The organism is Pseudoalteromonas luteoviolacea, assembly GCF_001750165.1.
Classification (GTDB): domain Bacteria; phylum Pseudomonadota; class Gammaproteobacteria; order Enterobacterales; family Alteromonadaceae; genus Pseudoalteromonas; species Pseudoalteromonas luteoviolacea_G.
Genome location: NZ_CP015411.1, coordinates 2,346,446 through 2,461,788, shown reverse-complemented (window position 1 = coordinate 2,461,788; position 115,343 = coordinate 2,346,446). Strand labels below are relative to the sequence as shown.

General features: G+C 40.3%; 75 protein-coding genes and 9 pseudogenes (2 of these 84 running past the window's edge). 33 read left to right on the top strand and 51 right to left on the bottom strand.

Annotated features, from left to right (window positions below; genetic code table 11):
• From S4054249_RS10400 to S4054249_RS27230, 7 genes and pseudogenes are all read left to right on the top strand, one after another.
• Positions 1 to 422, top strand: partial view of a hypothetical protein gene (locus S4054249_RS10400; RefSeq protein ID WP_046355430.1) — the 3' end only. 1,321 nt of this gene lie to the left of the window's left edge; 422 of the gene's 1,743 nt are visible here — the last part of the coding sequence; its start codon lies beyond the left edge, outside the window; the stop codon is at positions 420 to 422.
• Positions 415 to 1,887, top strand: coding sequence for a phage portal protein family protein (locus tag S4054249_RS10395; protein ID WP_046355429.1), 1,473 nt, complete (start codon positions 415 to 417; stop codon positions 1,885 to 1,887). The genes S4054249_RS10400 and S4054249_RS10395 overlap by 8 nt, the downstream gene beginning before the upstream one ends.
• Before the next feature lies 1 nt (position 1,888).
• A complete protein-coding gene (locus S4054249_RS10390; RefSeq protein ID WP_046355428.1) occupies positions 1,889 to 2,347 on the top strand; it encodes a hypothetical protein in 459 nt (152 codons plus the stop codon).
• A 12-nt stretch (positions 2,348 to 2,359) separates the two neighbouring features.
• Positions 2,360 to 3,502 carry a phage minor head protein gene (locus tag S4054249_RS10385; protein ID WP_046355427.1) on the top strand — a complete coding sequence of 381 codons (1,143 nt, stop codon included), beginning with the start codon at positions 2,360 to 2,362 and terminating at the stop codon, positions 3,500 to 3,502.
• 237 nt (positions 3,503 to 3,739) lie between these two features.
• The gene (locus tag S4054249_RS10380) at positions 3,740 to 3,976 is read left to right on the top strand and encodes a hypothetical protein (RefSeq protein WP_235611247.1); all 237 of its coding nucleotides are present in this window, start codon (positions 3,740 to 3,742) and stop codon (positions 3,974 to 3,976) included.
• A 472-nt stretch (positions 3,977 to 4,448) separates the two neighbouring features.
• Positions 4,449 to 4,592 (top strand): annotated as a pseudogene (locus S4054249_RS27300) (hypothetical protein); the annotation flags it as partial.
• Positions 4,593 to 4,655: 63 nt separating this feature from the next.
• Complete coding sequence (locus S4054249_RS27230; protein ID WP_046355425.1) at positions 4,656 to 4,880, top strand: hypothetical protein; 225 nt, start codon at positions 4,656 to 4,658, stop codon at positions 4,878 to 4,880.
• Between the two features lie 772 nt (positions 4,881 to 5,652).
• Here S4054249_RS27230 and S4054249_RS10370 read toward each other — a convergent pair.
• From S4054249_RS10370 to S4054249_RS10355, 4 genes are all read right to left on the bottom strand, one after another.
• Entirely contained in the window at positions 5,653 to 6,225 is a 573-nt protein-coding gene (locus tag S4054249_RS10370) for a tRNA-(ms[2]io[6]A)-hydroxylase (protein ID WP_046355593.1), read from the bottom strand.
• A 74-nt stretch (positions 6,226 to 6,299) separates the two neighbouring features.
• Positions 6,300 to 6,935 (bottom strand): sulfotransferase, encoded by a 636-nt coding sequence (locus S4054249_RS10365; RefSeq protein WP_046355424.1) that lies wholly within the window; start codon positions 6,933 to 6,935, stop codon positions 6,300 to 6,302.
• Complete coding sequence (locus S4054249_RS10360) at positions 6,932 to 7,306, bottom strand: MAPEG family protein (protein ID WP_046355423.1); 375 nt, start codon at positions 7,304 to 7,306, stop codon at positions 6,932 to 6,934. The genes S4054249_RS10365 and S4054249_RS10360 overlap by 4 nt, the downstream gene beginning before the upstream one ends.
• Before the next feature lie 64 nt (positions 7,307 to 7,370).
• The gene (locus S4054249_RS10355; protein ID WP_046355422.1) at positions 7,371 to 8,072 is read right to left on the bottom strand and encodes an SIMPL domain-containing protein; all 702 of its coding nucleotides are present in this window, start codon (positions 8,070 to 8,072) and stop codon (positions 7,371 to 7,373) included.
• Between the two features lie 269 nt (positions 8,073 to 8,341).
• Here S4054249_RS10355 and S4054249_RS10350 point away from each other — a divergent pair, with 269 nt between their 5' ends.
• Positions 8,342 to 12,472: a hybrid sensor histidine kinase/response regulator gene (locus S4054249_RS10350; RefSeq protein WP_080928318.1), complete on the top strand. Its 4,131-nt coding sequence runs from the start codon at positions 8,342 to 8,344 to the stop codon at positions 12,470 to 12,472.
• Positions 12,473 to 12,536: 64 nt separating this feature from the next.
• Here S4054249_RS10350 and S4054249_RS10345 read toward each other — a convergent pair whose 3' ends face one another.
• The 5 genes and pseudogenes from S4054249_RS10345 to S4054249_RS10325 all read right to left on the bottom strand — a co-directional run bounded on the left by S4054249_RS10345 (position 12,537) and on the right by S4054249_RS10325 (position 19,685).
• Positions 12,537 to 13,343 carry a hypothetical protein gene (locus S4054249_RS10345; RefSeq protein WP_046355421.1) on the bottom strand — a complete coding sequence of 269 codons (807 nt, stop codon included), beginning with the start codon at positions 13,341 to 13,343 and terminating at the stop codon, positions 12,537 to 12,539.
• A 516-nt stretch (positions 13,344 to 13,859) separates the two neighbouring features.
• Positions 13,860 to 14,678: an ABC transporter substrate-binding protein gene (locus S4054249_RS10340; protein WP_046355420.1), complete on the bottom strand. Its 819-nt coding sequence runs from the start codon at positions 14,676 to 14,678 to the stop codon at positions 13,860 to 13,862.
• 437 nt (positions 14,679 to 15,115) lie between these two features.
• A pseudogene (locus tag S4054249_RS10335) lies at positions 15,116 to 16,063 on the bottom strand (IS30 family transposase).
• A 401-nt stretch (positions 16,064 to 16,464) separates the two neighbouring features.
• Positions 16,465 to 16,737 carry a DUF7710 domain-containing protein gene (locus S4054249_RS10330; RefSeq protein ID WP_046355419.1) on the bottom strand — a complete coding sequence of 91 codons (273 nt, stop codon included), beginning with the start codon at positions 16,735 to 16,737 and terminating at the stop codon, positions 16,465 to 16,467.
• 32 nt (positions 16,738 to 16,769) lie between these two features.
• Positions 16,770 to 19,685 carry a DUF4160 domain-containing protein gene (locus S4054249_RS10325; protein WP_145925008.1) on the bottom strand — a complete coding sequence of 972 codons (2,916 nt, stop codon included), beginning with the start codon at positions 19,683 to 19,685 and terminating at the stop codon, positions 16,770 to 16,772.
• A gap of 532 nt (positions 19,686 to 20,217) precedes the next feature.
• Here S4054249_RS10325 and S4054249_RS10320 point away from each other — a divergent pair.
• Positions 20,218 to 21,108 (top strand): IS5 family transposase, encoded by an 891-nt coding sequence (locus tag S4054249_RS10320; protein WP_069949090.1) that lies wholly within the window; start codon positions 20,218 to 20,220, stop codon positions 21,106 to 21,108.
• Between the two features lie 52 nt (positions 21,109 to 21,160).
• Positions 21,161 to 21,322 (top strand): IS3 family transposase, encoded by a 162-nt coding sequence (locus S4054249_RS27295; RefSeq protein WP_080928298.1) that lies wholly within the window; start codon positions 21,161 to 21,163, stop codon positions 21,320 to 21,322.
• Positions 21,323 to 21,377: 55 nt separating this feature from the next.
• Here S4054249_RS27295 and maeA (S4054249_RS10315) read toward each other — a convergent pair.
• From maeA (S4054249_RS10315) to S4054249_RS10305, 3 genes and pseudogenes are all read right to left on the bottom strand, one after another.
• Positions 21,378 to 22,262: pseudogene (maeA, locus tag S4054249_RS10315) on the bottom strand (oxaloacetate-decarboxylating malate dehydrogenase); the annotation flags it as partial.
• 70 nt (positions 22,263 to 22,332) lie between these two features.
• Positions 22,333 to 22,633 (bottom strand): annotated as a pseudogene (locus S4054249_RS10310) (transposase); the annotation flags it as partial.
• A 137-nt stretch (positions 22,634 to 22,770) separates the two neighbouring features.
• The gene (locus S4054249_RS10305; RefSeq protein ID WP_000018329.1) at positions 22,771 to 23,586 is read right to left on the bottom strand and encodes an aminoglycoside O-phosphotransferase APH(3')-Ia; all 816 of its coding nucleotides are present in this window, start codon (positions 23,584 to 23,586) and stop codon (positions 22,771 to 22,773) included.
• A gap of 181 nt (positions 23,587 to 23,767) precedes the next feature.
• Here S4054249_RS10305 and S4054249_RS10300 point away from each other — a divergent pair.
• A pseudogene (locus S4054249_RS10300) lies at positions 23,768 to 23,959 on the top strand (transposase); the annotation flags it as partial.
• Between the two features lie 30 nt (positions 23,960 to 23,989).
• Here S4054249_RS10300 and S4054249_RS10295 read toward each other — a convergent pair.
• Positions 23,990 to 24,700 (bottom strand): hypothetical protein, encoded by a 711-nt coding sequence (locus tag S4054249_RS10295; RefSeq protein ID WP_069953167.1) that lies wholly within the window; start codon positions 24,698 to 24,700, stop codon positions 23,990 to 23,992.
• 44 nt (positions 24,701 to 24,744) lie between these two features.
• Between S4054249_RS10295 and S4054249_RS26305 the strand changes: the two are divergent.
• Positions 24,745 to 24,843 (top strand): annotated as a pseudogene (locus tag S4054249_RS26305) (transposase); the annotation flags it as partial.
• Between the two features lie 73 nt (positions 24,844 to 24,916).
• Here the strand turns inward: S4054249_RS26305 and maeA (S4054249_RS10290) are convergent.
• A pseudogene (maeA, locus tag S4054249_RS10290) lies at positions 24,917 to 25,738 on the bottom strand (oxaloacetate-decarboxylating malate dehydrogenase); the annotation flags it as partial.
• 172 nt (positions 25,739 to 25,910) lie between these two features.
• Positions 25,911 to 27,683 carry a gamma-glutamyltransferase gene (gene ggt / locus S4054249_RS10285; protein ID WP_046355077.1) on the bottom strand — a complete coding sequence of 591 codons (1,773 nt, stop codon included), beginning with the start codon at positions 27,681 to 27,683 and terminating at the stop codon, positions 25,911 to 25,913.
• An 81-nt stretch (positions 27,684 to 27,764) separates the two neighbouring features.
• On the opposite strand from ggt, the gene rrtA reads away from it, so the two are divergent.
• On the top strand, positions 27,765 to 28,364 hold the full coding sequence (gene rrtA / locus S4054249_RS10280) for a rhombosortase (RefSeq protein WP_046355078.1): 600 nt from the start codon (positions 27,765 to 27,767) through the stop codon (positions 28,362 to 28,364).
• Positions 28,365 to 28,461: 97 nt separating this feature from the next.
• Here rrtA and S4054249_RS10275 read toward each other — a convergent pair whose 3' ends face one another.
• The 5 genes from S4054249_RS10275 to S4054249_RS10255 form a co-directional block, all read right to left on the bottom strand.
• Positions 28,462 to 30,945 (bottom strand): prolyl oligopeptidase family serine peptidase, encoded by a 2,484-nt coding sequence (locus S4054249_RS10275; protein WP_046355079.1) that lies wholly within the window; start codon positions 30,943 to 30,945, stop codon positions 28,462 to 28,464.
• Positions 30,946 to 31,224: 279 nt separating this feature from the next.
• Positions 31,225 to 32,163, bottom strand: a complete 939-nt coding sequence (locus S4054249_RS10270; protein ID WP_046355080.1) for a YeiH family protein — start codon at positions 32,161 to 32,163, stop codon at positions 31,225 to 31,227.
• A gap of 57 nt (positions 32,164 to 32,220) precedes the next feature.
• Complete coding sequence (locus tag S4054249_RS10265; RefSeq protein ID WP_046355081.1) at positions 32,221 to 33,369, bottom strand: 5-(carboxyamino)imidazole ribonucleotide synthase; 1,149 nt, start codon at positions 33,367 to 33,369, stop codon at positions 32,221 to 32,223.
• A 1-nt stretch (position 33,370) separates the two neighbouring features.
• Entirely contained in the window at positions 33,371 to 33,853 is a 483-nt protein-coding gene (gene purE, locus S4054249_RS10260; RefSeq protein ID WP_039610090.1) for a 5-(carboxyamino)imidazole ribonucleotide mutase, read from the bottom strand.
• A gap of 180 nt (positions 33,854 to 34,033) precedes the next feature.
• Positions 34,034 to 34,249 (bottom strand): hypothetical protein, encoded by a 216-nt coding sequence (locus S4054249_RS10255; protein WP_046355082.1) that lies wholly within the window; start codon positions 34,247 to 34,249, stop codon positions 34,034 to 34,036.
• Between the two features lie 135 nt (positions 34,250 to 34,384).
• On the opposite strand from S4054249_RS10255, the gene S4054249_RS10250 reads away from it, so the two are divergent.
• The gene (locus S4054249_RS10250) at positions 34,385 to 34,909 is read left to right on the top strand and encodes a TetR/AcrR family transcriptional regulator (protein ID WP_046355083.1); all 525 of its coding nucleotides are present in this window, start codon (positions 34,385 to 34,387) and stop codon (positions 34,907 to 34,909) included.
• Between the two features lie 93 nt (positions 34,910 to 35,002).
• Positions 35,003 to 36,790, top strand: coding sequence for a sensor domain-containing diguanylate cyclase (locus S4054249_RS10245; protein WP_046355084.1), 1,788 nt, complete (start codon positions 35,003 to 35,005; stop codon positions 36,788 to 36,790).
• Between the two features lie 30 nt (positions 36,791 to 36,820).
• Here S4054249_RS10245 and S4054249_RS10240 read toward each other — a convergent pair whose 3' ends face one another.
• The gene (locus S4054249_RS10240) at positions 36,821 to 38,443 is read right to left on the bottom strand and encodes a PepSY-associated TM helix domain-containing protein (RefSeq protein WP_046355085.1); all 1,623 of its coding nucleotides are present in this window, start codon (positions 38,441 to 38,443) and stop codon (positions 36,821 to 36,823) included.
• Complete coding sequence (locus S4054249_RS10235; protein WP_419555188.1) at positions 38,440 to 38,823, bottom strand: hypothetical protein; 384 nt, start codon at positions 38,821 to 38,823, stop codon at positions 38,440 to 38,442. The genes S4054249_RS10240 and S4054249_RS10235 overlap by 4 nt, the downstream gene beginning before the upstream one ends.
• A gap of 819 nt (positions 38,824 to 39,642) precedes the next feature.
• On the opposite strand from S4054249_RS10235, the gene S4054249_RS10225 reads away from it, so the two are divergent.
• Positions 39,643 to 39,954 carry a hypothetical protein gene (locus S4054249_RS10225; RefSeq protein ID WP_046355088.1) on the top strand — a complete coding sequence of 104 codons (312 nt, stop codon included), beginning with the start codon at positions 39,643 to 39,645 and terminating at the stop codon, positions 39,952 to 39,954.
• Between the two features lie 107 nt (positions 39,955 to 40,061).
• On the opposite strand, the gene msrA is transcribed toward S4054249_RS10225, so the two are convergent.
• On the bottom strand, positions 40,062 to 41,273 hold the full coding sequence (gene msrA, locus S4054249_RS10220; RefSeq protein WP_145925079.1) for a peptide-methionine (S)-S-oxide reductase MsrA: 1,212 nt from the start codon (positions 41,271 to 41,273) through the stop codon (positions 40,062 to 40,064).
• A gap of 399 nt (positions 41,274 to 41,672) precedes the next feature.
• Between msrA and S4054249_RS10215 the strand changes: the two genes are divergently transcribed.
• The 8 genes from S4054249_RS10215 to S4054249_RS10180 all read left to right on the top strand — a co-directional run bounded on the left by S4054249_RS10215 (position 41,673) and on the right by S4054249_RS10180 (position 49,836).
• Positions 41,673 to 43,187 carry a leucyl aminopeptidase gene (locus S4054249_RS10215; RefSeq protein ID WP_046355089.1) on the top strand — a complete coding sequence of 505 codons (1,515 nt, stop codon included), beginning with the start codon at positions 41,673 to 41,675 and terminating at the stop codon, positions 43,185 to 43,187.
• 161 nt (positions 43,188 to 43,348) lie between these two features.
• Entirely contained in the window at positions 43,349 to 44,005 is a 657-nt protein-coding gene (gene pxpB / locus S4054249_RS10210; RefSeq protein ID WP_046355090.1) for a 5-oxoprolinase subunit PxpB, read from the top strand.
• On the top strand, positions 43,999 to 44,937 hold the full coding sequence (locus tag S4054249_RS10205) for a biotin-dependent carboxyltransferase family protein (protein ID WP_046355091.1): 939 nt from the start codon (positions 43,999 to 44,001) through the stop codon (positions 44,935 to 44,937). Before pxpB ends, S4054249_RS10205 begins: the two co-directional genes overlap by 7 nt.
• Entirely contained in the window at positions 44,934 to 45,671 is a 738-nt protein-coding gene (locus tag S4054249_RS10200; protein ID WP_046355092.1) for a DUF969 domain-containing protein, read from the top strand. The genes S4054249_RS10205 and S4054249_RS10200 overlap by 4 nt, the downstream gene beginning before the upstream one ends.
• Positions 45,668 to 46,690, top strand: coding sequence for a DUF979 domain-containing protein (locus S4054249_RS10195; protein ID WP_046355093.1), 1,023 nt, complete (start codon positions 45,668 to 45,670; stop codon positions 46,688 to 46,690). Before S4054249_RS10200 ends, S4054249_RS10195 begins: the two co-directional genes overlap by 4 nt.
• The gene (gene pcp / locus S4054249_RS10190) at positions 46,683 to 47,345 is read left to right on the top strand and encodes a pyroglutamyl-peptidase I (protein WP_046355094.1); all 663 of its coding nucleotides are present in this window, start codon (positions 46,683 to 46,685) and stop codon (positions 47,343 to 47,345) included. Before S4054249_RS10195 ends, pcp begins: the two co-directional genes overlap by 8 nt.
• 202 nt (positions 47,346 to 47,547) lie before the next feature.
• Complete coding sequence (gene asnB / locus S4054249_RS10185; RefSeq protein WP_046355095.1) at positions 47,548 to 49,218, top strand: asparagine synthase B; 1,671 nt, start codon at positions 47,548 to 47,550, stop codon at positions 49,216 to 49,218.
• Positions 49,219 to 49,362: 144 nt separating this feature from the next.
• Complete coding sequence (locus tag S4054249_RS10180) at positions 49,363 to 49,836, top strand: peroxiredoxin (RefSeq protein WP_046355096.1); 474 nt, start codon at positions 49,363 to 49,365, stop codon at positions 49,834 to 49,836.
• Between the two features lie 314 nt (positions 49,837 to 50,150).
• Here S4054249_RS10180 and S4054249_RS10175 read toward each other — a convergent pair whose 3' ends face one another.
• Both S4054249_RS10175 and S4054249_RS10170 read right to left on the bottom strand, forming a co-directional pair.
• Entirely contained in the window at positions 50,151 to 51,185 is a 1,035-nt protein-coding gene (locus S4054249_RS10175) for a methionine synthase (protein ID WP_046355097.1), read from the bottom strand.
• Positions 51,186 to 51,301: 116 nt separating this feature from the next.
• Entirely contained in the window at positions 51,302 to 52,276 is a 975-nt protein-coding gene (locus S4054249_RS10170) for a DUF1852 domain-containing protein (protein WP_046355098.1), read from the bottom strand.
• Positions 52,277 to 52,716: 440 nt separating this feature from the next.
• On the opposite strand from S4054249_RS10170, the gene S4054249_RS10165 reads away from it, so the two are divergent.
• Entirely contained in the window at positions 52,717 to 53,529 is an 813-nt protein-coding gene (locus S4054249_RS10165) for a sulfite exporter TauE/SafE family protein (protein ID WP_046355099.1), read from the top strand.
• Between the two features lie 486 nt (positions 53,530 to 54,015).
• On the opposite strand, the gene S4054249_RS10160 is transcribed toward S4054249_RS10165, so the two are convergent.
• From S4054249_RS10160 to S4054249_RS10140, 6 genes are all read right to left on the bottom strand, one after another.
• Positions 54,016 to 54,975, bottom strand: coding sequence for an ABC transporter substrate-binding protein (locus S4054249_RS10160; protein WP_230851840.1), 960 nt, complete (start codon positions 54,973 to 54,975; stop codon positions 54,016 to 54,018).
• 482 nt (positions 54,976 to 55,457) lie between these two features.
• Positions 55,458 to 57,359, bottom strand: coding sequence for an ammonium transporter (amt, locus tag S4054249_RS10155; protein ID WP_196764531.1), 1,902 nt, complete (start codon positions 57,357 to 57,359; stop codon positions 55,458 to 55,460).
• A gap of 340 nt (positions 57,360 to 57,699) precedes the next feature.
• Positions 57,700 to 57,840, bottom strand: coding sequence for a hypothetical protein (locus S4054249_RS26550; RefSeq protein WP_155401352.1), 141 nt, complete (start codon positions 57,838 to 57,840; stop codon positions 57,700 to 57,702).
• A 296-nt stretch (positions 57,841 to 58,136) separates the two neighbouring features.
• On the bottom strand, positions 58,137 to 61,691 hold the full coding sequence (locus S4054249_RS10150; RefSeq protein ID WP_046355101.1) for an FG-GAP repeat domain-containing protein: 3,555 nt from the start codon (positions 61,689 to 61,691) through the stop codon (positions 58,137 to 58,139).
• 367 nt (positions 61,692 to 62,058) lie between these two features.
• Positions 62,059 to 64,068, bottom strand: coding sequence for a methyl-accepting chemotaxis protein (locus S4054249_RS10145; protein WP_046355102.1), 2,010 nt, complete (start codon positions 64,066 to 64,068; stop codon positions 62,059 to 62,061).
• A gap of 308 nt (positions 64,069 to 64,376) precedes the next feature.
• Positions 64,377 to 66,422, bottom strand: a complete 2,046-nt coding sequence (locus tag S4054249_RS10140; protein WP_046355103.1) for a winged helix-turn-helix domain-containing protein — start codon at positions 66,420 to 66,422, stop codon at positions 64,377 to 64,379.
• A gap of 144 nt (positions 66,423 to 66,566) precedes the next feature.
• Between S4054249_RS10140 and S4054249_RS10135 the strand changes: the two genes are divergently transcribed.
• Positions 66,567 to 68,870 (top strand): CocE/NonD family hydrolase, encoded by a 2,304-nt coding sequence (locus tag S4054249_RS10135; protein WP_052960891.1) that lies wholly within the window; start codon positions 66,567 to 66,569, stop codon positions 68,868 to 68,870.
• Positions 68,871 to 69,053: 183 nt separating this feature from the next.
• Here the strand turns inward: S4054249_RS10135 and S4054249_RS10130 are convergent, their stop codons facing one another.
• From S4054249_RS10130 to S4054249_RS10085, 10 genes are all read right to left on the bottom strand, one after another.
• Positions 69,054 to 79,484, bottom strand: coding sequence for a calcium-binding protein (locus S4054249_RS10130; RefSeq protein ID WP_069949066.1), 10,431 nt, complete (start codon positions 79,482 to 79,484; stop codon positions 69,054 to 69,056).
• Positions 79,485 to 79,503: 19 nt separating this feature from the next.
• A complete protein-coding gene (locus S4054249_RS10125) occupies positions 79,504 to 80,508 on the bottom strand; it encodes a lysozyme inhibitor LprI family protein (RefSeq protein ID WP_052961169.1) in 1,005 nt (334 codons plus the stop codon).
• Between the two features lie 24 nt (positions 80,509 to 80,532).
• Complete coding sequence (locus S4054249_RS10120) at positions 80,533 to 81,870, bottom strand: HlyD family type I secretion periplasmic adaptor subunit (protein WP_046358332.1); 1,338 nt, start codon at positions 81,868 to 81,870, stop codon at positions 80,533 to 80,535.
• A 1-nt stretch (position 81,871) separates the two neighbouring features.
• Complete coding sequence (locus S4054249_RS10115) at positions 81,872 to 84,064, bottom strand: type I secretion system permease/ATPase (RefSeq protein WP_046358331.1); 2,193 nt, start codon at positions 84,062 to 84,064, stop codon at positions 81,872 to 81,874.
• 538 nt (positions 84,065 to 84,602) lie between these two features.
• Complete coding sequence (locus tag S4054249_RS10110; RefSeq protein ID WP_046358330.1) at positions 84,603 to 86,474, bottom strand: DUF885 domain-containing protein; 1,872 nt, start codon at positions 86,472 to 86,474, stop codon at positions 84,603 to 84,605.
• Positions 86,475 to 86,654: 180 nt separating this feature from the next.
• Positions 86,655 to 87,281, bottom strand: a complete 627-nt coding sequence (locus S4054249_RS10105; protein ID WP_046358329.1) for a LysE family translocator — start codon at positions 87,279 to 87,281, stop codon at positions 86,655 to 86,657.
• Positions 87,282 to 87,347: 66 nt separating this feature from the next.
• Positions 87,348 to 87,728: an MmcQ/YjbR family DNA-binding protein gene (locus S4054249_RS10100; protein WP_046358328.1), complete on the bottom strand. Its 381-nt coding sequence runs from the start codon at positions 87,726 to 87,728 to the stop codon at positions 87,348 to 87,350.
• Between the two features lie 3 nt (positions 87,729 to 87,731).
• Positions 87,732 to 88,160, bottom strand: a complete 429-nt coding sequence (locus tag S4054249_RS10095) for a DUF3574 domain-containing protein (RefSeq protein WP_046358327.1) — start codon at positions 88,158 to 88,160, stop codon at positions 87,732 to 87,734.
• Between the two features lie 145 nt (positions 88,161 to 88,305).
• Complete coding sequence (gene def / locus S4054249_RS10090) at positions 88,306 to 88,809, bottom strand: peptide deformylase (protein ID WP_046358326.1); 504 nt, start codon at positions 88,807 to 88,809, stop codon at positions 88,306 to 88,308.
• Positions 88,810 to 89,017: 208 nt separating this feature from the next.
• Positions 89,018 to 90,034 carry a D-cysteine desulfhydrase family protein gene (locus tag S4054249_RS10085; protein ID WP_230851839.1) on the bottom strand — a complete coding sequence of 339 codons (1,017 nt, stop codon included), beginning with the start codon at positions 90,032 to 90,034 and terminating at the stop codon, positions 89,018 to 89,020.
• 274 nt (positions 90,035 to 90,308) lie between these two features.
• Between S4054249_RS10085 and S4054249_RS10080 the strand changes: the two genes are divergently transcribed.
• Together S4054249_RS10080 and S4054249_RS10075 are read left to right on the top strand one after the other, a co-directional pair.
• Positions 90,309 to 91,025, top strand: coding sequence for a hypothetical protein (locus tag S4054249_RS10080; protein ID WP_046358325.1), 717 nt, complete (start codon positions 90,309 to 90,311; stop codon positions 91,023 to 91,025).
• Between the two features lie 318 nt (positions 91,026 to 91,343).
• A complete protein-coding gene (locus S4054249_RS10075; protein WP_052961168.1) occupies positions 91,344 to 92,231 on the top strand; it encodes an alpha/beta hydrolase in 888 nt (295 codons plus the stop codon).
• Between the two features lie 54 nt (positions 92,232 to 92,285).
• Here S4054249_RS10075 and S4054249_RS10070 read toward each other — a convergent pair whose 3' ends face one another.
• On the bottom strand, positions 92,286 to 92,702 hold the full coding sequence (locus S4054249_RS10070; RefSeq protein ID WP_235611270.1) for a GFA family protein: 417 nt from the start codon (positions 92,700 to 92,702) through the stop codon (positions 92,286 to 92,288).
• A gap of 130 nt (positions 92,703 to 92,832) precedes the next feature.
• Between S4054249_RS10070 and S4054249_RS10065 the strand changes: the two genes are divergently transcribed.
• Complete coding sequence (locus S4054249_RS10065) at positions 92,833 to 95,325, top strand: cation:proton antiporter (RefSeq protein WP_046358323.1); 2,493 nt, start codon at positions 92,833 to 92,835, stop codon at positions 95,323 to 95,325.
• Here S4054249_RS10065 and S4054249_RS10060 read toward each other — a convergent pair.
• Positions 95,318 to 95,833 carry a DUF523 domain-containing protein gene (locus S4054249_RS10060; protein WP_046358322.1) on the bottom strand — a complete coding sequence of 172 codons (516 nt, stop codon included), beginning with the start codon at positions 95,831 to 95,833 and terminating at the stop codon, positions 95,318 to 95,320. The two genes, S4054249_RS10065 and S4054249_RS10060, sit on opposite strands and share 8 nt — an antisense overlap.
• Before the next feature lie 255 nt (positions 95,834 to 96,088).
• On the opposite strand from S4054249_RS10060, the gene S4054249_RS10055 reads away from it, so the two are divergent.
• The 4 genes and pseudogenes from S4054249_RS10055 to S4054249_RS10045 all read left to right on the top strand — a co-directional run bounded on the left by S4054249_RS10055 (position 96,089) and on the right by S4054249_RS10045 (position 100,991).
• Positions 96,089 to 98,098 (top strand): alpha-amylase, encoded by a 2,010-nt coding sequence (locus tag S4054249_RS10055; RefSeq protein WP_046358321.1) that lies wholly within the window; start codon positions 96,089 to 96,091, stop codon positions 98,096 to 98,098.
• A gap of 128 nt (positions 98,099 to 98,226) precedes the next feature.
• Positions 98,227 to 99,636: pseudogene (locus S4054249_RS10050) on the top strand (alpha-amylase); the annotation flags it as partial.
• 340 nt (positions 99,637 to 99,976) lie between these two features.
• On the top strand, positions 99,977 to 100,219 hold the full coding sequence (locus tag S4054249_RS26925) for a hypothetical protein (protein ID WP_230851838.1): 243 nt from the start codon (positions 99,977 to 99,979) through the stop codon (positions 100,217 to 100,219).
• A complete protein-coding gene (locus S4054249_RS10045) occupies positions 100,200 to 100,991 on the top strand; it encodes an IS110 family transposase (protein ID WP_230851837.1) in 792 nt (263 codons plus the stop codon). Before S4054249_RS26925 ends, S4054249_RS10045 begins: the two co-directional genes overlap by 20 nt.
• A 401-nt stretch (positions 100,992 to 101,392) precedes the next feature.
• Here S4054249_RS10045 and S4054249_RS10040 read toward each other — a convergent pair whose 3' ends face one another.
• The 8 genes and pseudogenes from S4054249_RS10040 to S4054249_RS10005 all read right to left on the bottom strand — a co-directional run.
• Entirely contained in the window at positions 101,393 to 103,018 is a 1,626-nt protein-coding gene (locus S4054249_RS10040; RefSeq protein WP_080928449.1) for a methyl-accepting chemotaxis protein, read from the bottom strand.
• 182 nt (positions 103,019 to 103,200) lie between these two features.
• Positions 103,201 to 103,518: a hypothetical protein gene (locus S4054249_RS10035; RefSeq protein WP_046357866.1), complete on the bottom strand. Its 318-nt coding sequence runs from the start codon at positions 103,516 to 103,518 to the stop codon at positions 103,201 to 103,203.
• Positions 103,519 to 103,629: 111 nt separating this feature from the next.
• Positions 103,630 to 106,179 (bottom strand): glycoside hydrolase family 3 protein, encoded by a 2,550-nt coding sequence (locus S4054249_RS10030; protein ID WP_145925007.1) that lies wholly within the window; start codon positions 106,177 to 106,179, stop codon positions 103,630 to 103,632.
• Positions 106,176 to 107,432: a sugar MFS transporter gene (locus S4054249_RS10025; protein ID WP_052961117.1), complete on the bottom strand. Its 1,257-nt coding sequence runs from the start codon at positions 107,430 to 107,432 to the stop codon at positions 106,176 to 106,178. The genes S4054249_RS10030 and S4054249_RS10025 overlap by 4 nt, the downstream gene beginning before the upstream one ends.
• Before the next feature lie 92 nt (positions 107,433 to 107,524).
• Positions 107,525 to 110,491, bottom strand: a complete 2,967-nt coding sequence (locus S4054249_RS10020; RefSeq protein WP_046357867.1) for a TonB-dependent receptor — start codon at positions 110,489 to 110,491, stop codon at positions 107,525 to 107,527.
• Positions 110,492 to 111,069: 578 nt separating this feature from the next.
• Positions 111,070 to 113,727, bottom strand: a pseudogene (locus S4054249_RS10015) (family 16 glycosylhydrolase); the annotation flags it as partial.
• A 280-nt stretch (positions 113,728 to 114,007) separates the two neighbouring features.
• The gene (locus S4054249_RS10010; protein WP_046357868.1) at positions 114,008 to 114,850 is read right to left on the bottom strand and encodes a LytR/AlgR family response regulator transcription factor; all 843 of its coding nucleotides are present in this window, start codon (positions 114,848 to 114,850) and stop codon (positions 114,008 to 114,010) included.
• Between the two features lie 15 nt (positions 114,851 to 114,865).
• Positions 114,866 to 115,343: the 3' portion of a sensor histidine kinase gene (locus tag S4054249_RS10005; RefSeq protein ID WP_046357869.1), read on the bottom strand. The gene runs 629 nt beyond the window's last position; only the last 478 of its 1,107 coding nucleotides appear in the window; its start codon lies beyond the right edge, outside the window; the stop codon is at positions 114,866 to 114,868.

Sequence of the window (115,343 nt, the reverse complement as noted above, 5' to 3'; positions counted from 1 at the left end):
GCGGCCCCAGCCGGCTATTGAAAGATCTAATAAAGTTACAACTAGAATATAAATGTTTGGTGTGGGGCTTTGAGAACAATAACGCCTTTGATTTTATGCGCCAAACCTACATGAAAGATGCATTAGATGAGGGCGTGGCGCTGCCGCTGAGAGGTGTAACGGCGACCGTGCCTCAAGAGGAGCGCATTGAGGGGTTAGAGCCCTTTGTGATCAACGAACCCTCACAGATTCTTTTTCATACTCGTCGAAGTCGATTACTTATAGACGAGTTAGAAAACTGGCCAGAGAAACAAAGCCTCCACCATTACGATTTAAGCTGTGCACTCACCATTTTATGGATGATTGCTAGCACAGGCGCGGGTGGTATTCCAAAAATAAGAAGTCGAAAAGTGACCAAATCAATAGGGGGCTATCATGTCTAAACCCCACTTAAGTTATAAGGGCTATCGCGCACTACAAAAAGCCTTTTCGATGAGTAAAACAGACCCTGCTTTATGGGCCATGATGCGAGAATTGCCAAACCCCGATCCGATATTACGCAAAGCAGGTAAAAGCTCGTTCATATATGACGAGATAGCACGCGATGCCCATGTAATTGGCGAATTGCGTAGTTTGCGCTCAGGTATGTTCGCATTTAATGCTGAACTGGTGCCAGGAGGCGATGACGAAGCAAGCATGAAAAGCTATGAGATTGCAAAGACCCTCATGGCATCAAGCCCCGCAAAAAATACCCAGTGGATGGACATCGATTGGCACAACTACAGTGCAATTTTACATGGATTTGCAGTAACCCATTTAGGCAAGTTCGAAAAACAAGACAACGCGTGGATACCTAGCACAATTGAACAATGGCCAGCAGGGCGCTTTGCATTTAATTCAGATCACGAGCTCCTTGTTAAAACCCGCGAAAATCCCGAAGGCGAGCCCATCAATGAGGACCGCTGGACCTGTGTGCGCCATATGCCAGAAGCTAAAAACCCATATGGTATTGCGCTTTTAAGTAGCTGCTTTTGGCCTTGGATGTTTAAGCATGGCGGCTTTAAGTTTTTTGTTCAGTTATGCGAGCGCTTTGGCGTGCCGTTTCCCGTTGGGAAATACCGTCCAGGCATGCAAGACAAAGATATAGATGAATTAGTCGAGGGTTTAGCAAAGCTGCTAACTGATGGTATTGCCGTTATACCAGATGACGCGAGTTTAGACATTATCGAAAGCAAAATGTCTGGTGAACCAGTTCAGCTTCAGCTTATTAATTTGTGTAACTCAGAAATGAGTAAAGCGCTGACATCTCAAACGCTTGCAACAGAACAAAAAGCCGGTGCACGTGCAGCGAGTGAGACACACGCTAAACGCGCGGGTGAAAACCAACGGGCTGATAGGGCGCTTGTCTCTGGTTATCGAAACCAGCTACTCGAAACGATTCATAGAGTGAATTTTGATGGTGGCGAACCACCCAAATATGTCTGGAGAGACAAGAAAGAGATCAACCTCGAAACAGTAAACGTGATAAGGGAGTCAGCACGTATGGTGCCTGTTTCAGAAGATTATGTTTACAAGACTTTAGGCATTCCCAAGCCTCAAAAAGGTGCTGCGTTGCTAGAAATTAAAGACGATGGTCAAGGCATTTCTACGCCAGCAAAACAGGACTTTTCAAGTGACCAACAAGGCACTGACATCCAAACTTTTGACGAGTTTGACCAGGCAACAGATGCCGAAATTAGAAAGATTTTTGAGTTTGCAAAACACGCAAACAACCTAGACGAACTAAAACAAAACATCCTTGATGAGTTCCCAAATATCTCCAATTCAGCCCTAGCAGAAGTTGCTGTAAAGGCGTTTGAATTGGAGGTTTTAGAAGGAATGAACGAGGCAAATCAACAGGAGATTTAACATGCCAACAAACAATATTGTCATAATTACTAAAAAAGAAGATGGTGAAACTAAAAGAAAAGCAACCCCCGCCTTAGGGGAACTTGCGCAACGAGGGTGGGCGCTTAAAACAACCATTGATAATGCACAAAAAGAAGTGAAAGAGATAAATACTGAGATACTAAAAAAACTGAAACCTGGTCAAGCGGTAGTCATTGAAGAAGTAGGGCGTTGCACTGTTGTTGAAAGTACTTCCTATAAGATATCTGATGCTGATGAACTTAAGTCCATTCTTGGCCCTCGCTTTAAAGATTTAACCAAGCAGACTGTAAATTATTCCGCAACGCCAAAGCTAAAAACAATGTGTATCGACGCTGACGAACCAAAACAAATGCAAATCAACGCCTGTTTCACAGTTTCAAGCTCAACAGCTGCAAAGTGGACTGGTGAAAAAACCAAAGCTAAAGAAAAAGCTGCTTAAAAAAGCTAACAAATGTCCGATACAACACCTCAATATGGCCAACTCGTAAAATTCGACGAGGCCATTTCAAATCTAAAATCAAAAGTTCAAATACCAACTGAGTCGTACAAGGATTTACTTGGCCACATACATGCTCGCGCGTTTACTGTTGCTGGAGCTACCAAAGCTGAATTGTTAGATGATTTATATAAAGATGTACTTGCTGCAATTGAAAATGGTGAGACGATCACCGACTTTAGAGCGCGCTTTGACAAAACCGTTGCCAAACATGGTTGGTCATACAATGGAAAACGCGGTTGGCGAACTCAAGTAATTTATCAAAACAATAAAAACACAGCGCGGGCAGCTGGCCGATGGCAACAGCAGGAACGAATAAAACATCGCAAACCGTATCTTTTATATTTAACTGCAGGTGACTCGCGAGTAAGACCGCAACATAACGCGTGGAATTATATTCTTTTACCAATTGAACATAATTTCTGGCACACACATTATCCGCCGAACGGTTGGAACTGTAGGTGTAAAGTCGTGAGCATGAGTGACGCAGACATAAAGCGCATGGGTTTAACTGTTACACCTGATTCAGCTTTATCCTCATACCAAAAACCATTTATTGAAGTTGATCCAAAAACAGGTGAAGAGCTAGAACGTTTGCCAGGTATAGATTTAGGTTGGGATTACAATCCTGGTCTTGCATGGTTAGGTGCAGACAAGGCAACAGGCCAGATGTTAGCAAAGCTCGATCACCAAATTCGAGAAGTGGCGACGCCAATTTTTAATGCCGCTATAAATGAAGGCAAAGATTATTTTAAATCTCAGGTTTCGACAGTTGCAGCAAAGCAAGCGATAGGAAAGCCAGAGGCTGGAACGAAATTAACGCTAGGGCACTTGCATCCGAAATTATTCAAATCAGTTTTAGATGTGGCACCTGAGACAAAAAGCACGCTGGTAGTTATTGATGAAGCAATGCTAAAAACAGCGATTCAAGTTATTGGGTTTGAGCAAACGACTGAATTAATGAAGTTGGTCCAAGCTCAAGCAAACTCTACATTTAACCAAAGCGTTCTGCAGTTCGCAGCAAACGGAGTTCAGATCACAATTCAAATCGACCCAGACATGAATCGTGTTGTTGAAGTTAAGCTTGTTGATGTTTAAACCGTATTTAAAGCGGCTTTAAAGTCTGTTTAAAGAGCGTTTAAACGTTTTTAAAAATGGCGATTTTTAGTCTAATTCTAAACGTATTGTGAGCAGGAATGAGCGTAAAATGATATGGAATGAGCGGGTTTTGTCTAAAAACAAATGTATTTTTAATATTTGAGATTTTGGCTCGAAAATTTTAGAGGTCCAGTAACTACGGGGCTTTCAGAGGAATCGAAAGTTGAATTTCATGGTTTGGCTAAATCTAGAAATGAACGACCCCTTACAATTATTGATGAGCCGATGCTAAACACTGCGCTTCAAATTATCGGGTTTGAACAAACGACCGAGTTAATGAAGTTAGTCCAAACCCAAACAAATTCTACTTTTAACCAAAGCGTTCTGCAGTTCATAGCCAATGGTGTTCAGATCACAATTCAAATCGACCCGGATATGAATCGAGTTGTTGAAGTTAAGCTTGTTGATGTTTAAACCGTATTTTTTATAATTGAGATTTTGTCTCGGAAATTTTAGAGGTCCAGTAATTACGGGGCTTACAGAGGAATCAAAAGTTGAATTTCATGGTTTGGCTAAATCTAGAAATGAACGATCCCTTACAGCGAGAACAATAAACTTTAAAATTGTATAAAAACATCACGGTTGCTGCCATTTTAAGCGAAAGCTTGGTGGTAGTGCGAATATAAGTGTTATGTTAAATTGATTTCTATTTTAATTTTACAGAGTAATTCCTCAGTATAAAATAAAGAAATAGGGGCCATGATTTTGATGACTAAAACAATAGTGAGACTACCAAAGTAATCTAAAGTTAAGTTCCAAGTTTCAGACAAATTTAAGTTACAGCATCTAAGTTTAAACAATCCAATAAACAACGGCGTGTTGAATATCAAAACATAAGTAATACAGTGTAATAGTTTTTTTATCTACCAACCTACAATTTGTATGAATACATACTGTTTGTAATGCCGATTTCTCAACATACGGGTATATCAAAAACTCTACAAATTGGACAATTAAAGTAACGAATTCTCATGCAACACATGGTTCGTTTTCTCAACAGCCAACACCCACAGTCATTAAACATGGAGAAACTTCATCTTTTACACAGAAAGATCCAACAGGCGCAGCTTATGGTTCAGAAGGTGATATTTCTTTGGTAATCGGTAACTCAGAAATAACCACGGTTAAGCTAAGCTTTCAATGTGGGTACGCTCAAGATAATTTTGCTAAAGCATCGGCATCAGATAATTCAGTGGACATAAAAATTAAAGCGGGCTCTGGTGATAACGGGTTTGAAGATATGCAGTTGGATAATGTTGGAGATATTCCAGAGCGTGGTCATCCATTATATGTAACTTGGGATATCACTGAAAGTTAACCTAAAAAATCATTCTTAATGTCCGATACCGTCTAGTATTGGACATTAAGAATGTTGCAATTATTGTTCTTGATTTCAAAGTAGAGCCTCATAGCTCGATAACTATTAAATAAAACACTATTTAACATAACGTAAATTATGGGATGTTAAATAGTGTTGTGCGTATACGGTGCTTGATTGTAGATTAGCAAGTAAAATTTAAGGCATAAATGACTAATAGAAATGTTATTGATGAATTTTACCCTAACAAATACTCTCTTTCGATTTGTAGGAATGTTTTGATTCTGCCTTATTCTGCTGCTCCAATTTATTTTCTGAAAGCCCAGAAAAGTTGAAGACTATGAAGTATTATTGTATGCCAACTTTTTCTATAATTTCATCATATGAGTAGTTAAGCTAACAGGTTTTATCAATTAGCAATTCATGACCATCACTTTTAACGGACCCTTAATAGCGATAAAATGTTGCATACGCTAAAACATGATTTTGTTTAACTAACTTTTGAAATCAAGTGTTTCCTATTTATACGCTCAATAAGCGTTTCAACACCGTTATCAAAACAAATAACGCTAGGTCTTCGAATTATAAACTCAAACATTGCCTCGTTTTTAATTTTATTGCAAATATTGATTATATAACGAGCTCTCTATTGGTTAATTCACCTGTGTCGAATGTCTCTGCTCATTAAAATTAACTTAACTAGAGCTTGCCTTTGGGTTTTTTATGCTGATTTAACATAAAAAGCACTCCTTTATAGAGTGCTTTTTTACGATTAATGCAATGCGGCTGTAAATGGTATGCTTTCACATATTTGAGCTTCGGCAATTAAGATTTCTTCCAGTCTGGCATCTATCACTGATTTATCGAAATATTCATAACCTAGCTCGACAAATAAGTTTTTATGTTTTTCTTCAGATTTTGCAATCGCGACATAAAAATCTTTTTCTTTGCCTTCTGGCAAAGCCTCTGCAACCAAAGAGAATCGCTCATGGCCCCTAGCCTCAATGACAGCTGCTACAAGTAGACGATCAATTAAAAATTCATCGCTGCCTTGTCTAAATAAAGCTCGCATTTTTTTTATATATGGATCTTGTTTATCATTGCCAAGTACTAGGCCTCGCTCATTGATCAGCTTTAATACTTGTTTAAAGTGGATCATTTCTTCAATCGCAAGATCTGCCATAGCTTTTACTAATTTAGTTCTATCTGGATAATGGCCCAACATTGACATAGCCATACCTGATGCCTTTTTTTCTGCAGCAGCATGGTCCTGTAAAAATGTAACAAAATCATCCATTACATTGTGAGTCCACTCAAAAGGAGTGTGATATTTTAATTCAAACATTAGATATTTATCTCGCTTGCTACTTACTGTTTTATATTGGTTTAAGCTGTATGTGTACGCTTTAATATCGGACATTACTGATTGAAAAGATATAAAGAAGAATCTTTATCAACTTTACCATTCCTAGTCGACTCTACCTTCAAAGGATGCTTTATATCATTCCAAGCGGTTACCTTACCTCGCTTGTTAACATGAGGAACTTCAACACTTGGTACAGACATAAACTTTGCGAAGCTTGTATTGCTGTTAGGATCAGATAAGTTAACTTTTAAATACTCTACATCATTCATCTCAATAAAAGACTCAAACCGTTTATGATGTGCATTATAACATTCAATTAAATAACCATCATCGTTGAGTAGATGCTCATTTAAATTAGGAAAAGTTTCGAAATAACAACGTTTTAAAGTGTCATTAAAACCACCACCCTGCTTTTGTAATTTTGGCAACATTCTTTGCAATAAACGCCTGATTGAGGGAACCCATTGCGCTAGATCACGTTCAAGATAGACTAACTTTGCATTCGGAAATGCTTTATAAAGTTTCATATAGTCATTGAAAATTGGGGTGTCTGCAATGAATTCAGCGGTTATTAATGCATTTTGTGTGTAGGCTGTATGTGCAGTTTTGAGTCCGATATTGAGGCTTGCAATACACAAGCTTGTCGTTCCAGTCCTCGGAAGGCCTAGAACGAAAATTTTTTTTGTCATAAAAAGTATAAATAGATATTTATCAATGCCATTACTATTAGTGATAAAAAGGTACACCCCATGCCGGCTACCCTTAGCTTTAAATTAGCCGTGTACAAGGCTTTGGCATGTAACAGCCTTCCGACTAAAAAAAGTACCGCAAGTGGTATTAAGAATAGTTCTCCAATCAATTGATATTCAAGTGTAAAAATAAGAATAACAGCGAGAGGGGTATACTCGATAAAATTTGCATGAGCACGAATACTAGACTGCAAATCTTTGTGACCTGCATCCCCAATACCAACCTGGTGAGATTTCCTTAATTTTATTACATTAAAACTGAGTTTGATATACAAAAGCGTACAAATGGCAGCAAATAGACCGCTAAACATAGTAAAGTCCCCTATTCCTTGATTACGCCAAGTATACGTTGTTTTTAGGGGACTTTGAAAGGGGCTATTGGCTGATATAGTACACGGCATAAACTTCAGCACTGAGTTTAGTATCACCTGTACTGTATGAATCCTGTAAGTTCATCGCTTCTGCAGCCATGACTTTTCCTCTTGCATAAGGCTGTACAGGTACATTCATCGGCGAAAAAGACACTGAATACAAGTCGCCTACTTTTACACCAAACCCATCGGCTAGCTCTTTTGCTCCTAATTTGGCTTGTTTGATAGCATTTTGTTTTAGTTTTTTCATAATCTCTGCTTTTTCTTCAACAATGAATTGCGTATTGTTAAATTGATTAATGCCACTATCCACAAAAGCTTGGAGCAATTCAGGATATTTCTCCACATTTTTGAGTTTTAACGTAATATTTCTCGATACTTTGAAACCTGTAAACTCTTCTTCGTTTGTCCCACGGTTATATCGAGTTTGCTTATAAACGTTCAATTGATCTGCGTGAATATGGTTGCCTTTGACACCAAAGCTTTTCGCTATACCCAAGGCTTTTGAAACGATTCGATCGACATTTAATTTAGCATCTTTTAGGTTTTTGCTTTTTTCATTTATTGCGACATTTATGATCGCAGTATCAGGCTGAATAGATACTTCAGAATATCCTTTAACATATAGGTGGGGTGTGTCCGGAATACTTCCTGCAAGAACAGAAGTACTTAAGAAAACAGATAAAGCAGCTGTGAGTAAACGCATAAAGTCTCCAAAACAAAAAATTAATCTCAACGTCATAAACATCTTTATTGAATCACATACAAATTAATCAATACTGAATAAGTAATATAAACAGGTAAAACTACGGCATTGAATACGTAAATCGACGTATCTGACAATTCAATCTATGTATTCAAATTGACTGATTTTTCATTAAAAAAGTCTATGATGGTTAGTAATTGTGCATAACTTCAACTAGCCTATTAAGACAACTAATAATTATTCCTACTACACGGTTTTTAGACTAGCTTATGGGTTTACGGCTTTCAATCAACTTAGTCTTTTTGGTATTAGTGACCGCATTGCCTAATGTATGCTTTGCAGACATACCGCTCTTAACGAATCAATATTCAGTCAAAAAGTTAACAGCTGAAGATGGTTTTGTCTCATCTGAAATTTATTCAATTATTCAAGATCAACAAGGGTTGCTCTGGTTCGGTACCGCTGAAAATGGTGTGATGCGCTATGATGGCCGAAAGGTCACTCTGTTTGAATTTGACAGTGAGTCGGAAAATGGCTTATCTCACAATGATGCTGGGAACTTAATGTTAGACAAAGATGGAATTATTTGGATAGGAACCTGGGGAGGTGGTGCTAGTCGATATAATCCAAAGACTGGACAATTTGAAAATTTCTTTAACGATCCCAGCAAGCCTGATTCCATTTCTGCAAATAGAATACAATCTCTGTTTCATGACTTGGACGGTACAATTTGGTTAGGTTCTTATGATAGCGGGCTAAACAAGTATCTGAATGCTGGTAAGTTTAAGCACATAAAAAAAGCGACCACGACAAATGTTGGTTTATCACATAATAGAATTTGGGGGATCGAAAATCAGGGGGAAGATAGCCTCTGGGTTGCAACAAGTTATGGGTTGAATTTATATAATCAAAAAGAAAATACATTTAAATATTATTTTCCTGACCCACAAAATAAAACCCCCACCGGTGCAAACGAAATTAGGCATGTATTAAAGTCATCTCAAGGCGTTGTATATGTTGGTACTCAGAAAGGCCCATTTATTCTTGATCCCGAAAGTAACACTTTTAAAGTGATAGGTATAGTCAAAGGGGAACATTTGGGTCAAGTTAACTCCATGATCGAAGACCATGAAGGATATATTTGGTTTGTAACTAGCCGAGGCGTTTTCAGAAGAGATGAACGCACAGATAGCATCATGAAATTAGATTTGGAGCATAGCAGTGGTGCAAGGATTATTTTCGAAGACAGTGCCAACATAATTTGGATAACCAATGAGCTACATGGCATTTTTAAACTGGTCCCCCATCGCAAATTCAAATCCATTGACAGTGATGAACTGACTGCACCAAATGAAATTGTTGCAGATAAACAAGGTGACATTCTAATAGCCAATTCAAACTCTAAGCTATTTAAATGGGATACGTCTGAACGCAAGTTAGAAGCTTTGACGAATGAAGTATTTAGCCAAGAATATGGATTTGACCCGAATAGATTGTTGGAACGTCCAGTATTGTATTTAGATAAAAGTAACATAGTATGGATTGCCCAAGATAATGGGTTAGCAATGTTTGACTTGAATACGAATGAACTTAAATTAATAACCTACCCTACAGATCAAAAAAACTATGAACAATTCAGAGAAATCAGAGCCCTGTCTGTTGATAAGCAAGGTAACCTCTGGATTGGTACGTATAAAAATGGCATCTACATCTACAATGTGAGTTTACAAAAGTTCAAACACTTGGGTGAGGAATATGGTTTGTCCCATCCGGAAGTACTCACGATCTATAAAGACAAATCTCAAAACATGTGGGTCGGTACTGGAGATGGCGTCAACCTTTGGCAAGACGAGCAGCAAACTTTCCTGTCATTTGTAAATAACAAGCAATCTTCGAATAGTTTACTGGGTAGTATTGTTCAAGATATCTATGAAACACACGATGGCAAAATTTGGATTGCAACTCAACAAGGTTTAAATCTTTACAAATTGTCTGAAAACCGCTTTGTGCACTTTAACACTAAAAATGGACTCCCCAGTAATTTGATCCGCTCTGTGTCAGATGACGAACAAGGCAATTTATGGCTAACAACAAATAAAGGGATTACAAAGTTTTCCCCCAGTTCGGGAAAAGTTGTCAACTTTGATAGTCAGAATGGCTTGTTAGGACTCAATTATTACCCTAATAGCCTGATCAAAGGTGACTTAAACTTATTATTCACTAATAGTCAAAGAGGTATTGAATATTTTAGCACTCGGGCACAACAAACCACTTTTAATGAGCCTTCTTTAGTCTTGACGGGGTTCAGTAAAATGGGACTACCGATACAGTTGGACAAGCCCTATTCTTATGTAACTGATATTTATGTCTCTTACTTAGACTATATCTTTTCTTTTGAGTTCTCCGTATTAGATTTTCATTCCCCAAACAAAAACCTATATGCCTATAAACTAGAGGGATATGATGATAATTGGATAGACATTGGTAATAGGAATACTGCTTCTTTCACTAATTTAGACGGTGGTACATACCAATTTAAAGTGAAGGCAACCAATAGTAGCGGTGAATGGGGAAGCAATATATTATCAGTGAATGTACATGTGTCACCTCCTCCATGGAAAACTTGGTGGGCGTATTCCATTTATACGTTTATCATTATTTCTAGCATTTTTTTAGTCGTTTACCTACGAACGAAGTTACAAAAAATAGAGATTAAAAGGCAAAAGCAATTTGTCGTTCAGCTCGAAAAGCAAGTATCCGAGAAAACGGCATCTTTAGAGACGCAGGCAAGAAAACTAGAAGGTGCGTTAAAAAAAGCAGAAGAAGCAACACGTTTAAAATCTGAATTTCTCGCTAACATGAGCCATGAAATTCGCACGCCAATGAATGGCGTGATAGGTATGTTAGAGCTTCTTAAAAATAGCGGATTAACGTCTGAGCAGTCCCATTCAGTTAATATTGCCAGCACTAGTGCGCATTCTTTGCTAACTCTTATCAATGATATTCTCGATTTTTCTAAAATTGAGGCTGATAAGCTTGAGCTTGAGTTTGTTGATTTCGACATTAGATTGCTACTTGAGCACTTATCAGAATCTATGGCCCTAGCGGCGCAAGAAAAAGGCGTCAGTATAATTCTTGATTTTGCGGACATACAAACTCCCATGGTGAAGTCTGATCCTGGGAGAATAAGGCAAATTATTACTAACATTGTCAGTAATGCAATTAAATTCACAGAACGTGGTGAGATTCTCATTACCGCATCAGTTCAACAAAGTAATACACCCTATCATTATGATTTTATTTGCAGCGTAAACGACACCGGAATTGGTATACCAAAGGAAAAACTCCCTACTCTATTCGACTCGTTCATACAGGTAGATGCATCAACAACTCGCAAGTATGGTGGTACAGGGTTAGGTTTAAGTATCACTAAAAAGCTATGTCAGTTACTTAATGGAGATATCACAGTCACAAGTACTGCGGGTGTCGGCAGCTGCTTTAAAGTACATTGTTTACTCAAGCAAAGCTATGAGGAGAATCCTAAAGCGGTTTCTCTGGCTCATATGAACATTACAGTCTTATTGGTAGACGCTATATCTTCCAGCAACCAAGCGATTAGAAAGCAATTAGAATTTTGGGGAGTAACAGTACTTGAGGCGTCTAATGCAGATCAAGCATTGAGGTTTATTGTACAGGCACCTGTAAATATTGTGCTGTTTAATAAAAGGTTACCAGGCTTAAGTGGCGAGTTAATGGCAATAGACATCAAGAAGAAAAATGAAGCAATTAAATTAGTCATGATGACTCGGCTGAATGAACAGTACGAAACGATAGAAAACTCGTCCATCAAACTAGATGGGTCTTATACGAAACCGACCACGAAAAATGACCTAATTAAAGCACTGGCTACGGTAAATAGTGATATTCAATCACTCATTCAAGATAAGGTAGAGCAAACATCGCCAACTCCAAACACACATAAATTTGCTCCCCAAACACGTGTCCTTTTGGTGGAAGATAATAAAGTTAATCAGATGGTTGCAATGCGTATACTAGACAATTTGGGCCTTACAACAGACGTTGCCGAAAATGGTGTAGAAGCGCTTAAAATACTTAAATCTGTAGATAAAGAACAAGGTGTATATTCGATAATTTTAATGGACTGCCAGATGCCACTAATGGATGGATATGAAACTACAAGAAATATAAGGGCTTCAAAAGTAGATGATCACACTGCCAAAATTCCAATCATTGCTATGACTGCAAATGCAATGCAAGGAGATAGAGAGAAGTGTCTCGAGGCTGGTATGGACGATTACATTACCAAACCAATTGAGACAGACAAAGTATGTGAAAAGCTAAGATATTGGTTAGAGAACAAAAGCAGCCGATCCGCTTAGTTGAGCTGTTAGTCACTTAAGGTCAAATGGGCCAAAAAGGCCCATTATAAACTGTATTCTAGGATTACTTGTAAATCACTTGGTCTACAACTAGGTTAATATCATTTTCACCTGTTACTTCCCACACAGTTTGGTGCTCTGTTGTACCTGCCGGGTTATGACAAGAAACAGTTTGTCTAAATGCACGGCCATTGAAGTTATATACTTCGTCGTTCAATGCAAAGTGGTTTGTATGGAATAGCGGAGTTGTGTCATTACCACTGAATACCTTAGATACCAAACCTTCATTGATTTGAGAAGTACAATAGCCGTCTTCGGTACCGTTGTTTACTAGCACTGAAGATGTATAGCTCACTTGGTCATACCAACCTGCGCCACCACAGTGTTGTGCCTGACCGCTGCAATCTGGAGTTTTCCAAGCACCTACACCTGTTAAGCTTGCATCCCAAGTGATTTTAGGTACGGCAGGGATCTTGTGCTTAACAACATAACTCTCACCAGTGTCTGATTGACAGCTCAAAGATAAAACTCGCGTACGTTGAAGTTGGGCTTCAGTGAAATAGCCTTGTAATACGACTCTATCAATGTGGAAAGTGTTATGTCCAGCAGGACCAATTCCAACATTAGCGATAAACTCACCAGAAACTTCGTCGTACACTGCGCCTGAAGAACATGAGCCATACTTATCTGCGCGGAAAACCCAAGCGCCAAAAGTACGTGAGTGCTCTGAGTCAGTTACAATGCGCTCCATTAAATTGCCTGTATAATTGGATTCACGGTCATAACCATCTAAGTCATTAAGTGTCACACTTGCAACGGCACTGTTCATAGCGAATAAAGACACAGCAGCAGCGAGAAGTTGAATTTTCATTTGTAATCCCTTTTATTAGATTAATTAAATATAAAGCCTTTTAAATAAGGCAAGCTGTCGAATTTTAACGGCGCTTATACAGTTGCATAATATACGTTTCTGTATGTGGCGACGTTTGTCTCGCTATCTAAGTTAGGTGTTTGATTTGTGCTTGTAAATGCTATAAATCTCTGGAAATCAGTCAGTCTAAAAAGTGCTTATTTAAATTAAGATTAGCCAAGATTTAGTAATGTAATAGTGAGGTGAAATCGATTTTTTGTGTTGGTTTTTGTTTTTTTATTCAATAAATACAGTTAGTTTCGGTAAGTCGCTAATGTTTGGCTAATATTAAGAAATAACAATGTGAAACTTATTAAAAAAGTAATAAGTAAAATAGAAAGGTGATGCAACCTAATTAAAGTCATAAACGATATTAAACCTGATTCTATTAATAATAATTAAATTTATAACTAAGCATAGTGATTCACTAATTAACCAACAACCGAAAACCACATATAAAGGTAATACACTTAAAACTTAGTCCGTTATGTTAAACGCTTTTTTGAGAGAGTTAGTAATAAACACTTCTTCTTGTGGAAGGAACAAATTTGCGTGTGCTTCAATGATTAAGTCTTGAATTTCACTTTTTTGTAAAGTGCGTTCAAAAAGATCTACTGCTTTTCTTCCTATTCTCGAATCTGAACAAGCAATGTAACCGAAAATTGTCGCTTTCGTATCACCTATAGCGTGGAATGAAATATCTTTTAAAACCTCTTCAGATGGAAAATCTGTCACAAATACAGAGCTATATTCAATGATCCCATCTAGCCGCCCCTGTACAAGCATTTGCCTCAATCTAAATGCACTATCATTACCTTCACCCACGAACATTCTGTCCGCATTTGCTTTGATAAAATCATCTATTTCAAGGCCATATGAACGTCCTTTCGTAACACCAATGCGAAGGTCCATAGCAAGTGCCTTTTTAAGCGTAATTTCAATAGATACGAACTTTTTATTTCTTAATATAAGGCGGTTAGAAGGAAATGCCATCAGAGGAAATGAAACAAACACAGCCATAGATTCACGTTCTGGGGTTTTGACTTTATTGTAAAGGCAAATGTTTTGATGATGCTTTAGCTCACGCCACTCCCTCTCCCTACTCGCTGGAACAAATTCTATTGACATTTCTTTATTTAAATTACGCGCAATGATAAGTAAAAGTTGGGTAGCTAAGTCTCCTGGCGATTCGCCAAATGAAGGGTTGTAGTCAGAGACAATTTCGATTTTTAATGGTTTGGCAAAGCCGCAAAAAGACAAAAACAACAATAAAACACACACAAATCTAGACAGCATAGGTACTCCGGCAACATGCAGTCCGTGCGATTATTTATCTTTTGAGTATAGCGCTAAAACGTTAGTTTGCTATTTAAGATGACGCTGTTTGATAAAAAGCCCTCGATAAGAAGTGACTCCCATAAGCTGTTAGTATGGTACCGAACTTTGCAACTTGGATCTCACATTCATATTCAACAAGCACTCAGAGACTTTTACGATGTAAGAATCAAAAAAACCACCACAGCACATAGGTAGGCAGCTGGCCGAACAGTTTTTTTCAAACCAGCCACAGCAGGCCATTAAGATGGACTCAGCACAATTAAGCACACTTTGGATGCATGGCTACAAAGCGACTAAGCCCTTTTTTAGATAAATATTAGCGCTGTATTAGGTATGGCGATTGCGTTTAAGTTGTAAGGCCCGAATTCAACTGTGAAGTGCGACACCATCTAACATCAAGCAGCTATGGCTAATTCTTTAAAAATAACTGCTGGCTGCTTGAACCCTAAACACTTCCTAGGACGGTTATTTATCCTTGATTGAGCAAACTGAATATACTCATCCGTTACCTGCCTTAAGTCCGACCCTTTCTTCACATGTTGTCTCAATAGACCGTTCGCGTTTTCGTTTGCACCACGCTCCCAAGAGCTATACGGATGAGCAAAATAGATGTCAGCTTCTAGTGCTGCACCAATCTGCTCATGGCCTGCGAATTCTCTACCATTATCTGCCGTAATTGTGTGTACATAGCCTTTAAATGGCATAAGCATCTCTATTGTCGCCTTGATCACAGCATCTGCCGATTTAGACGGCACTTTCTCAGCTAAATAGAATCGACTTTTACGCACCAGAATGGTCACAATAGCGCCTGTACCGTGCTTACCCAAGACAGTATCGATCTCCCAATCACCAAACCGTCCTCGGCTTTCAATAATTGGAGGTCGCTCATCAATTTATACCGCATTTTTTATCGTCGGTGCTTTGTCTTTCAAACCTTTACGATATCGCTTATGTCCTTGCCTTAAGTGACGGTAGAGCTTGCCACCTTGACGTTTATCTTGAGCAACATAGCGATAAATCCACTCATGGCTGACGCATGCCCCAACGCTTGTTAGCACATTGGAAATTTGCTCAGGACTCCAGTCGATACTAAGCAACAAACGTACAAACTCAATACGCTCAGTAGGTATTCGATATTTACGAGCGGCTTTGCGCCTGCGAACCGAAAAAGCATGCGCATTCTGAGGACAGTATGCCCCATGAATTCGGTTTCTTTTTAACTCGCGATACACCGTTGCACGATGGCACTTCAATTTTTTGGCAATTTCAGAGATAGAAATTCCCAGTTCCAAAAGAGCAGAAATCTGGTATCTTCTCCCCTCGGTCAACTGCTGATAACTCATAGTAGTATTGCTTGTTTCTTTGGCGAGAAGAGCTTACCACTTTCGGCAGTTGGCTACCTCTTCTACACCTTTCTATGAGTGTCGCACTTATTATCTGAAATCAGGGGTAAGCTAAAGCAATTGGGCTTACCTCTCTCTATCCATAAGAATATATAGATAACGTCCTTAGATATATTCTATATTCTAGGTGTTTTTATTCATATCAATAGGGTACGTAGAGTGGCTAGCTTAGTATATAAATGGCAAGTCGAGTTTCAATTTGATGCCGTGTGATTTGAAAAAAGCACAGTGTCAACACTGTGCTTTTTATAGTTTAGTTGTAAAGGCAAAATAAAGATGTGCTTCCTTGCACTGTTGATTATTCAATAGCTTTAGCCGGCATAAATACAGCAAGTATTGATTTACAACTCTTCTCCATTTTCAAACCTAAAGTGAGGTTGGGATGCAGAAGTAAAACTCCCAATAAACTTTCCTTCATGATGTAAAGGTTTTTTAGGTGTAAAATAATCCATTTCTACGCACCAATCATAAGCACCATTATTTAACGGGTATTCTGTCAGCAAACCAGTTAGACCATGCTTTTTAATCCAACTTTGCGCTTTCGAGTACTCGGAGAATACACCGCTAGAAAAAGTAGCACCATCGCCATGAAATACCCAAACTGATTCTTTCATCTTTTCATTTCTCCTATAATCGGAATATAAACTTATCCATTTTTATGTCTATCTTGCAATACTTTACCTATTTTTTTAACTGCTCGCCTAATTTTAGCTTTATTGGCTTCTACTACTTTCCTTTGCTTGCTCGTAAGTTCAGGGCTACCTTTAATTGGTTTTCCGTTTTGTCCAATTTTGGTTTTCCCACCACCTCCATTCACATGAATATGGGCTGGAGCATGATCGTTTCCTTTGTAATAGTGCTCAATAGTAACACCACCTTCTTCAGCAATAGAGGTGCCTTCTTCACGATAGATCAGTGTGCCATCTTGAGTGTATACAGAGTAGCTGCCACCATTGTCAGACTGATAAACACGGCGGTCGTGACCATCGTAGTTATAAGTGTGACCATTTGCCGAAGCGACTTGGTTAGCTTGGTTGAAGGTTAAACCAAATGAGCCATTGTTAGTAACATTGCCTTTAGTGTCGTAACTAAAGCGAGAGTACTTACCAGATACGCCAGATACGCTAGATAAACGGTTTTTATTGTAATCGTAAGAGTAACCCAAGTTACGACCTAAACTAGAATAACTGGTAATGTTACCAAATCCATCATAACTCAAGCTGCTAGAGCCAATCTTAGTGCCACCCGTTGTTGATTTAAGACGGTTTAGACCATCGTAGGTAAGCGATGATAGGCTATAACCGCTATCAACATTGTTAGTGATTGACGTTACATTCGCGTTATTATCAAAACCATATCTAAGATTGACAATATTGCTTGAGGTTTTGTAGTCCTTTAAGGTTTCAGGTAGTTCGCTCGTATTGTGCAAAGTCATTGAATGCTTTACACCATTACCGTAGGTAAAGCCTTTTAGTAAACCATTGGCGTGGTACGTTGCACTGTGTGCAAAATCCAGTTTAACGCTACCATTTGAGTTATAAACACGCGCCTCTGTTGGTTCACCAAAACCATTTGGTTTATGGCTTAATGTAACGCCAATCACATCTGGGTATGTTGTATAACTTAAATGCTGTAACGAGTTGTATTCATAGTCAGTTTGCAACGGTAAATTGGTGCCAACTGTTACTGTTTCATCTTCAAGTAAGTTCTGGTTATTGTAGTTATATGCATGATTAACATTACCAGCAGTTAACGTGGTTATGTTGCCATTTTTATCCCTTGTATAAGTAGCATCACCAGAATTATCTGCATAATCAACTGTACGAAGATTACCCAAGTTATCATATGTATAATTAATTGGTGAGCTAGGCTTGTCGGTTGTACATTCAGTATTGGTTACGCCCGATTTAGACCAGGTTTGCTCACCAAAATTGTTTCTACCATAAATCGTCGTACCAAGCTCTGGACGCGTAACTAAACACAAGTGCTTAGCTGCAGTGTATTCACGTCTCTCCGTAACCGTGTGAAAGACGCCATCTTTTTTCTTACCAGTTTGCGATACTGAATTGATGATGCCAAATACATCGACGCCGATATCCGTGGTTACGTTCTCTGGAGACTCAATTTTTGTCGCCATAGAGTAATCAGGCATACCATATGCTTGATAAGTTGTCGTTGTAGAATGAGTTGTATTGTTGCTATTTTTACCCGCATCAGTCACTTTAACTCGGTTACCTGACAAGTAATCATAGGTAATAGAGCCACGACCCGTGGTTGACATAGATAGTTTTCGCCCAAAAGCGTCATACGTAGTTGTTGTACCACTGGTAATAGTGTTGGATGAACCACTAAAGAAAGACTCAAAAGTCAATTGGTGATTTTTATTGTACCCAAACTCTTGATATCGGCTAATACGGTTTGAGCCGGTGTCATCATGTGTCGCAGTCTTAATTAAACGTGTTAAGCCGTCGTATGTTTCAACCGTCTTGAAAACCACGCCACCATCACAACCGGTTGCGTGACGGTTCAATTTACAGCGAGAAATAGTACGGGTTGTCCTCGCATCATTCCACTCGATGAATGTATCTTGCCAGTCGCCATAGGTACTGTCGCTTTCAATATTGATCCCTGTTACATCCGAACCATAGTAATAGTTTGTTGTAGTACCCTTATAGTCCGTTTCACGTTTTACTCTGCCATAAGCATCAAAACTCTGTGTGCGGCTCATATTAGAAGAGGTTTGTGGGGCCGGAACGGTGATAGTGCCAGGTTTACCGTTTTCGTAACTTGAAAACTGCGTAAAGCGATTACCGGTACCAAACGTTCTTGGTGCATTGTATTCTTCTTTTTCGAGATCACCTTTGGAGCTATATTTTGTGTACCTCGTTACCCATGTGCCAAACTTTTTAGTTTCATTAGGCAAACCTAAGCCGTTATACTTAGTTTCGCTGACAGTTGTATAACCGCCATTGTAGGTAGAAACTGAAACCGTTGTTGGTAAGCCTAAAATCCACTTAGATGAGTTATTGTAATAACCAAGTTTTGTATACTTGTGTTTTTGATTAAAACTCTCTTTGATCTTTGTTGGCATACCATAAGCATTGTGTTCTTGGTACTCGGTGTAGTAATGATTGCCATCAATTGATACAGTCTTTTTCTTTAGAGCAACTTTTGATGTAAGCGATGCTGGTACATCTTCAGGAAAGTCTAAGAATGTGAATTCACCGATATCTGCGATTAATTTGTACTCATAGCGAACTTTCTTTTCTTTACTAAGCGCAGTATCTGTAACGGTTTCTTCTAGCAACTGACCATGTTGATACGATTTATCATCTGAGAATATTTTTTTAACGGTTTCATCCGTTCTCTCGATCGTTACTTCAAGCGCATCTTTAGCGGAATATCGCGTATCTTTGTAGTCAAAAGTCCAGGTATCAGTATTACCGTTACCGTCATTTATTGTTTTAGTGTGTAGCTTTCTATTTTCATTGTATGGATCGTTTCGCAGCTTATTAAATACTTTGTAGTCATATTCAATCGTACCGCCTGAAGGCAAAGTCACTTTAGTCAGCAAACGAGGGCCGATATAATCGGGATAGTATAAACCTTCGTCACGATAAGCTAGTTTATCATCGAGCGAGTTATTACCATATTGATAGCGCCAATCTTTTCCTAGTTGTGTTGTAACGCGAGTTAAATAGTGGCGACGATCTTTTGAGTTTTGTCGTACCAGTAAAGAGAAAGCAGGTTACCATCAACAGTAATACTCGCGATGCGCTCAAAAATATTTGCGGGGGTAACTACAATAGGCAGACCTGGCGTGCCGTCTGGCCATCCAAAGATTTTGTGCTAGTAATGTTATTGCCAACAATGCGGTATTTAAATTAACACAGAGGCTTGTGCTGGCTAACTTTGTTCTGCAATTATTCATATAGAGGGTTTATATCACCCCCCATTCGATATTAACAACTGTTACCTGTCTTATTTAAGAATTGCCCCCAATAGCGATTGAAAACGGCCTTGTTTCCTAAATAATTGAACTTATGACTTTTTGCGTGATCAGATCAAAAAAACATAACGTAACCTATGTCGCCATGACAAAGAAAATTAAGAACTGGTCTGCCTATAACCGAGCGTTGATACAGCGTGGCAATATTGCTATTTGGCTCAGCGACGACGCTATTCAGCAATGGCAAACCACAGAAAAACACGGTGGGCGTGGTCGTTCAAATAAATATACTGACTTTGCAATTGAAACTTGCCTGACACTTCGGTCTGTCTTTAATTTGCCACTTCGAGCACTTGAAGGGTTCGTTAATTCCCTCCTCAATTTAATGGATGCACCTATTCATTCACCTGGTTACAGCTGTTTGTGCAAGCGAGGAAAGACACTAGATGTTCAATATCGAACCAAGCCAACCACGCAGGGATTTATTGATATTGTTGTCGATAGCACCGGCCTAAAAGTTTATGGTAACGGCGAATGGCATACCCGAAAACACCGAGCCAGCAAGCGTCGAACTTGGCGTAAGTTGCATTTAGCGATAGATGCAGCCAGTCATGACATTGTCAGTGCAGAGCTATCAATGGTGAATGTATCAGATGGTGAAGTATTAGGTGATTTACTGCGGTCATTACGGCGAAATGTTGACCGAGTTACAGGCGATGGTGCTTATGATACGCGTGATTGCTATGATGAAATTGCGGCTAAAGGTGCTGTGGCACGGATCCCCCCAAGGGAAAATGCCCAATATTGGGAGAAAGGTCATCCGAGAAACAGCGCCATAATATTAATGCATCAATTTGGTTTAAAAAACTGGAAGGAAAAGTCGGGTTATCATGAGCGTTCGCTGGCTGAAACGGGCGTATATCGTTTTAAACAGCTTACGGATGACCAATTAACAAGCCGTACCTTCAACAGTCAACACACAGAAGTAATGGTGATCAACACGATGAACAGGCTAGGTATGCCTGAATATCAGTAAAAATGACAAGACAGTTAGGAAGAGCATATTTGATCAACAAGGCCTATTGAGAATGCAAATATATCATGATTATGAGTACAAAAATGTTACCGAGCTGGTAAGTGCCATAAAAGAATATATAGAAGATTACAATCACAAACGAATTAAGCTGAAACTAAAAGGCCTGTTTTCGATAGCGTATCGAAATCAGGCCTTGAAAGCTGCTTTAAAATGAGTCCAACTTTATGGGGTCACTTCAATAAGAGAGCTTTTAAAAACAACTTTTGCTATCAGATACTACAACGTTTGTAGTTTCTGTATTCAGGCATCCAGTAGTTTTGCTCGATTGTAGCCCAAATACGCTCATCTGGCATGTCTAAGCATACGCCTTCTTCCATCGCCTTTTTAGCAACTGCGAACGCAATACGTTTACTTAGCTGTTCAATTTCAACCAGCGAAGGTAATAAGCTTCCTTTACCTGTATTGGCCCAAGGAGATGACTCAGCAAGTGTTTCGCTCGCAACCATCAACATTGATTCCGTAATACGAGATGCTTTTGCTGCAAGAGCACCTAAACCAATACCTGGGAAAATATAGCTGTTATTACACTGAGGTATTACATACGTTTCCCCACCAAACTCAACAGGCTCAAAAGGACTACCAGTTGCTACAATCGCCTGCCCTAGAGTCCATTCAATAACATCTTTTGGATGTGCTTCAACTTGGCGTGAAGGATTGCTCAAAGGGAAGATAATTGGCTGATCACAGCCTGAGTGCATCGCTTTAATGACTTGTTCTGTAAATAAACCTGGCTGGCCTGATACACCAATTAAAATGTCCGGTTGTGCACAATGCATAACATCTAGTAAAGATGCATACTCACCACTGTAGTTCCAATTCTCTAAGTTTGTTGAAGTCTGTACAAGTGCAGCTTGGAAGTCTCTTAAGCCTTCCATTCCCTCAGTTAATAGACCGAATCTATCAACCATAAAGACTTGGCTACGAGCTTGCTCATCTGACACCCCTTCAGACACCATTTGAGCGATAATCTGTTCTGCAATACCACAACCTGCAGAGCCTGCGCCAACGAATACAACTTTTTGTTCTGAAAGCTTAGCGCCTTTAACACGACATGCGGCAAGCAAAGAGCCTACAGTAACAGATGCTGTGCCCTGATGAATCCCCTAATGATTTTGGTAAAAATCATTAAGTTAAGGTGGATACACATCTTGTCATATGATCCCGGATCCGGCTGTAATCCGGGCAGCGCAACGGAACATTCATCAGTGTAAAAATGGAATCAATAAAGCCCTGCGCAGCGCGCAGGGTCAGCCTGAATACGCGTGCGGCCGCCGCGTTTAATGACCAGCACAGTCGTGATGGCAAGGTCAGAATAGCGCTGAGGTCTGCCTCGTGAAGAAGGTGTTGCTGACTCATACCAGGCCTGAATCGCCCCATCATCCAGCCAGAAAGTGAGGGAGCCACGGTTGATGAGAGCTTTGTTGTAGGTGGACCAGTTGGTGATTTTGAACTTTTGCTTTGCCACGGAACGGTCTGCGTTGTCGGGAAGATGCGTGATCTGATCCTTCAACTCAGCAAAAGTTCGATTTATTCAACAAAGCCGCCGTCCCGTCAAGTCAGCGTAATGCTCTGCCAGTGTTACAACCAATTAACCAATTCTGATTAGAAAAACTCATCGAGCATCAAATGAAACTGCAATTTATTCATATCAGGATTATCAATACCATATTTTTGAAAAAGCCGTTTCTGTAATGAAGGAGAAAACTCACCGAGGCAGTTCCATAGGATGGCAAGATCCTGGTATCGGTCTGCGATTCCGACTCGTCCAACATCAATACAACCTATTAATTTCCCCTCGTCAAAAATAAGGTTATCAAGTGAGAAATCACCATGAGTGACGACTGAATCCGGTGAGAATGGCAAAAGCTTATGCATTTCTTTCCAGACTTGTTCAACAGGCCAGCCATTACGCTCGTCATCAAAATCACTCGCATCAACCAAACCGTTATTCATTCGTGATTGCGCCTGAGCGAGACGAAATACGCGATCGCTGTTAAAAGGACAATTACAAACAGGAATCGAATGCAACCGGCGCAGGAACACTGCCAGCGCATCAACAATATTTTCACCTGAATCAGGATATTCTTCTAATACCTGGAATGCTGTTTTCCCGGGGATCGCAGTGGTGAGTAACCATGCATCATCAGGAGTACGGATAAAATGCTTGATGGTCGGAAGAGGCATAAATTCCGTCAGCCAGTTTAGTCTGACCATCTCATCTGTAACATCATTGGCAACGCTACCTTTGCCATGTTTCAGAAACAACTCTGGCGCATCGGGCTTCCCATACAATCGATAGATTGTCGCACCTGATTGCCCGACATTATCGCGAGCCCATTTATACCCATATAAATCAGCATCCATGTTGGAATTTAATCGCGGCCTCGAGCAAGACGTTTCCCGTTGAATATGGCTCATAACACCCCTTGTATTACTGTTTATGTAAGCAGACAGTTTTATTGTTCATGATGATATATTTTTATCTTGTGCAATGTAACATCAGAGATTTTGAGACACAACGTGGCTTTGTTGAATAAATCGAACTTTTGCTGAGTTGAAGGATCAGATCACGCATCTTCCCGACAACGCAGACCGTTCCGTGGCAAAGCAAAAGTTCAAAATCACCAACTGGTCCACCTACAACAAAGCTCTCATCAACCGTGGCTCCCTCACTTTCTGGCTGGATGATGGGGCGATTCAGGCCTGGTATGAGTCAGCAACACCTTCTTCACGAGGCAGACCTCAGCGCTATTCTGACCTTGCCATCACGACTGTGCTGGTCATTAAACGCGGCGGCCGCGGCCTAGGCGGCCTCATTATTTTATAGTTCATCCATGCCATGTGTAATCCCAGCAGCTGTTACAAACTCAAGAAGGACCATGTGGTCTCTCTTTTCGTTGGGATCTTTCGAAAGGGCAGATTGTGTGGACAGGTAATGGTTGTCTGGTAAAAGGACAGGGCCATCGCCAATTGGAGTATTTTGTTGATAATGGTCTGCTAGTTGAACGCTTCCATCTTCAATGTTGTGTCTAATTTTGAAGTTAACTTTGATTCCATTCTTTTGTTTGTCTGCCATGATGTATACATTGTGTGAGTTATAGTTGTATTCCAATTTGTGTCCAAGAATGTTTCCATCTTCTTTAAAATCAATACCTTTTAACTCGATTCTATTAACAAGGGTATCACCTTCAAACTTGACTTCAGCACGTGCCTTGTAGTTCCCGTCATCTTTGAAAAATATAGTTCTTTCCTGTACATAACCTTCGGGCATGGCACTCTTGAAAAAGTCATGCTGTTTCATATGATCTGGGTATCTCGCAAAGCATTGAAGACCATACGCGAAAGTAGTGACAAGTGTTGGCCATGGAACAGGTAGTTTTCCAGTAGTGCAAATAAATTTAAGGGTAAGTTTTCCGTATGTTGCATCACCTTCACCCTCTCCACTGACAGAAAATTTGTGCCCATTAACATCACCATCTAATTCAACAAGAATTGGGACAACTCCAGTGAAAAGTTCTTCTCCTTTACTCATATGTATATCTCCTTCTTAAATCTAGAAATCGGCCTAGGCGGCCACGCGTATTCAGGCTGACCCTGCGCGCTGCGCAGGGCTTTATTGATTCCATTTTTACACTGATGAATGTTCCGTTGCGCTGCCCGGATTACAGCCGGATCCGGGATCATATGACAAGATGTGTATCCACCTTAACTTAATGATTTTTACCAAAATCATTAGGGGATTCATCAGTGCTGTGCCTTGGATATCGTCGTTAAAACAGCAGATTTCGTCACGATAGCGTTTTAACAATGGCATTGCATTCGGCTGCGCAAAATCTTCAAATTGAAGTAATACGTTTGGCCAACGACGTTTTACCGCTTTGATAAACAGATCTAAAAACTCATCGTATTCTTCTTGGTTGATACGCTTATGCCTAGCACCCATGTACATTGGATCGTTTAATAATTTCTCATTATTTGTACCCACATCCAACATCACAGGTAAAGTATATGCTGGGCTGATACCACCACACACAGTATATAAAGCCAGCTTACCGATTGGGATCCCCATTCCACCGATACCTTGGTCACCAAGGCCAAGAATACGTTCACCGTCAGTTACAACGATAACTTTTACTTTGCCTTTCGTCGCGTTTCGTAAAATGTCATCAATATTGTGGCGGTCTTCGTAAGAAATGAACAACCCACGAGAGCTACGATAAATATCAGAGAACTTTTCACATGCATCACCAACAGTTGGCGTGTAAATGATAGGCATCATTTCTTCTAGGTGATCTCTCACTAGACGGTAATAAAGCGTCTCGTTGTTATCCTGAATAGCTCGTAAATATATATGTTTGTTTAGATTATCTTTGAAACTTGAAAATTGTTGATAACAACGCTCTACCTGCTCCTCAATTGTTTCATAACGAGGAGGAACTAAACCTGCAAGGTTGAAGTTTTCACGCTCACGCTGGCTAAATGCACTGCCTTTATTTAGAAGCGGAGTTTCCAATAAAGTTGGGCCAGAATATGGGATGTAGAGGTAGTTAGGGTCGGTTTGTTTAGTCATATTTACAAGCTGTGACTCTTAATTTTTTGATATAAGGGATCATTATTGTCTAAGTACACAAATTTTCAATATCTTTAGTGCACATCAGACCAATAAAACGGCCCTGTAAACGAATGAGAGATCCGTAAACAGGGTTATACATTATAACTGAATAATCTGTAATATCCTACGCTTACTCACTAGATTCTCCAAGTGCTACCCCTTCTCTTCTAGGATCGGCACCACCAAAAAGAAGACCTTCTTTAATTTCGATTGCATGAATGCCTGAATTTAGGTCAGAAATGCGTACTTTGTGCCCTTTTGACTCAAGCCATGGCTTAATTGCTTTGAGATCAGTACCTTTTTCCAAGGTTGTATATTTATTTCTATTGGTTACTCTAGGGAGATTTATTGCTTGCTGAGGAGTGAGACCCCAATCAAGTACTCCAATAACTGTTTGCGCAACATAATTTATAATTCGGCTCCCGCCTGGTGAGCCAACAACTAACTTTAAACTTCCATCTTTATTGAAAACCATTACAGGCGCCATTGAGCTTCTAGGTCGCTTGTTGGGCTCAACTCTGTTCGCGACCCAATTTCCTCCAATTTTTGGAGCCAGTGAAAAATCAGTAAGCTGGTTGTTCAACAGGTAGCCATTGACCATGACTGTCGACCCAAATCCCATTTCGATTGAACTCGTCATAGAAACTGCGTTGCCTTTGCTGTCTACGATTGATAAATGTGTAGTAGAAGGCAACTCATAGCTATTATCCTGCGCATAAGTTAATTTACCTTTTGTAGGGTCTCCAACAGGCACATTTTGGTTGTCTCGCTCTCCAATTAACTCAGCTCGAGATTTTATGTAAACAGGATTCAAAAGTCCTTGTGTAGGAACATCGACAAAATCTGGATCAGCTATATAGAAATTGCGATCGGCAAATGCTAACCGTGAGGCTTGTGTAAATAAATGGACAGCTTGTGGGTCATTTGGCTTGTATTGCGCCAGTTTTTTACCTTCCAAAAGCTTAAGGATTTGTAATACCGTTAAACCACCACTACTAGGCGGAGCCATTGAGCAGACCTTGTAGTCGTGGTAAGACGTGCAGACTGGATGACGTTCTTTACTCTGATAATTTGCAAGATCTGACATTGAGAGATGACCAGGAGCAATTTCAGACTTTTGCACCGCCTTTACCATATCTTCTGCATACTTACCTTCGTAGAAAGCTTTCGGGCCATACTCCGCAATTTCTCGATATAGTTTTGCAAGCTCTGGGTTTTTAACTAAAGCTCCAACTTCTAACGCCTTTCCATTAGGATAAAAATAGTCCTTGGCTGGAGATAGTTTTGTAAGCCCCGGATTAAACTCTTTTTTTAATAACATATGCAATCTTGGCGATACTTTAAATCCTTTACTTGCAAGGTCGATAGCTGGTTTGAACAGCTGTTTCCACTTTAGTACACCATATTTGTCATGTGCTTGCTTCATTGAGTGAATGATACCAGGCACACCTACGGATCGCCCACCAACAACTGCTTCTATCCATCTGACTGGTTTTCCTTCTTTATCTAAAAACAGTTTATGATCTGCTTTTTTAGGGGCGGTTTCCCGACCATCAAACGTCGTTAGATAGTCATTTTGTCTATCATAATGAAGAATGAACGCACCTCCGCCAATACCCGAAGATTGCGGCTCAACCAGTGTGAGCACAAGCTGTGCGGCAATCGCGGCATCAATTGCGCTACCACCTTGTTGTAACATCAACTGTCCTGCTTTACTAGCATGAGGGTTCGCAGCGACAACCATGTATTTTTCCGAAATTTTTTCTTTTTTGAGCGTAAACCCTGTAGCAGCTTCCGGTTCCCTTGCTTCTCTATTTTTAGGGCCTGCTTGGTCAGCTAATGCAGGAAAGCTAGATGCAAGTATGAGTGCAATGAATGTTTGCTTAAATTTGATTGTATTCATTATTTATTTTCGATCTTCGTTGGCATCATAAAAGTTAACAGGCACAATGTATTAAAATACCTTTATTATTGTAGACATAGCATGTTTGGTTTCAACCTTCCTATAAGCCCTGAATACATAATTCCACCAGTAACCTTGGCGATAATCGCAACGCTACTAATGATGTTTGATATGCGAGATACCCTTGAGTTTCATCGTCAGTTGATCAGTGAAGGTCAAGTTTGGCGAATTTGGAGTAGTCAATATATTCACACCAACTGGATGCATCTAGCTTTAAACCTTGTTGGTATATTGTTTATATGGGTACTGCATGCGGAACATACGTCAATACGTCGTTATTTTATACATGTATTATTACTCGGGTTATGGACCGGTTTAGGTATATGGCTATTTTGTCCAGATATCAGAGTATACACAGGATTGAGCGGATTGCTACATGGAATTATTGTTTGGGGGGCGCTTAAAGATATTCAAGTTAAAGAACCAACAGGTGTACTTTTATTCCTTGGCATAGCAGGCAAACTCGCTTGGGAACAATATGCAGGACCCAGTACAGATGTAGGTAATTTAATCGACTCTCGTGTTGCAATAGAATCACATCTTATTGGCGCAATAGGTGGACTTGTACTCGCAATTCCTTTACTGAGAAGTAAACAGCGTAGTGACATATCCGACGACTAAGAGGTGACGAGAAATGACATTTAATTGTGCAAAATAAACTAGCACGGTTTAATAAAGTTGAAAAAAGCCAGCGTATTGCTGGCTTTTTATATTTTGTTTAAAGATTCTCTTTAAATAGTTTGTAGATACGACGATATTCATCTAACCAACTTGACGGTTGAACGAAACCGTGTGGTTCTACTGGGTAGATAGCAGTCTCAAAGTTTTCTTTTTCAAGTTCAATGAAACGTTGCACAAGTCTAACTACATCTTGGAAAAATACATTATCATCAATCATAGGGGCATTGATAAGCAATGGCTTGTTTAGCCCTTCAGCAAAGTAAATTGGAGAGCTGCGCTTATATGCGATAGGGTCTACATCTGGTCTATTCAAGATATTCGACGTATACGGGTCATTATAATATGCCCAATCTGTCACCGGACGAAGTGCAGCACCCGCTTGGAAAAGTTCAGGTTGTGTGAACAATGCCATGAAAGTCATGAAACCACCGTAAGAACCACCGTAAGTACCTACTGAACCAGCATCTACATTGGCATTCTTTGTCATCCATTTCACGCCATCTGACAAGTCTTGGATTTCAGGCGTACCCATTTGACGATAAATTGCTGTACGCCAGTCTCTGCCATAACCTTTAGACGCTCGATAGTCCATATCCATTACTACATAGCCTTCGCTGGCAAGTAGAGAGTGGAACATAAACTCACGGAAATACACTGACCAACCCATATGAGAGTTTTGAAGGTAGCCTGCACCGTGGTTAAAAATAACTGCTTTACGCTTTTTCCCTGTTTCGCCAGGCTTGTAATCAGCAGGGTAATAAACTTTCGCATAGATAGGTGCATCAGTGTGGCTAGATGGTACTGCAACAATCTTAGGCGCGATGAGTTTTTTGTTTAAAAACTCATCAGAAACTGTGTTCGTTAGACGCTTTGGTTTGGCATTAGGCTGGGCATCAGCAACATAAAGCTCTGTCGGCATCATGATCTTAGAGTGCTTAAGCAACACTTTTGACTCATCTGGACTTAACGAGTAATCAGTCAAACCATTTAGATCTGTAATAGCAACCTTCTCTTTGGTATTTACATCAACTGTGTAAATTTCATAAATACCAGGGTGATCAACGTTAGCCTTAAAGAAAAACTTACTGTTATCACGTGTTAGCTTTGGATCAGAAACAACGAATTTACCTGAGGTCAGTTGTTTTGCTTTACCATCAATAGGCTTTATATATAAGTGGCTATATCCAGACTCTTCAGATAGGAAGAACAGCGTATCTTCGTCATTCAGCCAACCAAAATCATTATACGCATAGTTAACCCATGCCTTATCATGAAGTCTATGTTGAGGTTCAAGTTCACCTTTATCAAAATCTAAAGTCGCGATCCAGCGGTCTTTGTTATCCCATGCTTTGAACATCAGGGCAACTTGATCGCCTTTGCTATTCCATTGGATCGGTGATTGCGACCAGTACCAATCAAGCATCATTTTGATGGCTCTCGGCTCTTTCACAGACTTGTAAGTCTCACCTATGGCCTCAGCATTTTCTCTTTTAACATCCGCTAAGACGTCTTCATCAAACCCTGGCAATGTGTCGAAATCAATTGACTTTTCAACACCCGACTTTAAGTCAAAATAACGTACTTCAACTTCTACTGGTTTATTATCAGCGACTCTGCTTCTCGCTTGTACTGGGTCGATGTTGCCGTCTTGTCCAATGTAGTTTGGCATAATATCTTTGCTTGTCGCTTGAGAAAAAACATTCTCTTTACTCACTACCACAATGAGCTTGTCGCCGTTTGGCGATAAACTCGACTCAACGAGCAAGTTTCCTTCGCCAAGGTAGATTTGTTGACTAGCAATTGAGCTATTTTGCGATTCAATATTTGCCTGACGAGCTTCTTTATCGAGCGCGTTTTTATGAGTAAGTGCAACGTAATCAATTAGTTTATGTTGCTCTTTGGCGATGTATGTAGATGGCTCTTGTGTACCTGAAGGCTTATTGCCTAAATGAATCTTTACAAGCTCTTGTGTGAGGCCGGTTTCAACATTAACAGCAAATATTGTGTTACTTACTTTATAGGCAAGTTCCCCAGAGTTCATGAACTGAATAATTTGTTCATTCGTACTTGAACGAGTCAGCTGCTTAATCTGTTGAGTCTCAGTGTTTTTGACAAAAATATTGCCCTGAAATGTGTATGCTTGTAACTTACCATCGGCTGAATAAATAGCATTACCACTACCAATTTTATGCAGGTCAGACAAACTTATTTGCTGTGTCCCCTTGCTATCAATCGAAAAAGTATCCCTAAGCTGATTTCCAACCTGCTTCTGATTAAAGTAGATTGTATTACTATCCGCGCCCCAGTATGCATTTTCTGGTGAACGACTTATCCAATCTGGATCCGCCATAGCTTGCTCGAGCGTAATATTTTCTCCACCAAAATCAAGCGGTGTTTGTACGTTTTCTACAACAGTAGTTGCTTTATTTTTTGCGTCTGCAAGGTTAGATGGTTGGCTTGTTGTTTGACAACCCGTCAGCAGTAAACCTGCAACGGCAATGCTCAAAAGGGATTTTTTCATTAGAGCTCTTCTTTTAAGATTTTAATCTGCCCAATTTAATCAAAAGATAGAACATTATTCGATAAGTTTAAGACCAATAAACAAAGTTTTTAGCCTGTTTGCAGGTGGTGTTACAAAAAAACAACAATTGCGAATAAAAAAAGGCCAGTAATGCTACTGGCCAAATACTCTCTGCGCTCACATAGTCGTTGATAGACAACGAATATGAAATGAGGCATATCCAAGCCTCATAAATTAAGACTAGCGTAAAATTAAAAGGTTCAAAAAAATTTAGTAAATTTATTTAATAAAACCGTCAAGTATTAATACAAGTATGACTGAACTAACAATAATCCATAAAATCAACGCCATAACAAAGGGTTGCCAGCCACATTGTTTTAAAACTTTTTTCGAAACTCCTGACCCTATCAAAAATAAAGTGCCTATCAATAGTGCTTTGGCACCCTCATAACCTAACTCCCAGACAAACTTGAGTTCTGGAACCCAAGTATTGATTGCAGCAGCAAACAAAAAGCCGATAATAAAAAGAGGAATACTTGCCCTCTCCTCTGAACGCCAAAACACCCCTGCTAAAGCAGTATAAGGTACAATCCACATTGCTCGAGTAAGCTTAATTGTGGTCGCCATAGCGAGTGCTACGGGACCATAAGCTGCGGCAGCACCAACAACGCTACTAGTGTCATGAATGGCAAGCGCACTCCAAACAGCAAATTGACTTTGGCTAAGCCCAAAGTAATGACCGAGCCATGGGAATACCAATAGCCCTACAGCATTAAGTGAAAATACAATAGCGAGTGCTACGGCAATTTCGTCTTGTTTGGCTTTAATCACCGGAGCCATAGCAGCAATTGCACTACCACCGCAGATAGCCGTACCAAACGATATTAACGTTCCAGTATTCTTATTTAATCGAAAAAGTTGCGTCAATATCTCACCAAGCCCAATAATTGCAGTAATACTAACAATTGTTAGAACAATTGAACTCCGCCCTATTTCTAAGACCTGCATAATATCAACATTAAAGCCCAGTCCAATAACCGATATCTTGAGTAGTAACTTTGATAGATTCGCACTCTGTACTTCAAGGGGGTTGCCCAACAGAAGCGCAAATATAACCCCCAAAAAAAGCGCACTTGCAGACCCTAGCAACGGACTGATAGACGCCAAGAAACAGGTTGTATATAAGATTTTAAGGAAGTTTGGTTTACTCGCTAGCATAGACGAACTTAATAAATACTTAATTCAATAAAAAGCCGAGCTATTGCTCGGCTTTCTTTAGTTTAAAATCAAGGTGTGGCTTGTAGAGGCTACTCCTGGATAGTCTTCCTCTGGGAGTATGTCAGCCAATTCAGCTAACTTTTCTCCTAATTGGTGCAGACTGCCTGCAGACACATTGATATGGCCCATTTTTCGACCCGGTTTTGGATCTTTACCATACCAATGACTCGTACAATCGGGAACAGTTAAAACGCTTTGTGGAATATTTGGCTGACCGAGTACATTGACCATCGCAGTAGGCCTAACAAGTTCAGTTGAACCGATTGGGAGGCCTGTTATTGCACGCATATGGTTTTCGAATTGACTCGTGTGCGCACCTTGTTGTGTCCAGTGACCAGAATTATGGACACGAGGCGCTATCTCATTGACAAGCAGTTGACCACCTACATCGAAAAACTCGATGGCTAAGACGCCAACATAATTTAGCTCTGCCGCTAATTTCTCAAATGCAGACTCTGCTTGTGTTTGTATTGCCGCCTTTTCTTTGCCTGCAATAGACAAGGTTAAGACACCATTGGTGTGCTGATTCTCAGTCAAAGGGTAAACTTTGCACTGTCCATCTTTAGTGCGGACACCAATAATAGAGACTTCTCTATCAAATGGGATCATCTTTTCAGCAATAATGGAATGAGGTGCGGTGTCAGTGCCTGCGTCTAAAAATCGATTCATTTCAGACCATATTTGTTCTGCTTCATCAGACGTTTTCAAACGCCACTGACCTTTACCGTCGTAACCGGCCTGACAGGTTTTGATCACTAGAGGTAATCCAAGTTCATCTATTGCGTCAATAAATGCTTGTTTTTCTGTTATCAAAGCATAAGGAGCGCAGGGAACTTTCGCATTATCCAACAAAGCTTTTTCTTTACTACGGTCACCGCCTATAGCTATAGATTCGGCACCAGGGAAGAATTTTCCGCTTTGCTGACAGATGCTTAAAACATCCTCAGGAATGTGTTCAAACTCAGCCGTAATTGCATAGGACTGTTCAACTGCCTGTTCAAGTGTGGTTGGTTTTACTTCAAAAGTCACCGGGTTTATTACTTGTTTAGAACCTACATCGTAAGCTAAAACATCAATACCCAAATGTGTAGAAGCTAGGCTCATCATGCGGGCTAATTGGCCCGCGCCTAGAACTAAAACCTTCATGTTACTCAGCAGGATTAGGGTTAGCTAGAATTGTTTCAGTCTGTGCTTTTCTGAACGCTTCTACCTTTTCAAAAATTTCTGGCTGTTGGCAGCCTAGGATTTGAGCAGCTAACAGGCCAGCATTTGCAGCACCAGCATCGCCAATTGCGAGTGTACCTACCGCAACGCCTTTTGGCATTTGACAAATAGAAAGTAAAGAATCAACGCCGTTTAACGTCTTTGATTTAACAGGAACACCTAGAACTGGTAAGCTTGTGAATGCAGCAGCCATACCTGGTAAGTGCGCCGCGCCACCTGCTCCAGCAATAATAACCTTAATACCGCGATCCGCGGCCGATGATGCATAATCGGCCAATAATTGAGGAGTACGATGCGCCGAAACCACCTTTGTTTCATACTCAATGCCAAACTTATCTAACATATCTGCCGCATGTTGCATTGTAGGCCAATCCGACTTAGAGCCCATGATAATGCCAACCGTCATAATAAATCCTCAATTCTAAATTAAACGATACTTACTACAGCGCTAAAGGGGTTGCGCCGAAATCGAGAGTATTATACCCGAGTGATGCGTTAAAGCGAGCATCAATAATTAAAAAACCGCATAGTGCGGCTTTTTTGGTTGCATTATAACTTATTGCAAAGCATACGTTTTTAACAATCCTTATCCAGCATGCCTACTTTGAACAGGTTTTAGATCATTAACCGGCTTTTCAAATGCACTACGCCAATGTTTCGAAAACTCGTCTGGACCAAGGATCAAAACAAATAACATCAATCCCCCAGGAATAAGAACCACTTTGAGTGCTGGCCCGAGTACATAACTGTAAAAAAGAATAAATGGAACAAATAAAACATAACCAATAATTCGCGTTAGCATCAAACACCTCCCGTTAATTGAGCGCGCTCATTTAATTTAATGAGCGCGCTCAATTTTGTCAATATAAAGATTAGTTTGTTACATTTGTCGCAATTTATGATAAGCTTGCTATCGTACTCAATACTTTGATTTAATATGAAAAAAAGAGAAATTACAGCTCAGAAAATACTAGATGTCAGCTGGAATCTATTTCAAGAACACGGTTATGCGGAAACAACAACACGCCAGATCGCGTTACATGCATCTGTGGCCACCGGAACAGTGTTTAGCCACTTTCCGAATAAAATAGATATTTTAAAACTGGCAATGCATCAGCGTATTGACGAAGTACTTAAAGCAGCACATCAAGAAAACGAACAGACAAGTCCTCGGTTGCGCCTTAGGCACTACGCGAAGTTTTTGTATCGTTTTTACTGCGAAAACCGCCCTTTTAGCAAGGCTCTTTTACAAGACTTAATGTGGCACAGTACATTTTTCGAAGAGCAGCTTACAGAGTTCAAACATATGCTTTTTGAAGGTTATAAATACGATGAAGTTAAAGCCACCGCGATGATGGATTGTTACTTCATGACACTAATTTACGGTCTAAACAACGAAGAGCTCTCTCCTGTTGACTTAGTTTCACTTCTTACTGCAAAGTTACAAATGATTCATACATAAAATAAGTATGATGTGTTCTACTAAATATAGTTTTTGCCGAAACTGATATCCACTTCTAAACTTTAGATAGAGTCATAACCCAATCTATAGCTTGTGAAAACGTTATTAGTATTATTGTTTTTCTGCACTTCAGTTGCCTATGCTGTTGAGTCAGATCTTACGCTCACAAACGGCAAATACGTTAACTTAAGTGCTGGCAGCCAATATCTTCAAAATAATCAGTTTGGTATCGTTGATGTACTTTCTTTGCCACAAAATCACTGGCAGACAAATGAACTCAGTAATTTTAACTTAGGGTATACAAACCAAACTTATTGGGTCAAAGTTAACTTTTCACTATCAAGCGATCAACACGCTTATCTAATTGAAATAGCCTACCCTGTTCTCGACAGTTTAAAACTCTACTTGATGGATAATGATGATGTACTCAGCTATGCCAAGCTTGGTGACAAGCAACATTTCGACGAGCGACTAATCAAACATCACAATTTCATTTTACCCATAAATAAAGACATCAGCGGTCCTCTCACTCTGTTTATTCAAGCTGAATCTACGAGTGCTTTACAATTGCCCATCAGACTCTGGGAGCAAAAAGAGTTTTATGAAACAGATCAGCTTAATACACTTTTTCTCGGTATTTATTTTGGCTTAATGAGTATTATGGTGATCTACAACATCTTTATGTACCTTTCTCTCAAAGATGAAACTTTTCTATACTACGTTGTGTATGTATCGGCCATAATTGCGTTTTATTTTAGTTTATCAGGTCTCGCCTTCAGATACCTTTGGCAAGGAAGTTTATGGTGGAATGACCAATCTATACTCTTTTTCTTGGTAGCTGCTGTTTTAGCGGGCACATTTTTCATTATCAAGCTTTTAGAGCTACGAAAAAACAGTCTTATTTTATACAACGGCTGCCTATTCATTATTGGTATGGGCGTGTGTTTGCTATTTGCATCGATGTATTTTACATATGGTACGATGATAAGAGTGATCATTTTGTACGCTTCGATAGCTTGTTCTTGGGGTGTTATTACCAGAACGATAAAGTTGTTTGAAGGTACACATTTCTCTACATATTATTCATTGGCCTGGAACGCAGCATTGTGCGGTGGGCTTATCCTTGCCGCAAATAAGTTAAACTTTTTACCTAATAACTGGTTTACAGAACATGCTTTAACCATTGGCACATCGATAGAAGTCGCATGCTTATCCTTTGCTATGGCCGAGCGAATAAACTCTGAAAGAAGGAAACGATTCGTTGCTCAGGCAAGGAGTATGACTGAAATTCGCAAAGCAAATCAACGTTTAGAAACGGAGGTCATGAATAGAACGAGAGAACTGCAAACTGCGTATGATAAACTCAAACATATCTCTCGCATTGATGAGCTCACACAGGTATTTAATAGACGAAGCCTAAATGATGCGCTCAATACCGAATGCATGAGGGCCAAACGATTTGGTCACTCTGTTAGTTTATTAATGATCGATATTGACCATTTTAAAAAAATTAACGATACCTACGGCCATCAGTGTGGCGATAAATGTATAGCTCATATCGCTGACATGCTAAAAAAAACGTGCACGCGTGCAGGAGATATCGTTGCACGCTATGGCGGTGAAGAGTTTTGTATTTTGCTCCCCGAATGTAATGAGGGCGATGCATTCGAGCTAGCTGAGTTGATAAGAAAACACACTGAAGCATCGTTCGTTAGGTTTGAAAACACAGTAATTAAACTTACTGTGAGTATAGGTATTGCAACGCGTTGGGGTATCGACCTAGAGCCGCACGAACTGGTTAAACAATCAGATATGGCTTTGTACTTTGCCAAACAGCACGGCCGTAATCAAGTATCACTCGGGTCTGTATTTGACACATAAAAAGCCGACGTTTATGCCGGCTAAAATATATTATGCTATTGGACTCTCGGCCTGTCGCAACTTACTAACCCTAGGGCAATACCAAATACTGTTTTCTTCACCAGCATAAATACGCTTCTTCGCGCGCTTTAAGGCATAAAATGCAGCCAGTGCAAATCCTAAAGCGCCGATCTCAACACCCAAATCGACAATTGAATCTGGGCTCCAAATACCAATTGAAGGAAACACAAGAGCAATAAGTGAATTAAGCGGTATAGCAATACATAGCGCAATAAACAACTGTAAACCAATTAAACTGAATCTGGCGGCCCCAAAGGTAAATGAACTGACCATCGTTGCCAAGAACAGCGTATAGTAAACCCACATATAGGCAATGTTTATATTCCAATCACCTAATGTTAGCCATTTATTAGCAGCAAAAGTACCAGCTATGCCAATTGCGCAGCCAAGCGTTACCCCAATAGTTAAATTCGCCATAAAATAACTTGAACGACTTTGCGCTGTAGATTGTTTTTTACATCTTTTTTCAAGCCAGATTAAATTTCCGCTATAAAACAAGAATGCTCCACCTAACCCCATAATAAAATAAAGCCATCGGCCGAGCTCCCCACCATAACTTCCAAAATGAAGCCCAAAAAAGCTTGTTACTATCGCTCCCCAAACTCCTTGCTGCCCATGCTCACTGGTGACACTACTTGAGTTAATCTCCAATGTGAAAGGGTTCATGAATACATAATCATTATGTGGGCCGCGCATTAACGTGCGGTCACTGACTATCATAACCGTTGCAGACGGGTGCTCTGTTGTTAAACGGCTTAAACTCACGCTTTTAACTTCATAGCCAGGTGCATAGGTGAGTGTTGCTTGTTTTATTTCATTTAAAGAAGCTAAATCTCTTATTTCATATGTAACTTCTTGATGTTTTTCACCACCACCAAACATCGGCTTTTCACCGTATACTTGACTTAGCCCACCGTAAAATAAGTCGTGAAATGAAAAAACAATGACTGTCACCGCTATAATAATATGAAACGGTAAGCTGGCTATACCTACTAGATTATGTGAGTCTAACCAAAAGCGATTTGGGCCTTTCTCTTTTCGAAGTGCAAAAAAACTTTTTACAAGACTGGGTAATAAAAATATCAACCCAGATACTAGTGCAATAAAGTACAAAAATGCGGCTATACCCAAAACATATACACCCGCTTGATCATGCCCTAGCTCGCCTATTATCCCAGCTGAACGATGTAAATAATCAACCAACATAGACAACTCATTCACATGACGCAGTTCAGCAACCACTTCACCTTGATCATTGAGGGTTGCATGCCAAACTTGGTCATCCATTGAAAAACCACGTGCAGATCCATGTCCATACCATGATATTGGCGAGCTGCCATCTTCAAAACTGACCGTTACGCCTTTAAGTGCATTGGGCTTAGAAGATAATACATGTTGCAGTAATATGTCATGTTTTCCTGACTCGACTTGTTGTAGTTGATAATTTGGCGGCGTTGCCCAGTCATTAATCGCAGAGCTGAACATTGTAAGCGCTCCAGCAAAAAAGCCGATAAATAGCAATAACCCAGCTGTAATTCCCGTCCAAGTATGTAGGCTCTGATACGTCCTTAAAATATCTGACCTAACTTTCATAGGTAACTCCTTAATGCATACACAACTGCAATTGATAAAACCGCACCACCTCCAAGGTATATCCATGCTTGCTTGCCTGTTTTAAACAGGTAAACAAAACTAAGTATCAAGCACCAAATTGGTGTGATCATCCACATGTTAAACTGCGTTTTCCAGGACCTTTGCTCAGCTGTAATTTGTTCTGTAAGTCCAGTCGGGCCTATCCATGCAAAAATGCCTACAAGGCCAAGCGACAAGAAAAAACCAGCGAAGATCCCTGCGAACGTTTTACTCCACCAATGCGGCTGAATTTTATCTGTTTGAGACATGCCTAATTCCTTTTGATAAATAGGCTGATAAACGGAAAACAAAACAAAGCCGTCATCAAAATTAGGACCCATATAAATACACCTGCTGAACCAACAAAACTTAAGAGCCCAACTAATATTGCTGCAACTAATAACACGTAACCAAATTTTTGGTATGTTTTAGACATCGGCTTTTTTAATAACCTTTGGTGTCTATTCGATAAATAAGTAAGAAATGTACCGATGCTTATCAGTAACACCATTAGAAAAGCGTACAAACTTTTGCTCCTATCCTTAGCTTTCTAGTAATTGGAATACGGAATTATAAACATAACAGGGACATTTTTGCACAGTAAAAGTGTAATGATAATGGTTTTTATTAGCAATTTTATGTTAAAGCGCTAAATAAATGAATTTGTTCATACAAGCTATCCAATATTATTATGTTAAATTAATGGTGTTATTATTAGATTACCAAGTTACTTCTCTATTTTGTAATATTATCGCGGTGAGAAATCACTGATAAATTTAGGAAAAATTGACATACCCCTTTCTTATAGTCCTATAAAAATATATATAGCCATCAACGAATAAATATTATTAAATTAATAAAAACCCTAAATTTAGACAATAAAGCTAGCTAATTACATTAAATTTAAAAAAATAATGTTAACATTACAGACCTAACCATCTTTTCTATTATAAATACCTTAACATTCATTAAAATAACAAATTTATATTAGCTGAATGAAAAAATTTACCATACCAAAATAATCGCAATTCAACATTGCGCCTTATTTTTTAGCGGTATAATCAATGTTTTTTATAAAAGACATCCCTTTAAAATAAAAAATTAAAATTTACAAGAACCACACATAAATCTATAAAAAACTATTTTTACAAGAGGTAACAATGAAAAAGCTACTACTATCATTATTATTAATTCCATCCCTTTCTCATGCGGTCGGTAACATAAGCGCTGTTAATATTGAAAGTATCTATGTAAGAGAGAGCAGAACTGATATATATTTAAAACAACCAACTAATATCTCATGTGCAAATAAACAAAGATTGACCATTTTAAATGGTGAGTACCCTAACTCAGATGCTATGCTTTCCCTAGCCATCGCTGCACATGCCTCCGGAAAAAAAATTACGGCTTATGTCGGCGTATGCCATGATGGCTTGGGCAAAGTGACTGCGATCAATATGACCGAACACTAAAAATGTCCATATTTCATTAAGACAGAAAATAATAAGTCAACACTTATAACTAAGTTTGACTTATTATAAATTGGAGTGTCATTATTGATGCTAAAATGTACTACTGGTTAGCCTTTATTACTAGGAATAAACTCTAAAACGTTAGCATTAATACAATATCTATCAGTACCACCGGGTCCCTCGTTTTCAAACACGTGACCTAAATGAATACCAGTTGATTTTGATCGTATCTCAGTTCTTACCATGCCGTAACTCAAGTCTTTATGATATGTAACACTATTCTTTACTGGGTATTTAAACGACAACCACCCTGTGCCTGAGTTAAACCTGTCGTTTGTGTCAAACAACGGTGCACCACTGAGTTTATCTACAAATATCCCATCTCCGGTATTTTTGAAAATATCATACTGCTTACAAAACGGTCTCTCTGTACCTTTTTTAAACGCAATTTTATATGCTTCGGTATTACCTAATTTGAATGCTCCCAATACCTTATAAAATGTTTCTCGATTCATAAACCCTTGATAACCTGCAATTTCTTTGCCATTTTCAATTAGAAGAATGGTTGGTGTTGCCCAAGTAGCTGACATTATATCGATGCCTTTTAGTTGATCTGCATACCTGTAATGAAGTGGAACTGAACCTTGATAGTCATTAAGAACCGTATTTTTTAACTTTTCGCAATATGGACAGTAGCTTCGTGAATCTAAAACTACAATATGTTTACCTTGCTTCAAAGCATCATTATTTACACTTTTCACATCTTTTTTCTCAAAAGTCACACCTGTGCTGTGATCAGGGCAATATCCATTTGGGTTTTTTGCAAGGTAATTTTGATGATATTCTTCAGCTGAATAAAATCGTTTAAGTGGTTTAATCTTGGTTTGAATATCTCCATAACCCGCTTTTTGTAGAAGCAGCTGGTAACGTGCTTTGAGAGCGTGAGCTTGTTTCGCCTGTTCATCCGAATCAAACAGGATAATAGAACGATATTGCGTGCCTACATCATTGCCTTGACGGTTCTTTTGTGTGGGGTCGTGACTTTCAAAATACGACTTAATCAATGACTCTGTCGAAATCAAATTGGCGTTATATGTTACCTTCACCACTTCCGCATAGTTGTTTTCATCAAAACGTCTACGTGAACTAGTAATGTTTTTGTAAGTCGCTTTGAACCCACTGCCATCGGCATAGCCGGATTCTGCATCGATCACCCCTTTCATCGCTTCATAGCGTTTTTCTGGTCCCCAAAAGCAACCAGAACCAAGCACAAGCGTTTGAATATTCACACTTGCATTATCCATTTCAGGTTTAGGCATATCAGCGCTATAGCTAAAAGCCGAAAATAAACCCAGTAACAAAGTAAAGGTAATCTGCCTTTTCACTTACATGCTCCCATTTTTATCGTCTAATCAATTGGACCGTGCTTTGAATAAAACAATTTCAAATTTTTGGATAGTCATGATAAAAGTGTTTAACTTACAAACAGCAACAAAGGTAACTAATCTAGTAGAGCTGTGAACTAAGCCAACATTCTTTAACTAAATTTTAGACTCAATGAAGGTTTGAAAACTGATTGCTACACTCATGTCACAGTCCTAATTTGTTCGTTGCAATTGCAACTCACCCTGCAATACGAGCTATTCAACGACATTAGATTAATATGCATAAAAAAATAAGGTAAAACAGTGCCACGCAATATCCAGAGGATTATTAAAATGTCATTTATCTCTCGCCTTTCAGCGATCGCAGTCGCACTTGGTGCATCAGTTTCCGCCAACGCTGCAGATATCAAATTCACTTCTACACTTGATAACGCTGATTCTTTAGTTGTTTTCAAAGCTGAAGATCAAAAATCGGCTTTCAAATTTCTAGACAAACCAACTAGAGCGCAATTAAACAGAGCATTAGAAAGTGAAGACTTCCAAGGTAAATTTGGAAAAACAGTCGAAGTGCTAGCGCCAGTTTCCTCTGACTATAAACGTATTATTGTGGTTGGTCTTGGTAAAGAAGATGAACTAAACGCAAGTAAAATGACAAAACTTGGTGGCAACTTACACGCAAAGCTTGAAGACAAAAAATCTGCCAGCGTTGCAATTGCTTTTGAAAACTTTGATGGTGAAATAAATAACGCGCAACTTGCAGCTCAATTAGCGCATGGTATCAACCTTCGCGACCACACTTTTGAAGTGTACAAAAAAGAGCCAAATACATTTAATGTGAGCTATAGCATCGATGTGGACAGTAAACGTAAAGCGGCTAAAGAATATATTACACTAGAGCATATTCAATCAGGTGTCTTCTTAGCACGTGACCTTACATCAGAAATTGCATCAGAAATGACACCTGTTGATTTTGCTAAAGCAGCAAAAGAGCTTGAGCAATATGGCGTAGAGGTAAAAGTACTTGAGCCTGCTGAAATTAAAGAATTAGGCATGGGCGCATTAGAAGCTGTAGGTCGTGGTAGTGCACAAGGCTCACGTCTAGTAATCGCGCACTACAAAGGCAATAACGACACGCCGATCGCTTTGGTTGGTAAAGGCATTACATTTGACTCAGGCGGTTATAATGTAAAGACAGGCAAGTCTATTGCACTTATGAAAGTAGACATGGCGGGTGCTGCTGCGGTACTTGGTACAGTAAAAGCAATGGCTAAAGCAAAAGCAGACGTAAATGTCGTTGCTGTTATGCCTATGGCGGCAAACATGGTATCGGAAAACTCATTCGCACCAGGTGATGTACTTCGCACAGCTGAAGGCCTAAGTGTTGAAGTACTGAACACAGACGCTGAAGGTCGTCTAATTCTGAGTGATGCTTTGTGGTACGCTCGTGAGTTTTATAAGCCAGAAATCATGGTTGACCTTGCTACTTTAACAGGTTCAAAAATCCGCGCAGTTGGTAATGACTACTCAGCTATTTTCTCAGAAGACGAAGAATTAGTTAAAGAGTTCACCATTGCTGGTCAAACAGTAAATGAGCAAGTTTGGCGTTTACCACTTGGTTATAAAGATGCGCTCAAGTCTGACATTGCAGACATGACAAATATTGGTTCTTACGGCCCGGGTGCAACAACTGCTGCGACATTCTTACAACAATTTGTTGGTGATACTCGTTGGGTACACCTTGATATCGCAGGCAATGCAATTTCTAAGAAAACCAAAGATGAAGTACCTGCAGGTGGTACTGGCTATGGTGTAAGAATTCTTAGTGAATGGCTATTAAGCGGCAACTAATCAACTCTATGAAAGGCCATGCAATTGCATGGCCTTTTTCTTATTTCTAATTGTGTGGCCTCGCACACCATAAAAATGTATATTAAATATGCAAATTCATCTGCAATGACAACGCTACAATAATAAAAAATCGTGTTTCAGATTATAATAAAGACAACCTAATGACTAACAACAAGACCTACATTCTAGGCGAGCGTGCACTCGTGTTAGAGATAACTCAGGATACCCTTTCTCAGTATCAACAAAAAAAAATTTTCGCCTTACATGCTTGGATGCGTGCGCAAAGAGTATTTATCGATATAGTTCCTGCAAAAACGACAATAACTGGTTATTTGATGCACTCTCAAGATCCAGAATATTGGTTGGCCAAACTACAAGATGCTTGGGAAAACATTGAACCCGAGGCTTATGAACCAACAATTCACACTATCATCACACATTATGGTAAACATCATGGCCCTGATTTACAGTCAGTTGCCAATTTAACCGGCTTAACTGAGTCACAAGTCGTTGAGTTACACAGTGAGTGCAAGTATCAAGTAAAGTTTTTAGGCTTTTTGCCTGGATTTGCTTACCTTGGGGATTTAAACCCTCAATTACACTTACCACGACTCGACTCTCCTAGAACACATGTACCAAGAGGTTCTGTAGCGATCGCACAAGATCTCACAGCTGTCTACCCTAGCGAATCTCCTGGTGGTTGGAGATTAATAGGCCGCACAGATACCATCTTATTTGATCATAATTTAGATTCACCCAGTATTTTACAACCTGGAGATATAGTGAAATTTGTACCGAGCACGGAGGGTATATGCTAACAATCTTAAAATCTGGTATTCAAACATGTATACAAGATTTAGGAAGGATAGGTTTTAGACACTTGGGCGTTTCACAATCAGGTGTATTAGATCCATTAGCAGCAAAATGTGCCAATATACTTCTAAATAATCCGCAAAATACCCCTGTTCTTGAGATAACTGTTGGTCTATGTCGGTTTAAGTTTGAGAAACCAACTAACTTCGCCATCACAGGAGCCGATCTTTGCGCAGAACTATCTGGCCAAAAATTGACAGCTGGCTGGCGTTATCATGCTAACGCGGGCGATATTTTAACGTTTGCAACAAGTAAAACGGGGCTTAGAGCCTATTTTGCGGTTCAAAACGGATTTTCTTCATTGCGTCCAATCATGAATTCATATTCTACGGACATACAAGCCGAATTCGGTGGTTTAACAGGAACAGCCCTCGAGGATGGTGATTTGCTGGACTATCCATCTCACTCAGCACTTAGCCCTATCGGCGCTGCGTTACCCGAATATACAGAATCTCTTCGTGTTATTTTAGGCCCTCACCTAGACATACTGCCGAAAGACAATCAACAAAGTTTACTTGAACAGCTTTGGCGAGTGTTGCCTCAAAGCAACCGTATGGGGGTTAGGCTATCCAATGATTTAGATTTAACCCATAACAAAAGCGTTGCCAGCCAAGGTGTGAGCCCTGGCACAATACAATTGCCACCAAATGGCGAGCCAATAGTGTTACTTAATGATTGCCAGACAACAGGTGGTTATCCAATAATAGCCCAAGTCATTGATGCCGACCTTCGGCATTTAAGTCAACTTAGCGCAGGACAGGCTTGCAGATTTGTTGCTGTTGACAGAGCCGAGGCCTTACATGCACAAATTAAACAATCACAACACCTAGCGCAGCTAGAAATAGCTGTTCAACATCACAATAAGAAAAACTCATGACTGAACTAAACTTACTCCCATTAACAGGGATTTTGGTTGTCGTGCTGGGCTTTGCCCTACGATTCAACCCTTTATTAGTAGTCACCGCAGCCGGTCTTATCACTGGTTGGGCGGTCGATCTTAATTTTTCTGAATTGCTCGCCACATTTGGCGAGAAGTTTATGAATTCAAGACAACTAGCGAGTTTCCTACTCATATTGCCCGTCATTGCAATTTTAGAGCGATACGGATTGCAAAACCGCGCCAAAAACTGGATAGCCAACATTAAAGGTGCAACCACGGCCAGAATACTAGGAATGTATTTTGTTGTACGTGAATCTTCTGCGGCACTTGGACTCTTGAGCCTTGCAGGCCAAGCTCAAACCGTACGACCACTGCTCGCTCCCATGGCATTGGGTGCAGCTGCAAATCAACATGGCGAACTGCCAAAAGAAGTGAAAGACATGATCAGTGCACACTCTGCTGCATGCGATAACATTGCGGTATTTTTTGGTGAAGATATTTTTATCGCCTTTGGCGCAGTGTTACTGATGGATGCATTTTTGAAAGAAAATGGCATTGCGGGTATCGAACCGCTGCACATAGGTTTATGGGCGATCCCAACGGCTATCTTTGCACTTATTGTTCATTTATTCCGCCTTGCTCGACTTGAAGCCAAGATTTGCAACAAAATTGCTGAAATCAGACAACAAGAAGCACAAAACAAATCAGCAACGTCAGAGGAACCAGCATGAGCGCAGTAATTCATTCACCACAAGCTGAGGCACCGGCATTACTTTCCATTGAAAATATTTATTTGCTGATTGGCTTTTTAGTTTTATTCCTTGTTGTCAAAACACTTCAAGATAAAGGGCATCCAAAACGCTACACTACAGCCCTATTTTGGATGTTGTTTGGTAACGTATTTTTATTTGGCGATCTTTCAATTGCCCTTATTGGCGAAACACTTACGTACCAATGGGTTGGTGTGAGTGTCATCATCATCGCCCTGCTCGCAGGTATGGGCAAAGTATCTATGGGTACTTATTACACGCCAAGTGATGAAGAGCTCGACCAAAGTGCAAAAACAATCGGTAATAAGTTATTTATTCCCGCAGTACTGATTCCAATCATTACCGTAATTTGCACCTTATTTTTAGGTGGCATAAACCTAGGTGGTACTTACTTATTTGACCAAAACCACCTAACTTTGGCGTCATTAACACTTGCTTGTGGTGGCGCTTTGTTAGTGGCATGGAAGTTCACCTCAGGTAGCCCAATTCAGGCGATTGGCGAGTCTAGACGCCTTGTGGACTCCATTGGTTGGGCTGCTATTTTGCCGCAAATGCTCGCCATGCTTGGTGGCGTATTTATTGTGGCTAACACTGGCACCGCGATCCAAGATATTGTCACTATGTTTATTTCGCCAGATAATCGTTTCATGCTGGTTGTACTTTATTGCGTAGGTATGGCACTGTTTACCATGGTTATGGGTAACGCGTTTGCTGCATTCCCTGTAATGACCGCGGGTATCGCAGTACCATTTTTAATTCAGGGACATGATGCAAGCCCTGCACCACTGGTTGCAATTGGCATGTACTCGGGATACTGCGGTACGCTTATGACACCAATGGCCGCGAATTTTAATATCGTGCCTGCCGCGCTTCTAGATTTAAAAGATAAATATCAAGTGATCAAAGTACAAATTCCTACTGCGATCGCCCTACTCATCATCAATATTTTCTTAATGTACGGGGTAATATTTAATGACTAAACCTAATCACCCTACGGTATTAATTACTGGTTTTGAACCTTTTGGTGGCGAAGAGATCAACCCATCATGGCAAGCTGTGCAAAAACTAGAAGGATTAATCATCGAAGGCCACATGGTGGTAACGCGTGAGCTTCCTTGCGAATTTGATACCTCACTTGAATCTCTATACAACAGCATCGCGCTGCACGAACCAAGTCTCGTTTTGTGTGTCGGTCAAGCTGGCGGTAGAAGTGACATCACCATCGAGCGTATTGCCATCAATATCAACGATGCAAGGATCAAAGATAATGCAGGCCACCAGCCAATTGATACCCCTGTGATAAAAGATGCGCCAGCCGCAGTATTTGCCAAACTTCCGATAAAACAAATGCTTTGGGATTTACATGAAGCGCACATTCCCGCCAGTATTTCAAATACCGCTGGGACTTATGTGTGTAATCATGTGATGTATGGATTATGTCACTACATCGAGACACACAAGGCAAATTTAAAAGGTGGATTTATCCATATTCCATATTTGCCCGAGCAAGCAGTGCACCACAGTGGTGCGCCAAGTATGGCTGAGTCTACAGTCATTGCTGCACTAAAAACCATGATTGCGTCTGCTTTGACTCACGATCAAGACTTAGCTATTGCAGCAGGCACAACCCACTAAGTCTTTGCCTTATTTTGGTGCAGAAATGCACCAAAACTTCCCTCTATATTCTTTTCATATGTTTAAAATTTTCTGTGTGACTTAGCCAAAGTTTTCTGTTAGTTATAGTTTAAGCTTTATAAAAAATAACAATATATATCGCAGTGATAAGCCACCTATACAGTGTATAACAACTGGGTGTCGTAACAGGAATGAGGGTACTATGTGTTCAATATTTGGTGTATTAGAAATTCAAGGCTCGGCTGATAAGCTCAGAGCACAAGCAATAGAAATGTCTAAAAAGCTTAGACATCGTGGACCAGACTGGTCAGGGGTATATTCAAGCGAAAAAGCAATTTTAGTGCACGAACGTCTCGCTATCGTGGGTGTCGCCAGTGGCGCACAACCTCTTTATAACCCAGAGAAAACCCATGTGCTAGCTGTCAATGGTGAAATCTATAACCACAAAACATTGGCCGAGCAATTAGAAACTCCATTCGAATTTCAAACAAAGTCTGACTGTGAAGTTATTCTGGCACTATACAAGCAGAAAGGACCAGAATTTTTAGATGATTTGAACGGTATTTTTGCTTTTTGTTTGTATGACGAAGAACAAGACGCTTACCTTATTGGTCGAGATCATATTGGGATCATTCCTCTGTATACCGGCCGCGATCAACACGGTAACTTTTATGTCGCCAGTGAAATGAAAGCATTGGTGCCTATTTGTAATCAAATAGAGGAATTTCCTCCTGGTCATTACTTATATTCAAAAGAAGGCACGTATCACAAATATTATCAACGTGATTGGCAAAACTATGATGCCGTCAAAGATAACCCAGCAAGTGCACTCGAAGTAAAAAATGGCTTAGAAGCAGCTGTCAAAAGGCAACTGATGTGCGACGTGCCTTACGGCGTACTATTATCGGGCGGTTTAGACTCATCTGTTATTTCTGCGATTACTCAACAATATGCCGCCAAACGAATAGAAGACAATGATGCCAGTGATGCATGGTGGCCCAAATTGCACTCGTTCTCTATTGGTCTAGAAGGGTCACCAGATTTAGCCGCTGCACAAAAAGTTGCAGACCAAATTGGCACTGTACACCACCCTATTCACTTTACAGTGCAACAAGGCTTAGATGCGCTTAAAGAAGTTGTATATCATTTAGAAACATACGACGTAACAACTATTCGCGCGTCCACCCCCATGTATTTAATGGCGAGATATATTAAAGCCATGGGTATCAAAATGGTGTTATCTGGTGAAGGTGCGGACGAGCTATTTGGTGGCTATCTATATTTCCACAAAGCTCCGAACAGTAAAGAGTTCCACGAAGAGCTTAATCGCAAAGTATCGAAATTACACATGTTTGATTGCCTACGTGCCAACAAGTCAATGGCGGCTTGGGGAGTTGAAGCAAGAGTACCGTTCTTAGACAAAGAGTTTGTAGATATCGCCATGCGGACTAATCCAGATTACAAAATGTGTAAAGATGGTCGTATCGAAAAACATGTGATCCGTGAAGGCTTTGATGGTTATATCCCAAATGATGTGCTTTGGCGTCAAAAAGAGCAATTTTCAGATGGTGTTGGCTACTCTTGGATTGACTCTTTACGTGATTACACAGAATCACAAGTGTCTGATCAAGATATTGCAAATGCACATTATCGCTTTCCAATTAATACACCAGATAGCAAAGAAGCTTTCTTCTACAGGACCATCTTTGAAGAACATTTCCCGGGTGATGCCGCAGCTAAGTGTGTACCACACGGCAAATCTGTTGCGTGCTCTACACCTGAAGCACTTGCGTGGGATGCAAGCTTTGAGAACAATGCAGATCCCTCAGGTCGTGCCGCAAACGTGCACAACGATGCATATAAACAAAAATAAAGATACCAATCCTATTTGCTGACTATTTAAGCAGCCTAACAAATAAATTACTAGGCTGCTTAAATAACCCTTCACATTATCGGTGTTTATCTTTGCATTTACATACTACACTTGCCAATATCTTAACCTAATAGAGAAAAAACAATGATCGAACAAGGACAAAGCATTCCTGAGTCAGTACTAACCCAACTTACTGCTGATGGTATGCAAAAACATACGTCAGATGCGCTATTTGCAGATAAAAAAGTGGTTGTATTTGCTGTTCCTGGTGCTTTCACACCAACCTGTTCTGCTGCGCATTTACCGGGTTTTGTCGCACTCGCTGACAAAATTAAAGCAAAAGGCATTGATAGCATTATTTGTGTATCAGTAAACGATGCTTTTGTTATGAAAGCTTGGGGTGATGCACATAATGCTGAGGCGTTATTAATGTTAGGTGATGGTGATGCAAGCTTTACCAAAGCATTAGGCCTTGAAATGGATACTGAAACTTTTGGTGGCGTACGCTCACAACGCTATGCAATGATTGTCGATAACGGTGTTGTAACCCAACTAAATGTTGAAGAACCAAAAACATTCGAAGTGAGTAAAGCAGAAGTAATTTTAGAAGCGCTTTAATCACTAAAATTGTCAAACGAAAGGCCAATTTTTTCGTTTGACTTATTTTATATATCTACTTTTGCTAGTGGACTTAATTCGCGCGCATACATACTGCTTTCACTTTCTTGAATTATTAAAGTATCAAAACGACCTTACGTATTTTGTACAAATTTAAAATAAGTTTGATTTAACTCGTCGTCTACTTCATACACAAATCGGTTTTGGCCAAAAAGAAGGTAGTGTGTAAAGCGAGTTTTCGCAGAGGTTATGCATTGAAAGTAGAAAGCGCTCTAGTGTTTCAACAATCAGAGCGCTTTATATGTATCTGAAAATCAAACCTGAGCAGCTAATTCTTGACGTATAATTTCAGCACCCGCACTTAATGCACTTAACTTCTCTCTCGCCACACTGCGAGATAAAGGTGCTAATCCGCAGTTTGTACTTGGATACAGTTTATCCGCGTCAACATATTTCAATGCTTCTCGTAATGTTTCTGCGACCTCTTCTGGTGTTTCAATGGTGTCTGTAGCAACATCAATTGCCCCAACCATGACTTTCTTACCACGAATAAGCTCTAATAGTTCGATAGGTACACGAGAGTTATGACACTCTAACGAAACAATATCGATATTTGACTGTTGAAGCTTAGGGAATACTTCTTCGTATTGTCGCCACTCTGAACCTAGTGTCTTTTTCCAGTCTGTATTTGCCTTAATACCGTACCCATAACAAATATGGACCGCTGTTTCACACTTTAAACCTTCAATTGCACGCTCTAAGCACGCAATACCCCATGCATTCACTTCTTCAAAGAACACATTAAATGCAGGCTCATCAAATTGAATAATATCAACACCGGCAGCTTCTAACTCCTTGGCTTCTTGGTTAAGGATTTTTGCAAATTCCCAAGCCAGTTTTTCGCGACTTTTATAATGATCGTCATATAGTGTGTCGATCATTGTCATAGGGCCTGGTAATGCCCACTTAATTGGCTTATCTGTTTGCTGACGTAAAAACTTTGCATCTTCAACAAATACCGATTTTTGGCGACTAACTGGTCCAACAACCGTCGGAACGCTCGCATCATAGCGATTACGGATCCTGACCGTTTTGCGTGTCTCAAAATCAACGCCATCAAGGTGTTCAATAAATGTCGTTACAAAGTGCTGACGTGTTTGTTCGCCGTCGCTGACGATATCAACGCCCGATGCAGATTGCTCTTGAAGTGAAACACGCAATGCATCTTGTTTTCCATCTATTAGTTGATCCCCCTCTAATTTCCAAGGTGACCAAAGGACTTCTGGTTGTGCAAGCCAAGAAGGCTTAGGCAAACTGCCGGCAGTTGATGTAGGTAATAGTGTTTTCATGATAGATGCTGTTTTATCTTAACTGTAATTATTGGGCATGGCGCGTATTTTTGTGCGTAAGCACATTGATTAAAAAAGTGCTTACACCATCCATTTTAAAATATTTAAAATCGTTATTAAGCGTAATTAGCTGACCATTGTTCAAGGATCGTTTGGTACGGCTTAATAAAGTACTCTTCGGCAAACTTACCTTGCTCCATCGCCAGACGGCTGCGCTCTTCACGGTCATAAACAATCTGTGTAATCGAGTGATCTAAGTTTTTCAAATTTGGCTTATAAACAGCACCAGCGATGGCATTTGCATTATAAATTTCAGGGCGATAAATTCTTTGGAACGTGCCCATAGTACTGATTGTGCTGATCAGCTCTAAGTTTGAGTAGTCATTCAGTAAGTCACCAAAGAAATAGAATGCAAATGGTGCTGCACTGTTTGGCGGCATGAAATAACGTACTTGTAAGCCCATTTTCTTGAAATATTGCTCAGTTAACGAGGACTCATTAGGTAAGTATTCGAAACCTAACACAGGGTGCTGATTTTCCGTTCTGTGATATGTTTTATTATCTGATACACTTAAACAAATCACTGGAGGTTTTTTAAAGTTTTGCTTGTACGCCTCTGAATTTACAAAGTACTGAAACAGTTTACCGTGCAAGTCACCAAAGTCATCAGGAATGCTAAATTGTGGCTTATCTTTATTGTGTGCAAGTAGCCTTACGCTAAAATCGTAATCCCTGACATAAGATGAGAAGTTGTTACCAACGATGCCCTCTATACGCTCGCCAGTTTTGTTATCTAGGATGTACGTTTTTAGTACTTCAATAGAAGGAAATGTTTCGCCGCCACCATCAATATCAATATCTACAGATACAATCTCAAGCTCTACTGAATAGCGGTCGCCTTGTGCATTATCCCAATGTGCTAACGCATTAAAACTATTATCAATCATCTTTAATGCGTTACGTAAGTTAGCTTGACGGCTCTCACCTCTTGCCAAATTTGCGAAGTTAGTCGTAATACGCGTGCTATTTGCAGGCTGATAATTTTCGTCTAATCGAAGGCTTTTAATTGTAAATGTGAATTCTTTGCTCATGGTACTATTTCATCCAAATCTGTTAGGTAACCCTAAATTTATGTCTTGCTCTATCGGGCTTTTTAATCCTGGCCTCGACTCTTCATCCTTAACTACGGCCCAATTACAAATGCTAACCGATAAATTCAGGCGTCTAGACGTCTAGAGCTTTTGATGGGTTATTTATACTCTTAAAGCTAAGTAATTAAAAATGCAATTAATTCAATTAAAACATGAGAAAAATTAATACAGCATAGAATTCAAGCTTTCTAGCCGTATAAGCGTATAAATTATTGAGATAAAGAAGTTAAACAAATGCCAGCTGCTAGGCAGGTATCGTCTCACACAATCGCACCATAAAAGTAACTTATATGAGTATGTTTGCCTTCAAAATTACGAGATGCGAACACAATTTCAATGATGTAGTATTGCAGCCTCAATTATAAGAAGAGATAAATGGAATGAGTGAATTGCTATTATTGGTCTTATTCTGCGCATTACTAGGCAGTGGTGTCGGTTTCCTTGCAGGCTTGCTTGGTATTGGTGGTGGATTGGTGATAGTACCAATTTTAAGTATTATTTTACTTCAATTTGAAATTTTACCAGCCAACCAAGTTGTTATAGCTGCCGTCGCAACCTCACTTGCTTCAATATTATTTACCTCTACTTCCTCTGCACTTGCGCATAATAAAAGTGGAAATGTGCCATGGGAATTGGCACCTTGGATCATGACAGGTGTCGCGCTTGGAGCATTGCTCAGTGGCTTTATGGCCTCCTTGCTGCCGGAAGAAGTCGTTAAATGGATATTTGCCGCATGCGTTGCGCTCATTGCACTTAAAATGTTCTACAGCAGCAACAAAAATGAAGAAAATGAAGGCCGCACAATGCCTAATAAAGGCACTTTAACTATTTTAACGACTATCACAGGTGGAATATCTGCCATGGTTGGTATAGGTGGCGGTGCATTGTTAGTCCCACTTTTAACATACTTTTCTATTAATATGAAAAAAGCGATAGGTTGCTCATCTGCTTGTGGTATTGTCATCGCTTTGTTTGGCTCTGTCGGTTATATCAGTTCAGGGCTGAGCCAATTTAGTCTTGAAGATGGTTTTTTAGGGTTTATCTATCTACCAGCTTTACTTGGAATTGTATGTACATCGTGGTTTACTGCACCTTTAGGCGCAAAAGCAACAAACTACCTACCTGTATCAACTGTAAAGAAAATATTTGCTGCATTACTAGTGATCATGGCTGGTAACATGGCTCTAAGTTAGCCATTTTAGCAATCAAAATATAACAGCCTCAGAACTATTCTGGGGCTATGGCATATCAAAACTCCCCCGTTCATGAGTCATAACCTACCAAGAACACATAGTGTTTTCCAGCTAGTTAAAATACAAAACTAAAACACCCAATTTAAAAACAAAATATTTACAATTACGAAAATATGTTCAACAATGCACTATATATTAAGATTTCAAACCTAATAGCGATAAAAATAATGATAAAGCCTTTAGTATTGTCACTACTAACTCTTACATTGAGCACAATACACTCATCTGCAGAAGCCCGAACATCTACTTATGTATTGTGTTACAAGCAAGGCAAAGTTGCCTGGAGTGAGGAACATTACAATCCTCGTTCAGTGCAATCGGCGTACTACAAGTGCGTCAGTGAGGGCGGAACTCCCCAACTAGTTATCAGCTAACGATGTAATATCAGCACCCTTAGGCAGCATAGGGAAGTAAAACAGAAGACGGCTAGGATAATTTTGACAAACATGTGTTGTCCACCCATTTGGAAATTTCATTACGATACTTAATTGACCATCGCTTTGCAGCTTTAGACTCACTGTTTCCATCAAAAACAGCAAACGAAGCTGCGTCTGCTATCATTTTTTTTGAGAAGTCTATTTTCTTAATTAGTTTATAGACACAAGGGTACAACTTTTCCAATTTTGGCCAACCAGCTTTTCTTAACCACCCCTTTCTTGGATTACCACAGTCGTGTAGCCGGTTTGGATTTATTCCCCAACTAGCATCTGTTTCACATGCCATAGAATACAATGGGAACTCAATAAAACGCCCCGGAATATGCAGGTCAGTCCAGTTAGGAGTCCAATTAATTAGTACTATTGGGATTTTACTTAACCAAGCCTTTTCAAGTTTTTGCCAAAGGATTTCTTCATTTTGCAGCCTTCGGATTGTAAAGTTTAAGTTCAATGCTCTGATCAAGTCGGCATCTTGGTAATCCCAGTCAATGGTGTAAAACACTCCTTTAGATGGTTCAGCATCATTAGCAAACAGTTTTGAGCAATGATTTAGTGCCTTCCAATCAGGCAATCCCGGGCATAGTTCCTCTACATATTGGGGGTACCACCACTCCTCACGAACAGCAACACTGTGTACACCTAAATCAACTATCAAGTTATCAGCAACCATCCTGTTATACTGGCCTGACATTGATTGTTGCCAGATTTCAATTTGAAAGTGAACTAAACCTTTCTGCATAGCACCCCATTGATCGCTTGCAGGCATATCATGATACGTAACTGCATAGCCATATCCCTCAATAATATCGCCTACAACATGCGAAAGTACTCGTTGACTCATCCAATTATTTAAAGGAATAGAGATCGTATCGCTTTTACTTAATGCAGACCAATTTGCAAATAAAAGCCAACAGATACCAAGATAAAGGGTTACTCTAATGTATCTCATAAACATAATACCAATACAAAGTTGCACGCCTGTGATTCATAAACTCACTAGCACTTAAGTATAGTTGAGGTTTCAACTTCCAATTAAAATGACGCACTAATTCTTAGTTAAGGCAATGCAAATTATTTTGGTTACAACGCAAAATAAATTTTGTGAACCCTTTAGGTTGGTTAAACGATAGTTCTGAATGAGTAAAACAGATAAAATAAGGATATTTTGGCCTATCTTTGTCATTATGTATTTGGAGAATTATGTGGTTGGGCAAGCACCGACTAGTGTCCACGTATTATATTGACCCAAGGAAGTCACCGGCAGTGTATTTTTACTCCATAATTTTCCTTCAAAAACTGACTAAAATATTTATAAGAAACGAAATGGTAAGTACTGATAGAACATTTTTAAACAAGCCTCCATCAACAATGTCCACGCCATTAAGGTTGATTACTGTTGTGTTCTTGCATCTAAATTATTAAGTATTCATACTAAGAACCATCCTCACTAAAACATACTTGGTTTCGCCCGTTTCTTTTCGCATTGAAAAGCGCTCTATCTGCTCTATCAAATAACTGCTGAGCATTAAGGTTACAAGTATGATCCCAACTTGTCCCACCTATACTCACAGTTACAAACTCTCCTTGTGACATTCGATGTGGGATTTCTAGCTCATTTACCGAACGGCATATGTTTTGAGCCACACTTTTTGCACTTTCTAACCCAGTATTTGGCATAATTATGGCAAACTCTTCTCCGCCAATTCGAGCAAGCAGTCCATTTTTTACGGATAACCCACTTGATAATGCCTGACAAACATTTTGCAAACAGTAATCACCAAGCTGATGGCCATAGTGATCATTGTATTGTTTAAAATTATCAATATCGATCACCAACAAACAAAAGTGCAGCTTGTGCTTATTACTATTCTCAAATGTGTCTTGTAACACCTGATCATAAACTCTCCTATTAGGGATCCCTGTTAATGGGTCTAAGCTGGCGAGACGCAAAAGCTCATCTTCTCTTGCTTTAAAATGTCGACTAGTGTGGTCTAAAAGATAATTGTAGGTCATACACAAAGACGCATTATTTGAACCGTGTTCAACATTTAGGTGCTGAGGATGACTTTCATTTTTAGCTATTTTGTCAAATTGTTCCATTAAATCTATCAGCTCATCCTTCATACCATGTTCGCCAAAATTTAAGCCTATCGTTTCAGTTTGTGCTGAAACTCGCAGTGGATGAACACGATTGACTATCCAAAGCACAACAAAACCGACTGCGCACACCCAAATCGCACATGCAGCAACACCAATTAACTGGACCACTAACTGGTCAGTGTGAGATTCGAGCTTAAGCTTTTCAAGGGGCACAAACAGCGCTACTGAGAGGGTACCCCAAACACCTCCACCAAGGTGCACTGGTACTGCACTTACAACATCATCAATTTTAAATTTTTCTAACAGGTCACCGAGCAAAACGCTTATACATCCAGAAATTCCACCAATCACAATGGAAGCAGGTAAGTTGACTAAATCCGCACTTGCAGAAATGGCCACTAGCCCAGCCAAAAGACCATTTAACACGTAACGGATACCCTGCATAGAGTGTAAATTCCAAGAGAGTAAAAGTGCGCTTACTCCGCCAGCACAAGCAGATAGTGCAGTATTTGAAAATACCCGAGCCAACTCAGAACTGGGGGTATGAATGCTTCCACCGTTAAATCCAAACCAACCAATAAAGAGTAAGAAGGTACCAAGAGCAGATAAGGGTAAATTTTGGCAATACATTTCTTTAGGCCGGCCTTCATGTGTAAATTTACCAAGCCTAGGACCCACTATAATCAACGCGATTAATGCGACCCAACCACCGACAGAATGAACAACAGTGGCTCCAGCAAAATCGATGAAACCAATCTCTAATAACCAACCAAGTTGCTCTTGCTCGAAATGTTTACCATTCCAGATCCAATGGCCGACAACAGGAAAGAGTACTGTTGCAGTAAGAAACGAGCAAATGATGTAACCTGAAAAGCGCATTCTTTCAGCAACAGCGCCTGACAATATAGTCGCGGCTGTGCCACAAAACATCATTTGAAATAGAAAATATGCGAGGACGGAGGGGTTATCATAACTGTTTAAAGCAAACCTATCAGTACCAAATACGCCGCTTTGGCTAGCACCATACATTAGCCCGTAACCAATTAGCCAAAAGCACACACCGCTGATACAAAAATCAGCAACGTTTTTAAGCGCAACATTGATGTTGTTTTTGCTTCGTACCAAGCCACTTTCAAAACATGTAAAGCCGGGTTGCATGAGTAACACCAATGCTGTACACAACAATGTCCATGTGATGGATATCGTTTGAGGATCTATTTCAATATTTGCCAAAGACATCTCATGCGAATAGATTGATCTTATATGGAGCTTAGACAAGCTCTTTATAATTCTCCAGATGAAAGTTGGTTACAGCATTCTATTACAGAATTATTTTTCTTATTGGGAGTAAAATAGTAACAAAGTCAGATTTGAGAAAATTTTGATGAGTCTATCGTGAGATAATATGAATCTGATTAAACAAAAACAGTAATAAATAACACCAATCCAATTTATTTGGTTTTAAGTGATAAAAAAGCAAAATAAAAAATTTAAATAAAGAGATGCTTTAGCTGTAAGTTCACATAATATACTTACAACATAAACACCTCAAAATTTCATATGAAAATGAAAGTTAAGTTATTCTACCATTCTCATCAACTAGTACGATACTGCCGCCACCACGGCCACCGCTGATTTTTTCCAATACAGATTTAGACTTTAACTCTTTACCAAAATAACTTGCTTTAACTTTTTTATTTTTTGTTACTAGCATTTTCAATCCTTTTATTATTTCTAAAACAGCCACTTAAAATTATATTAAATAGCAACCATGAAAACATTAACATAGAATTTTAAGTTTTATATATCATTTTAAGCTATCACAAATAACAATATTGAATTACAAACCCAGAAAACCTTATTGATTATTAAGTTATTTATTAAAAACAAAATAATTAATAACTACACCACAAAAAAGCCCTAGTATAATTACTAGGGCTAATCTAAAGGAATATTACTCTTACTTTATAGGTATCTTTAGATAATCTTCAAAACCTACATGGATCTACATTAGTGTATTTGATACATTGCTACAGAAGTAGAAAGAAGTAAATTAAGCTTGCCTTTATCATCTAATCTAACTTTTAATGCATCTTTCGATGGGCTACCAAGTAAATCAGGGCTACGACTTATTTTAGAACCAAATGAGTCTGTAAAAATGATATTTGCGTGAGTTGGCTCATCCCATTCGTCACCACCACCTTGCGTAACAAGTATCAGTTCCTGATTGCTTTCAGTTACTGGTGATACAACAAAATCAATTACATTTACGTTAAGCTGTTTTTGGTGTACTTGCTCGAACTTACCATCATTGATCTCATAAACAATCAACGATGTTGTATCACCACCATAAAAGATGCTTTCTTGATACAAACATGCAACTTCTAGTGCTGCATCACTATCAAAATTAAAATATTCAACCTGCATACATGCTTTTTCTATGGTGTCGTTCTTTGCAAATGAGCCATCGGTCAAAGTAAGCAAATTGAGAGAGTTCGATGCAACAACCATATCTACAGAACTGTTGGCAGCAATACTAAAGTCATTTAAATGATCTGAAACAGAAAAGTTGGAAATCAAGGATTGGTTATAAACATCAACGACTTTAACATAGTTATGTGTGCTATAAATCGCGTCAGCAACATTATCACCATTTACATCTGCTGCACCAACGCTGATAAGCGCGTCATTAGAATCTATCGGTAACTGATAGGAAATATCATATGTTGAAAGATCCATAATAGCTAAAGATGTATTATAAAGCGCTGTATCAGGAACCAACAATTCAGACAGTCCATCGTTGTTGAAATCAGCAGTTATCACACTTTGGTCATTATTCCAATTCGTTGACACTTCATCTGACGGTGTGAATTGTCCATTTTTATCCATCTGAACAATGCGACCTCCTCCAGAACCAGAGTTACTTCTTGGTACAAAGAAAACAGCTTTTTCGGTATTTCCAGCCTTTTTAGCCCAGCCAGCAGATACAAAACGGTCCAACTGAGGGGCTATTTTATCTTGTCTAATCGAAAAGCTTTCACCATCTATGTCCGCCGTGATTAACTCATCAGCACCTGAATGATAAACACCAGCGCCCCAGACAAGTTCTAGTTTTCCATCATTATCACTATCACCTACTTGGGTTGAGACAGTGTCATTGTCAATGACATCAACGTTCCATATCTCGGTAAATGTATTTCCACTGTCAAAATTGTAAGCATGTACTTTACCCCAATGACAATTCCCAACGATAAGTTCATCGCTTACGTCATTGTCTAGATTAGCAGCAGTAATTTGACAGTTATTATACTGACTATCTAAGTTGGCAATTTGCGCTTTATCAACAACAGAATAAACTGTAACCCCATTATTATTACCGATAATTTCTTCAATTCCATCTCCATTTATATCTGCTGTAATAATGTCGTTGTAGCCGAACGAATAACCACTTAACCATTCATTCTCCCAAGTCGCTGTATCATATACCAAACCAGAACTCACTATCAGCTCTAAGTTTTCATCTGTATCGACATTACCAAAGCGTACTGTATGCGCGTTGTCTGAATTAGTTTCAAACAATGGCTGTTGCGGTTTTTCTAAAGAATAAATTGCTAGCGTATTTGTTGAGTTAGAGTGCTTTTCATTTGTAAGGAAAACAGCCAGCTCAGGTATCCCATCGTTATTAGTATCTTCAAGTGCACCAGATACTGCATCTTCTTCAAATGTTAATAGCTTTCGCGCTTCTGAATTCAAATTATCAATAACACTTAAACCATTTTCAGTTAAGACATAAATTTCTTTTTCAGAATCATCATCTGTATTAACTGCAAATACTTGCTTTATTCTACCTTCCGTAGGTAGTGCATAGGGATATAACCACTTTTGTTCAGGCGTACCATTATTATATGTAATTAGCATCACACGGTTAAAATGATCGGTAGTGAGTATTTCATTCTTGTCATCACCATCGAAGTCATTAATTAAAATATTATTACTCTTTTTAGGAACCTCAATACCAGAACGAGCTATTGGTAAAGAACCCGGTGAATTCACCGTTACAGTAAAGCTCGCTTCACTGGGGTTTTGCTCATCAGCAGATGAGAAGGTAAAAAAGTAGTCTTGGGATGAGAACAGCATTTCTGATGGCGTAGTCCAAGATATTTGACCATTTTCATCAATAGTTGCGCCAGCAGGAGCAGAAGTTAGAGCACTCGTGCTTGTTTCAAGTTTATTATCAGGATCAACAACTTTCGCTGTAAAAACAACATGCTGATTCGCAGACAATGTATCAGGCAAACCTGATATTTCAATTTGATTAGGTGCATCAGCCAAGGTAATTGACGTGCGATAACTTAAAACTGAATTTGCACCATCAGACACCTTCATTGCAACTTCAAGGACATCACCAAAAACAGCAACACCTGCTGGAAGCGTATTGGTATACTGGCCCTCTACTAACTCATCATTCACATACCACTCAAAGCTAACAACCAAGTCTTCTATCGCTGTATCCGGATCACTGTAACTACCACCTTCAACAGTGATAGGCATAGTTGTATCCGGTGAGTTACCATAAAAGTAAGGACTACTTACACTAGGTGGTAAAGACAAAATATTAAGCGGTACTGGGTTTAGATCTGTGTAATTTCCAGCTACATAATCTCGAATACTCATAATATAAGCACCTAGATCATTTTCATTATCTAAATCTACGTCTTGATAGAACACTGGGTAAGTATCATTAAATGAAATTGTTGCACTCGAGTTGATGCCGGATATTTTAATGTCACCTTCAAGGAAGCTTGGTGAATAACCTTTTAAATCAGTCGCATCTACAGTCACAATGCCCGAATCGCCAAATTTTACCGTACCCGACAAACTTAAGCTTTGATTATAGCCATCATCATACTTTAATCCTTCTACACTTAGCTGAGATACAACTTGACTACCATTTTTATCTTCAAGCAAGATATTCTGAGTTACGTATACGGTATCGGTTTGGGTAGCTTTAAAACTACCTGTTAACTTCTGCTGCTCTCTTCTATCAGACATTTCAAGCGCATCAAAGTAGATGCCAATTTCGTTAGTTTCAACTGAGCTTTTTACGGTGATATTACCTGTGATCGTTGCATAATCATAATTTGCACAATTGATAAACTTAGCAGAAATTATACCACTGCCTGACTCACTTGCTGAACCAGAATAAATGACTGTACCACCATTGTCACAGCGCTCTGTTCCCTCTATGCTTCCGTTGCTTTTTATATGATTTTGAATACCAGGAAAATCAAAGTCAGTAAAAGAACTAGCCGAATCATCAAGTAAATGAGTGACGGTTTTTTGAACGAGTTCAAGGTTTATTTCAGAATTATTATCTAGGCCCGTATACCTACTTTTTAAAAGAGAATTAGCAGCAGTGTCCAATTCAGAAAACGTTTTACCTTTTGGGTTTGTCAACGTTTCGCTTGCTACACTTTCTTTCGATGGGCTATCACTACCCCCACCACAGCCAGCAAGTACTAAAGATAACGCAAATGCGATAGATGATTGTTTGAATTTTATCATTTAATTTAAAGTCCATTTTGGTCTTTTGTTTTTCATGGGTGAATTGTACCCAAAACACAAATAATTTCAAAACCAATAGCTACCTGATCCATAGGTAATCAATTTTAAAGCTAATAACTAGACTCCAAAAAAAAACATAAAAAACTGTTTTAAATACACTTTATATCAAAAAAGTCATATTGATATGATATTCAATATTAAAAATAATTAAAATATTAATGTTTATATATCGTTAACAGGAATAGAGGTGGGGAGCTAAAAGTAAATAAAAATATGGAAATCATGCATATTGTTATTTATTGCACAATCAGATGCAGAAATGCCCTTAGCAGAAAGAAAGCTATGGGCACTATTTAAATTCATTAGATTAGTTCAACCTAAACTCTTCTAATAGCCTAACCAAATCAGCTGATTGCTCCTTAAGCTTTTTCGCCGCAGTTTCAGCATTTTGCGTATCAGATAGAGAGCGCTTACTCGAGTCGTCCACTTTTACTATTTCTTTCGACATGTCAGCAGCAACCGTCGCCTGCTCTTCAGTATCATTGGCAATTGATTGGATCATTCCAGCAATCTCTTGTGCACCACTAACAATCTCATTTAATGAACCACCTGCTTGTTGAGCAAGTTCAACACTATTATTAACCTGTTCAACACTCACATTCATCGCATTAACGGCAATTTGTGTTTTATCTTGAATCGCTTGAACTGTAGAGGATACTTCTCCAGTCGCTTTTGTTGTTCTCTCCGCCAATGTTCTTACTTCATCAGCAACAACCGCAAAACCACGGCCCTGCTCACCAGCTCTAGCAGCTTCAATAGCCGCATTCAATGCGAGTAAATTCGTTTGCTCAGCAATACTACCTATCACACCAATCACATCACCAATCTGCGCACTTAAATCCCCTAAGCTCGTAATAGTACTCGCAGTTTTTTGTACTTCGCTGGCTGCATTTGTAATTTCTTCAACAGTGTGTCTAACGACTCCTCCACCCTGATCAGCCAAATCTCTAGCACTCTCTGCATGTTCCGCAGCATCTTTCGCCCGTTGTGCTACTTCCGCAACCGTAGCACTCATTCGCTCAATTTCAGAAGCAATAATAGTAGATTGCTCAGAGCTACTTTGACTTAAGCTTGCTATTCTCTGGTTTATTTCTGCAATATCTTCACCGGATAGTTCTACATTACTCGCAACCTGATCTACACTTCGTATTAAGTTGCTGAGTGACTCAACCATTTCATTTGATGCACTTGCTAATCCATCTATCTCATCTTTTCCTTCATGTTCAAGTGGCTGCAAAGACAAGTTACCACGAGCTGTTTCACTCGCCACATTAAGCACTTTCGTGATTCTTGACGAAATTGAATTGCTCAATATAAAAGCCACGACTCCACTACCGACAGCTGCTAATATTGTCAGTACGACAATCACAGTAAGCATAGATTGCATATCTTCATCTAGCTGAATTAGAGCATTTTCCGCATCGGCTTTTTCTTCGTTGGTCGATTTATCTAAAATGGCTTCCATCTTTTCAAATAACTGTAACTCAAGCTCATGTACAACCTTTACCGACTTGGATTTAGCACTTGGGTCAAAGCGTTTAAACACTTCATGTGCACCTTCATATAATTCGTCATGAAGTTGCTTAATTTTATTTAAATTAGTCACTTCAACAGGCTTTCTTTCTAATGGCCTTAATAACTCCAAGTACTTTATAAACCGCTTCGAGCCCTCTTCAAAAGCATCTTTTTCATCCAGTTCACCGGTCATAAATTCAGTGAGTGATGCGAGCATATCTCCTTTCTCATCGACCATTTCGAGGTATAAACGAACGCCAGGCAGGTCATCTGAAACCGCTTCGACTATATCAGTAGTTTTTAATGCATCGGCAAACTCTTCTTCTTTCAGTCTATCAAGTAACGTTTCAAGCTCTGCACCCACTGAGTTTTCAAGCGTATCAACAAATTTAAATGCCCACCTCTCTGTCACAGGATCATAAACATCAAACACTTCCCTTTGTGCTCTTGACTTAAATTCACTAACAATCCTTTCAATTTCTGCCATCTTAGCTCTATCTGATTCAGTCGCAGACTCCAGTGGCCTTAGGTTTTTGTAGACATCCATGAACTCATTATAATTTTCGTAAAATTCCGCTTTTTTACTCTCGTTACCAACTACATAATCAAGTAACTCAACATGCATGTCGCCAATTTCATCCATCAATTGCAAATAATATATCGCGGCAGGCACGTCATCACTGTGTACCTCTTCAGTTACACGAGATAACGACGTTACTTGAAACCAAGTCACAGCACTGGATATGACCATTAACATAACAATGATGCCAAAAGAGAGGTAAAGTTTTTTATCTAATTTCATGGGCCACAACTATATGTAAATTGTCTAGAAAGATAGCCCTAGATAACAAGCAGCATATGAGACGGCAAGGTTCTAATCCTTTTTGATTATGTGAAATTAAATAACCCGAGTAGAAGCGTCCATGTTTGAATAACCACCTCGCCAGTTCAAAATTGAGCAATCTGTCCGTCGAGATACATAAAACTTAGCTTAAAAACACAATGTTTCAAGATTACCGATTTTGTTACTTTGTATTAGTACAGTTAAAGGTAAAAAAGTAACTTGAGAAAATATGTTCAATGAATTAGCCAAAGTTGAAACTTACCCGCTCAAAACTCCGCAGGTGACGCTGTGTAAATATCTGAGTTTGCATAATGAACAGAATTATACAAAAGCTTATCGTTGTGCCAGTCAAAGTCACTGCTGTCTGATGTAATTAACAACTTTTGTATGTTTTTTAACTCATCGTATTGATATAGCTGATACCTTCTCGACTTGACTTGCTGCCAAAGCCATTGACTTGCCTGTTTTTGCAAATTAAACCGACTTTGAACAACCAACGGGATAGTTTTAATTTTTTCAGACCTGACAGGCGTATGATCTACGCCCGTGAAATATTCACCATGGATGTCTTGCCAAATTATATCATCCGTAGATTTTGAGAATGACACAAACTGCCAGTTTGGGTCTTCACTAATTAGTGTATCGCTGCGAGTGTCGTAATAATGAACGCGCCATTTATCACTGTCTTTCAAACTAAACGCAATCGTACTGTCATCTTTAATTGATAATCCGACAATCTCAGTTTGAGGGATTTTTAATTGCTTAATATGACCACTGTTAACTGAAACTTGAAAAACCTTATTGTGTGTTAACACGAAAATGAACCGTCCACTGTCAGTCCACTTTAAATCAACTATGTGCTGTTGCATATTAAACTGTGTCAATACGGCCCTGCGTTGTGTTGTAAAGTCATAAAGCCACACTTGTTCACGCCCCGTCGCCAAACTTACATAAGCAACCGATTGACTATCATAAGAGAACCTAGCCAATCGTTCATCAACGGAAGTTGCCGCCAATGTTCTCTGCGACTTCGACGTCATTGAATAATATGTAATATTCCTATCTCGAGACCCTGTGCTGAACAAGTAACCCTTGCCATTTGGATGGCGACTTAAGCCAAATAAAGCATGACTATTGGAATACAATGTTGTTCGATCGTTCCCTGCTAAATCATAACTCACGATTTCATTTCCTGGGTAACCACCCAGTAATACAAGTTGTTCACCAGAGTGACCCCAAACAGCCCCACCCTCGTTATTAAACAAATGTTCAAATGTATGATTTTCGATATCGATAACATACAAACCAGTCGAAAATTGGCTGTCAATAGCACTTATTAGCAGCTTGTTTTTTGTTGGGTGCAAATCAAATTGACTGTAGCCACCGAGCCCAGTAAGAGGTTGAGCTAAACGTGTTTTGACGCCAGTTGATAATTGCAAGCTAAATAAATAAAAAGGCCCACCAGGGTAAGCGGCTTCGTTAAAGATGAGTAAGTCATCATTGTGCGTAAACGAAATTTTCCCATAACTGCCAGTTCGACAGTTATGTATCAACTTTGGTTCGCCTATCTCTCCATCATCAAAACTTCTTAGAAAATACTGACAACTGTTCGCTTTAGTGGTCAGATAGACAAATGCTTTACCGTCTTTTCGCCATGATGCAGGTCCTTCCCATGTATCAACACCATGATCGATAACATCAACCTCTTCGTTATTAAGCGTTTTTAGTTTTAAACTGATGCTTCCATTATGTACTTCAGTAAACAAGAGGTATTGACCATCAGGTGACAAATGAGGGTTTAGTTCCAAACCAGGCTCTCGCGTCAATGCGCTTACATCGGTTAATCGTTCTTGATTGGACTTTAAGGGGCTTTGCAACACTAAGTATAAAAATGACAGCAAAAGCACTGCCAAAATGCCCATAGCTAAAAAAGTCACCCTATTAAATTTGTGCGTGTTTAAACTTTTATCGGAATCTCGAGTTTCAATAGGTTGGCTTTCAACTATCACGCTAACATCTGCAATAAGCTGATACCCTTTTTTGGGAAAGGTCACAATAAAAGCAGGCTTTCTGGGATCATCATGCAAGGCTTTTCTTAATTTGGTGATCACACGATTGACGGCATTATCTGTGACTATGCGCCCTTCCCACACTTGCTCAATTAATTCGTCTCTTGAAACCATGGTATGTGGATGCAAACAAAAAAATCGCAACACTTCTGAAACCATGGGTTCAAGCTGAGTCTTTCGACCACCAAAAGTCAAAGTTAGGGTTTGATCACAAAATGTAATTTCACCTATTTTCCAACGCATCACATCTCTTTATTATTATTAAGTGACTGTATTATAAGCTTAATATTTTCGGTCACTAAAAGTCATCAAAAGTTTCCTAACCATCACTACTTTACTGTCGACCGAAAATAGACTGATTTTGATTATTTATACAGGAAATCAGCAATGTGCATTTTATCTAAATTAACTGCCAAAGTAATTCTTTTGGCCGCAGCTTTATCAGCAATGAGCTTATTTGCTCCACTAAAGGCGAAGGAAAATAAACATTTTTTAATGCCCTCAAACTTAAAGATGCTTTTGGCAAATAGCAATATACCCATAACTCAGATTGCTGACTCTGAGTTACTGTTTGAATCTTTATTACCATTAGTAGAACAGTTGCCTAAAGAATTGATATCCAAGCAGCCGACTGAAATCAAAATAGGTTTAAGCTTTTTTCTACAAGATAAAGCCTATTTAAACGCAGCATTTATTACACAAAACCCACTTCCAAAGTTCACTCACTATCAGCAATTTTACAAAGCAAATTTAAAATCAAGCAGCACACTGACGCTTAAACAGTTTATAACACAAGAAGTAGAACAACTAAGCTACGCAGCTTTGTATGACTATGAAAACAACCTAAACACACGTTACAAACATCAGCGTAAGCTGCTCTCAAACGCCATAAATAACATACAAGGCGCCAACACGCTCAATGAGCAACAACTAAGCCTACTCGCTGCTAGTGCAATGAATCTAAGCGTACTGAAAAGTATCTATGTCGTAGCACACCCAGTTATTCAAAAGAAGTGGCACCAAGAGTACATTATTGAACCTGCAAGGCTTATCTCTACGACACATAATATTGAGCACACAGCCACCATAGTAAGACCAAAATCCCCCCGAAAAACTTATCCAGCTGCCTTTCAGTTCACAATTTATGCCGACGAAAGCCGACATATTAAAACCGCGAAATACGCAGCGTTACAGGGTTATGCTGGGATTATAGTAAACTCTCGAGGTAAACGGCTCAGTAGCAATAAAATCGAACCATGGGTTAATGAAGGCAAAGACGCGCATAGAATCATTGATTGGATAAGTACACAAGATTGGAGTAACGGTGAAGTAGTTATGTATGGGGGTAGCTATAATGGCTACACTCAGTGGGCAGCAGCCAAGTACAAACACCCTGCTTTAAAAGCAATTGCGCCCTATGCCGCGGCTCATCCAGCTCTTGGATTGCCTATGGAAAACAACATATTTTTGACTGCTAACTACCAATGGGGGTTTCACGTTACGAATAACAAAACAATGGATAATAGTGAATATGCAAACCGTGCACACTGGGACAGAGTAAACAAGACTCTATTCTCAAGCGGCAGAGCTTTTAAGGATATAGACAAAATTGAAGGTCGCCCAAACCCTTTATTTCAAAAGTTTTTAAGTCACCCGAGCTTCGATAATTACTACAAATCAATGGTTCCTTTCGGAAAAGATTTTGCTGATATTGCCATTCCCGTCCTTTCAATAACGGGTTACTTTGATGGTGGCCAAATATCCTCTATTTATTATATGAAAGAGCACTACAAACATAACCCAAAAGCAAATCACAGCTTATTGATAGGTCCTTATGATCATTGGACAGCACAAGATATCCCACGCAGTCATGTTACTAATTATCAACTTGACCCTGTAGCCGCTAAAAAAGACACTGAAAAAATAGTATTCGAATGGTTTGACCATATTCTAAATAATGGCCCTTCGCCAGAGCTTGTGAAGGGCAAAGTCAACTATCAACTGATGGGTAATAACAGTTGGCACCATGCAGATAGTTTTGACCAGCTCAACCAACAAGGCATTGACTTTTATTTAGGTAGTCCTTCAAATGCACATTACCAAGCGCTCGTGACAACCAAGCCGGGCCAATTAGAGAAGCACACGCAAAAGATTGACCTAACAGACCGCGATATTCAGCATAATATTGACTACATGAATGTAATACTCCCTAAACTTCCAGACGAAACAGGCGTTGTATTTATCACTGATGAATTCAAACAAGATATGCGGTACGCAGGCACACCTACTGGTCATTTATCTATCTCTATCAACCATCGTGATGTCGATATTGGCTTTAACCTTTATCAGATCCAACCTGATGGCCAAACATTTCATTTAGCTCATTATCGTAGCCGAGCAAGTTATGCAAAAGATAGTTCTCACCGTCAATTGCTTACGCCAAATCATAAAACTAAATTGCCATTAGTAAACACACGCATGACTGCAAGAAAACTGGCAAAAGGCAGTAAAATTGCGCTGGTATTGGACGTAAACAAAAATGAGCACGCTCAAGTAAATATGGGAACTGGTAAAGACGTAAGCCTAGAAACCATTGCCGATGCCAAAGAGCTACTGGTTTTAAATTGGTTCACAGATAGTAAAATTCACCTTCCAATTACGCCTATGTATGGTAAAAGCAATAACCACTGAGGGACGCCTCTAACTAAATAGGGTTAAATCAATTACACATTGATTGGCGGTACAAGCTTATTAAGCATCAGCATGCCGTATAAATAGCACTGAGAACGTATAAATAAAATTCACAATATAAAAGCCCTTGTAAACTATACAAGGGCTAATACATAATCCTTATTTTGAGTACACTTCTACTGTTTATTGATAGGAGTGTATCATCTTTGAATCTGCTATCTGTTTAGCGCTAAGCTCAACATCATCTTGACCATCGTCAAATGCGAGCATTGCATTCACTAATTGCTCTGACTCTTTGTCTATTTGTGCAGATAGCTCCTCTAGGCTGTTGGAATTATTGTTAAGCAAATTTCTTAAAGAGAGAACGGTTCCATCTGAAAATTCAAGTTTATCAAGATACTCTTCCCGCTTTAAATCGAATTGATCTGTAATTGGGTTGTAGCCTCCAACGCCTATTATAGTAATTTCTGATTGCGTATTGCCATCATCAATCAAAATCCTGGTTTTTTCTCTTAAAGTAGTGGTTCTGACGCTTATCATATTAGCTGTAATATTTGCGCCGAACTTAAGAGTATTACTTTCAAAAGACCTTTGTATAACATCATTGCCATCACCTAGCTGATATTCGAATATCGTCTGATTGAGATTACTGCCTGCGTGCAAAGTGTCGTTACCTAGGCCGCCTTTAATGATTTTATCGGCTGATTGCGTTTCGTTACCATGAAAATCTAAGATAGACAATCCAGCATTGATGTTGTCATCGCCTTGACCACCATCCAATATTGCGTGCCCGCTACCTCCATCTATGATGTCGTTCCCTTCTCCGCCATAAGCAACATCACTTCCTGAACCTACTCTGATAATATCGTCACCGCCATGCCCATACATGGTTTCATCCATATAACCACCTAGTAACGTCTCACCTAATTCACTCCCCTCTATTAATGATGTCTCTAACAGTATCTGTGACAAATCCAGTTCAGTACCATCAATGAACTTAACACTTTCCAGTTTCTTACCCAAATACTCATCCACTATTGTTACCGAGCCCACTATCTCATGAAACGAATTTCTCACTTCAAAGATTAAATCAGTTTGCTCTCTTCGGTATGTCACATTTTCAGCATTGATTTGCTCTCCGAATAAAAGAGTATCATTGCCGTGCCCACGCTCTGTTTCAATAATTGTGTCGTGACCATCACCTAAATTATAAACATACGTATCAATTCCATGAGAGTGCTCAAACTTATCATTCCCTTTACCACCGACAAAAGTGTTTTTCGCGTAATAATCTTGGGCTGCTCTACCATCTACAGTATCGTTACCATCGCCACCGTAAACAATATCTTCACCTTTTGACTCAACGATATAATCATCACCGGCGTAGCCTTTTATAACATCTTCTGAAACTGTCCCTGAAAGGCGATCTGCTTGCTCAGTACCATGGACAACTTTTACGATTTCCATGATCTCAGGCATAGTAATACGCGAACCATCTGCAAACTCAATTATCTCAATTTTCCCCGGATCGATTGCATTAGGTCTTGTAGGTGGGTTTTTATAATAAAATCCATCATTAATTGTAATACTGCCGCTATAGGAGCCATCAGCATTAGTTATCGTAATTAGAATGTCGTGATCCACCCGCTCAAATGTAACTTGCGATTGGCTAATACCCTCACCAAACAGAATTTTATCTTCACCAAACTCTGTCCCTGCATGTTCAACGTAAATATCGTTTCCATCGCCTAGGTTATAAATATATATATCTGAGCGCTGACCGCCACTTATGCTGTCATCCCCAAGGCCACCCTGTATAATGTTGGTTTCATTTTTTGTACCACCCCATGTGTTTATCCTATCATCACCAGAGCCACCATATATTTTATCGTTGCCCTCTCTTGAGGTTATAGTGTCATTACCTTCTCCACCATCTAGAATATCGTCACCCAAACCACCTGATAATTGATCACTCCCAGCGCCACCATAGACTTCGTTGTCTAAGTTTGTACCGTGAAGAGATTCATTCGCGTCAGTGCCCTGAATAGAAATACCTTTATCCGCCCAAAGGGCAAAAGTTGAATACACTTGGTTATCGAAAGATATTGTTTCTAGTTGTCCAGAAGATTGTCCGCCCATCTGGTTTGCAAGCATAATTGACCCGCTAACTACGCCTTTGTCATCCAAAACTTCAATTATCATAGACTGGCCAAATCTACGCATGGTGATATTGTCAGGACTTATACCAGCCGTAAACGACAATGTATCACTTTTTCCTGGTGCATTAACGAGTACGTCGTGCCCATCTCCATAACTATACTCAACAGTTACACTCGTATATTCGGTCAATATCTCATAAGTATCGTTGCCCTGCCCGCCAACCATCAGCGTTGTTTTTTGCGCTTGTGTTCGTCCATCATGAGCTATGCGTAGTACATCATCACCATCGCCCCCACTCATCAATTTAGCTTCAAGAGTAGTGATTATGATATCGTTTCCAGACTCACCGTATAGTTCATCTAGGCCTGTATAACCATATATAGTGTCGTTCCCCGCACCGCCATAGATAATCTCTTCAATCCTAGTACCATGAATTTCGTTATCACTGTCGTCACCTCTCGTTACTTTTGCGGTTTTAAGCATATTATCAAATGCCACGACTGAGCCATCAAAAAGCTGAAGCTCTTTTAATCGGTAATCTATGGAAACATAAGCACCTTCGAAGTAGATACTGCCAGATAAAGAAGCGTCATTATGGTCAATCGTTATGATAATACCATCTCCCTTACGATTAACTTCCAGCATATCTTGTGTTATGCCAGCTCCAAGCTTCACCACACTACTTTTTGATCGAAAATTTTTAATTGTGTCATGCCCATCACCTAAGTTATAAACAAACGTATTAAGTGCTAAACCGCTTTCAATCCTGTCATTACCTTTACCACCTACAAAGGTATTGTAATGCCCTTCATAACCATAAGCTTTGAGCACATCATCACCGGCCCCGCCATCTAGAAAATCATTACCTCCGCCTGCCTCAAGCGTGTCATTCCCATCATAGCCAATTAGTGAGTCATCTATAGTAGTACCCAACAGATGATCTGAATCTGGCGTGCCGTGCAAATGTCTAGCAATTTCGACTAGATCACTATCATTCCAATAACTACCATCTTCAAACTGCACCAACTCAATTTTATAGCTATTTTCTATAAAAGCTTTTTCAATGCGTATACTACCGTTTGTAAAATCGTCAGTACCTATAACATCGAGAATGATATCATTGCCATCTCTGGAAACCTTAACATTGTCTTTACTGATACCTTCGCCAAACTCGATTTTATCTATCTGAGAGTTATCTCCATTGTCGACAATTACATCATGCCCATCGCCAAAGCTGTATAGATACCTCTCTGAACTTACAGAACCAAATAGTTTATCGTTACCTAATCCACCAACTAATGTATTGCGATTACTCTGAACATTTCTTCCGGTCCCAGTATAAATCTCATCATTTCCTGATCCACCATCAAGGTAGTCATTACCAAAACTCCCCTGAATATTATCATTACCATCGTGACCAAAAATCCAATCAGAGCTCGCAGTGCCCTCTAACATATCATCTTGGTCACTACCATTAATCGTGCTGGCTTTTTTATGTATTTCTTCTGATAGTATTGTTTTTCCATCGATAAATTGGATTTGATCAACCACCTTGTTCAAACTTGTAAATCCATTTTTGAAGGTAACCGTACCTTGGTAATCAGATCTAATATGATTCACTTCAATCACAATATCATTGTTTGACCTCCTGATATTTATCATGTCCTGAGTAATCCCCTCACCAAAACGAAGAAGATCATTACCTTCGATACTACCGACATCATCAATGATATCGTGACCATCACCTAGGTTGTAGACATAAGTCTCCGAGCTAATAAATCCCTTAAGAATGTCATCCCCTTTGCCGCCGACAATAGTCGTGTGATTGTGCTTATAATGCTGTGATTGCATAACGATTAAAGTGTCATTACCTTCGCCCCCATCTAAGTAATCGTTACCACCCCGCCCCTCTATCTGGTCATCTCCCCCTAAACCATATATGAACTCATCTTGACGAGAACCATACAAGACATCATTCCCGTCTGAACCTTCTTGCTTTTGCGCTTGTTCAAATATTTCTTCAGAGGTGAAATAACGACCGTCGCTCAATACCACTTTATCAACAATACTACCTTTACCGATGAAGGTATCAGCCAAGGTGATTGAGCCAACAAGAGTGCCATTGCTATCAGAAATCTCCAACACAATGTCATTACCTTTGCGCACAGATTGAACCTGCTCTTTCGTGATCCCTTCGCCTAGAACTATCTTATCTGTTGTATTACTTGAACCAATCTCATGGATAACATCATGACCGTCTCCTAGATTATAAATATAGGTTTCTGAGCCTAGATACCCCTTCAGAATGTCATCCCCTTTGCCGCCAACAAGAGTTGTGTGATTGTGCTTATAATGCTGAGATTGCATAACGACTAAAGTGTCATTACCTTCGCCCCCATCTAAGTAATCGTTACCACCCCGCCCCTCTATCTGGTCATCTCCCCCTAAACCATATATGAACTCATCTTGACGTGAACCATACAAGACGTCATTCCCGTCTGAACCTTTTTGCGTTTGCGCTTGTTCGAATATCTCCTCTGGAGTGATGTAGCTGCCGTCGCTCAATACTACTTTATCAATAATGTTACTTTTATCTGTAAAAGAGCGAACTAAAGTGATTGAGCCAACCAGAATCCCATTGCTATCAGAAATCTCCAACACAATATCATTACCAGAGCGCACAGATTGAATCTGCTCTTTCGAAATTCCCTCGCCTAAAACTATCTGATCTGTTGTATCCCTCGTATTCAACTCATGGATAACATCATGCCCATCACCAAGGTTATAAATATAGGTTTCTGAGCCTAGATACCCCTTCAGAATGTCATCCCCTTTGCCGCCGACAAGGGTCGTGTGATTGTGCTTATAATGCTGCGACTCCATAACGACTAAAGTATCATTACCATCGCCCCCGTCTAAGTAATCGTTACCACCCCGCCCCTCTATCTGGTCATCTCCTCCTAAACCATATATGAACTCATCTTGACGTGAACCATACAAGACGTCATTCTCCTCTGTGCCTTTTTGCGTTTGCGCTTGTTCAAATATTTCTTCAGAGGTGAAATAACGACCGTCGCTCAATACCACTTTATCAACAATACTACCTTTACCGATGAAGGTATCAGCCAAGGTGATTGAGCCAACAAGAGTGCCATTGCTACCAGAAACCTCCAACACAATGTCATTACCTTTGCGCACAGATTGAACCTGCTCTTTCGTGATCCCTTCGCCTAGAACTATCTTATCTGTTGTATTACTTGAACCAATCTCATGGATAACATCATGACCGTCTCCTAGATTATAAATATAGGTTTCTGAGCCTAGATACCCCTTCAGAATGTCATCCCCTTTGCCGCCAACAAGGGTCGTGTGATTGTGCTTATAATGCTGCGACTCCATAACGACTAAAGTATCATTACCATCGCCCCCGTCTAAGTAATCGTTACCACCCCGCCCCTCTATCTGGTCATCTCCTCCTAAACCATATATGAACTCATCTTGACGTGAACCATACAAGACGTCATTCTCCTCTGTGCCTTTTTGCGTTTGCGCTTGTTCAAATATTTCTTCAGAGGTGAAATAACGACCGTCGCTCAATACCACTTTATCAACAATACTACCTTTACCGATGAAGGTATCAGCCAAGGTGATTGAGCCAACAAGAGTGCCATTGCTATCAGAAATCTCCAACACAATGTCATTACCTTTGCGCACAGATTGAACCTGCTCTTTCGTGATCCCTTCGCCTAGAACTATCTTATCTGTTGTATTACTTGAACCAATCTCATGGATAACATCATGACCGTCTCCTAGCTTATAAATATAGGTTTCTGAGCCTAAATACCCCTTAAGAATGTCATCCCCTTTGCCGCCGACAAGGGTCGTGTGATTGTGCTTATAATGCTGAGATTGCATAACGACTAAAGTGTCATTACCTTCGCCCCCATCTAAGTAATCGTTACCACCCCGCCCCTCTATCTGGTCATCTCCCCCTAAACCATATATGAACTCATCTTGACGTGAACCATACAAGACGTCATTCTCCTCTGAACCTTTTTGCGTTTGCGCTTGTTCGAATATCTCCTCTGGAGTGATGTAGCTGCCGTCGCTCAATACTACTTTATCAATAATGTTACTTTTATCGGTAAAAGAGCGAACTAAAGTGATTGAGCCAACCAGAATCCCATTGCTATCAGAAATCTCCAACACAATATCATTACCAGAGCGCACAGATTGAATCTGCTCTTTCGAAATTCCCTCGCCTAAAACTATCTGATCTGTTGTATCCCTCGTATTCAACTCATGGATAACATCATGCCCATCACCAAGGTTATAAATATAGGTTTCTGAGCCTAAATACCCTTTAAGAATGTCATCCCCTTTGCCGCCGACAAGGGTCGTGTGATTGTGCTTATAATGCTGCGACTCCATAACGACTAAAGTATCATTACCATCGCCCCCGTCTAAGTAATCGTTACCACCCCGCCCCTCTATCTGGTCATCTCCTCCTAAACCATATATGAACTCATCTTGACGTGAACCATACAAGACGTCATTCCCGCCTGTTCCTTCTTGCGTTTGCGCTTGTTCGAATATCTCTTCTGGAGTGATGTAGCCGCCGTCGCTCAATACTACTTTATCAATAATGTTACTTTTATCGGTAAAAGAGCCAGCTAAGGTGATTGAGCCAACTAGAGTGCCATTGCTATCAGAAATCTCCAACACAATATCATTACCAGAGCGCACAGATTGAATCTGCTCTTTCGAAATTCCCTCGCCTAAAACTATCTGATCTGTTGTATCCCTCGTATTCAACTCATGGATAACATCATGCCCATCACCAAGGTTATAAATATAGGTTTCTGAGCCTAAATACCCCTTAAGAATGTCATCCCCTTTGCCGCCGACAAGGGTCGTGTGATTGTGCTTATAAAGCGTCGATTGCGTAACGACTAAAGTGTCATTACCTTCGCCCCCGTCTAAGTAATCGTTACCACCCCGCCCCTCTATTAGGTCATCTCCCCCTAAACCATATATAAACTCATGTTGGCGCGAACCATACAAGACGTCACTCGCATCTGTGCCTTCTTGCTTTTGCGCTTGTTCGAATAGCTCTTCTGGGGTGAAATAGCGGCCATCACTTAATACCACTTTATCAATAATATTATCTTTATCGGTAAAAGAGCCAGCCAAGGTGATTGAGCCAACTAGAGTGCCATTGCTATCAGAAATCTCCAACACAATATCATTACCAGAGCGCACAGATTGAACCTGCTCTTTCGTAATCCCTTCGCCCAAAACTATCTGATCTGTTGTATCCCTCGTATTCAACTCATGGATAACATCATGGCCATCACCAAGGTTGTAGACATAAGTCTCCGAGCTAATATACCCTTTAAGAATGTCATCCCCTTTGCCGCCGACAAGGGTCGTGTGATTGTGGTCATAATTCTGCGATTGCATAACGACTAAAGTATCATCACCCTCGCCCCCGTCTAAGTAATCGTTACCACCAAGACCTTCAATGTAATCGCTTCCTCCTTTACCCAAAATATAATCTGCTTCACGTGTCCCTTTTATTACGTCATCTTGTTCAGAACTGGAAAAAAGCACCTCTTTAATTTCTGGAGCAGTAAATTGGCTCCCATCCTCGAATTGAACTAACGAAATTTTATTAGCTGCAGACCCTCCAAAGTAATTTCTTAATGTAATTACCGAACCATCACTCAGTACAATTAGTAAATCACGATCGCTGACGCTGAAGCTACAATCATTGGTAGCAATACCTTTACCAAACTTTAAAACATCATGAGAACTTTGAGCATTGTCATAATGATCAATTGTGATGTTCCCATCACCAAGTTCGTAAAGATAAGTATCATTACCATTACCACCATAAAGAACATCGTCTCCCGCTCCACCGTTTAAAGTGTCATCTCCATCGCCGCCAACAATGTAGTCATTACCTTTTCCACCGTAAAGATAATCATTGCCATCACCGCCTTGCAATGTGTCATCTCCACCTAAGCCAGCAATAAAGTCATTGCCCGCAAAGGAGTGAATTAAGTCATTTCCTTCAGTGCCAGCAGCTAAATCCACATCTGCACTAAAAGTCCTATTTTCATCACTCATGTGAATCAGAGGAATATGCTGAGCCAATGCGCCCATCACGTTTTGATCATCACTAAACTTAGCTAGCTCTGAGAAGAGTAATTGGTAACCTTCATTCGCATTTTTAGTAATCAATGGATAAAAATGAACTAAGTCATATAAGTCTGACAATCCATTCACAGGGTCTGCAATAATATGAGCATTAATAGCGTTTTCAAATTCACTATAATCTATGGTTAGACTATTATTTTTGAATGAAAAGCCAATCGTATCTGTCAGTGGTTTAAGGCGGGTTTGCAGTGCAATTTGTATATAAATGGCATCTTCGATGGAGTCATAAGCCTTATGAACAGAATCTCTTATCCTAGAGCTTAAATTATCATCTCCGATGAATGGCCTAAGAGTAGGTAAAGTAGATGATCCCGATATTTCATAAATAGAATCTATATTCGCTCCGAAAGCTTCTATGACCGCAAGCTTTGTCCATTCATTACCGGGAATTTTATAGCTATTTGGATCTAAGTTAATTCTGGAAAAATCATCAAACAGACTGTCTAACGCCGATGTTTCACTATATTCAAACAGTATTTTGTCCATCAACGCTCGCTGTTCACTTCTACTGTCTAAAGATACAAATTGCTCTATCAATTCAGCTAATCGACTATTTTGTGAAGCAGCTTCACGAAGTGACCTGACACCACCAAACCCTTGTGCATCAGGTAGTTTTGCAGCTCGCTCTGAAATAGGGAATGGTTCAATAAATGCTGTCCGAAATGAGTCACTAGCAAAAAATAGCGCTGAAACATTTCCTTTTAAACCATCTGACCAAGTAAAAGAGCCTTCATACTCAATTGTATTGCCAGACTGAGGGCGTGAGACTCTTCTATAAACATATGAAATAGAATCAACTCCCCACTCACTGAGATACTTGAGCTCTCCATCTTGGCTAATGCCATCTTGATTTAGGTCTTGCCAAACCTGTAGCCTAAAGTAAACATCATCTTGCGCATCTATTTTGCCATCACTATTTGTATCATAGCTTTGCAGCGCCTTAAAACCATGCTCGGCTATTTGGTTGGGCTGCCCTGCTAGGCGAGTATTATCTCCAAATAACTCTAAGCCATTGTCTATCTGACCATTGTTATTCAAATCTAATACTAAAAAGCCATCTTCCTTTGACGCCCAACCAGTACCTTGTTTTAATCCACTGCCATCATGGTCAAACAATACTCCAGCATCAACGTGGATAGTTTGAACACCGTCACCATTTAAATCCAAAATTAGTGGATCTCTAGGTCGTAAATTATCGTTAATTTCTTCAAATTCAATTTTTATTTCAGCAAGGCATTGCTCTAAATCCTCACTAAAAAGCTTTCTAAAACCTGGATCAAATTTAGGCACTTCTAATCCCAGAGAATCCCCTAGGTTTTTCAATAACTCATCGACAAAGTTGATACTTTCTAAATAACGCTCAACAGTGGTTTTTTTTGGCTTTTTGTCGGTGTTAACTCCGATGTCATACATACTCTCATAAATCGCTTCAATATCCGCAAGTTTATCTTTAAGTAAATTAAATAATTGAAGTCGTTGAAAGAAATCCCCATCTTTAAGAAACTCATCAATAAATTCATGGGCTTCTTCTGCTCTGCGCTTTTGCTTAGACCATAGCCTTTCCTCCTTGACACCATCTTTGTTTATATCACTCGGAGCAAGGCTATTAAACGCGATTTCCCAGAATACTCCTGCCACATTTCCTTCAACCAGAGCGGTAGAAATCCCTTTGCCAATCATACCAGCCGCACCGCCATTATATACCATGGACAAGATTCCACCTTTTTGGCGCTCAGTAAGGGCATTCCATACCTTTGTAATATCATCCGTGGTCAGGTTTGTTTTGTGCTTTGCATTATATTCTTTTCGTATTTCTGCAATAGTTTTAGTCTCATAATCAACAATCAGACCCTCAAAAACAGGGGTCATTTCTGTTAAATTATTAAATTCAAAGCTGTCTCGGAGGGAATCTTTAGTAGCTTGGTCTTGTACTTGCCCTTTATAATTGGAAAGTTTAGTTTCTATACTCTCTATTTTTGAATTTAAATTCGTTTTCGTCCAGTTCTCATTAGCTATTTTTACAATTTCGCCAACAAGCTTGTCGTGATTAGTATCACCGATATTGTTTCCAGTATACCCCATTTGATTGAGGACTTTTTTTACTATATCTTCTTCCCTAAGGTTAAAACCAATCCCCATGGTTGGGATCCCTTTATGATCTAGATAAACCTTATTCTTCGTACCTTCTAAATCAGCCATAGACCGTAATAATGCTTCATAATCTCGTGCCATAATATAAAAAAATCCTTATTTAATAGTTATACCAATAGTTACAACGCTTCTTTCTCTCAAAGCGCGAGTGTTTCCCCGTTTTTTTGTCAAATTCATACAGAGCTACTAAATTTTTATTTGCCCAATCATTTATAGAGTTTTTACTGCGTAAACCGATCCCATTAATTAAATAAGATCCACCATTAAATTGAACAAACTCTCCTGAATCTAATGAGCCTGTGCTCAAATTTATATCCGTGGACTCATGCCCTTTATAAACTCCGGCTCCTTTCGCAAAAAGCAGCTTTTTTTCATCGCTGAATGTTTTCCAGTCATCTTCAAATGCATTTGCAAGCGAAAAGTACTCGCCTTTCGGTGGTGTGTAACATCCTGAATAGGGCTGCGTCACCTGAATCACAGGCTCTCTTTTGCCATCTATAGTCAACACCCCGGTATAGATGCGATAAAAACCTGACTGGTAGCGGCTTATTCGCTGCGCTTCGACTGTTTCGTAAGGCACTCTGTAGTTAATAAGCTCATAATATTTTTTATCCATCTGTAGAGTTTTATCAGCGATTACTTCGGTAAACTTCACTGGTTTAAACCCAGAACCTGTTAAATTAGGTAAGCCGCACGCCTTGAGCTCTTCTCTCGGAGTGCGATTCAGTACTTTTAAAAATGCTTCGCATACGGTGTAACCTTGACCTTTGGTGATCCTAAAGTTTGGTAACGGCGCTTTTTGGCCATTAATCTCCGAAATGCGTGCTTGATACACTTTTTTTAAGCATTTTGAAGTTTGGCATTTGTTACGTACCTGCTTTAGCCAGTTACGCTGCTTTACCAAATAGTTTTCTCTTTCAATACCATATAAAGGCGCACGCATATTGCGATATGCAATACTCATATCTTCGTCTAACTGAGACAGCGCTTTGTCACTACAAATCAGCTTTTCAACTTCTGTAGATGCTTTTTTGCAATCAAACCCTGCAGCGAAACCTTCGCTACTTAGCAGTAATAAAGTTGCCCCTAGTACTAGTCTTTTCATAATTAATTCCCTCACTCAATGCTTTTATCTTTCTCTTGCGCCTTCGTTGACACTTTGAATTATTGGAGACAGTAAGAATTCGATAATACGACGGTAACCGGTCTTAACTTCTGCGGTAACCGTCATGCCAGATGATAAGGCAACGATTCGATCATCAATCAACATTGACTGTTTTTCTATCGCCACCTTAATTGGAAAAACCAAGCCATGTACTTCGTGTTCCATAGCATCCATTGACACATCGATGACCTTACCTTCTATGACGCCATAGCGTGTAAACGGAAAGCTCTCAATTTTCACCTCTACTTCTTGCCCAATAAAAACAAAACCAATGTCCTTATTTAACAGACCAGCATCTACGACAAGCATGTCATTCATGGGGACTATCCGCATTAACTCTTGTGCAGGAGTCACAATTTGACCAATTGTCGTCACACTTAATGCCTCCACAGTGCCAGAAACAGGTGCTACCAATCGCGTTTTGCCTTCTAAAAAAGTGCTTTTTGCTAGCTGCTGCTTTAGCGTTGTTTGACGAGATAAAGCATCATTGAGTTCTATAAGAGATTGTTTTCTTAGGTCCGTTAACAAAAGAGCATACTGCGCTTTTGCTTGACTAATTTGAGATTTCAATTCGCGAACTGTAGCCTGCTCAATTGGTAACTGCCCGGCAAGATCAAGCGCTTCCTGCTTAAGAGACAAATATTGCTCTCTTGCAACAAGCTTTTCATTTTCGAGTACTTTTAGTGATTGGGTTCGCTCTTCAATTAAAGGGAGCATAGTTTGAATTTTTTTGACACTTAGCTGTGCTCCCATCAATTGAGCCTCCAAACTCACGATTGCAGACCAAGCTGCTTGTCGACTTTGCTCAAATTCCTTTATTTGGCTTAACAGCAAGTTGTGTTCTGTATCATTATGTACACTTTTTGGAGTAACAAACCTAATTTTTCCCTCATCATTATCAATAACTTGCTGTGCAAATAGTAATAACTCTCTTAAGCGCTCAACCTGAGCATTTACATGGTTAAGTTGAGCCGTTAAATCTTGCTTATCAGCTTGTGTAATTGCAGGGTCTAATTCCAATAGGATTTGACCTTCAACCACTTCGCTCCCTTCTTTGACATGAACTGCTAAAACAGCTCCCGTCTCGATCGGTTGGATAACTTGCACTTGCTGCTGTGGAACCAGTTTACCCTGCGCAGACGCTACAATATCGATTCGACCCCAGCATAACCAAGTGATGGTCACAACGAGTAAAATAACCAATGTCCAAACAATGCTGCGAGCCCACTTTGGTGCCGGAGCAGCTTGAATCTCTAGCGCTGCTGGCAAAAATTCAATATTAGCTTTGTTTAACTTCGCCATTTTAAAGCTCCTCATTTGGTTTGCTTTGGCGCTTTATCGGGACTTTTTTTGATGGTGCTGAGCCTTGTAAACGACATAAATAAGCATAATGTCCGTTCTTGTCTAACAAGCTATGATGATCCCCTTGCTCAATTAAACGGCCTTTATCGAGAACCAAAATATTGCTAGCACCTCTTACCGCAGAAAGTCGATGTGCGATAATAAACACAGTGCGACCTGCGCAAATTTTTGCCATATTACGTTGAATAATTTGCTCAGACTCGTAATCAAGGGCGCTGGTCGCTTCGTCAAAGATTAATACTGAAGGATCGCTCAACAAAGCCCTTGCAATCGCGATGCGTTGCCTCTGTCCTCCAGACAACAATCCGCCTTGTTCACCTATCTGAGTGTCATAGGCATGAGGCATTTCTAAAATGAAATCATGTGCACCTGCTAATTTCGCTACCTCAATAATGCGTTCAATTGGTGCAGCGGGATCTGATAACGCAATATTCTCCCGTACGCTCGCGTTAAACAAAAAGTTTTCTTGCAATACCACACCAACATTTTGTCTAAGCCAATCTGGATTAATAAGAGTTGTATCAACACCATCTACGAGCACTCGACCAGCTTGAGGTAAATACAAGCGCTGAATGAGCTTAGTTAATGAGCTTTTACCAGAGCCTGAGCGTCCAACGATGCCAATAACTTCCCCTTGCTTCACCTTAAAACAAAGGTTCTCTAGTACTTTGGGTCGCTCAGGTGTATAGCCAAAGCTCACATGGTCAAAGCATATTTCACCGTTAAGTTTTGGAAGAGATATCTTGTTTCCACTACTTTGTTCAGTCGGGGTATTGAGTATATCTCCCAACCTAGCGACCGAGATTCTTGCCTGTTGAAAATCTTGCCATAAATTAGCAAATCTCATGATTGGGGCTGATACTCTCTGTGCAAGGATATTGAAAGCGATAAACTGCCCGATTGTTAGGTCACCATCAGTTACAGCAATTGCACCAAAATATAAAATTAATAGTCCAGTGACCTTCGTAATGAAATTAGCCAATTGACCATAAATATTATTCAAGTTAGTAGCAGAAAATGAGACAGATACATAATTGGCTAGTTTGTCGTTCCATTGGCTTCGCATTTGTGGTTCTACCGCCGATGACTTAATTGTCTCCACACCGTTGACTGACTCAACTAAAAAGGCATGGTTTTCTGCGCTATATTGAAACTTTTTCTCTAATGTTGTGCGCAGTTTAGGGCCCAGCAGTAAGGCTATTAGACAATAAAATGGAAGGCTACCTACTACAATCCATGCTAACAATGGCGCGTAATAAAACATCACACTGAAAAAAACGAGCGTAAAGAATAAATCTAAAACAACAGTTAACGAGGAACCCGTCATAAATTCACGGACAGAATCAAGTTCTTTCAAACGAGCAACAGTATCGCCCACTCGCCTTGATTTAAAATACGAAATAGGTAATGCCAACATATGCTGATAAAGTTTGCTGCCCAGCTCTACATCAATGCGATTAGTAGTATGGCTAAAAAGGTATGTTCGCAAACCACCAAGTACGACTTCGAATATAATAACAGCTAAAAACCCCACAGCGAGCACGTCTAGGGTAGTCATACCTTTATGCACCATGACTTTATCAATGGCAACTTGAAAAAAAATTGGTGATGCAAGCGCAAGCAACTGAATAAAAAACGAAGCAGCTACCACATCACTAAAATACGATTTATAACGCTTTAAAGCTGGTATAAACCATTTAAAACCGAACTCTTCATTTTGGGATAAGAGCCGTTTACGTGGAACAAGTAAGATATACTCACACTCTGATATTTTATCAACCTCAGAAATATCAACTGTATATTGCTGATCTTTGTTATGGCTATCATGAACTAACGCTTTATCATCTTTAATATCGACAACAATGAAATAGTGGCCGTTTGAATGCTTGGCAAGTAGTGGAAAAACTGCTTTTTCTAATGTTTTTAAAGGTGAGTTATATCGTTTAGCTTTAAAACCGCATGCTTTAGCAGCTCTCAGAAGCTGAATAGTTGCTAATTCTGGGCGTGATTCTACTTCGGCTTTATAATCATGAATTAGCTCTTCAGGGTCAATGGATTTTTGATGTAATCTTCCTATAAGGGATAGCGATTTAATCCCAGATTCAAATGTATTAATTTTATTGTTGGATGTCATTAAATTTCTTATCTACTTTGGAATGTGACGCATTTAATATCACGTACCAAGTGAGCTATATTAATATTAATTAATCAAATAATATATAAAAAACATTAAAGATAAAAGAAATTAAAAATAATACATAGAATATAGCTTTACAAGTGATGATAACTTTAAAGCAAAAGCATATAGACAGGGATAAAAGCCGACCAATTGTTGGCTAAACTATAATATATTCAGATTCCCTAGAATCCTTTAATAATAAAAAAGACCTTATAATTTTTAAAATATAAATCAAAAAGACCAACCACACATTAATAATAAATTAACAACACACAAACATTAAACTACTGACTAAGCTTTTAACCATTAGTGGTGCACTTATTAATTGCAATACTGGCGTATAAATAGATAATGCAACAAACTTATCTTAATATTAGCATTCTCGTCGTGAAATCAACGTCTCTGGTTCCTTTGAACTGAAAGTAGTCATAACAAAAAATGCACAGGCCAAAAAGCATGTGCATTTGTTACTTTCAAAATAGGCCCTAATTATTTATGAGCGCTTTTGCTCTTCAATCCATGTGTTCACGCGTCTTTCAAGTATAGATAATGGCATGGCACCACCGCCTAAAATTGTGTCATGGAAGCCTCTGATATCAAATTTTGCACCGAGTTCATCTTTTGCATGCTCTCTCAGTTCAAGAATTTTAATCATACCCACTTTGTATGATGTAGCCTGTCCCGGCATGATCATGTAGCGACGAATTTCTGAACGTGCCGCGGTATCATTTATTGGTACGTTATTCATAAAGTAAGAGACGGACTCTTCTTCAGACCAGCCTTGTGCATGAATACCTGTATCAACAACCAGCCTCACAGCACGCCACATCTCATTAGATAAACGGCCAAAGTCGCTATATGGGTCTTTATAGGCACCCATTTCTTTCGCTAGTAATTCTGAATACAATCCCCACCCTTCAGAATATGCAGTAAATTGTGCTTTAGTTCTAAACTCTGGGATCCCTTCTAGCTCTTGTGCAATAGACAATTGCATATGGTGACCCGGGTTGCCCTCATGATAAGCAATCGACTCCATTGTATTTTTAGGCATTGATGTCATATCAATCAAGTGAGCATAATAAACCCCAGGGCGAGAGCCATCTTTGGTACCAGGCATATAGTGCTGCGCCGCTCCAGGTTGCTCGCGAAATGCTTCAACTCGTTTAACGACTAATTTTGACTTAGGTAATATCCCAAAATAGTCTGGTAGTTTTTTGTTGAGCTCATCTAAATAGGCAATAGAATCATCAATGTACCCTTGCCTGCCTTCATCGTTGTTCTCATAGAAAAACTGCGGGTCACTGCGGAAAAATTCAAAAAACTCTTGTAAAGAGCCTTCAAAACCAACTTGCTCAATAATTTGTATCATTTCGCTTTTAATACGCGATACTTCATCAAGACCAATCTTATGGATCTCATCTGCGGTTAAATTGGTTGAGGTTTGATCTGCCAGCCTGTAATTATAAAAAGCCTTACCATTTGGAAGGTCGCCAACACCATAACCATCTTGTTGCTTCAAGTTAGCCATATCTTGCTCAAACCAATTTATAAGAGCTGTGTAAGATGCTTTAAATTCACCTTGCAACGCAGCTTTCGTTTGTGCAAGCAACGCATCACCTTGTGTTTGACTAATCTTTTTATCATCAATCAACTTTTGCACTTTGCGTTTAGCATCTGACCATAGGGGTGCATCTTTATCGCTTTCGATAAATGGAGCACCATTGATGATACTTTTAGATTGGTTAATAACCCCTTCATAAGTAAATTTAGGCGGTCTAATGCCTTTTTTCGCTCTAGATTGAGCCTGATCAAGCAGCTCAATAATTGCATCAGATCCTTTAACTAGGCGAGTGTTGTACGCATGCATGTCTTCTATCGTTTCAACTTTATGGTAATTAATCATAAACTGGACGAAAAACGACTGAATACCGAACATATGATTAAACACGTATTCATTTTCAAAAAACTTTGCTTGCTGCTTTTCTTGCTCATAGTCATAAAGCCAAAGATCATAAGAAATCTTAGCCTCATCATCTAATTTGCTGTAATCAAATTGCGATCTTAATTCAGCCACGGTACCTGCCAGCCAAGCTAACTGGCGCTTCTGGGACTGCTCAGACACGTCATCGATTTGGTCATATTTATCTTTTCGACCATAAATCGTCATCATAATTGGGCTCATTTGCATTTCTTGTTCGTACTTTTCTGCAAACCAAGCATTTAGCCTTTGGGTTTCTTTTTCTACAGCACTTTGACTCTCGGTTTGTGCAGTCACATTGACTGAGTTAGTCTGAGTGCCAGCCTTATTTGCTTGACATCCAGCTAATACTGCAACAACTGAAATTGCAATTATGGATTTGTACACTGTGGGTATCTCCTGTAGCTTTTTCAGTTACATTAAATAAAAATCACATTAAATCCAATATATTAGATAAACTTAAATGTAACTAAAAATGAATTAAGTTACAAAAATTACTCAACTCATTTGTCGTTAAATAGTCAATTAACTGAGCTGTTTTTCATTGAACATAACTGATATTTGAAGTTATCTTTGTTTCATCAAAGCGACAGCAAGACCAGAGCTTACAAAAGTGAGACCTGCTGAAATATTTAGTCCCTGTAACACTTTTGGTTTATTGAACAGCACTTTTTTTAATTGAGTCGAAAATACCCCCATGAATCCAAAGCCAATTGAAGTTAATAATGCAAACCAAGCACCATAAACCATCATTTGAATTGAAACATTTCCCAAGCTTGGATCAATAAACTGTGGTACAAATGCAAGTACAAAAATTCCTGGTTTTGGATTTAATGCGGCAGAGAAAAAGCCAGTAGCAAAAATCGTTTTTAATGATTTTTCCTCTATTGGTTCGATAGTAATCAAATTACGATTAAGGATCACTTTCACCCCCAACCAAATTAAATAGCTCGCACCAATCAATTTGACTATATAAAAGGCTATGGCTGACGTTTGAATTAACAATGTCAATCCAGCAGTCGCTGCAAATACGTGAAATAGAATGCCTACGCCAGAAGCACTTGCAGAAATACAAGCCGCTAATCGCCCTTGGCTTATCCCTCTAGCAATCGCCAAGATATTATCAGGTCCGGGGGAGACAACGAGTAAAAGGCACGCTGCCGTATATGTGGTAAATACATCAAAAGGAAACATATAATCCCATCCTTGTTATTAAACTAGATAAGAGGACTATAACGGTCAAAAGTTCAAAATATAGTTTTATAAATGTAGGAAGATAGCCTGCTGTTCAACTTTTCGCATCTTTTTAACTACTAATAAGAATGAGTTATCAATCATACGTTCTATCTCTCCTTTAGGTATGGACCCATCAAGAATGACCGTATTCCAATGTAGTTTGTTCATATGATAACCAGGAATAACGGCGTCAAAAATATCGCGCAGTGCTTGTGCCTCATCAGGATCACATTTTAAATTTAACCACCAATGTCCGCATTGAGCTTGGCGCATTTTTTCTGGCGCAAGCGTTGCAAACATTTTGTCTTTTACTTTGTAAACATCAACGCCCTCACCAAATGGTTGGCTGACGCTACTAAATGGTTTTGCTAAAAGGTATTCCGTAATTGAAGTAACACAACTCATAGTCTATTCCTTGCCAACAAAGCTAACGTGTGAAACATTAAGCAGAGCTATGAGAACCGAGTCTTGGTTAAATAGTTGACTATACTGTTTCGCCAGTTCATTGGCTGCGGCAATATCTTCAGCCGAAGCATTGTAAACAGTGACTACTTTTGTATGCTCTTTCTTGCCCTTGTAATAACCCACTGCATCAACAACACTAAAGCCTGCAAATGCTTTCGCTAGCCGAGTTGATTCAAAGTGCTGCCATTGAGCTGCCGAGATATGTCCTCCGCTTGGAATGGATAAACCAAAATACATTTTGAGCCCTTCACTGTGTGCTTTGACATTTTTAGTGACTGTAGCTGCACGACTTTGTTCTTTTACGTCACCTGTGCCTGCACAACCAGTCATCAATAAAATTGCGATATAAAAGCTTAATCCGAGGGTTCGCATGATCATTCCTTAGAAGATTACTTAGCTATAATTGTGGATCAATGATAGACCATACTAGATGGTAACAAGTCGCTCAAGAAAATTTGAATATAAAGAGGAAGCTATATTGAGAAAGCAGTATGGTACATACTGCTTAAAGGTAAAGTTAAGCGTAATGCTTTAAATATTTCTTAACCTTTTTCATCGCCATTTTTTGTTTTAACGGTGAAAGGTAATCAATAAACAAATTGCCATGAAGATGATCAATTTCATGCTGCATAACGATAGCTAAAAACTCGTCACTCTCAACTTCAACTGGGTTACCCTTTCTGTCTTGCGCAGTTACTTTTACAGATGTGAACCGCTCAACTTCAGCGAAGTAATCAGGCACCGATAAACACCCCTCTTGACCCATTTCTTTATTTTTACCTTCAGTGACTTCAGGGTTAACCAAAATGAGAGGTTCATTTCTTTCATCTGAAATGTCGATAATCACAACCGCTTCATCTCTGCCCACTTGAGTTGCAGCTAAACCTATACCGTCTCGTGTCGCATACATAGTTTCTAGCATGTCATCAATTAGGGTTTGAACAGACTCGAAATCTGTTACTTTTTTTGCTTTTGTTTTTAATCTTGGATCGGGGGCGGTTAAAATTTCTAGGACTGCCATATTTTACTTGCTTTCCGTAATTCATATTGAAAAATTAAACGACTAAAAGTCATTTTATATAAGGGTTAGAGTTGCTAATAACGGGTATGCAACCAGCTGGTGGATCAAGCCAACATGTGCAAATTTAAAGGAATCAATATACAAATGCAATCTAAGCGCAAAGTGCCAATTTTGAGCGACTTTAAACAGTGTATAGCTTATTATACGACTATAAAATCGCACCACTGTAAGCGAACAAAGAAGGCGCTCCACCTGTGTGCCAAAACAGTACCTGTTTATCAATTGGAAGCGCTCTTTTTTGAATTTTATCTACCATGGCAGCAAAAGCCCTTCCCGTATAAACAGGATCGAGTAAAATTCCCTCTGATTTAGCCAATAGTTGGATCGCTTCTTTTTCTTGTTCCGTCAAAACACCATATCCTGTTTCTAAGTACCCCTTATCTAGCAGTACCTCATTTATGGCATAGTTTTGCTGCAGATTTAAAAAAGAAGATGTTGAATTCACAAGTTTATGTACATGATGTTTAAAGCTAATGGTCTCTCCTTCGGCTTTATCAATCTGTATACCTGTAAGCTCGTAATTGTGCTTCAATAATGACTTGGCTATCATTAAACCAGCATGCGTGCCGCCTGAACTTGAAGCAAAAAAAACATGACTTAAGTTTTTTACATCAAGTTGTGTTGCCAATTCAAAGCCTGCTTCAATAAAGCCACATGCACCCAACTCATTCGATCCCCCATAATGGATCACATACGGCTTATGCCCTGATAATTTCAACGTCTCGACGAGGTTGGGAATATCTTCTCCCTTTCTATTTTCTTTCGTGAAGTGAATATGTGCACCAAACAACTCGTCCAATAATAAATTTCCATTGAGTTTAACGGGCTGTTCTCCTCCTAATAACAAATGACATTCTAACCCCAATTTAGCAGCGGCAGCAGCTGTTTGCCTGCAATGATTAGACTGTTGAGCGCCTGCTGTTATAACTGTATCACGGCCTTTTTTAAGTGCATCTCCCAATATGTACTCAAGCTTTCTTGTCTTGTTTCCACCAAGAGCAAGGCCTGTCAGATCATCTCGCTTCATGAGTATGTCAGGACCACCTAAAATTCGAGATAAATTCTCTAGTTTAATCACGGGGGTTGGCAGATAGCCTAGTTTGGCTTTTGGTAAGTGCTGCAAGATTGAGCATTTTTGCATGATGAAGTCAGCTTTACAGTTCATTAAAACACTCTTTTTAACACGGTGTATAATTAGTATGCAACATTTCAAAATACGTGTTTCAACTAGAACAGAAAACTTTATTTATATTAATGATACAACTTAACTAAATAGTGATTTATAAAAACAGTGTAAAATGGATTACGCCAACAAAAAGCCTAAAACTCGTTTTGATGAGTAGTAGATATTTGTACATATTAGAAATTAATAACTAAAGACCTTAGTGTAATTGTCGATATGTAAACCAATGAAAAGTCTTCTGAATAAGGATTATGTAATGAAGATAGCGAACCAAAGTAATTTTCCGCCACCAGCCCCCAATAGCGCACCAAACAAGAAACCTGCATCTATGGATGCTAAACCCATTACTGATGAGATAAAGACAGTAGCAGCGGCACATATTCAAAATACATCATATGACGACCAACACATAATTAATGATCCAAATGTAGGTGACATGACACTTGAATCCCATACCTATGACCCTGAAAGACTCAACAAAGTATCCCAAACCTTATATTTTGGCGGTGTAGCAGACTTGTTTAGAGATATGCAAACACACTATCAATCATTTATGAGCGAGTTAAAAAGCACAGATCCAAAACTCGCCGAGTCAACAAGCTGGGGATTTTCGATTGATGAAAAAGGTGAATTTGTCGTCAGTGGTACAATCAGTGACGAGAATAAAAGCCACCTAGAAGAAAAACTTAATGAAAATGAAGACCTACTTGAGCTTGCAAAACAAGTCCCTGCCCTATTCATGCAAGGCTTAGCGTACGATAGAGGAGCCGATGGCAAAGGTCCTGCTTGGGGTAAATTTGATGTCAATGCAGAAAACTTTAAGGACATTATAGATTTTAAAGAGGTGTTCGATGAATCTTACAGCTCAATGGGAGACATTAGCTTTTTCAAAGGCAACTTTGATGTTTTGAAATACGCGCAAAATGTGGGTGAACAACTGCATAATAAAGCTGAAGCAAAATTTGGTTATTAACATATATAACGTAGCGTCAGACAGTACGAGCTTTATCCTTTATAAATCATGAGCAAATACAATGGCGCTACTAAGTATATCGGAAAAACAAACTCACTCACGCTAAATAACCTTTAAATACTCACACTATCGATACTTTTTCTCTCTTTCCCAAATATCAGCATTACTCAAGATTTTCCTCTTTTAGAGATATCCACAAGGTCACAACCTATAAATAATTTAATTAAATAACCTACATCTAGCTATGCCCTAACTGTAAAGCTAAACAATTACATAACTGTTTCGTCCTTAAAATAACTTAAACAAAGGAGTAATCTAATGAAGCAGTTCGCTTTCCTATTGATGTGTGCCTGTAGCTTTTTGGCCAATGCCTCTTACCTTGACTATAAATATGAACATCTCCCCACTGAACATACTATCTCGTCTTCAACACTCGGTGAAGAACGTACTGTGTGGGTAATTTTGCCTGAAGGCTACAACGCGCCAGAAAATAGCGACAAGCAATACCCTGTGATTTACACCACTGACGGCGAGAACTTGCAATATTTAACTGGTCACAATATGTGGTTCTTACAACGCTCAAATATGTTGCCAGAGGCAATTTTAGTCGCTATCAATACTCGCCATCACAGAGCGCGTGATTTAACCCCAACAGAACCTAAAAATAGCCCAATTCCAGTCGCAACTGGACAAAGCCAACAATTAAAAGCATTCATCAAAGATGAAGTAATCCCGTTTATTGATACTACTTACCGTACCGACGACTTTAGAGTGCTATCTGGTCATTCACTTGGCGGGTTATTTACGATCACTAGCTTATTATCAGAGCATATGCAGCCTTTATTTAAAGGCTATGTCGCCATTGACCCTTCCTTATGGTGGGACAATGGCATCGTTGCGAAATGGGTTGAAGCCGCTGAAGACACATTCGATGAAAAAGCCTTCTCTGTATATATCGTTGCTGCGCATGAAGAAAATATTCCTCCTGAGCACCAAGCACTTTACTTGCAGCACATCACAGCAATCGATGACGCCGCAAACAGCCTCATAGACACGGATGCGACAACAATTCGATACGACATTACCCATGACGAAAACCATCGTTCAGTTTTACATATTGGTGTATTTAGAGGTTTAAGAGAAGTATTTAAGTGCTACCCAAGCGTTTGCCCTAAAACAGACGAAGATGAGTCGGACCAAGACTAAGTGAAACCTGCCATAAAGTGAGGTGCCCCTTGCACCTCTTTTTTTCAAAGCAGATTAATCAATAAACCCATCGTGCTGCTGACCTTGATCACCAATTTCGTCCCAGTTGGCTTTTGAACTCACCCACATATGATGAACCACCTTAGCGCCCACTAAATCGTCATTCGCGATTAACCCTACCGGCACATACATACGCTGGTCATCGTTTTTACCAGGCAGGTTTGATCCACACAGTGTACAAAAACTACAAACCCAATCATGATCTGGTTTACACCAAGTTTTGACTTTATCGGTACCACTTAACCAAGCAAAGTGTTTGTTATTCACCACAGCAACCGACACACCATTTCCGCCACTTGTTTTTCGGCAAATTGAGCAATGGCAAACATAGATATCCGTTATTGGTAAACTGATTTCAAACTGCACTGCGTTACAATTGCAACTACCTTTGACCATATTCAACCTAATCACATCACACACTATCTGTTTCTATTGTATGAACATTTTTGAAATTTAAACCCCCCTCTATCCTGCTTAATCTTAGCGAACCTGACATTCCTTTTCTAAACTTAGAGCATTCAACCTGCATAGGCACAGTACTATGGCATTTAGCACAGGGCTGTTGATCCTGCTGTTTGTGATCTTCGCACTCTTTATTGGCGCATTTGTGCGGCATATTTTAAAAGGCACACAAGTCCCCTACACTGTAGCGCTCCTATTGTTAGGCATTGCAATCGGGTTGCTACAAAGAGGTGATTTATTCAATGCATACGCCCCAGAGTTTGGCCAAAGTTTATCTTTGGTTGCTGAAATAGACTCTCACCTATTTTTATACCTATTTTTGCCGACGCTCATTTTTGAAAGCGCATTTGCCATGGAGGTGCATTTATTCCGTCGTATGTTTACGCAAATCGCTATTTTAGCCGTCCCTGGTTTAATGCTCGCGATTTGGTTAACTGCCGAGCTCATCTTTGCCATAGTGCCCGATGGCTGGGGGTGGAGCTGGGCCATTTGCCTGATGTTTGGCGCTTTAATCAGTGCCACAGATCCGGTGGCTGTCGTTGCACTTTTAAAAGAAGTCAGTTCTCGAAAACGCCTTGAAACCCTCATTGAAGGCGAGTCACTGCTCAATGACGGCACCGCAATCGTGTTCTTTTCACTGTTTTTCGTGTGGGTTACTGCCACATACAGCGGGGATATCAACGCTGGACTTTCATCGCCTTTACATGTCACTGCTGAGTTTTTACAAGTCGTTTTAGTAGGTCTGGCAATAGGTTTAGCTGTTGGCGGTTTATGTATCATATGGATAGAGCATGTATTTAACGACCCAATGATCGAGATCTCTTTAACCATTGCTGCGGCCTATTCAGTTTTTTTTATTGCCGAGAACTTTCACGTATCAGGAGTTGTTGCGGTTGTCACGTTAGCCATTATGTTTGCAAGTATCGGTCGAACTCGGATCAGCCCCGAAGTGGCTGGATTTTTACATCATTTTTGGGAAATGATGGCCCACATGGCCAACACACTTATCTTTTTACTGGTGGGCATATTGGTCGCTATCCGTGTACCACTTAACGATATGCAAGCATGGAAAATGCTGGCATTACTTTATGCTGGCATTTTAATCATTCGGGCAATCTCTATCACCGTTTGTATGCCTGCCCTGACTAGGTTAGGTATTGGTATTAATTTTCCAAAAGCAGCTGTGCTGTGCTGGGGTGGACTACGCGGTGCAGTGTCATTAGCCTTGGCGCTAGCCGTAGTCGCCAGTGATGTCATACCAAAAGAAATTGGTGATCGGGTGCTGTTTTTATGCGCAGGCATCGTGGTCTTAACCATATTGGTCAACGGCTCTACGATGGGCTGGTTACTTAAAATACTTGGCTTTAACTCATTACCTCCGGCAAAGCAAGCGACCGTAGACAAAGCCCAAGGCACTATCAGTAATGAGCTTCACGAGATGCTGCCGGTGATGATGACCAACCCATTTTTGCAAGGCGCAGACTGGGAAACCGTGAAGCAAAAGTCGCAACTACAAGCACTCAATGAGACTGAATCAAATAGCAAAATAACCACAGACGAGCTCAACACCGCATACAAAAGACGACTGCTCGAGACTGAGCGCAAACATTATTGGACGCAATTTGAACAAGGGATGTTGAGCAAACAAGCCACCAGCAAGTTAGTCGAAGCGGTTGAATCTGCCCTTGACGGAGAACCCCAGATTAGCCCAAGAACCTCCATTTACACGGTGTGGCAAACACCCAAATGGCTGCAACCACTTAGACAGTATTCATGGTTAAACAAGCTCTTATTGACCTTTTATTTTAAGAAACTTGCCTTGGGTTACGACATTGCTCGTGGGTTTATGCACGCACAAGAGGCACTGCAAAGTCATGTGCAAACGTTAGCGCCTAGCCAGTCTGCAGCAGATTTGGTGTTAAAAGATGTCAAAGACAACAAAAAACGCACACTTGAGCGCATGAATGAACTCCACGAGAGCTTTCCAGAAATTATTCAATCCTTACAGACACAAGCTGCCACTAGGTTGTTGCTCAATCGCGAGCGCGCTGTCATCAATGCACAGCTCAAGCAAGCTGTGTTAGATAAACCCGAAGCACAAAGGTTATTAGCATGCGTTGAAGACAAAATGGCCAACCTCCAAAATGAGTCAATCTTCAAAACAACAAAACAGCAGCAATTTACCAATGATATTCCTTGGGCTAAGAACTTACCGCTTGCCACACGGGAGAAACTATCCGCTTTTGTAGAGCATCACGTTTATGAAGCGCAGCAAGTAATTTGCAACGAAAATCAGCCGCTCTCTAAAATTGGCGTTATTGTGAGAGGAAGCGTTAAAGAACAATGGAACGTATCATCAGGTAATGGCGTAAAGCACACTTGTACAAATAAAGGGCCCGGTGAATCAATTGCTCTAACCGCATTGCTAAGCGGTGCATGCGCAACCGACATTACCAGTGACACACCCTGTGATATTATGTGGCTCCCTTGCGACAAGCTTAAGCAATTAATGCAAAATGATAGCCAATTAACCCAAGTAGTTTGCAAGTTAATGCAAGAATATACTAACTAATTGTTTTAGGTTTATCCGTTTCGCTAATACGTTCTAGCTGCTCAATTAACTGCATAACAGAGTGTTGACTATAGACTTTGATACCTTTGGATCTGAGCAGTTGTGCAGTGACACCAGCACCGTTTACTTTATTACCAGAAAAAGTGCCATCGTATATTTTTTCGCTTCCGCAAGATGGGCTACCTTCTGCCAAAACTGCGAATTTTATTTGTTGTTGCAAACAAATTTTCAGCGCTTGATGGGCACCATCTAAAAAGGCATCAGTCACATCGACTCCATCATCGCCAATAACACGCGCTTGTTGGTTGATGACGTCACGCCCTTCACCGCCGATAATTTCCGCTGGCGCTCTAGGTATCGGTAAACCAGCCGAGACCTCTGGACAAAAGCCAACAAGCTTAACGTTTAGATCTAACCAACGCTTATCTGACTTATCCAGTGACAAGCTACCACCGTTATATCTCACTTTATTCCCCATTAAACAGGCGCTCACAAAGACCTTTTGCATCCACACTCCACATTAAAAACTGCACCACACTCTATTTACCCACAAGGAGTACGTAGAGCTCATTATAATAGAGTAATTATTTAACACTAAAGAAGTATTTATTCTTTAAAGAAAAATAACATAACTAAAACCACCCAAATTACAGCATTAAAAAACAACAACATGCAACTTTGAACCTATTTTGCATACGTATTCAATGGAATGTTCCTCAAAGCACCTTATATTGTAAAACTCATGTAAATGAGAGGCAAAATAATGAAAAATATAATACTACCAATCGTCGCAAGTATTTCGGTACTTGCATCAAACCACATCTACGCTTCGCCTAGTAGCACGGGTGCACCAACGACATTTGTTCATCTGTTTGAGTGGTCTTGGCCTGATGTCGCCAAAGAATGTGAAACCTTTTTAGGCCCACAAGGCTATGCGGCAGTTCAGGTTTCGCCGCCGAGTGAACATATCACCGGGAGTCAATGGTGGACAAGATATCAACCTGTTAGCTATCAACTTGTCAGTCGCGGCGGAGATAGAGCGGCGTTCATCGACATGGTATCTCGATGTAAAGCTGCAGGGGTTGATATTTATGTTGATACGGTGATAAATCATATGGCACACGGTAGCGGTACCGGGGTTGCGGGCAGTCAGTTTGGTAACAAACAATACCCCATCTACAGCCCAAATGACTTCCATCAAACCTGTGCAATTAATCCAGAAGATTACGGCAATAACCCATGGCGCGTGCAGCATTGTGAATTAGTGGGACTACACGACTTGGACACCGATGCACCTTATGTGCAGTCGCAGCTTACAAATTACTTAAATGACTTACTAGATATTGACGTAGCGGGCTTTCGTTTAGATGCAAGCAAGCATATTCCTGCAAACGATATCGGCGATATTCTAGGTAAACTCAATAAACAATCTGTGGTGTTCCAAGAAGTCATAGACCAAGGTGGTGAAGCAGTTCAAGCGTCTGAATACTTTCAAAATGGCTTAGTTACTGAGTTCAAATACAGCATTAAACTTAGCGAGACATTTAAAACAGGTCAGCTTGCTTGGCTTAAATCTTTTGGCGAGCAATGGGGCTTTATGCCAAGCTATAAAGCCGTTGTATTTTCCGATAACCATGACAATCAACGCGGGCATGGCGGTGCTGGCTCTATTGTCACCTTTCACGACGGCAAACTATATGAACTTGCTAATGTGTTCATGCTTGCCTATCCCTATGGCTATCCTAAAGTAATGTCCAGTTACGAGTTTAATGGTAATACCGATGCCGGCGGCCCAACTGTACCCGTTCATCAAGGTAATCATTTAAATTGCAACGCACAGCAATGGCAATGTGAGCACAGAAAGCCCTTTATTACAGGCGCAATGCGCTTTAGAAATCACACCAATGATGACTGGTCAGTGCAAAACTGGTGGGACAATGGTAATAACCGAATTGCTTTTTCGCGCGGTAATTTAGGGTTTGTGGCCATCAATAGAGAGTCGAACAATATGAATGTGAGGTTGGCAACCGGTCTTCCTGCGGGCACATATTGTGACGAGCTTTCTGGTGGTAAAAGTGCGGGATATTGCAATGGCAGAACAATTACGGTTGATGGCGATGGCACTGCTCAAATATCACTGTCCTCTATGGATGCAATCGCGATCCATCACCAAAGTATGACCACAGATACGCCTAATGACGGCGACGGAGATTGGCAAAGAACGGTTGTATTTATAAAGGCACAAACACAAAGCGGCCAAGATATGTTTGTACGCGGCGGTTTGGACCACAATGCAGCGTCACAACGTGGATTGCAATGCGACCAAAACTCTGTACTTTGCCAAATTCCTATTAGACACCTAAACCTCAGAAATCAAACCACTGCACCATGGAAGTCAGGAGATACCTACCTTGACTGGCAGGCAACTGAGCCTGGTCAATCAAATCAAGCCCAAGGGACTGCTTTAGATTGGACAACCAATGTTTGGCCTGCAAATTGGGGCGAAAAGAAAACCTACGATTTACATGGATTTGGTGAGTCAGGTCTAAACCAATGGGGCCCGCACTACTGGAAACTGGATGTAGAAATGGATTGCAGTCAAACTCACCAAGGCTGGTTCGAGCTAAAAGCATTTGTCAAAAATGGCCAAGGATGGGAAAGTGATATTCTTCAAGCAAACCGACCTTATGCTAGCAATAACCACTTCGCGCAGTGTGGCAAACTAAACGTATTTGAGTTTGGTAAAAACACACACCTCATACAGGCTCTCTAGTGCTAAGATAACACCTTAAAATTTGTTTATGGCAACCGTTTTTGGTTGCCATTTTGCATACGTATTCAATACGATTATTCCCATAAGACCGATATATTGTCTTTCTCAAAAAAATGAGAAATATAAGAATGAAAAATAACCGACTCCCTACTCTAGCTGGACTTGCACTCATTGCATCTTCCAACGTGAACGCATCAGTTCATACCCCTTCAACATTTGTTCACCTGTTTGAGTGGCCTTGGCCAGATATTGCCACTGAATGCGAGACGTTTTTAGGACCTCAAGGTTATAATGCGGTTCAAGTGTCACCGCCTAATGAACATATCGCAGGCGTCCAGTGGTGGACAAGATATCAGCCCGTCACTTATGAGCTGAACAGTCGAGGTGGCAACAAAGCGCAATTTGTCGATATGATAAATCGATGCAAAGCCCAAGGCGTGGACATTTATGTCGATGCAGTTATTAATCACATGGCCCACGGTAGCGGTCAAAGTATTACTGGCAAGTCTTATGGCAATAAACACTACCCCATATACTCTCCTAAAGATTTCCACAAACCCTGTGCTATCAAAGGTACCGACTACGTAAATAATGCATGGCGCGTGCAAAACTGTGAACTGGTAGGCCTGCATGATTTAGATACTGACTCCATCAGTGTTCAGGCAAAAATCGCCAGTTACCTAAACAAACTTACAGGCTTAGGCGTAGCAGGGTTCAGACTTGATGCCAGCAAACACATGCCCTCTGAGGATATTGCCGCAATTTTAAAACAACTCAATGACTCACCGCTTATTTTTCAAGAAGTCATAGATCAAGGTGGTGAAGCAATCACATCAGTGCCTTATCTAAGTAACGGTATGGTCACTGAATTTAAATACAGCGTCAAACTGAGCCATGTTTTTAAACAAGGAAAGCTTGCCTCACTGAAGAGCTTTGTTAAAGATTGGGGTTTAATGCCCAGTGAAAAGGCCATCGTATTCACAGACAACCACGATAACCAGCGCGGTCACGGTGGTGCTGGCAACATCGTCACGTTTAAAGATAAAACGCTGTATGACCTTGCCAACGTATTTATGCTGGCCTATCCGTATGGTTATCCAAAAGTGATGTCCAGTTATGAGTTTAATGGCGATACCGATGCTGGCGGGCCAAAAGTGCCTGTTCACCAAGCTGGTAAACTTAACTGCCAAGACACTTTGTGGCAATGTGAACATAGAAAGCCCATGATCGCCGGTGCAATGCGTTTTAGAAATTACACGGCCGACAATACAACCATTTCAAATTGGTGGGACAATGGTAATAACCAAATTGCGTTTTCACGCGGAGATCAGGGTTTTGTTGCTATTAATCGTGAAAATAAAACGATGCACGCTACGCTTCAAACCGGCTTGCTTCCCGGCACATATTGTGACGAGTTGAGTGTGCATGCCACTCAAGGGCCGTGTATAGGAAAATCTATCATGGTAAACCAAGACGGTACTGCTTTAATACAACTAAAACCGATGGATGCAATCGCCATACATCACCTTTCAAGGTTGAAATAGTGTGCCTTTGGTGCAAAGCGCTATCGTGCGAAAAGTTAATGACACAGCGCGAAGCGCTGACATTCTTTTCGCGCAAGGTGATTAACGTGCAAAATGTAACGACTGCAAGCGAAGCTAGTTCATTTTCTTTGCGCAAGGTGAAATGAGCCATTTTAACCAAACAAAACCAATACGCCCCTATTGACCCAGAGCATGTTCTCTCTGTGTCATTCCGGACTTGCTCCGGAAACCATAGAATAGTCACAGAAAAAATGGATCCTGAATCGATATATGGACTCCACCACATCTCACATACAGTGTAATGTGGTGTCGACCAAAACAAAGGAGTCCATATATGAATAACCGTAACGTGATTGCACTCGATCTGGCAAAAAATATTATCCAAGTCGCAAAAGTCTCTAAACATGGCGAAATTGTTTTTAATAAAGCACAGTCTCCATCTAAAGTTCGCCAAATACTCGCTAACTCTTCCCCTAGCATTGTGGCAATGGAGGGATGTGGCAGCTTTCATTATTGGGGACGGGTTGCGCAATCCTATGGTCATGAAGTGAGAGGGGGTGTCTCCGAAACATGTTAAGCCTTATATAAGCAAACAAAAAACAGATGCCAATGATGCTATCGGGATTGCGATTGCTGCTATACAACCAAATATGTCCTTTTCTCCAGTAAAAAATATAGAACAGCAAATTCTCCAAACGCTCACTGTGAGTCGTAAATTTTTAGATAAACAGCTGACACAACTCGGTAATCATATTAGGGCCTTATTTTATGAATATGGCATCACTATTTCTCGCTCCAAGAGAGCATTGAAAAGGGTTTTAACTGAGCGTAATGATTTACCAGAGATATTATTGCCATTACTTAGTGTCTTAAAAGCTCAGTACCAGCACATAGAGCAATCCCTAAATGATGTCACTAAAAACCTAGAGCTGCTTGTTTCTCAAAATGAGCAATGCCAACGTGTTATTGCGCTTGAAGGTGTAGGTGTTTTAGGCGCAGCGGGGCTAATTGCCAGTTTGAGTCAAACGAAGCATTTTAAAAATGGACGATGTGCTTCAGTATATTTAGGCGTCACCCCAAAACAATTTAGCAGTGGCGGTAAAACTGTGATGCTGGGGATTGATAAATGTGCTGGAGATAAACAGCTAAAGTCCTGTTTATTTTTGGGGGCATTGTCATACATTTCTAATCTGCCGGAAAAGCCCAAGACATTGAAGCAGCAATGGCTGTTAAGGTTAGTTGCTCGTTCAGGTGTAAAGCGAGCTTGTATTGCGCTGGTGAATAAAAATATCAGAACTGCTTGGGCAATGCTGAAACAAGGTACGAATTACCAACCCGCAATGATTTAAAAAACATTTTAAAAAGAGTTCGACAACAATGTAATTAAAAGGTAAGACCAACCTTCTGAAAACCTGTCTGAACTTGAAGTGAGAATACACTAACGAAGCGTTTAGGACAGAAGGTGCGAATAAATCAAAGGTTAGAGAGTAGCGCTCTCAAAAGAAACCGTATATACGCAAGCATCTTTAATTTTAAAAAACATGTTGTCAAACAAGTGGAGTCCATATACAAGTTCAGGATGACGGATTTGGTGATTGGTGTATCATCGATAAGAAATCAACATCATGACACCGTAATTAATTTTGATCATGTTCTCTCTACGTCATTCCGGACTTGCTCCGGAAACCACAGATTAGTAAAAGAAACAATGGCTCCAGATTCAAGTTCACGAAAACAAACACTCGATATCCTAAGCCTTAAAAGAATCGACCTTTTCTTTCAAGCTGCTGGTGTAATCCCCCAATGCACTACTCACCTCAGCATTGAGCTGTGCGTTTTTAGCAATTTCAATGATGCTATTGTTGAACTCATTAATATTAGTACTTATCTCAGCAATCACAGAGGTTTGCTCTTCAGTCGCAGTTGATACTTGCACATTCATATCGATGATCTCGTTCACTGCGCTATTGATTTCATTCATATACTTTGCCGACTCGTTCGCTTTTTCAACGCTCGAAGTTGCACTCGTTTGCGCATTTTCCATCGCAGTAACGGCACTTTGCGCCATCGACTGTAATTTCGAGATCATCTCTTTTATTGACTCAGTTGCTTTTTGCGTATTGTGTGCCAGCTGCCTAACTTCATCCGCAACTACCGCAAACCCTCTGCCCGACTCACCTGCCCGAGCGGCTTCAATCGCAGCATTTAATGCCAATAAATTGGTTTGCTCAGCAACACCTTGAATCATCAAAACAACTTGGTTAATTTCGTTACTTTGCGTATTTAAGGCCTGTATTTGTTCGGTATTATCTGCAACTAAGCCAGCTAACTTCTCAATCGACTGGATATTTTGACTGATCGTACTCGTACCCTGCTGAGCAAGCGTGCCCGATGTTTCAGCTTTTTGTGCTGTTAACTGCGCATTATTGGCAACTTCTTGAATAGCAGCGCTCATTTGCGTAACAGCTGTCGCAATCATGGTTGTTTGTTGCTCTTGATCTTGAGACGTATTTGCCATCGATGAGCTGATAGATGTCAAGTTGTTAGATGTCGAGGTCAATTCACCTATCATTTCAATAAGACTTTGAACAAGGTTATGTAAACAATCGACCATCATATTAAAGTCGTTGCCTATTTCACTAAGCTCGTCTTCGCCAACCACTTTGACTCGCTGCGTTAAATCCGCATTTTGTGCGATGGTTTTAATGGTGCGTCGCAAGCCCTTCAATGGCTTATGGATAGAGCCGTAGATCAACCAGCTTACACTCAACATCACCACAATCACAAGTACAGACGCAACGATCATCCCAACCCTTGCTGCATCGGCTTCTTCATGGCTCACTTCAATCAGTGTACTGGCCTCATCAAGCTGCAGTACCATCAGTTCATTGTAACCTTCGCTCAGTGGATCAAATGTCTCATAGAGGTCTTTAACAAATTGATTGTAAGGCACAGAGTCAAACTTATTTTGTGCTATTAAGGTCTGATATTCTTGAATTAGCTGATTAACCTCACGCTCAGATTGCTTTATTTGCTGAACTATCGATTGCTCTTGACTGGTTAAATTCCCCTCTAAGTAAACTTCCCACTCAGCTATCGCAATTGATTTCGCCTCTTCAATATTATCAAGTGCTTGTGATGGTGTTAATTGCTTGCCTCTTAGCTTATGAAATGTATCAACAATAACCACCGCATAGTTGTCTGAGACCACTTTAATCTCTTTAAGTGGTAAGACACGACCAGAGTACATCTTGTCCATGTTCGTAACGAGCTGGGAAATCGTCGTGAGCGTAAACACTGTCGCAATTACAAAAAGGATTGCGGGTAATCCAGACAACGACAATAAACGGCTTTGTACAGAGAAATTATTCAACATCAAATTTTCCTTAGGCTTTGCCTAGATACCTGATATTTGAGTATTGACTAACTATGTGAAATTACAATGTAAAAACGAGACAAATCCACTAAAGTCTGAGCATTTACTTTCTGCTCAAACCACTTTGTCATGCAATAGAAACGATGAATTTTTAAGAGGAAAACTTAGCGCCGCAGTCAATATTAAAAACTTGCGATGTAATACGCTTGGCAAACCACTGCTAAAAAGCTTAAAACCAATACCTTATATGCGATTGGCTGCTTAATTTTAACGGCTGAAATAGCCGCACAAATTAAAGAAGAGATAAGAGAGAGGAAGCATACAATTGACATAACAAATACAATTTGTTGCGGTACATAAAAATCACATTCATAGGGGCAGCCATAAAAACGCTCTACCATTAAACTGGCCAATGTCGTTTGTAACACTCCCCAAATACTTAGTAAGAGCAATGCAAAATCTGGCAAACGTTGAAAACTGAATGCTTGTTTATAATCCACTTAAATACTTATATCGAAAAACATCGCATTATGATGATACAACCATGATTTAAAACTTAATAGACAAAAAATAAAGAAGCCCGCTATTTGCGGGCTTTCATCAAAGTCATCTTAATGACACTCAATTATTAACGCATCGGATGCCGATCCCCTCAGCGCTATTCTCCCTATTCCAACTTCAGCATTTCCATCAAGTGATAGCTTAAATGGAGACATTGTCTGAGATAACTCAGCACCAAGACTTTCAAAACAAGTTAAAGGCACGGCTAACTGCTGCCAACCACTTGTGAGCGCGCTCAATTTTTTGCCTGGTATTTTAACTTGTGAGCGGCATTTCATCTCTTCCTGACAATTCATCCCTATATAGGCTTTTGAAATTGAACCTGATTTTAAAGACATATCAAATGTTAAGTACGCACTCGAGTTGACATACGCACTCAGGTCTTCAGGGAAGCCATGTTTACTTAACAATTGAATACCAGCGACTTTTGAATCACTAAAAGACAATTGCATACTGTCTTCCTGTACAAAACGATCAATCGTTCTGTAGTCTACGCCATTGAGCTGCTCACTGTTAGAAAGGATTGGCTTTCTTTTAGTATTCTCAGTGAGATAGAGCGCCCATGGGTTTTTAGGCTGTCCATCGTATAAAAACTCGACTTCATTCATACTGGCACTAATATCAAACAACTCGCTCAAGTTGTCTATCAAAGTATCCTTTGTTTCGTAATCCAATCCAAACCCGTATTCAAATAATGGAGTTTGTCCATCAAAACGATTCACGTGCTGCGTCGGTGAATTAGGCCACGAAAACGACAGTTTACCTGTAAAGTCATATTGGATACTGTCATTTTTATCTTTTAATAACACGTCAGCCACACCACCGCCTTCAGAGCCCGGTAGCCAAAGTGCCACAAAAGCATCGCTTGCGTTTAGTTCAGCATTAACCCACATTGGACGACCACTGATGAACAGTGATACAACAGGGATACCTTGCGCTTTTAATGACTTTAATAACATCAGGTCCTTATTAGTGCCATATTGATATGCCAAATGAGGTCTATCCCCTTGTCCTTCTGCGTATGGCTCCTCCCCAAATACAACAATTGCGACATCGGGTTTATTATCCTTATCGAACGACCCATCAAGACTCAAAGTAATATCACCACCCGCTTTCAAGACTTGTTGTTTGATCCCTTTATAAATAGATGTGCCACCAGGAAAGTCTGCATTGGCATTATTAGTTCCCTGCCAAGTAATAGTCCATCCGCCAGACTGCTTACCAATATTATCTGCGCCATCTCCAGTCATTAAGATCTTTTGTTTAGGAGATAACGGCAAGATCCCTGCTTTGTTTTTGAGCAACACTAGAGATTTTCTCACGGCTTCTCTGGCAAGCGCTCTGTGTTGATCATTTCCCATTATTTTACTGTCACCAGCATAAAGGCGCTGTGCAGGACTGGGCTTATTGAACAGGCCTGATCGTATTTTCACTCTAAGAATACGGCTCACCGCATCATTCACTCGACTAATTGGTATAGTGCCGTCTTTCACTCGCCTGACCGTATTGTAAAACAACGGCTTCCAGCTTTGAGTGGGTGCCATAAACATGTCTAAACCCGCATTGATTGCTTGTGGACAGTTATCATTGGTACATCCTTTAATTTGCCCATGACCATTCCAATCTCCGACAACAAAGCCATCAAAGCCCATTCGCTCTTTCAACACCGTTGTTAGCAAGTATTTATTGCCATGTATCTTGTCGCCATGCCAGCTATTAAATGAGGCCATTACAGACTGAGAACCTGCTTTTAAACCCCCTACGTAGCCTTGTGCATGAACTTTAAAGAGTGTTTCTTCGCTAACAATATTGTTCCCTTGGTCATCCCCTTTAAGGGTCCCGCCGTCACCAACAAAGTGTTTAACTGTGCTGATCACATGCTGCTCTTTGAATACGGTATTTGAGCGCCCATCACCTTGAAGCCCTTTAACAATGGCATAGGCATAGTCACCGACTATTTCTGGGTCTTCTGAATACCCTTCGTACGTTCTTCCCCACCTGTCGTCTCGGACAGTGGCAACTGTGGGTGCGAAGATCCAGTCAATGCCCGTTGCCAATACTTCTTTTGCGGTAACTTGGGCAATTCTCTCTATCAATGCTGGGTCATTTGCGGCACCCAAACCAATATTATGAGGAAACAAGGTCGCGCCAATCACATTGTTGTGGCCATGAACCGCATCGGTACCCCACATAGTCGGGATAGAAGCGCCGTCCAAAGACGCATCAATAGACGCTTGATACATAGACTCAGCCAATGCCACCCAATCGGTCACTGACGCATGTTTGTCGCCATTTGGAAAAGCCCCACCGCCATTTAAATAAGAGCCAAAACCGTATTTACGCATATCTTCAATCGTGATATCGCGTATTTCAGGTTGGATCATTTGCGCGACTTTCTGCTCAACGGTCATCTCAGCAAGTAAAGCTGAAACCTGTGATTCAACCTCTTCAGATTTTTCAATTTCAGACACAATATTTGGCCAAGTAGTTGGGTCTTTGCCTTTTTCAGTATCTGTTACTAATCGTTTGGGCTGTCCACACGCGCCGAGCACACTGACTATGCAAGCACAAAGTAAAGTGGTTCGTTTTAACTTGATCATCGCACAGTCTCCTTTGACGGTTTTTTGTGGCACCCCCAAAGTCCAAAATAGGCGATGAAAATATAACAAGCAGCTGGTAGGAAAAATGAGCCCTGTAGCCCAATATTGTCAGCCAATAATCCTTGCAAAATGGGGATGATCGCACCACCAACAATTGCCAAGCACAATAAGCCAGAGCCACGACTTGCGTCATTGCCTAGACCCGAAATTGCTAAACTGAAAATCGTCGGAAACATAATAGAGTTGAATAGCCCAACCGCGAGCATAGCCCACATTGCAAGTGCACCGGTTTGATTCACTGCCAATATAATCAGACTCATAGACATAACTGCATTTAACGCCAATACCTTTCCACCCGCGATTTTTTGCATCACCGCAGCCCCAATAAAGCGTCCAACCATTGCTCCACCCCAATAGTATGCGATGAGCTTGGCAGCTTCTGCTTCATTCAAACCAGCAATGCTGGGTTGATGTAAAAAGCTAACTAAAAAACTGCCAATCGATACTTCTGCACCTACATATAAAAAGATGCCTATTACGCCTAAAATCAAATGCGGATGGTCACTCAGAGGCCTTGTACTTTTTTGGGGTTCGCCCTGTGATTCAACCAATGTGGGTAACTTAAGTACAGCAAATACTATAGCCAATACCGCCAATACAGCGGCAAGCAATAAGTATGGAGCTTGTACCGCTTCAGCACCATTCGATACCGAATCTTGCCCTGAAGAAAACAGTAGGTAAGCACCAAAAAATGGGGCTATGGTGGTACCCAGTGAATTGAAACCCTGTGTCAGCGTTAACCTTGACGGTGCTGTTTCTGGTTTACCAAGTGCGCTTACATAGGGGTTCGCAGACACTTGCAATACGGTGATCCCTGAAGCCAATACAAACAAAGCAAGTAAAAATACTTCGTATAATCCAATAACCGCAGCCGGCAAAAACATGACACAGCCCAAAGCAGCTATGAATAAGCCAAGTACAATCCCTTTTTGAAAACCAATTTTACTAACTAGGTTTCCGGCTGGGATCGAAACAATAACGTACGCACCAAAAAAGCAAAATTGAACAAGCATCGCTTGCGTATAACTAAGTTGAAATGCGCCTTTAAGATAAGGAATTAAAATATCATTCAGGCAGGTAATGAATCCCCACATGAAAAATAAACTGGTGAGCACACAGAGCGCAAATCCTATATTTTTAGGAGAATCGGATGATTGTATTTGCGCGGCTTTTGAAGCAAACTCGGTTGCCATAATTAAAACTCCAACCTGCACCGAGACAACGCAACAATACCTGTTACATGCTCGGTACTTAAAATAACTAAGAGATAAAAGAGTGATTAGATTTACTGAAAGCTGTATCTCACACCCAAGGTATATCTTGGACCGTACTGCCTTGCGAATAAGAACTGTCGTTCATACCGACCAAAGCCTTGCTCAGTTTCATCATTCAGATTTATACCTTCAAAAAAGACAGTCCAGCGTTCATCAAGGTCGTAATTTACGCTGGCATCTAATTGTGCATACGTCTTGGCAAACTGTGGCGGATTGTCAGCTGAGCCTTGATCTTGGCCAACACCTATCAAATATTCGTCACGCCACGCGTAAGTGAACTTAATAGACAGCCCATCTTTCTCATAAAAGACTTGTGCATTTGCAGAATCACTTAACCCCGTAAGCGGTGTTTGCTGATCTAAGCTATTTACATCAAATTCTACGTCGCCATCGACAAATGTCGCATTAAGTCCTATGCCAAAGCCGCTCTCGCCAAACACATGTTGAAATGCCACTTCGAAGCCATCGACCTTTTTAGTATCTGTCGCATTAAATGGTTGGGTTATCTTCCAGAGCAATAACGGATCATCATCGGCGGGCTCTATGTAACCTTGCGAATTAAGCGTCGCGCCATTGGCCTGCATTTGCAGAAAAATAGCATCACTGGTTGCTTGCTCACCGCGTGCTTCAATATCGGCAACCGCCTGATTCCATCTCGGACCTTGATAGATATCTTTAAATCCATCAATGGTTGTTTCAGTAACCCGACTGCCAATGAAGTTTTTGACTGACTTTTTAAAGTACCCGATTGCTGCGTAACTACTTTCATCGTAGTAATACTCAAGGCTTAAATCTAAGTTTGTAGACTCAAATGGCTCTAAGTTCGTATTACCTTCATTGCCGTTACGTGAACCTATTTTAGGGCTACCAGAGAGCACACGCCCCCCCGCTAAATCGCCAAGTGGTGCACGCGTGATGGTTTTACCCCAAGAAACACGACCAACCAGCTCATCGGTGATATCCACTTTCACATCGAGCATTGGCAGTAGCACATCATGCTGCCCTTCAGACGTATATGTATTATCCTCTGGGAGATATTGTGTGTGCCACTCACTGCCACCTAGCCACCAAACCGAAATCGGAATTTGTTGTTCATCAATACTAGTTACGTCGGTTTCTTCGTATCGAACACCGATGTTTAAAGCAACAGGGAATGAGGCAACTTCAAACTCCCAAGCACTCTGAACATAAAAGCTCATTGTCTCTTCTTGCACAGAGCTACGAGAAAAGGTGCCCAAATCATGGTATGCCGTAGTGGCGAAATAATCGCCACCACCGAGCACGTCATTGGTAAGGAATGCTTCAGAGCGTGCTACTACCTCATCAAAGTCAAAGGTATAGTAGTAATTCGGATTTAAATTTGCACCGCCACTGGCAAATGCATCTAAAAATCCATTGGTATCGTTTCTGATAAACATGCTGTCAGGGAACATTTGTGGCCATGCCGGATTAAATAAAAACCCGCCAATTAAACCACTCCAAGCGTTAGAACCGCCCATCGTTTGATCCGTCATAGCAACACCAAATTTGACATCAATCAGTGGAATGTCAAAGTGGTCATTTTCCCATGTTGCATCTATTTGTAGCTGCTGAACCTCTGCCTTTCCGGGCGAATGAACAAACTGGCTAAAGTGCGAGTCAATTTCACTTTCAAGCAGCGTTGTAGAGCCATTCAACCAATGTATTTGCGCATGTGGAACATCGCCGGTGCGATAATCATAGTTTTTAGTGCGTAGCTGATCGGATCCTAACACCAAAGAACCTTCACTACCGATGCCTTTATCAATACCGTTATCAGTTTCACTTGATGAGTCGTGATAATCCACAGCGATATGCCATACGTCATTAATTTGCCAATCGATATTGATACCTGCTGACTTTTCAATGACTTCGGTTGTTGAGCGTGATGCGGTAAAAGAGCCGTCATTGCCACTAATATCGGCAAAAACCGCGGTGCCATTTTCATCTAACTCGTAGGCATTGATATTACCGCCATATTCATTCCACATCCCCCAGCCTATACCATTTTTGCCTGTCACAGCTTTGGTGTGGGTATAATCTACAGAGAGCACCAAGTCATCAGTGGGCGCATACTGAAACACAACATGGCCATTGGTTCTGTCTCTTTCTAAGTCTTCAATGCCATAGTTCATGTCTCGAGGAAAAAAGTAATCTCCTACTCGATTTCCTTCATTATCTAATGGCCTAGGATCAATCACCTTGCTGTCATCGATATTACCAGGCAAATCGACATTGGCTTGCCACCCTTGAATATGCGCCTGTTGTTTTTGAAAATCTCTTTCATGATGTGTAAGTGAAAACGACACACCAAACGTATCATCAACAAAGGTATTGGAATAAAGCGCTGATAACTCAGGCGTCACATCGTCATTTTCAACGTTTGACGAATCATGGATCGCTTTTGCTGAAAAGGTATAGCGCTCACCGGGACTTGCCAGCGGTTTTCTAGTCACAATGTTAACTGTGGCGCCTAGACCACCACTTGGGTTTTCTGCCCTTGCTGTTTTAAATACCTCTAATGCCATTACGCCATCAGCAGATAAATTCTCAAGGCTGTAAGATCGTGAGTTACCTGTGCCCGGCATTTGTCGACCATTTAACGTAATTAAGTTGAAATCCGGACCAAAGCCTCTGACTGTGATCTGGGAGCCTTCACCATTACTTCGACTGACCGCAACACCAGTAATGCGCTGTAAAGACTCAGCCAAGTTGGTGTCTGGAAATTTGCCCATTTCCTCTGCTGAAATCGCATCCACAACACCTGATGCACTTCTTTTGAGATTCATAGCACGGGTCAAACTGCCCTTGATCCCACGGATCTCAATGACTTCTATTTCTGGATTCTGCGCATTTGTCGTTAAATTCGCTGTTGATTGTTCTTCTGCAAATACCTGCCCTGATAGAGCTAATGACACACACAAAGCCACGCGCGAAGATACAAATTGAACTTGTTTCATAACTAACCTACATAAATTCTCTGTTCTGGGGGTAAAATTACCCCCTTGTATTTGCCGCGTTACGGCACCGTGATTTCTGCGTTATCAACTCTGTAAACCGCACCTTCGCCAGTGCCCCATGCAGGGAACACCATCACGACATTGATTTTTGATAAATCTAAACCTGCGTCGGCCAACGACTGTAAAGAGTAGGTATAGGTTTGCCACTGCCCTGTAACTGGCGCTTGTGCTTCAATACTCGCACTCAAATCAAGCTCGACAGCGGTTTGCGCATCGAGCGATTCAATTTTGAATTTCCAAGTACTATTGGCGTCATTGGGTGCGTTGAGCACTTTCATGTCAAAGCGAACAACCCCTTCAGCTTGCAAGGCGCTGGCATCAAAATGTGAACCAGTATTTGCCAAAAACCCCAACACTGTAGGCTCGGCGCCAATTGTGAACTCTGCGGTCATACCATGCTCTGCATCATCTTGTTGTTCTGTAGGGGTAGAGCCCCCACAGCAATCCCACATTGGCCAACTACTGTTTTGTCCATCTTTAAACAGCGTAAGAGAGTGTGATTGAGGTACTGAGCTTGGATTGTAGATAAGCACATTATCTAGCCTAAATACTGCCCCTTCACCAGTTCCCCAAGCGGGAAAGACCATCACAACATCAATCGCTGTCACATCTAACCCAGCTTCTAATAAACTTTGCAGGGAATAAGTATAGGTTTGCCACTGGCCAACGACTGGCGCTTTACCTTCTTGACTTGCTGCCAAGTCCAGCTCCACCGCGGTGGTCGCATCCATAGATTCAATTTTGAACTTCCAAACAGACTCAGCGTTGGCTGGCGCATTCACCACTTTCATCTCAAATTGAATGACACCCGATTGCAAAAATGCACTGCTGTCGAGATAAACACCATCGTCTGCAAATAGGCCAACAACTGTCGGTTCGGCACCAATGGTGTATTGAGCAGTCATTCCATGTTGCGCATCGTCATTGACGATCTCAGGTGTCGACCCACCGCAACAATCCCATAGCGACCACTGTGACAACACATCATCTTGAAACAGCACATGCCCTTCAAATGTTGGTGCATCCATTGGTTGATAGAATTTCAGATTATCGACGCGATAAAGTGCACCTTCACCCGTGCCCCACGCAGGAAAAATCATCACCACATCAATGGCACTCACATCCAACCCTGCACTGGCTAAATCCGATAGCTTGAATGTATAGGTTTGCCATTGACCCGTAACTGGTGCCAATCCTTCAATACTGCTTGCAAGGTCAAGTTCAGCTGCGGTTTCAGCGTTATTACTTTCTATTTTTAGCTTCCAAACCGATTCGGCATCCGCTGGCGCATTCACCACTTTCATTTCAAATTGAAGCATACCATCGGAAAACATAGACGAGGCGTCAAATGGTGCTGGTGATACTCCAGCTTCGGTGATATTGTCAGCGCGCGATATAAAACCTAAAACAGTTGGCTCACTCCCCACAGAAAACTCAGCAACATTGCCGTGCTGGGCATCGTCTTCAACAATTTGTGGTGTTGTGCCTCCGCAGCAATCCCATAGTGGCCAAGCAGGGTTAATCGACTCTTCAAAAACGACAAATGATTGAGGCGCAGATACACTATCACCGGCAATACGCATGTTTGTCATTTGATATACCGCGCCGTCGCCACTGCCCCATGTCGGGAATATCATCACGGCATCGATTGCACTCAGGTTAAGGCCTCCATTTGCAAGCGCTTGCAGAGTAAATGTATACGTTTGCCACTGGCCAAGTGCAGGCGCTTGACCTTCAACACTGGTGGTCAACGCAACTTCAGCAGCCGTTGATGCATCGACGCTTTCAACTTTTAAAAGCCAAGGGGTGTCAGCGGCACTTGGAAGGCTAACAATCTTCATTTCAAAACTAAGCGTACCGCCATCTAGAAGTGGGCTTGCATCAAATGGGGTGGCTGCTCCCGTCTCGTCAGTAATAAACTCATCTCGAGAAATAAACCCATTCACGGTTGGGCTCTCTCCAACCACAAACTGATAAGCAGTGCCTTTTTCAGCATCATCAACTAAAGTAGGTGTCGACCCGCCACAGCAGTCCCAAGCTGGCCAATTCGGATTGGGTGTACCGGTAAAAATATCTAGATTCTGGGCGATGCCGGAGGAAGGTGGAATTGGCGTGGGCGCTTTACCCTCAACCAATGCATCCTCTAAGCTATCAAATCCTCCGCGCACTGTGTCACACCCTTTCCCCGTCTCTGGATTAATTTGGCATTGATACACACGCACGTAATCGATTTCAAAATGCTGACCGTTGGCAAAAGCAGAGGCATCGACGCCTAGTTCATTCACACTTTCAGGCCAGTTTCCACCTACCGCAAGATTGAGCAGCATATGGAATGCTTGGTCATACGGCGCGTTATCCCAATGGGTTTCTAACTCGCCAGAATCTTGCCCAAAATACTCAGTGAACCATCCGCGATAAATTAGCCCAACGGCATCACCATCTCCATTATAAAGCGCTTGCGAACGGCGCTGAGTTTGGTACAAGTAACCATCCACATACCAACGAATTTCCCCTTCTTGCCACTCAATGGCATAAGTATGAAAGTCATCCGCGGGGTTCATATCATCTGGTAGTAGATATGCTTTACCACTTGATTCGTTGTCTGGCCAATCTTTGCCATAATGCAAAGTGCCATATACATGTCGCTCTACAGTCCCATCTTCTCGTTTTGCTTTTAGATTAACCGACTCAACCACATCAATTTCACCAGACTTTGGCCACCCGCCGTATGCTTCATCGGTGGGTAACAGCCAAAATGCTGGCCAACTTCCTTGGCCAGATGGTAATTTTGCCCGAACTTCAAAACGTCCATACTTGAAATCAGCTTTGTTTTTAGAACTTAACCTCGCTGACGTATAGGGTTTTTGCTCCCCCTCTGCCGCCGATAAAGCGACAATGTGTAGTACGCCATTGTCAATGTAAGAGTTATCGCTACTGGCTGTGTAACATTGTTGCTCGTTGTTGCCGCCACCAGCACAATTCACTTCATGTTGCCACTTATTAGCATCAATGGTGTCTGTATCGAACTCATCGCTCCATACGAGTTGCCAATCAGATACGGGAACTTCTGGTGAGATTTGGCTGGTATCAGTGTTTGTTTCAGCGCCCCCGCCACACCCTTGCAGTGTCGCACTCAGCAGGCAAACGCCAAACACTTGGTTTACTGTTGGTTTCATTTCATTGCTTCCACATTTGCTCACAGTGCATGTGTGATATTTTCTTATTTAAAAACATCACTCTGTGAACCTTGGCACATTTATCGTTGTCATTTGGCCAAATGCATTTAGTTTAAATGCAAATTAAAAATGTAAATTTGGCAGTTAAAATATTGATAGAAAGATAATAATGTGACAATTGAAATGCGCTATCGCGGTGCAATTTTGCGTCAATGCTGGTGCAGCTGCACCGCACACGACAAGACGAAACAATTCCACGATGAAATGTGAGATATAATGACTATAAAAATGTATCTCCCAAGCGAGATTTCAACAATGACTTCAATGTATCACTGTAATTCCGACTCACTTTGAGCCGGATATCTCCCCCTAAATCCAACATCGATTCATTATTCTTTAGTGTGGTAAAACTTTTAACAAAATTCACATTTACCAAGGTAGATTTATGAATTCGTGCGAACGTCGCTTTATCTAACTCTTCACTGAGTCGCTTGAGTGTGATACGCACAACATAGTTTTCTTTGTCGGTATGAATACACATATAATCTCCAGCAGCATCGACCCACATAATGTCATCAACGCACAAGAACACTTGCTCGTTATCATGATTCTTGATCAGTAATTCGTGTCTTGGTTTTGTCGGAAAAGGCGCATTTTCTTTATCTAGCCACTCTTGCAGCCGCGAGATGCTTAAGCCCGATGATTCACCTAGCGCTTTTAAAAGTTTGGCTTTCTCATCACTCTTTTGAGACCGAGCTGATTCATTAAGTGAATCACGGATCCTGTCTACTGTTTTTTTAAGCCTGCCAAGGTTCACTGGCTTCATGAGGTAATCCAGCGCATTAAGTTCAAATGCTTCAATCGCATAGTCACTATACGCACTGACAAACACCACCAATGGCATAGTGTCTGACTGCAACCCTTGAACTACTTCAAGGCCACTGAGGCCTGGCAACTTTAAGTCGATAAACAACACATCTGGCTGATGCTCATAACACAACCGAATGGCATCATCACCGTCGAACCCCTCTCCCACAACCTGAATATCAGATATGTTCTCAAGTCGAAGCCTTAGACCTTCTATTGCCAGAGGTTCATCATCTACCAGTACCGCAGTAATCATATTTGTTTCCAATTCTTATTTTGCTATCACAAAGGGAATAATCAATGTGACACGTGTTTTTGTAATACCATTCTCGACACTGAGCTCACATGGCGTACTGAAAAAGGTTTCTAGGCGCTCTTTGGTGTTACTTAAGCCTATTCCAAACCCTTTTTCATGGAGTTTATCTGTGCCTCCACCGTCATTTTCGACCAAAATCATAAGGTGCTCATCTTGTTTGGTAACTCGAATATCAATCCGGTTTTGTTGCTTTCTCGCTTCAACGCCATATTTAATTGCGTTCTCTACAATCGGCTGTAAAACCAACGGGGGAATTTTTGCCTGCTTTGCCTTGTCATCGATTGCAAAATTAACCTTCAAACGTTCACCAAATCGGACTTTCTCAATACTCAAATACAGCTCGAGTAGCTCTAACTCTTTGCCTAGCAGGCTGGCATCTGTTGCGTCGTGCTGGAGTGATGCACGGAAAAAATCACAGAGTTTGTCTAACATC

Coding starts and splice junctions, on each gene's coding strand:
- S4054249_RS10395 (WP_046355429.1), top strand. CDS start 415: ATGTCTAAACCCCACTTAAGTTATAAGGGCTATCGCGCACTACAAAAA.
- S4054249_RS10390 (WP_046355428.1), top strand. CDS start 1,889: ATGCCAACAAACAATATTGTCATAATTACTAAAAAAGAAGATGGTGAA.
- S4054249_RS10385 (WP_046355427.1), top strand. CDS start 2,360: ATGTCCGATACAACACCTCAATATGGCCAACTCGTAAAATTCGACGAG.
- S4054249_RS10370 (WP_046355593.1), bottom strand. CDS start 6,225: ATGTTTGAATTAAAATATCACACTCCTTTTGAGTGGACTCACAATGTA.
- S4054249_RS10365 (WP_046355424.1), bottom strand. CDS start 6,935: ATGACAAAAAAAATTTTCGTTCTAGGCCTTCCGAGGACTGGAACGACA.
- S4054249_RS10360 (WP_046355423.1), bottom strand. CDS start 7,306: ATGTTTAGCGGTCTATTTGCTGCCATTTGTACGCTTTTGTATATCAAA.
- S4054249_RS10355 (WP_046355422.1), bottom strand. CDS start 8,072: ATGCGTTTACTCACAGCTGCTTTATCTGTTTTCTTAAGTACTTCTGTT.
- S4054249_RS10350 (WP_080928318.1), top strand. CDS start 8,342: ATGGGTTTACGGCTTTCAATCAACTTAGTCTTTTTGGTATTAGTGACC.
- S4054249_RS10345 (WP_046355421.1), bottom strand. CDS start 13,343: ATGAAAATTCAACTTCTCGCTGCTGCTGTGTCTTTATTCGCTATGAAC.
- S4054249_RS10340 (WP_046355420.1), bottom strand. CDS start 14,678: ATGCTGTCTAGATTTGTGTGTGTTTTATTGTTGTTTTTGTCTTTTTGC.
- S4054249_RS10330 (WP_046355419.1), bottom strand. CDS start 16,737: ATGAAAGAATCAGTTTGGGTATTTCATGGCGATGGTGCTACTTTTTCT.
- S4054249_RS10320 (WP_069949090.1), top strand. CDS start 20,218: ATGACAAAGAAAATTAAGAACTGGTCTGCCTATAACCGAGCGTTGATA.
- S4054249_RS27295 (WP_080928298.1), top strand. CDS start 21,161: ATGCAAATATATCATGATTATGAGTACAAAAATGTTACCGAGCTGGTA.
- S4054249_RS10305 (WP_000018329.1), bottom strand. CDS start 23,586: ATGAGCCATATTCAACGGGAAACGTCTTGCTCGAGGCCGCGATTAAAT.
- S4054249_RS10295 (WP_069953167.1), bottom strand. CDS start 24,700: ATGAGTAAAGGAGAAGAACTTTTCACTGGAGTTGTCCCAATTCTTGTT.
- ggt (WP_046355077.1), bottom strand. CDS start 27,683: ATGAATACAATCAAATTTAAGCAAACATTCATTGCACTCATACTTGCA.
- rrtA (WP_046355078.1), top strand. CDS start 27,765: ATGTTTGGTTTCAACCTTCCTATAAGCCCTGAATACATAATTCCACCA.
- S4054249_RS10275 (WP_046355079.1), bottom strand. CDS start 30,945: ATGAAAAAATCCCTTTTGAGCATTGCCGTTGCAGGTTTACTGCTGACG.
- S4054249_RS10270 (WP_046355080.1), bottom strand. CDS start 32,163: ATGCTAGCGAGTAAACCAAACTTCCTTAAAATCTTATATACAACCTGT.
- S4054249_RS10265 (WP_046355081.1), bottom strand. CDS start 33,369: ATGAAGGTTTTAGTTCTAGGCGCGGGCCAATTAGCCCGCATGATGAGC.
- purE (WP_039610090.1), bottom strand. CDS start 33,853: ATGACGGTTGGCATTATCATGGGCTCTAAGTCGGATTGGCCTACAATG.
- S4054249_RS10255 (WP_046355082.1), bottom strand. CDS start 34,249: ATGCTAACGCGAATTATTGGTTATGTTTTATTTGTTCCATTTATTCTT.
- S4054249_RS10250 (WP_046355083.1), top strand. CDS start 34,385: ATGAAAAAAAGAGAAATTACAGCTCAGAAAATACTAGATGTCAGCTGG.
- S4054249_RS10240 (WP_046355085.1), bottom strand. CDS start 38,443: ATGAAAGTTAGGTCAGATATTTTAAGGACGTATCAGAGCCTACATACT.
- S4054249_RS10235 (WP_419555188.1), bottom strand. CDS start 38,823: ATGGGTCCTAATTTTGATGACGGCTTTGTTTTGTTTTCCGTTTATCAG.
- S4054249_RS10225 (WP_046355088.1), top strand. CDS start 39,643: ATGAAAAAGCTACTACTATCATTATTATTAATTCCATCCCTTTCTCAT.
- msrA (WP_145925079.1), bottom strand. CDS start 41,273: ATGCCTAAACCTGAAATGGATAATGCAAGTGTGAATATTCAAACGCTT.
- S4054249_RS10215 (WP_046355089.1), top strand. CDS start 41,673: ATGTCATTTATCTCTCGCCTTTCAGCGATCGCAGTCGCACTTGGTGCA.
- pxpB (WP_046355090.1), top strand. CDS start 43,349: ATGACTAACAACAAGACCTACATTCTAGGCGAGCGTGCACTCGTGTTA.
- S4054249_RS10205 (WP_046355091.1), top strand. CDS start 43,999: ATGCTAACAATCTTAAAATCTGGTATTCAAACATGTATACAAGATTTA.
- S4054249_RS10200 (WP_046355092.1), top strand. CDS start 44,934: ATGACTGAACTAAACTTACTCCCATTAACAGGGATTTTGGTTGTCGTG.
- S4054249_RS10195 (WP_046355093.1), top strand. CDS start 45,668: ATGAGCGCAGTAATTCATTCACCACAAGCTGAGGCACCGGCATTACTT.
- pcp (WP_046355094.1), top strand. CDS start 46,683: ATGACTAAACCTAATCACCCTACGGTATTAATTACTGGTTTTGAACCT.
- asnB (WP_046355095.1), top strand. CDS start 47,548: ATGTGTTCAATATTTGGTGTATTAGAAATTCAAGGCTCGGCTGATAAG.
- S4054249_RS10180 (WP_046355096.1), top strand. CDS start 49,363: ATGATCGAACAAGGACAAAGCATTCCTGAGTCAGTACTAACCCAACTT.
- S4054249_RS10175 (WP_046355097.1), bottom strand. CDS start 51,185: ATGAAAACACTATTACCTACATCAACTGCCGGCAGTTTGCCTAAGCCT.
- S4054249_RS10170 (WP_046355098.1), bottom strand. CDS start 52,276: ATGAGCAAAGAATTCACATTTACAATTAAAAGCCTTCGATTAGACGAA.
- S4054249_RS10165 (WP_046355099.1), top strand. CDS start 52,717: ATGAGTGAATTGCTATTATTGGTCTTATTCTGCGCATTACTAGGCAGT.
- S4054249_RS10160 (WP_230851840.1), bottom strand. CDS start 54,975: ATGAGATACATTAGAGTAACCCTTTATCTTGGTATCTGTTGGCTTTTA.
- S4054249_RS26550 (WP_155401352.1), bottom strand. CDS start 57,840: ATGCTAGTAACAAAAAATAAAAAAGTTAAAGCAAGTTATTTTGGTAAA.
- S4054249_RS10150 (WP_046355101.1), bottom strand. CDS start 61,691: ATGATAAAATTCAAACAATCATCTATCGCATTTGCGTTATCTTTAGTA.
- S4054249_RS10145 (WP_046355102.1), bottom strand. CDS start 64,068: ATGAAATTAGATAAAAAACTTTACCTCTCTTTTGGCATCATTGTTATG.
- S4054249_RS10140 (WP_046355103.1), bottom strand. CDS start 66,422: ATGCGTTGGAAAATAGGTGAAATTACATTTTGTGATCAAACCCTAACT.
- S4054249_RS10135 (WP_052960891.1), top strand. CDS start 66,567: ATGTGCATTTTATCTAAATTAACTGCCAAAGTAATTCTTTTGGCCGCA.
- S4054249_RS10130 (WP_069949066.1), bottom strand. CDS start 79,484: ATGGCACGAGATTATGAAGCATTATTACGGTCTATGGCTGATTTAGAA.
- S4054249_RS10125 (WP_052961169.1), bottom strand. CDS start 80,508: ATGAAAAGACTAGTACTAGGGGCAACTTTATTACTGCTAAGTAGCGAA.
- S4054249_RS10120 (WP_046358332.1), bottom strand. CDS start 81,870: ATGGCGAAGTTAAACAAAGCTAATATTGAATTTTTGCCAGCAGCGCTA.
- S4054249_RS10115 (WP_046358331.1), bottom strand. CDS start 84,064: ATGACATCCAACAATAAAATTAATACATTTGAATCTGGGATTAAATCG.
- S4054249_RS10105 (WP_046358329.1), bottom strand. CDS start 87,281: ATGTTTCCTTTTGATGTATTTACCACATATACGGCAGCGTGCCTTTTA.
- S4054249_RS10100 (WP_046358328.1), bottom strand. CDS start 87,728: ATGAGTTGTGTTACTTCAATTACGGAATACCTTTTAGCAAAACCATTT.
- S4054249_RS10095 (WP_046358327.1), bottom strand. CDS start 88,160: ATGCGAACCCTCGGATTAAGCTTTTATATCGCAATTTTATTGATGACT.
- def (WP_046358326.1), bottom strand. CDS start 88,809: ATGGCAGTCCTAGAAATTTTAACCGCCCCCGATCCAAGATTAAAAACA.
- S4054249_RS10085 (WP_230851839.1), bottom strand. CDS start 90,034: ATGAACTGTAAAGCTGACTTCATCATGCAAAAATGCTCAATCTTGCAG.
- S4054249_RS10080 (WP_046358325.1), top strand. CDS start 90,309: ATGAAGATAGCGAACCAAAGTAATTTTCCGCCACCAGCCCCCAATAGC.
- S4054249_RS10075 (WP_052961168.1), top strand. CDS start 91,344: ATGAAGCAGTTCGCTTTCCTATTGATGTGTGCCTGTAGCTTTTTGGCC.
- S4054249_RS10065 (WP_046358323.1), top strand. CDS start 92,833: ATGGCATTTAGCACAGGGCTGTTGATCCTGCTGTTTGTGATCTTCGCA.
- S4054249_RS10060 (WP_046358322.1), bottom strand. CDS start 95,833: ATGCAAAAGGTCTTTGTGAGCGCCTGTTTAATGGGGAATAAAGTGAGA.
- S4054249_RS10055 (WP_046358321.1), top strand. CDS start 96,089: ATGAAAAATATAATACTACCAATCGTCGCAAGTATTTCGGTACTTGCA.
- S4054249_RS26925 (WP_230851838.1), top strand. CDS start 99,977: ATGAATAACCGTAACGTGATTGCACTCGATCTGGCAAAAAATATTATC.
- S4054249_RS10040 (WP_080928449.1), bottom strand. CDS start 103,018: ATGTTGAATAATTTCTCTGTACAAAGCCGTTTATTGTCGTTGTCTGGA.
- S4054249_RS10030 (WP_145925007.1), bottom strand. CDS start 106,179: ATGATCAAGTTAAAACGAACCACTTTACTTTGTGCTTGCATAGTCAGT.
- S4054249_RS10025 (WP_052961117.1), bottom strand. CDS start 107,432: ATGGCAACCGAGTTTGCTTCAAAAGCCGCGCAAATACAATCATCCGAT.
- S4054249_RS10020 (WP_046357867.1), bottom strand. CDS start 110,491: ATGAAACAAGTTCAATTTGTATCTTCGCGCGTGGCTTTGTGTGTGTCA.
- S4054249_RS10010 (WP_046357868.1), bottom strand. CDS start 114,850: ATGATTACTGCGGTACTGGTAGATGATGAACCTCTGGCAATAGAAGGT.